95 protein-coding genes, 1 tRNA gene and 1 riboswitch (1 of these 97 running past the window's edge) are annotated in these 115,343 nt (G+C 43.8%); of the genes, 28 read left to right on the forward strand and 68 right to left on the reverse strand.

Annotated elements, in window-relative coordinates:
* Window positions 1-407: 407 nt before the first annotated feature.
* The 4 genes from AAIG11_RS11100 to AAIG11_RS11115 all read right to left on the reverse strand — a co-directional run bounded on the left by AAIG11_RS11100 (window position 408) and on the right by AAIG11_RS11115 (window position 4,934).
* Complete coding sequence (locus tag AAIG11_RS11100; protein WP_343186321.1) at window positions 408-1,319, reverse strand: bifunctional enoyl-CoA hydratase/phosphate acetyltransferase; 912 nt, start codon at window positions 1,317-1,319, stop codon at window positions 408-410.
* Between the two features lie 106 nt (window positions 1,320-1,425).
* Window positions 1,426-2,544: a tetratricopeptide repeat protein gene (locus AAIG11_RS11105; protein WP_343186322.1), complete on the reverse strand. Its 1,119-nt coding sequence runs from the start codon at window positions 2,542-2,544 to the stop codon at window positions 1,426-1,428.
* Between the two features lie 96 nt (window positions 2,545-2,640).
* Complete coding sequence (locus AAIG11_RS11110; RefSeq protein WP_343186323.1) at window positions 2,641-3,126, reverse strand: GNAT family N-acetyltransferase; 486 nt, start codon at window positions 3,124-3,126, stop codon at window positions 2,641-2,643.
* Window positions 3,123-4,934 (reverse strand): B12-binding domain-containing radical SAM protein, encoded by a 1,812-nt coding sequence (locus AAIG11_RS11115; RefSeq protein WP_343186324.1) that lies wholly within the window; start codon window positions 4,932-4,934, stop codon window positions 3,123-3,125. Before AAIG11_RS11115 ends, AAIG11_RS11110 begins: the two co-directional genes overlap by 4 nt.
* A gap of 244 nt (window positions 4,935-5,178) precedes the next feature.
* On the opposite strand from AAIG11_RS11115, the gene AAIG11_RS11120 reads away from it, so the two are divergent.
* A complete protein-coding gene (locus tag AAIG11_RS11120) occupies window positions 5,179-5,772 on the forward strand; it encodes a zinc dependent phospholipase C family protein (RefSeq protein ID WP_343186325.1) in 594 nt (197 codons plus the stop codon).
* Window positions 5,773-5,931: 159 nt separating this feature from the next.
* Entirely contained in the window at window positions 5,932-6,126 is a 195-nt protein-coding gene (locus AAIG11_RS11125) for a hypothetical protein (RefSeq protein WP_343186326.1), read from the forward strand.
* A gap of 80 nt (window positions 6,127-6,206) precedes the next feature.
* Here the strand turns inward: AAIG11_RS11125 and argS are convergent, their stop codons facing one another.
* The 7 genes from argS to AAIG11_RS11160 all read right to left on the reverse strand — a co-directional run bounded on the left by argS (window position 6,207) and on the right by AAIG11_RS11160 (window position 16,496).
* Entirely contained in the window at window positions 6,207-7,916 is a 1,710-nt protein-coding gene (argS, locus tag AAIG11_RS11130) for an arginine--tRNA ligase (protein WP_343186327.1), read from the reverse strand.
* A gap of 71 nt (window positions 7,917-7,987) precedes the next feature.
* The gene (locus AAIG11_RS11135) at window positions 7,988-8,584 is read right to left on the reverse strand and encodes a GerMN domain-containing protein (RefSeq protein WP_343186328.1); all 597 of its coding nucleotides are present in this window, start codon (window positions 8,582-8,584) and stop codon (window positions 7,988-7,990) included.
* A 76-nt stretch (window positions 8,585-8,660) separates the two neighbouring features.
* The gene (locus AAIG11_RS11140) at window positions 8,661-9,128 is read right to left on the reverse strand and encodes a 2-thiouracil desulfurase family protein (RefSeq protein WP_343186329.1); all 468 of its coding nucleotides are present in this window, start codon (window positions 9,126-9,128) and stop codon (window positions 8,661-8,663) included.
* Between the two features lie 31 nt (window positions 9,129-9,159).
* On the reverse strand, window positions 9,160-11,550 hold the full coding sequence (locus AAIG11_RS11145; protein WP_343186330.1) for an endonuclease MutS2: 2,391 nt from the start codon (window positions 11,548-11,550) through the stop codon (window positions 9,160-9,162).
* A 181-nt stretch (window positions 11,551-11,731) separates the two neighbouring features.
* Window positions 11,732-13,057 (reverse strand): aminotransferase class III-fold pyridoxal phosphate-dependent enzyme, encoded by a 1,326-nt coding sequence (locus tag AAIG11_RS11150; protein WP_343186331.1) that lies wholly within the window; start codon window positions 13,055-13,057, stop codon window positions 11,732-11,734.
* Window positions 13,058-13,071: 14 nt separating this feature from the next.
* Entirely contained in the window at window positions 13,072-14,466 is a 1,395-nt protein-coding gene (locus AAIG11_RS11155; RefSeq protein WP_343186332.1) for an aldehyde dehydrogenase family protein, read from the reverse strand.
* Window positions 14,467-14,825: 359 nt separating this feature from the next.
* Window positions 14,826-16,496 carry a sigma-54 interaction domain-containing protein gene (locus tag AAIG11_RS11160; RefSeq protein WP_343186333.1) on the reverse strand — a complete coding sequence of 557 codons (1,671 nt, stop codon included), beginning with the start codon at window positions 16,494-16,496 and terminating at the stop codon, window positions 14,826-14,828.
* A 349-nt stretch (window positions 16,497-16,845) separates the two neighbouring features.
* On the opposite strand from AAIG11_RS11160, the gene AAIG11_RS11165 reads away from it, so the two are divergent.
* The 3 genes from AAIG11_RS11165 (at window position 16,846) to AAIG11_RS11175 (ending at window position 24,165) form a co-directional block, all read left to right on the forward strand.
* Window positions 16,846-21,750, forward strand: coding sequence for a nucleotidyl transferase family protein (locus AAIG11_RS11165; RefSeq protein ID WP_343186334.1), 4,905 nt, complete (start codon window positions 16,846-16,848; stop codon window positions 21,748-21,750).
* 259 nt (window positions 21,751-22,009) lie between these two features.
* On the forward strand, window positions 22,010-23,062 hold the full coding sequence (locus tag AAIG11_RS11170; RefSeq protein WP_343186335.1) for a Rossmann-fold NAD(P)-binding domain-containing protein: 1,053 nt from the start codon (window positions 22,010-22,012) through the stop codon (window positions 23,060-23,062).
* Window positions 23,056-24,165 carry a flavodoxin family protein gene (locus tag AAIG11_RS11175; RefSeq protein WP_343186336.1) on the forward strand — a complete coding sequence of 370 codons (1,110 nt, stop codon included), beginning with the start codon at window positions 23,056-23,058 and terminating at the stop codon, window positions 24,163-24,165. The genes AAIG11_RS11170 and AAIG11_RS11175 overlap by 7 nt, the downstream gene beginning before the upstream one ends.
* Here the strand turns inward: AAIG11_RS11175 and AAIG11_RS11180 are convergent.
* The 4 genes from AAIG11_RS11180 to AAIG11_RS11195 form a co-directional block, all read right to left on the reverse strand.
* A complete protein-coding gene (locus tag AAIG11_RS11180; RefSeq protein ID WP_343186337.1) occupies window positions 24,116-27,046 on the reverse strand; it encodes an insulinase family protein in 2,931 nt (976 codons plus the stop codon). The genes AAIG11_RS11175 and AAIG11_RS11180 overlap by 50 nt on opposite strands.
* A 114-nt stretch (window positions 27,047-27,160) precedes the next feature.
* The gene (locus AAIG11_RS11185) at window positions 27,161-28,477 is read right to left on the reverse strand and encodes an amidohydrolase (RefSeq protein WP_343186338.1); all 1,317 of its coding nucleotides are present in this window, start codon (window positions 28,475-28,477) and stop codon (window positions 27,161-27,163) included.
* 38 nt (window positions 28,478-28,515) lie between these two features.
* Entirely contained in the window at window positions 28,516-30,273 is a 1,758-nt protein-coding gene (gene recJ, locus AAIG11_RS11190; RefSeq protein ID WP_343186339.1) for a single-stranded-DNA-specific exonuclease RecJ, read from the reverse strand.
* Complete coding sequence (locus AAIG11_RS11195) at window positions 30,270-31,004, reverse strand: SIR2 family NAD-dependent protein deacylase (protein WP_343186340.1); 735 nt, start codon at window positions 31,002-31,004, stop codon at window positions 30,270-30,272. Before AAIG11_RS11195 ends, recJ begins: the two co-directional genes overlap by 4 nt.
* A 259-nt stretch (window positions 31,005-31,263) precedes the next feature.
* Between AAIG11_RS11195 and AAIG11_RS11200 the strand changes: the two genes are divergently transcribed.
* Together AAIG11_RS11200 and AAIG11_RS11205 are read left to right on the forward strand one after the other, a co-directional pair.
* Window positions 31,264-32,214: a hypothetical protein gene (locus AAIG11_RS11200; RefSeq protein WP_343186341.1), complete on the forward strand. Its 951-nt coding sequence runs from the start codon at window positions 31,264-31,266 to the stop codon at window positions 32,212-32,214.
* A gap of 41 nt (window positions 32,215-32,255) precedes the next feature.
* The gene (locus AAIG11_RS11205) at window positions 32,256-33,209 is read left to right on the forward strand and encodes an OmpA family protein (protein WP_343186342.1); all 954 of its coding nucleotides are present in this window, start codon (window positions 32,256-32,258) and stop codon (window positions 33,207-33,209) included.
* Here AAIG11_RS11205 and AAIG11_RS11210 read toward each other — a convergent pair whose 3' ends face one another.
* The 8 genes from AAIG11_RS11210 to AAIG11_RS11245 form a co-directional block, all read right to left on the reverse strand.
* A complete protein-coding gene (locus AAIG11_RS11210) occupies window positions 33,210-34,475 on the reverse strand; it encodes a GGDEF domain-containing response regulator (protein ID WP_343186343.1) in 1,266 nt (421 codons plus the stop codon).
* Entirely contained in the window at window positions 34,472-36,415 is a 1,944-nt protein-coding gene (locus tag AAIG11_RS11215) for a PAS domain S-box protein (RefSeq protein WP_343186344.1), read from the reverse strand. The genes AAIG11_RS11210 and AAIG11_RS11215 overlap by 4 nt, the downstream gene beginning before the upstream one ends.
* Before the next feature lie 17 nt (window positions 36,416-36,432).
* Complete coding sequence (gene phrB / locus AAIG11_RS11220; protein ID WP_343186345.1) at window positions 36,433-37,788, reverse strand: deoxyribodipyrimidine photo-lyase; 1,356 nt, start codon at window positions 37,786-37,788, stop codon at window positions 36,433-36,435.
* Between the two features lie 16 nt (window positions 37,789-37,804).
* Window positions 37,805-38,551, reverse strand: coding sequence for an undecaprenyl phosphate translocase family protein (locus AAIG11_RS11225; RefSeq protein ID WP_343186346.1), 747 nt, complete (start codon window positions 38,549-38,551; stop codon window positions 37,805-37,807).
* Window positions 38,548-39,924 (reverse strand): AmmeMemoRadiSam system protein A, encoded by a 1,377-nt coding sequence (gene amrA, locus AAIG11_RS11230; protein WP_343186347.1) that lies wholly within the window; start codon window positions 39,922-39,924, stop codon window positions 38,548-38,550. Before amrA ends, AAIG11_RS11225 begins: the two co-directional genes overlap by 4 nt.
* Before the next feature lie 44 nt (window positions 39,925-39,968).
* Window positions 39,969-40,808, reverse strand: coding sequence for an AmmeMemoRadiSam system radical SAM enzyme (gene amrS, locus AAIG11_RS11235; protein ID WP_343186421.1), 840 nt, complete (start codon window positions 40,806-40,808; stop codon window positions 39,969-39,971).
* A gap of 138 nt (window positions 40,809-40,946) precedes the next feature.
* Window positions 40,947-43,553: an ATP-dependent chaperone ClpB gene (clpB, locus tag AAIG11_RS11240; RefSeq protein ID WP_343186348.1), complete on the reverse strand. Its 2,607-nt coding sequence runs from the start codon at window positions 43,551-43,553 to the stop codon at window positions 40,947-40,949.
* A gap of 68 nt (window positions 43,554-43,621) precedes the next feature.
* Window positions 43,622-44,593 carry a DnaJ C-terminal domain-containing protein gene (locus AAIG11_RS11245; protein WP_343186349.1) on the reverse strand — a complete coding sequence of 324 codons (972 nt, stop codon included), beginning with the start codon at window positions 44,591-44,593 and terminating at the stop codon, window positions 43,622-43,624.
* A 187-nt stretch (window positions 44,594-44,780) separates the two neighbouring features.
* Between AAIG11_RS11245 and AAIG11_RS11250 the strand changes: the two genes are divergently transcribed.
* Genes AAIG11_RS11250 through AAIG11_RS11265 form a run of 4 tightly spaced genes read left to right on the forward strand, consistent with a single transcriptional unit; the run spans window position 44,781 to window position 47,159 of the window.
* The gene (locus AAIG11_RS11250) at window positions 44,781-45,776 is read left to right on the forward strand and encodes a dihydroorotate dehydrogenase-like protein (RefSeq protein WP_343186350.1); all 996 of its coding nucleotides are present in this window, start codon (window positions 44,781-44,783) and stop codon (window positions 45,774-45,776) included.
* 25 nt (window positions 45,777-45,801) lie between these two features.
* Window positions 45,802-46,230 (forward strand): hypothetical protein, encoded by a 429-nt coding sequence (locus AAIG11_RS11255; RefSeq protein WP_343186351.1) that lies wholly within the window; start codon window positions 45,802-45,804, stop codon window positions 46,228-46,230.
* A 41-nt stretch (window positions 46,231-46,271) separates the two neighbouring features.
* Window positions 46,272-46,778 carry a ferritin-like domain-containing protein gene (locus AAIG11_RS11260; RefSeq protein WP_343186352.1) on the forward strand — a complete coding sequence of 169 codons (507 nt, stop codon included), beginning with the start codon at window positions 46,272-46,274 and terminating at the stop codon, window positions 46,776-46,778.
* Window positions 46,779-46,826: 48 nt separating this feature from the next.
* Window positions 46,827-47,159, forward strand: a complete 333-nt coding sequence (locus AAIG11_RS11265; protein ID WP_343186353.1) for a 4a-hydroxytetrahydrobiopterin dehydratase — start codon at window positions 46,827-46,829, stop codon at window positions 47,157-47,159.
* Window positions 47,160-47,231: 72 nt separating this feature from the next.
* Here AAIG11_RS11265 and AAIG11_RS11270 read toward each other — a convergent pair whose 3' ends face one another.
* The 6 genes from AAIG11_RS11270 to AAIG11_RS11295 form a co-directional block, all read right to left on the reverse strand.
* The gene (locus AAIG11_RS11270) at window positions 47,232-48,272 is read right to left on the reverse strand and encodes a serine hydrolase domain-containing protein (protein ID WP_343186354.1); all 1,041 of its coding nucleotides are present in this window, start codon (window positions 48,270-48,272) and stop codon (window positions 47,232-47,234) included.
* Complete coding sequence (locus AAIG11_RS11275) at window positions 48,253-49,836, reverse strand: NAD(P)H-hydrate dehydratase (RefSeq protein ID WP_343186355.1); 1,584 nt, start codon at window positions 49,834-49,836, stop codon at window positions 48,253-48,255. Before AAIG11_RS11275 ends, AAIG11_RS11270 begins: the two co-directional genes overlap by 20 nt.
* Window positions 49,837-49,879: 43 nt before the next feature.
* The gene (locus tag AAIG11_RS11280; protein WP_343186356.1) at window positions 49,880-50,941 is read right to left on the reverse strand and encodes a sodium:calcium antiporter; all 1,062 of its coding nucleotides are present in this window, start codon (window positions 50,939-50,941) and stop codon (window positions 49,880-49,882) included.
* Between the two features lie 10 nt (window positions 50,942-50,951).
* The gene (locus tag AAIG11_RS11285; RefSeq protein WP_343186357.1) at window positions 50,952-51,338 is read right to left on the reverse strand and encodes an FMN-binding protein; all 387 of its coding nucleotides are present in this window, start codon (window positions 51,336-51,338) and stop codon (window positions 50,952-50,954) included.
* 205 nt (window positions 51,339-51,543) lie between these two features.
* A complete protein-coding gene (locus AAIG11_RS11290; protein WP_343186358.1) occupies window positions 51,544-52,410 on the reverse strand; it encodes a 2-oxoacid:ferredoxin oxidoreductase subunit beta in 867 nt (288 codons plus the stop codon).
* A complete protein-coding gene (locus AAIG11_RS11295) occupies window positions 52,401-54,137 on the reverse strand; it encodes a 2-oxoacid:acceptor oxidoreductase subunit alpha (RefSeq protein WP_343186359.1) in 1,737 nt (578 codons plus the stop codon). Before AAIG11_RS11295 ends, AAIG11_RS11290 begins: the two co-directional genes overlap by 10 nt.
* Window positions 54,138-54,329: 192 nt before the next feature.
* Here AAIG11_RS11295 and AAIG11_RS11300 point away from each other — a divergent pair, with 192 nt between their 5' ends.
* Window positions 54,330-54,743, forward strand: coding sequence for a bacteriohemerythrin (locus AAIG11_RS11300; protein WP_343186360.1), 414 nt, complete (start codon window positions 54,330-54,332; stop codon window positions 54,741-54,743).
* A 502-nt stretch (window positions 54,744-55,245) separates the two neighbouring features.
* Window positions 55,246-56,931 carry a sensor histidine kinase gene (locus AAIG11_RS11305; protein WP_343186361.1) on the forward strand — a complete coding sequence of 562 codons (1,686 nt, stop codon included), beginning with the start codon at window positions 55,246-55,248 and terminating at the stop codon, window positions 56,929-56,931.
* A gap of 17 nt (window positions 56,932-56,948) precedes the next feature.
* Here the strand turns inward: AAIG11_RS11305 and AAIG11_RS11310 are convergent, their stop codons facing one another.
* Both AAIG11_RS11310 and AAIG11_RS11315 read right to left on the reverse strand, forming a co-directional pair.
* A complete protein-coding gene (locus tag AAIG11_RS11310) occupies window positions 56,949-58,118 on the reverse strand; it encodes an MFS transporter (protein WP_343186362.1) in 1,170 nt (389 codons plus the stop codon).
* A gap of 79 nt (window positions 58,119-58,197) precedes the next feature.
* Window positions 58,198-58,614 (reverse strand): secondary thiamine-phosphate synthase enzyme YjbQ, encoded by a 417-nt coding sequence (locus tag AAIG11_RS11315; RefSeq protein WP_343186363.1) that lies wholly within the window; start codon window positions 58,612-58,614, stop codon window positions 58,198-58,200.
* Between the two features lie 196 nt (window positions 58,615-58,810).
* Between AAIG11_RS11315 and AAIG11_RS11320 the strand changes: the two genes are divergently transcribed.
* Genes AAIG11_RS11320 through AAIG11_RS11330 form a run of 3 tightly spaced genes read left to right on the forward strand, consistent with a single transcriptional unit; the run spans window position 58,811 to window position 60,790 of the window.
* Entirely contained in the window at window positions 58,811-59,182 is a 372-nt protein-coding gene (locus tag AAIG11_RS11320; protein WP_343186364.1) for a basic helix-loop-helix domain-containing protein, read from the forward strand.
* 14 nt (window positions 59,183-59,196) lie between these two features.
* Window positions 59,197-59,886, forward strand: a complete 690-nt coding sequence (locus tag AAIG11_RS11325) for a polysaccharide deacetylase family protein (RefSeq protein ID WP_343186365.1) — start codon at window positions 59,197-59,199, stop codon at window positions 59,884-59,886.
* A gap of 43 nt (window positions 59,887-59,929) precedes the next feature.
* Complete coding sequence (locus tag AAIG11_RS11330; protein WP_343186366.1) at window positions 59,930-60,790, forward strand: DegV family protein; 861 nt, start codon at window positions 59,930-59,932, stop codon at window positions 60,788-60,790.
* A 49-nt stretch (window positions 60,791-60,839) separates the two neighbouring features.
* Here the strand turns inward: AAIG11_RS11330 and AAIG11_RS11335 are convergent, their stop codons facing one another.
* On the reverse strand, window positions 60,840-61,370 hold the full coding sequence (locus AAIG11_RS11335) for a nitroreductase family protein (RefSeq protein WP_343186367.1): 531 nt from the start codon (window positions 61,368-61,370) through the stop codon (window positions 60,840-60,842).
* A 272-nt stretch (window positions 61,371-61,642) separates the two neighbouring features.
* On the opposite strand from AAIG11_RS11335, the gene AAIG11_RS11340 reads away from it, so the two are divergent.
* The gene (locus tag AAIG11_RS11340) at window positions 61,643-62,881 is read left to right on the forward strand and encodes an FprA family A-type flavoprotein (protein WP_343186368.1); all 1,239 of its coding nucleotides are present in this window, start codon (window positions 61,643-61,645) and stop codon (window positions 62,879-62,881) included.
* Between the two features lie 207 nt (window positions 62,882-63,088).
* Window positions 63,089-64,411 (forward strand): bifunctional folylpolyglutamate synthase/dihydrofolate synthase, encoded by a 1,323-nt coding sequence (locus AAIG11_RS11345; RefSeq protein ID WP_343186369.1) that lies wholly within the window; start codon window positions 63,089-63,091, stop codon window positions 64,409-64,411.
* A 77-nt stretch (window positions 64,412-64,488) separates the two neighbouring features.
* On the opposite strand, the gene AAIG11_RS11350 is transcribed toward AAIG11_RS11345, so the two are convergent.
* From AAIG11_RS11350 to AAIG11_RS11370, 5 genes are all read right to left on the reverse strand, one after another.
* Window positions 64,489-65,064 (reverse strand): SOS response-associated peptidase, encoded by a 576-nt coding sequence (locus tag AAIG11_RS11350; protein ID WP_343186370.1) that lies wholly within the window; start codon window positions 65,062-65,064, stop codon window positions 64,489-64,491.
* Window positions 65,065-65,145: 81 nt separating this feature from the next.
* Window positions 65,146-67,218: a M56 family metallopeptidase gene (locus tag AAIG11_RS11355; RefSeq protein ID WP_343186371.1), complete on the reverse strand. Its 2,073-nt coding sequence runs from the start codon at window positions 67,216-67,218 to the stop codon at window positions 65,146-65,148.
* Window positions 67,215-67,598, reverse strand: a complete 384-nt coding sequence (locus AAIG11_RS11360; RefSeq protein WP_343186372.1) for a BlaI/MecI/CopY family transcriptional regulator — start codon at window positions 67,596-67,598, stop codon at window positions 67,215-67,217. The genes AAIG11_RS11355 and AAIG11_RS11360 overlap by 4 nt, the downstream gene beginning before the upstream one ends.
* Window positions 67,599-67,751: 153 nt before the next feature.
* Window positions 67,752-69,074, reverse strand: a complete 1,323-nt coding sequence (locus tag AAIG11_RS11365) for a DUF2812 domain-containing protein (protein WP_343186373.1) — start codon at window positions 69,072-69,074, stop codon at window positions 67,752-67,754.
* A 46-nt stretch (window positions 69,075-69,120) separates the two neighbouring features.
* A complete protein-coding gene (locus AAIG11_RS11370; protein WP_283407426.1) occupies window positions 69,121-69,438 on the reverse strand; it encodes a PadR family transcriptional regulator in 318 nt (105 codons plus the stop codon).
* 332 nt (window positions 69,439-69,770) lie between these two features.
* Here AAIG11_RS11370 and AAIG11_RS11375 point away from each other — a divergent pair, with 332 nt between their 5' ends.
* Window positions 69,771-69,923, forward strand: coding sequence for a YvrJ family protein (locus tag AAIG11_RS11375; RefSeq protein ID WP_343186374.1), 153 nt, complete (start codon window positions 69,771-69,773; stop codon window positions 69,921-69,923).
* A 641-nt stretch (window positions 69,924-70,564) separates the two neighbouring features.
* Here the strand turns inward: AAIG11_RS11375 and AAIG11_RS11380 are convergent.
* The 6 genes from AAIG11_RS11380 to AAIG11_RS11405 form a co-directional block, all read right to left on the reverse strand.
* Window positions 70,565-71,119 (reverse strand): hypothetical protein, encoded by a 555-nt coding sequence (locus tag AAIG11_RS11380; protein WP_343186375.1) that lies wholly within the window; start codon window positions 71,117-71,119, stop codon window positions 70,565-70,567.
* Window positions 71,109-72,497 (reverse strand): AAA family ATPase, encoded by a 1,389-nt coding sequence (locus tag AAIG11_RS11385; protein ID WP_343186376.1) that lies wholly within the window; start codon window positions 72,495-72,497, stop codon window positions 71,109-71,111. The genes AAIG11_RS11380 and AAIG11_RS11385 overlap by 11 nt, the downstream gene beginning before the upstream one ends.
* A 346-nt stretch (window positions 72,498-72,843) precedes the next feature.
* Entirely contained in the window at window positions 72,844-73,341 is a 498-nt protein-coding gene (locus AAIG11_RS11390; protein WP_343186422.1) for a nucleotidyl transferase AbiEii/AbiGii toxin family protein, read from the reverse strand.
* Between the two features lie 94 nt (window positions 73,342-73,435).
* Window positions 73,436-74,053: a DUF6088 family protein gene (locus AAIG11_RS11395; RefSeq protein WP_343186377.1), complete on the reverse strand. Its 618-nt coding sequence runs from the start codon at window positions 74,051-74,053 to the stop codon at window positions 73,436-73,438.
* A 541-nt stretch (window positions 74,054-74,594) separates the two neighbouring features.
* Window positions 74,595-74,670 (reverse strand) — tRNA-Thr (locus tag AAIG11_RS11400).
* An 85-nt stretch (window positions 74,671-74,755) separates the two neighbouring features.
* Window positions 74,756-75,322, reverse strand: coding sequence for a xanthine phosphoribosyltransferase (locus AAIG11_RS11405; protein WP_343186423.1), 567 nt, complete (start codon window positions 75,320-75,322; stop codon window positions 74,756-74,758).
* 274 nt (window positions 75,323-75,596) lie between these two features.
* Here AAIG11_RS11405 and AAIG11_RS11410 point away from each other — a divergent pair, with 274 nt between their 5' ends.
* Window positions 75,597-76,580: a stalk domain-containing protein gene (locus AAIG11_RS11410; RefSeq protein WP_343186378.1), complete on the forward strand. Its 984-nt coding sequence runs from the start codon at window positions 75,597-75,599 to the stop codon at window positions 76,578-76,580.
* Window positions 76,581-76,653: 73 nt separating this feature from the next.
* On the opposite strand, the gene AAIG11_RS11415 is transcribed toward AAIG11_RS11410, so the two are convergent.
* The 8 genes from AAIG11_RS11415 to AAIG11_RS11450 form a co-directional block, all read right to left on the reverse strand.
* Window positions 76,654-77,763, reverse strand: coding sequence for an ABC transporter ATP-binding protein (locus AAIG11_RS11415; protein WP_343186379.1), 1,110 nt, complete (start codon window positions 77,761-77,763; stop codon window positions 76,654-76,656).
* Between the two features lie 56 nt (window positions 77,764-77,819).
* Window positions 77,820-80,174, reverse strand: coding sequence for a glycoside hydrolase family 65 protein (locus AAIG11_RS11420; RefSeq protein WP_343186380.1), 2,355 nt, complete (start codon window positions 80,172-80,174; stop codon window positions 77,820-77,822).
* An 86-nt stretch (window positions 80,175-80,260) separates the two neighbouring features.
* A complete protein-coding gene (locus tag AAIG11_RS11425) occupies window positions 80,261-81,625 on the reverse strand; it encodes an ABC transporter substrate-binding protein (RefSeq protein WP_343186381.1) in 1,365 nt (454 codons plus the stop codon).
* Window positions 81,626-81,771: 146 nt separating this feature from the next.
* A complete protein-coding gene (locus AAIG11_RS11430) occupies window positions 81,772-82,644 on the reverse strand; it encodes a carbohydrate ABC transporter permease (RefSeq protein ID WP_343186382.1) in 873 nt (290 codons plus the stop codon).
* A complete protein-coding gene (locus AAIG11_RS11435; RefSeq protein ID WP_343186383.1) occupies window positions 82,631-83,719 on the reverse strand; it encodes a carbohydrate ABC transporter permease in 1,089 nt (362 codons plus the stop codon). Before AAIG11_RS11435 ends, AAIG11_RS11430 begins: the two co-directional genes overlap by 14 nt.
* Before the next feature lie 16 nt (window positions 83,720-83,735).
* Entirely contained in the window at window positions 83,736-85,235 is a 1,500-nt protein-coding gene (locus tag AAIG11_RS11440; RefSeq protein ID WP_343186384.1) for a glycosyltransferase, read from the reverse strand.
* The gene (locus tag AAIG11_RS11445; RefSeq protein WP_343186385.1) at window positions 85,198-86,211 is read right to left on the reverse strand and encodes a carbohydrate kinase family protein; all 1,014 of its coding nucleotides are present in this window, start codon (window positions 86,209-86,211) and stop codon (window positions 85,198-85,200) included. The genes AAIG11_RS11440 and AAIG11_RS11445 overlap by 38 nt, the downstream gene beginning before the upstream one ends.
* A 2-nt stretch (window positions 86,212-86,213) precedes the next feature.
* Window positions 86,214-87,233, reverse strand: coding sequence for a LacI family DNA-binding transcriptional regulator (locus AAIG11_RS11450; RefSeq protein ID WP_343186386.1), 1,020 nt, complete (start codon window positions 87,231-87,233; stop codon window positions 86,214-86,216).
* A gap of 204 nt (window positions 87,234-87,437) precedes the next feature.
* Here AAIG11_RS11450 and AAIG11_RS11455 point away from each other — a divergent pair, with 204 nt between their 5' ends.
* The 4 genes from AAIG11_RS11455 (at window position 87,438) to AAIG11_RS11470 (ending at window position 91,255) form a co-directional block, all read left to right on the forward strand.
* Window positions 87,438-87,851 carry an OsmC family protein gene (locus AAIG11_RS11455; RefSeq protein ID WP_343186387.1) on the forward strand — a complete coding sequence of 138 codons (414 nt, stop codon included), beginning with the start codon at window positions 87,438-87,440 and terminating at the stop codon, window positions 87,849-87,851.
* Window positions 87,852-87,892: 41 nt separating this feature from the next.
* Complete coding sequence (locus AAIG11_RS11460) at window positions 87,893-88,960, forward strand: pyridoxal-phosphate-dependent aminotransferase family protein (RefSeq protein WP_343186388.1); 1,068 nt, start codon at window positions 87,893-87,895, stop codon at window positions 88,958-88,960.
* A gap of 101 nt (window positions 88,961-89,061) precedes the next feature.
* Complete coding sequence (locus AAIG11_RS11465; protein ID WP_343186389.1) at window positions 89,062-89,994, forward strand: D-2-hydroxyacid dehydrogenase; 933 nt, start codon at window positions 89,062-89,064, stop codon at window positions 89,992-89,994.
* A gap of 4 nt (window positions 89,995-89,998) precedes the next feature.
* Entirely contained in the window at window positions 89,999-91,255 is a 1,257-nt protein-coding gene (locus tag AAIG11_RS11470) for a DUF1015 domain-containing protein (protein WP_343186390.1), read from the forward strand.
* A gap of 51 nt (window positions 91,256-91,306) precedes the next feature.
* Here the strand turns inward: AAIG11_RS11470 and AAIG11_RS11475 are convergent, their stop codons facing one another.
* The 12 genes from AAIG11_RS11475 to iolC all read right to left on the reverse strand — a co-directional run bounded on the left by AAIG11_RS11475 (window position 91,307) and on the right by iolC (window position 104,703).
* Entirely contained in the window at window positions 91,307-92,893 is a 1,587-nt protein-coding gene (locus tag AAIG11_RS11475; RefSeq protein WP_343186391.1) for a hypothetical protein, read from the reverse strand.
* A gap of 173 nt (window positions 92,894-93,066) precedes the next feature.
* The gene (gene metA, locus AAIG11_RS11480; protein ID WP_343186392.1) at window positions 93,067-93,984 is read right to left on the reverse strand and encodes a homoserine O-acetyltransferase MetA; all 918 of its coding nucleotides are present in this window, start codon (window positions 93,982-93,984) and stop codon (window positions 93,067-93,069) included.
* A gap of 6 nt (window positions 93,985-93,990) precedes the next feature.
* On the reverse strand, window positions 93,991-95,280 hold the full coding sequence (locus AAIG11_RS11485) for an O-acetylhomoserine aminocarboxypropyltransferase/cysteine synthase family protein (RefSeq protein WP_343186393.1): 1,290 nt from the start codon (window positions 95,278-95,280) through the stop codon (window positions 93,991-93,993).
* An 82-nt stretch (window positions 95,281-95,362) separates the two neighbouring features.
* Window positions 95,363-95,466, reverse strand: a riboswitch (SAM riboswitch).
* A 98-nt stretch (window positions 95,467-95,564) separates the two neighbouring features.
* Window positions 95,565-95,816 carry a glutaredoxin 3 gene (gene grxC, locus AAIG11_RS11490; protein WP_343186394.1) on the reverse strand — a complete coding sequence of 84 codons (252 nt, stop codon included), beginning with the start codon at window positions 95,814-95,816 and terminating at the stop codon, window positions 95,565-95,567.
* 127 nt (window positions 95,817-95,943) lie between these two features.
* On the reverse strand, window positions 95,944-97,209 hold the full coding sequence (locus AAIG11_RS11495; protein ID WP_343186395.1) for a BPG-independent phosphoglycerate mutase family protein: 1,266 nt from the start codon (window positions 97,207-97,209) through the stop codon (window positions 95,944-95,946).
* Entirely contained in the window at window positions 97,206-98,021 is an 816-nt protein-coding gene (locus AAIG11_RS11500) for a hypothetical protein (protein WP_343186396.1), read from the reverse strand. Before AAIG11_RS11500 ends, AAIG11_RS11495 begins: the two co-directional genes overlap by 4 nt.
* A gap of 189 nt (window positions 98,022-98,210) precedes the next feature.
* The gene (gene iolE, locus AAIG11_RS11505) at window positions 98,211-99,098 is read right to left on the reverse strand and encodes a myo-inosose-2 dehydratase (protein ID WP_343186397.1); all 888 of its coding nucleotides are present in this window, start codon (window positions 99,096-99,098) and stop codon (window positions 98,211-98,213) included.
* Window positions 99,099-99,206: 108 nt separating this feature from the next.
* Window positions 99,207-100,040, reverse strand: coding sequence for a sugar phosphate isomerase/epimerase family protein (locus tag AAIG11_RS11510; RefSeq protein WP_343186398.1), 834 nt, complete (start codon window positions 100,038-100,040; stop codon window positions 99,207-99,209).
* Window positions 100,041-100,076: 36 nt separating this feature from the next.
* Window positions 100,077-101,942, reverse strand: a complete 1,866-nt coding sequence (gene iolD / locus AAIG11_RS11515; RefSeq protein ID WP_343186399.1) for a 3D-(3,5/4)-trihydroxycyclohexane-1,2-dione acylhydrolase (decyclizing) — start codon at window positions 101,940-101,942, stop codon at window positions 100,077-100,079.
* A 44-nt stretch (window positions 101,943-101,986) separates the two neighbouring features.
* Window positions 101,987-102,778: a 5-deoxy-glucuronate isomerase gene (locus tag AAIG11_RS11520; protein ID WP_343186400.1), complete on the reverse strand. Its 792-nt coding sequence runs from the start codon at window positions 102,776-102,778 to the stop codon at window positions 101,987-101,989.
* Window positions 102,779-102,868: 90 nt separating this feature from the next.
* Window positions 102,869-103,690, reverse strand: a complete 822-nt coding sequence (locus tag AAIG11_RS11525; protein WP_343186401.1) for a class II fructose-bisphosphate aldolase — start codon at window positions 103,688-103,690, stop codon at window positions 102,869-102,871.
* On the reverse strand, window positions 103,687-104,703 hold the full coding sequence (gene iolC / locus AAIG11_RS11530; RefSeq protein ID WP_343186424.1) for a 5-dehydro-2-deoxygluconokinase: 1,017 nt from the start codon (window positions 104,701-104,703) through the stop codon (window positions 103,687-103,689). The genes AAIG11_RS11525 and iolC overlap by 4 nt, the downstream gene beginning before the upstream one ends.
* A gap of 136 nt (window positions 104,704-104,839) precedes the next feature.
* On the opposite strand from iolC, the gene AAIG11_RS11535 reads away from it, so the two are divergent.
* Entirely contained in the window at window positions 104,840-105,670 is an 831-nt protein-coding gene (locus tag AAIG11_RS11535; RefSeq protein WP_343186402.1) for a DeoR/GlpR family DNA-binding transcription regulator, read from the forward strand.
* Window positions 105,671-105,758: 88 nt separating this feature from the next.
* Here the strand turns inward: AAIG11_RS11535 and AAIG11_RS11540 are convergent, their stop codons facing one another.
* A complete protein-coding gene (locus AAIG11_RS11540; RefSeq protein WP_343186403.1) occupies window positions 105,759-106,202 on the reverse strand; it encodes a peptidylprolyl isomerase in 444 nt (147 codons plus the stop codon).
* A 53-nt stretch (window positions 106,203-106,255) separates the two neighbouring features.
* On the reverse strand, window positions 106,256-108,073 hold the full coding sequence (locus AAIG11_RS11545) for a DUF4153 domain-containing protein (protein ID WP_343186404.1): 1,818 nt from the start codon (window positions 108,071-108,073) through the stop codon (window positions 106,256-106,258).
* 106 nt (window positions 108,074-108,179) lie between these two features.
* Between AAIG11_RS11545 and AAIG11_RS11550 the strand changes: the two genes are divergently transcribed.
* Window positions 108,180-109,802: a putative manganese-dependent inorganic diphosphatase gene (locus AAIG11_RS11550; RefSeq protein ID WP_343186405.1), complete on the forward strand. Its 1,623-nt coding sequence runs from the start codon at window positions 108,180-108,182 to the stop codon at window positions 109,800-109,802.
* 11 nt (window positions 109,803-109,813) lie between these two features.
* Here AAIG11_RS11550 and buk read toward each other — a convergent pair whose 3' ends face one another.
* Together buk and AAIG11_RS11560 are read right to left on the reverse strand one after the other, a co-directional pair.
* Complete coding sequence (gene buk / locus AAIG11_RS11555) at window positions 109,814-110,872, reverse strand: butyrate kinase (protein ID WP_343186406.1); 1,059 nt, start codon at window positions 110,870-110,872, stop codon at window positions 109,814-109,816.
* 110 nt (window positions 110,873-110,982) lie between these two features.
* Window positions 110,983-112,794, reverse strand: coding sequence for a glycerophosphodiester phosphodiesterase family protein (locus AAIG11_RS11560; protein ID WP_343186407.1), 1,812 nt, complete (start codon window positions 112,792-112,794; stop codon window positions 110,983-110,985).
* 171 nt (window positions 112,795-112,965) lie between these two features.
* Between AAIG11_RS11560 and AAIG11_RS11565 the strand changes: the two genes are divergently transcribed.
* Window positions 112,966-114,477, forward strand: a complete 1,512-nt coding sequence (locus tag AAIG11_RS11565) for a protein adenylyltransferase SelO (RefSeq protein ID WP_343186408.1) — start codon at window positions 112,966-112,968, stop codon at window positions 114,475-114,477.
* Between the two features lie 91 nt (window positions 114,478-114,568).
* Here AAIG11_RS11565 and AAIG11_RS11570 read toward each other — a convergent pair whose 3' ends face one another.
* Window positions 114,569-114,877, reverse strand: a complete 309-nt coding sequence (locus tag AAIG11_RS11570) for a hypothetical protein (RefSeq protein ID WP_343186409.1) — start codon at window positions 114,875-114,877, stop codon at window positions 114,569-114,571.
* A gap of 132 nt (window positions 114,878-115,009) precedes the next feature.
* On the opposite strand from AAIG11_RS11570, the gene AAIG11_RS11575 reads away from it, so the two are divergent.
* Window positions 115,010-115,343 carry the 5' portion of a metallopeptidase family protein gene (locus tag AAIG11_RS11575; protein WP_283407487.1) on the forward strand. The gene runs 53 nt beyond the window's last position, so only the first 334 of its 387 coding nucleotides appear in the window; its start codon is at window positions 115,010-115,012; its stop codon lies beyond the right edge, outside the window.

A 115,343-nucleotide genomic window follows, 5' to 3' on the forward strand; every position in this document is an offset into this window, starting at 1 on the left:
CGCCGCCAGCGTTCATCCTGAGCCAGGATCAAACTCTTATTAGAATTCTTTCCCAAACCCAGTCTCTTTTCAGATTCTGGCTTCTTTTGGTTCTCTTCGCTTCTTCCTGCTGTTCAGTTTTCAAAGAACGTGTTCGTCGCATCCCTTGCCTTGCCTTATGTTGTCTTGCTCCGTGCGACTTTTATATTTTACCATCTTTCATCTTGCCTGTCAATCATTTTGTGAAGATTTTGTAAAGTTTTTTCTGGTGATAATCTCTTGCATCACTCTGCAAACAAAAGGGCAACACCTAATATAGCATAATTGAGAGATGGCGTCAATCCACTTTGCCAAAAAGAAAAGGCGCCGATAGAATAACCTGCACCTTTTACCCATATGGCCCCTATGCACAAACGTTTGGGCGAAGTTTATCTCATTTTAGATGCAATAACACTACCCAGTGCAATGGAATATAGTTTTGTTTCTGCAGAGTCTGCCCTTGACACCAGCACCACTGGAACTTTTGCACCCATAATAATACCTGCGGATGGTGCTTGCGCCATATAAGTCAATGTCTTTCCAATTCCATTTCCCACTTCTATCGTGGGTACCAACAGAATATCAGCATCGCCGCCAACCGGACTCTCAAAATCTTTGATTCTGCAAGCTTCCTTGGAAACAGCCAAGTCCAATGCAATCGGTCCTTCAACCACTACAGCGTCTCCGAACACTCCCTGTTTCTGCATTTCTTTAAGTGCAGCTGCATCAACAGTAGCAGCCATTTTTTCAGACACTTTTTCTTTTGCTGTCACGCAAGCTACTTTGACAGGGCTTATTTCAAGCGCTTTAGCAACTTCAACAGCATTAGTAATAATCATTTGTTTCTGATCAAGAGAAGGGGTAATGTTCATTCCACCATCTGTCAATAAAAGGAACTTATGATATGCAGCAGGTTCATAGATCATCACATGGCTTAACAGCCTGTCTGTGCGCAATCCAAAATCTTTATGCAGCACTTCTTTTAAAAGAATTGATGTGTCAAGCAGTCCTTTCATTAAAAAATCTGCCTTTTTATCACTGACTGCTTGTACTGCTTTTCTGGCTGATATGGAAAAATCATCACAGGGAATAATTGATAATTGCTGAAGGTCCAACTCGATTTCAACAGCAATACGCCTGATAGCAGTCTCATTCCCAAAAAGTTGCGCTGAAATAAGATCACTTTTTATGGCAGCTTTCACAGCCAGCAGGACATCCTTATCTTCCGCAGCAGCAACAGCGAGTGTCATTTTCTTCCCTTTGGCGGCATTCTCGATTAAGTCTTTCATATGACGAATCATTCTTTCACCTCAATTGTTTAGTTGTTTCCACTATAATTATACCATAGCCCACACCTTGTGTCTTCGTTATTAATGTCTTTAACCAGCAAAGTAAAAATCTAAATGATCAAGGAAGAAGCAGCTCTGCTTTGGCCAAAAGATGAGGGTCGGCGCCATTACTCCGTGCTTTTTCAATCCAATCGCGTGCTTCTGAGTAGCGCCCAGACTCCGTGGTCAAAACAGCCATGCGGCACATAAGATCTGGTTGATTGGGATGCTGCAACAGTGTTTCTTCCATCCAAAGTATTGCTTTTTCTAACTCGCCTTTGGCATAAAAAATCTCCGAAAGTTCAATAGCAGTTTGTTGATGGAAGCCTCGGATATTGATCACTTTGCCATAATACTTGATTGCATCGTCCAGCGCTCCTAGCTGATGATACCCAAGCGCTATGAAGAAAAACAGGTTCCACCAGTCATCTTTTGTTTTCTCTAATGTTCTCAATAATTTAATCCCTTCATGTGAATGTCCCTGCAATACTAATTTGTACCCCTTCTCGTATGTAACTAAAGAAGTTATCTGACTCAACTTCTGGTTGATGTGCTTCTTCTGCTTTGGGATCGTCGTCAACGACAGCGCCGTTTCCCAAGATTCTTGTGCTTTCACATAGGATTTTTGCCAACAATAAAAAGTTCCGAGGTAATAATGCAATACCATTTCATGTTGACACACTTCAGAACATTCTTCCAATAGTTGATAAGCTTCATACATAAGAGCCTTTTCGAGAGGGGGTTCAAGTTCTTGGTCAGAGCTGGCAATGCGTACATAACACCCACCTAGCATCATCGCTGCTTTAATATCAATGTTTTCACACTTCAAATAACCCCTCAGTATAACGGCTGCCTCATTAAGCTTTTTCTGTTTTTCAAATTGTTTTACAGACTCAAAGACTACTGTTTTTAAATCTTCCTGGAATCCTTTTAGAAACCTCCGATAAGTCTCCATATATCGAAAGGATGGATCGGCTCCCAACAGCAGAAGCATGCCTCTAAGGATCGTCGGAATGCTGATGATTTGATTTTCATCATTCATTTGAATGCGTATCGCCAGCTCATCTGTCAATAGCGGGACGTAGAGTCCTTCTGGTGGAACTTCAAATTGTTCGTTTCCCATCACCAACCCAGGTCTTAATTGTATAAAAGTTAACTGTTCAGTTGTTTTGAGAGCCCAATCATCAATAATTCCCATTTCATCCTCCCTGCTTTTCTTGCTTTTGATTCTTTAATCTATTGCTGTTTCCAGGTGTTCAGTTTCACATCAACTGCTTGCCAAATTGCAGCCACGCTATAGTTCTTTAAAAAGAATAATATCATCAATGTAGGTGTTGCGCTGATGATGATAATGATGCTTAACAACAGATCCGGATATACTGAATCCAGCTGCCATTAATGTGTTGAGAGATGCTTTGTTATCACTGAAAATCAATGCTCTTGCTATCTTCACTCCCGCGGTTTTCAGATCAGAGAGACCAAATAAAACAAGTGATTTTGCAATACCCTGCTGACGATAGTCCGACGAAACAGCTATCGTCACATGACATGCATGCTGTTGTTCACACATCCCTCTTGTCGCGCGCAATGCACCAATGACTTGCTGATTCGTGCGAGCGACATAGAAGTAATTCCCTTCTGTGTTCATCCACGTAATGACATCTTCAGTATTTCTTGCATCAGTGAAGGAAACTTCTTGTTGTTCTTGTTTTAATTGCTGAAAAAGGTTAAACATATCAGGCGCATCCTGAAGCGAGGACATATGATACTGGATTTTCAAATCATTCCCTCCTCCCAGACTCCACAAAGTTCCAGTTCTTCTTCCACGTTAACAACTGGTATGTGTTGGTTTCTGGATGTTCTATTGCGTGGATATATTATTAACCAGTCTTTTCTTGTTTCCACCATCGCAGAATAATCATAGGCAGCAACTTTAAGATGGCCATTTTCTATTTTAAGTTGTGCAGGCAAACTGAACATTTTAACAAAAGGTAAGTATTTTTTTGATGGCATCTGTTTCATATCTGGAAAATACTTCTCACGAAAACGAACATGATGAAGAAGTTCATGTATTAGTTCCTTGTTAATTGGCGCCATCGTTTCATGTATTTCATCAGGTAGTTTCCCGCGATACCCCGCAAGCGCACAGTCGTAAAGAAGTGCGTGATCAACAAACATGTGATCATCAACAATGGTTTGGTGCAAATACCGACGTAGTATATCAAACTGTTCAGCCTGACCAATTTGGCGCTGCCATCCACCCGCTTTTTTCCATAATAATGCCAGCTCGCTGAAATAAGCAAATGGTGATTTCTTCGAAAGATCCAGCGTTAGCCGTATTGTTTCGCGGTAATGTCCATGATTCCAATAGCGTTCCAATACTTCTTCCACCTGTTTGAGTTGAATGATTTCACTGTAATTGATGGCGTGAGATTCAAGAACCTCATAGGGCGGATGATCTTGATACACATAGCCATAATCCAACATCTTATTCCGCAGGCCAGATCCTTTAAGAAGTTTGAGGAAGCCCAGTTGCAACATATCAGCCTGCAGGTGAAACACCTGGTCAAAAGACGTGCGAAACTGAAATATATCTTCGTAAGGTAGTCCTGCTATTAAATCAACGTGTATATGAATGTTATTTGATCGGATGAGCCGCTGAATCACACTGAACTCTCGTTCTTGTTCCTGTGATCTTCCGATTGCTTTGAGGCTTTGCTTGCAGGTGGTTTGAATACCAATTTCAAATTGAAACAAGCCCGGTGGAACAGTTTCAAGAAACACCAACATCTCTTCGGTCAATAATCTCGAACTGATTTCAAAATGAAAATTCGTAACGCCATTATCATGTTCTTTTAAAAACTGCCATAATTTCATTGTTCTGTTATGATCCGCATTAAAAGTGCGATCAACCAGCTTCACCTGCTTCACTTGTGCATCGAGGAAAATTTCAAGTTCCTTAAAGACTTTCTCCAAAGGAAAAAAAATAACCCCTGAATCATTTCCCGACAGGCAAAATTGACATGAAAACGGGCAACCGCGTGATGTTTCGTAATAATAGATTTTATCATGCTCCATGTTTGGTTCATACTCGTAGGCTGATAGTTCCAGTAATGCAGAGGTCAAGCACTGTTCATCAGGATTTGAATATATTTGGCCACGTATTCGATAGTTAATTCCCGGAATGTTTGTATAGTCTTTATCATTCGCCAACGCATCTACCAGTTCAAAAATCTCTTCAACACCTTCTCCTGTAATAATAAAGTCAATTGCATCGCAGGATTTCATGATTTGCTGCGCATCATATGTAACCTCAGGTCCTCCCAGAATGATCTGCATTTCTGGTTTAATCTTCTTTAAAGAGTTCACTATCTTAATGATAATTTCGATGTTCCAGATATAACAAGAAAAAGCAACAACATCCGCTTCTGACAGATATAGCTCCCGAAGAATTTCCTGATAATCATGATTGATTGTATACTCAACAACAGACACTTCAAAAGCATTTTTTAATCGAGTATTGAGGTATCGAACTGCCAGATTTGTATGAACATATCGAGCATTTATGGCTGTCAAAATAATATTCAACGATCAACTGCCTCCCGTAGGTACGTCCCTTATTGTTAAAGTTTTTAGTACCTGATGTCTTTTATTATAGCATGGCTAGCCTTCAAAACAAATATCATCAATTATAAGAGCTTAAGCAGACTCATCATCAGCCAAGTGCACGTCTGAATTAAATCAGGAATTATTTTATGTAAACCTATTGCGATTTCATCCCACATTGTTTATAATGGAAAGCAATTGATTACTCAGGAAAGGTGGCCGTTATTTGTTTCCCCAAACTCATGCAATCATAGCCAGTCTCATCTATGACGATGTTTTTAGGCACCATCGCATAAAGCTGAACAAAACCCAATTAATTTATGGAAGTATCAAACCTGATTTATATTCAGGTTTGCCTAAACTTAAACACTTTAAACCACAGTCTTTTTCAACTATCTGCCAAGAAATTACTGTGCTGTCGCAGAAGCATACTCCCGACAACAAGGCAGCCATTGCAGCCTTGTCACAAAAGATCGGTATCGTGACACATTACATTGCTGATTACTTCTGCGTTCCTCACAATGACCGAAAAACTTATCAACACCATTTCATTAATCACTGTCAATACGAAGCCAAACTTCACCAAATGTTTAAGCACACAATTCACACTCCCAATAATATTCGAAATAACCAGTGGATTGATTTTTCACAATTTGATCAAGTCACGGGCTATCTAGATGATCTTCATAGTGTTTATCAATCAAGAAGCGAGAGTTACTTGAATGATTTGAACAGTTCTGTTCATGCTTCTCGCTCTGTTGGACTTATGGTTGTGCAACAGTCCATGTGCCACACCGAAGCTCTTCATGCAACCGCATAATGTTATCAACATATGTAAGCGGGTATCATGTGCCCGCTTTTATTGTGCACACACACTATCATTATTCCGCCTTGCTGATTGATTTGATTTAGGGTTGCATCTGCAAACTGGTTGGGATAAAATAGTTTCAGTAAAACCTTGAAGAAAGCGAGGCTTCCCATGGAAAATTTTAACCATATTTCTATCGAAAACATTTCCAAGAAAGACTTTTTAATGATTCTGCAGGCCCTGGAATATACCGGTGAACACATGCATATTCAGGCCTTTATTGATTTAAAGGACGATTTAATCCAACAGTTAACAGCATTGTCGGATGTCACGGAGGCAGAGTTAATGTCATTAATGCAAAGCTAGTCCCGGAACAATGCACAAAACCGGAACCATCGGATTATTTCCGATAATGGTTCCGGTTTTTTAGGTTATTATTGTCGCTTCTACATTTTTTCTGGAGCCTGGATACCAAGAAGGGATAGCCCCGTGCTCAGCGTTTCTTTGACCGCTGCTACCAGTGCCAACCTGGCATTTCGCTGTTTCGGCTCTGCATTCAATACCGGATGATCATGATAGAATCGATTGAATGCTTGTGCCAAATCAATGATATGGCGCGTCAAAATGGAAGGTTCATTTTTGTTTTTAGCATCAACAATGCTGTCGCCGAATTGTTCGATCTGCCGAATCACCTCATAGCTGATGTCGTCGGTTAAAAATTGCCCATCCAGATGATTGGATTGGCCGATGGCGGCTTCAGAAGCTTTTCTCAGAACACTGCAAGCACGTGCATGTGTGTATTGTACATAAGGACCAGTTTCACCTTCAAAACTAAATGCGGTTTCCCATGAGAAAGAAATATCTTTGATGCGATTATTACTTAGGTCATTGAAAACGACGGCTCCAACACCCACAGCTACAGCCGTTTCCAATTTATTCTCCAGGTTTGGGTTTTTCTCTTCGATAATTTCCTTAACGCGATCAATCGCACCATTAAGCACTTCATCCAACAAAACAACGGTTCCTTTCCGCGTTTGGATTCTTCTTCCTTCATGGGTTACACGGCCAAAAGGCAAGTGTAACAGATCCAAATGCCATTCGAATCCCATCAGCTCTATTACTTTGAACCACTGGGCAAAATGTAGTTTTTGTGAGTAGTCAGTGAGATACAGACATTTAAAGAAATCATATGTGTTTTTTCGATAAATGGCAGCTGTAATATCGCGGGTTGCGTAAAGAGTGCTGCCATCACTTTTTTGAACCAGACACGGCGGCATTCCATAGGCTTCAAGATCAATCATTGTGGCACCCTGACTTTCTGTCAGGAGATTTTTATCGGCCAAATCACGAAGAACCGGTTCCATTTTGTCATTGTAAAAGCTTTCACCGGTATAGTAATCAAACTTCACGCCTAATAAGGCATAGATTTTTTCCAATTCTTTAATCGTCTCAGTACTGAACCACTTCCAAAGAGAAAGAGCCTCTTCGTCTCCTTTTTCCATTTTAGTGAACCATTCTCTGGCTTCATCTTCCAAGACAGGATTATCTTCTGCTTCCTCATGAAACTTCACATAAAGATCCAGTAGCGACTGTATTGGTTCTTTTTCAATGGCTTTGGCATCTCCCCAGTTTCGATAAGCAACAATCACTTTTCCAAACTGTGTTCCCCAATCACCTAAGTGGTTAATTCCAATACATGTGTATCCCAAATGAGAGTATATCTTATAGAGTGCATTCCCAATGACTGTCGAACGCAAATGTCCGACATGAAAAGGTTTGGCAATATTGGGAGCAGAATAGTCTATGCAAATGATCTTCCCATTTCCTTCCTTCGAGCTGCCAAAAAACTCTTTCTCAGCCAATACTTGGTCTATCATTTCTTCTGCCAGTTTTTTTCTGTTAAAGAAAAAATTAACATAAGCTCCTTCGTTCATGCATTTTTCAAAGATATCGGGATAAGTAATTTTATTGGAAAGATCTTCTGCAATGAGCTGCGGAGATTTGCGCATGGTTTTCGCAAGCCGAAAACAAGGGAATGCATAATCACCCATATGTGCTTCGGGGGGAGTTTCAATCATAGTTGAAATGTCACGCATATCAATCTCCGGCACATGAGCAGCGATAGCCACTGCCACCATTTCTTTGTATTGATTCATTATTTTGCTCCTTCCATTCAAGTAGTCCTGCTTCAATCCAAACTGATTAATGCATGTGCTCTTATAAAGGATTATTTATCTGGATAATAGTCCGTCACAAACTCGTATACACCACGAACAGCTAAACCGTTAATTTCAGCAGGGATTTCACCTTCAATTTGCAATATCACCCTGTCAATACCCGGCAGCGTGATAAGAGAGTTCACCAACATCGCAATGGTTGCCTCCGTATCTTCAATTGATCCCGTCATATTATCAGAAAAATCACTTGAAAGATTAACTGTTGTTGATCGACCATCCTGTAGAATGGAGAGGAGTTGTGTTTCTGGAGGAATTGGATTGACCAGCTCCCCCATACCTTGTTGGTTAATCAATTGTTCAACAACAAAGGCAGCCAGAGAACGATCCTCTAATTCCGGGGCGTCTTCACGAATACTGTATGTATCAGAAAATATATATGGTTGATCACGATGTTTTAAGTATAAAACATAGTACACCCGTTCAACCGACTCTGCTTCCAGCGAATCCGTCTCTGCTTCTTCTGATACGTCATTCTCAACTGTCTGGGGAGGCCCCACAGGAGATTCCTCAGGTATTGACCGGCGACATGCTGTCGAAAAAACCAATGCCAATCCCAGTAAAATTAGAAATCCACTCTTTTTCAACATGTTATTTTGGGAGAAAAACAAACAATCACCTCACAAAGTCGTTATTTGACAAATCAACAGCAAATACTTTTGAAGATTACCCATTCAAGTGAGATATTTCATCGATCTGATTTTCATTGAATACTTGTATATCATGATTTTTCAAAAGCTGTGTTAACACCCCACTACCCTCAATTAACCGACCACTAAACTCTCCATCATGAATATGATACAAGCCGCAACTCGGGCTGTTTTCTTTCAGGATCACCGCCTGAACATCGCGACTTTTTAACACAGCAAGCACCTTTTGTGATCCAGATAAATATAACTGCGTGACATCAGCGCCTTTTGAGTTTATGATAAATGCCTGACCCGACAATACATCAGCACCTGTTCCGTTCTGAATTTCAGCAGGTTCGCGGGGAGTAGGCAACCCTCCCATCACCTCCGGACAAAATACCATAAGAGGATGATCTGCACTCAATAAATGTAGTCCTAAACAGTTTGCTGCAGTTCCATTATAGCGACAGGGGACTCCCATCAGACATGCACTGATTGCAATCATAATTTCCCTCCATTTCCAATGCTTCCATCAATCAATTCTTTTTGAAGGTTGCAATCGTTACACCGGCGCCGCCTTCACCATACTGACCATCACGATATTGTGATACCAACCGATGACCAGACAACATCGTCTGAATGCCGCGTTTCAATACCCCCGTTCCAACGCCATGAATAATGGTTACTTGTTCTCTTCCACTTAGATAAGCATCATCCAGAAATTTATCCGCCAAATACAATGCTTCTTCTAAATCAGTCCCGCGTATATCAATATCCGCCTTGCTGGTTTCTGCTTTATTTTTTATAATTCTCTGGACGCCCTTTTGAATGTGTTGCTGTTTGCGGTTTTCTTTTATAAGACCACTTATCGGGAGCGTCATTTTCATCATCCCCATTAAAACTGATGCATTTTCATTATTGCTATCTATAGAAATAATGCTTCCTGTTTGGTTAAGGGATGGAATGCGTACTTCATCGCCTTTTTTAAACGACTTCTCGCGACTTTGACTTTTATCATCAGATTCATTTGACAGCAGGAGTTCCGATTCTCCTCCCTGCACCTCATCCAATTGTTCCCGAATTCGATTTCTGATCTTTTCTGTTTCGCGGCCAAGGCTCTGTTGGTGCGCCGCATCTTGTGCTTTTCTCAGTTCAAGTATTGTCTGATCAATCTCTGTCTTCGTTTTTTTGAGGAGTTGTTGTGCCTCTCTTCGAGCTCCAGCTAAAATCGTCTCTCGCTGATCTTCCAGTTTCATTTTTTGTGCCTTCACTTGCCCCAAGATTGTTTCTGCTTCAAAACGAGCCTCAGAAGTCATCTTTAACTCTTTTTCTATTTGTATACGATTCGTTTCAATTGTTTGAAGCACATCTTCAAAGGCAACATTCTCTGTCGTCAATAATTTCCTTGCATTTTCAACGATATGTTCATTTATTCCAAGTTTTTTAGAAATTTCAAATGCATTGGATTTTCCTGGTACACCGATCAATAGTCGGTAAGTCGGACTCAAAGTAGCTATATCGAATTCTACACAAGCATTTTCAACACGTTCATTTGTTAATGCATATTGCTTAAGTTCGCTATAGTGAGTCGTCGCAACCACTGTTGCAGAAGCTCGTATTAGATGATCAAGAATGGCCATGGCAAGAGCTGCTCCTTCGTCGGGATCAGTGCCCGCTCCCAGTTCATCCAATAACACAAGTGATCTTCCTGTAAAATGTTGCAGAATCTCAACAATATTCGTCATATGAGAAGAAAAAGTGCTCAGACTCTGTTCGATGCTTTGTTCGTCTCCTATGTCGGCAAAAACTTCTTGGAATACTCCCACAGTCGTTCCATAGTCAGCTGGTAAATGCAGTCCACTCTGAGCCATAAGAATAAACAGACCTGCCGTTTTTAAAGCTACGGTTTTCCCGCCCGTATTCGGACCTGTAATGACCAGCGCATTATACTTTTCACCAATCGAGATGTTGTTCGGGACCACCTGCTTCAGATCTATCAATGGGTGACGTGCGTTTCGAAGGTGAATGACTTGATTTTCCACCACAGAAGGTTCGACAGCTTTCATTTTGACTGAAAGGAGTCCCTTCGCCATCCAGTAGTCCAGATACTGCAGTTTTTGCTGATTATCGCTCAGTGCCAATGCATACATGGCTACTTCATCAGTTAACTCCATTAAAATACGTTCAACTTCCAGCTCTTCTTTTAGTTTAAGTTCTTTAAGCTGATTATTTAATTCGACAATCGCCATCGGTTCAATAAACAGTGTCGCTCCGCTGGAAGACTGGTCATGCACCAATCCTGGCACCATATTTCGATACTCGTGCCGAACAGGAATAACATATCTTCCCTGACGGATCGTGACGATAGGATCCTGTAAATATTTTTGTGTTTTGACTGACTGTATCATTTGATTAAGCTTTGATTTAACCGCTTCATTTTTTTGCTGAATTTGCTTCCTGATTTGACGCAAAAGCAAACTGGCTTGATCCGAAACTTCAGAATCACTTATAATGCATGTTGTTATTCGCGCTTCTAGTGCTTTAACTGATTGAACTTGAGATACCAGACTGTCAATCCTGGGCAATTTTTCGCGCTGGTCGATGGACTGCATATGTGAACGACATTTTCGTGCCAAAGACAGCTGCCGCGCCACCACAAGGAGTTGTCCCGGGTCAAGTGCAGCGCCTATATCAGCCCTGCGCAAAAGTATACTGATATCTTGGAGTCCCGATAAAGGTATGGGGCCTTTTTGCATGATCAGTGATTCGGCTTCACTTGTTTCTTGCTGCAATTCTTGAATCTGCAATAGTTCAGTTTCTGGGGTAGTTGATTCTGCGAGCAGCTGTCCCAGTGGAGACTGACACTCCAATCCAAGCATATCAATAATTTTATCATATTCGAGCACTCTCAATGTTCGTTGATTCATAATGAATGTCCTTTCCTGCATGTCTATATTGCTATTCACTATTTACCGACATTATTGTAGCACAGTTCATCATCTTAAGCCAGCTTTGATGACCTGTGCACGAGAAGAAACAGAAGCCTAACCCATCGAAAAAAGGGCCTCTCCCCATTATGAGGAAAGAAGCCCAGTTATAATTGAAAGCTTAAATCATGTTGTCAGCAGAGTCCAGCACGCGATCGAGAATGGCCAGTGCTTCCCGCAACTCAGCTTCAGTGATGCACAATGGTGGTGCGATAATTAGAATGTTCTCGTGGCTGTAAGTTGCAAAGCCTTCATTTTGAAGCATCCCTAAGATTTTTTTCATGATTTTTTCAGGATCTTTACCATAAGGTACAATAGGTTCTTTTGTTTCTTTATCTTTCACAAGTTCCACGGCTGAGAAGAGTCCGATATAGCGCACATCTCCCACACATGGATGTTTCACTTTTAGCTCTTCCAGCAGGCTCCCCAATACCTTGCCCAGGTTTTTGGAGTTTTCAATAAGCTTTTCATCCCGATAAACGTCAATGGTGGCGCAGGCTGTAGCACAGCCCATGGGGTGACCATTGTAGGTGAGACCGCAGTACATCACATTGTCATCAAAATAAGCTGCAATTTCTTTGCTGACAATGGTACCACCCAGCGGCAGGTATCCACAAGTGGCTCCTTTTGCAAAAGTGATAATATCTGGTTTCACATCCCAGTGATTCACTGCAAACCATTCACCGGTACGGCCCCAGCCAGCCATGACTTCGTCGCAAACCATTACAATTCCAAATTCGTCACAAAGATCTCTCACGCCTTTAAGATAACCTTCTGGTGGTATGATAATCCCATTGCTGCCAGTGACTGTTTCCAGGAAGATAGCAGCCACATGTTGAGGACCTTCGTAAAGAATTTGTTCACGAAGCTGACCAATATAGTATTTGGTAGCCTCAGCGTCATCCTTAAAGGGGAAGGGGGCCCGATAGACATAAGGATCAAAGAACTTCACAAAACCGGCAATACCTGGTTCGCTGGCAAACCGACGAGGTTCTCCAGTGAGATTGGCAGCTCCATAAGTAGCTCCATGATAGGAGCGATAGCGGGAAAACACTTTGTGACGGCCTGTGAACATGCGGGCGATTTTGATGGCATTTTCGTTTGCTTCTGCACCTGCATTAGTAAAGAAGACCTTACCCATATTGTCAGGAGCTACTTCGATAACTTTTCGGGCAGCTTCAGACTTGGCTTCAAAGGCATACGCAGGTCCCATGAATGCCATTTTGTCAGCCTGATCCTTGATGGCTTGAATCACTTTTTTGTGACCATGTCCAATGTTCATATTGACCAATTGTGATGACATATCAAAATACTTTTTGCCGTCAGCATCCCAAAAATAAATGCCTTCTGCCTTGGTAATAACCAGCGGGTTTAATGCTCCCTGAGCACTCCAGGAATGAAGGTTGTACGTCAAGTCATCTTTTTTGACCTTTGCCGCATCTTGCATGTTGTCGCCTCCCTTTATTTGTTCATCACATTTCCAAAAAGTTCTTCATCAGTGGGAACTACCGGAGCAAACGGTCTGGATACCCAAGTTGTGTTGATCATATGTTTCCAGGTGATATTTTCTGAAACGCTGTTACCTCCCCAGCTTCCACAACCAAGACTAGTGGTGAATGGCATTCCATTGAACCAGTTTCCCGTATTGGCAGGCGCCATTCCTTGCCGGATGTTCATGCGGCTTACTTTCGTCTTCAAAGCAAGTTCCATAATGTGTTCTTCATTAAATGAGTGGATACCGCAGGAGTGACCCATGCCTTGGAATTTGGTAATGGTGTTTACAAGGTCAACTGCATCGCTAAATTGATCATACTTGAAAGCCGTTGTTACAACTGACAGTTTTTCACCTGAGAAAGGATACTCGGCTCCAATTCCAGTTTCAGGAACGACGTAGAACTTGACATCTTCTGGAATTTTTAGGTCAGCAACCTCTGCAATGGTCTGTGGTGATTGAGCAATGATCTTAGGATTCAAGTGACCATCAACCCACATCGCAGCCTGAAGTTTTGCCTTTTCTTCAGGATTCACCACATATCCACCTTCGTTTCTCAATGCATCCAAAAACTCATCATAAATATCTTTTTGAATAATAAGTGAGTTTTCAGCAGAACAACTGGTTGCGAAATCAAAAGTTTTACTGATTCTGATTTTTTCTGCCGCATCTTTAATATCAGCAGTTTCATCAATGACTACAACAGCATTTCCTGCTCCCACACCATATGCAGGTGTTCCCGAAGAATAAGCAGCATGCACCAGACCCGCACCACCGGTGGCTACTACCAGGTCGCATTGTTTCATTAGTTCGTTGCTGATTTCAAGTGTAGGATCTTCAATCCCAATAACCAGATCTTCAGGAGCGCCAAAACGCTTCAATGTTTCTCTCATTAAACCCACAATATATGTGTTGGTTCTTTTAGTTCTGGGATGGGGAGACATAACAATCGCATTTCGACCTTTGATGGCATGTGCAGCTTTGACTGTCGGTGTAGCTTCAGGATTTGTGCATGGAATCAGTGCTCCAATCACTCCAATTGGTTTTGCAATTTTTGTGATTTGCTTTTCTTCGTCAATCTCAATGACACCAACCGATTTTTTGCCTTTCATATCACGGACAGCGCCTTTTGCTTTTGCCATTAACTTGTTGTATTTTCCTTCGTAGTTCCCCATTCGCGATTCTTCAACAGCCATTTTGGAGATTTCTTGCGCCGGTCCATCTTTCACGATATTCCATACCAGCGCTTCAACCAACTCATCCACTTGCTCCTGCGAATAATACTCAATGGCTTCCTGAGCTTTTCGAGCTCGTTCAATTAACCCGGCAACATACTCAACAGCTTCTTGATTCATTTGATCCATCTGAACGCCTCCTAGAATTAAATTATGATCCGGCAAATGCCGGGGCAATAAATAGTGAATCGATCTGTTTGTTTCAACACAGCGATTATTATGCAAGTACTGTGCCACAATTCGCGATGACGAGCAAAAACTGAGATGAAAGAAGGTTAATTCGTTAAAGCATGGTGTTTCCTATGATAAATTCCGCCATTCTTCTGTTGTTTGCAATGATGGCATCATCAAGCACCTCCTTTCGATTCATTAATGACTCATCTAATGGCAAAGGGCTTGAAAATGTCTAAATGATATCAACAATGTCAGTGTCCACTTCTTTGAGCAGTCTTTGAATCGCTTGATTTAAAAATGTATCATTATTGATCTTAACTGCCTTGGTATTTGATGTGATATTTGTTCATTTTTCGAACAATGGTGGGCTGACTCACATCCAGCACTTTTGCAATCTCGCGGGTTGTTCGGTGCTTTTGGGCAGCAGCCGCGATCACCTGTTTTTCGACTTCCTCCACCGTCTGCTTTAATGTGCTTTTCACAGAAAGTCTCATATCTTTTTGGCGATGGTCTTCTCCTAAAATAAATCCCGGCAAATTCTCTGGCAGAATCTCCTTTCCTTTTGTTGTAATAACGATTCTTTCAATTATATTTTCCAGCTCTCGAACATTTCCTGGCCAGCTATAACGCAAAAGCACATCAATTGTATTTGAATCAAGGCGTTTCTCCACAGCAAATTTCTCATTATACTTTTTTAAAAAATAGGTTACCAACGGAAAAATATCTTCTTTTCTTTCTCTTAACGGAGAAAGATGTATGGGAACAACATTAAGTCGATAATACAAATCTTCACGAAATTGATGTGTTCTCACCATCTCATTTAAATCTTGATTTGTGGCTGTGATAATACGTACGTTCACGGGTATTGGTTTGATTCCCCCGACACGCTGTACTTCTTTATCTTGAATTGCATGTAATAACTTAACCTGTAAGTTAATCGGCAACTCAGAGATTTCATCAAGAAAAATAGTGCCGTTTTGTGCAACTTCAAAGAGACCAGGCTTGCCTTGCTTTTTAGAACCTGTGAAAGCACCTGCTTCATATCCAAAAAGCTCTGACTCCAAGAGAGATTCCGGAATTGCCCCACAGTTCACTTTAACAAAGGGCCTGTCCTGGTTTTCGCCAAAAAGATGAATAAACTTGGCAATTTCTCCTTTTCCGACACCCGACTCTCCCGTTATAAGAACTGTCGAATCAATTTGTGCCAAACGTTTCGAGAGTTGTATAACATCTTTCATTTTCTTGCTTTTGATAATCAACGTGCCGATGCGTTCTTGTTGCTCTTCCTTCAGTTCTTCCAGTGTGTTATGCACATCTTCAAGCTGGTTTTTAAGGGATATGAGTTCTGTCATATCCCTGGAAGTGGTAATAATTTTTTGTATATTGCCCCTTTTGTCAAAAATGGGAGTCCCTGTTGTCATTAGTTTTTTTCCGTGTCGATTATTATGAAGAATGGTTACCTCTTCTTTTTTTGTAAAAGCCATTTTGGCAACAGATGGATAAAACAGCCCTGATTTTTCCTGCTCATCAATATTCTTCCCAATAACATTCTCTTTCGAGACCTGATACAGTTGGCTGGCTGCTTTATTCATCCATTGAGTGATCCCGTCTTTATTGTCAATGAAAATAGCGTCCTGGGCAGAATCAAAGATCATTTTGAACTCTTCTGTGCTTGCATTTGAAATAACGCTGGCCATATTTTCAATATCAAAAAACATAGCTCCGAAGATGTATCCTTCCTGGTCTTCTGCCATCAGATATGTCTGTACGAGAACATCATTGTCTTCCAGCACCTTCCAGTTTTCCTGTCGGTTCTGTTGTAAGTCTGCAATAAATGCAGCAATTTGTTGCTCATTTCCAATTTTTTTGCGATATAAATCGAGAAAAAAGGAAGCCCTTTTGTTTTGATAGATGATCTGACCATTCTCTCGAATAATCACCATACCCGCCGGAATCATATCCAACAACTGATTCACAAATTCCATTCGCATTCCTCCAGTCTATTGCAACATCTCATTAACCCATCGACTTCATACCAATTACCAGTAAAACAGATGTTAATGTGACTGATTCAAAAATAGATCGTAAGCATCTATTCAAAATTGTATCACAAAATATAGGTATATTCAAATAGCAACATCCCCCTTTCTCTAATCATCAACTGAATCTTTATGTTTCACCGAATCCACCCAGAGATATAAATGTATATAAGTGATTGACCTGATACAGTGGAAATTCATTCGCCAGAACCACTGTCTTAAAGTATAATAATCAGTGACAGTTCTAACAGATTGTAAACTGCATCATAGAAACGATCAATAGGGGGTTTCAACGATGAAAACCAGCCACGATTTCTACCAGCTCATTAAACAGCATTGGACGCAACGCGACTTGCTTCTGCAAACAGACTCATCAATTGATCTGATCTTTTCATTCTTGGAAAGCGAGGCATTTTCAACGGAATTGGAAGCAATGATTTCGAAGAATCATTTTACATGCCGGGAAGTGCAGAAATTATGTGAACCTATGCTTCAGACAATGTGGGCTGAATCTTTCCCTGAAGACCCCTTATATTACATTTATCAATTTGCCTTGTCCAAATCTTTCCCTGATGCAGTTGAAACCAAACTGGATCCCCGACTGGACTCAGGTTGCCTGTTTTACTTGGAAGCACTGCGGGCTACCTTATCCATCCAGCAAGAACATGACAGCGAATCTTTTCAGGCCCGTTATCCCCTCCAGCTTGAGTTTCAGAGCGATGACGATCAAGGCGAATACTCGCGTGAGTATAGCAGATTCATTCACGCTTTTAAAAATGAATATGTTATTGAAATGATGAAACTCAACTTTGAAGTCACCCAACATAACACGATGGACCACGTTAGCGGCGTCCATTTTTTAGCAATGCGTATTGCTAAGCAACTGCATGAGTTTGGCACCCCGGTGGATTTAGGGAAAATTTCAGGCGCTGCCGCAGGTCATGATTTGGGAAAATATGGCTGCCGCAGCTTTGAAAATAAGCGTGTTGCATACCTCCATTATTATTACACCGAACAATGGTTCAAATCACGAGACATCTTCAATATCGGTCATATTGCTCTGAACCACTCAGTTTGGGATCTGGAGCTGGAAAACTTACCTCTCGAGTCATTAATTCTAATCTATAGTGATTTCAGGGTTAAAAACTCAAAAAACAAAAATAATCAATACGAAATGTCATTCTTTAGCTTGTCCGACTCTTTTTCTGTCATTCTGAGCAAACTTGACAATGTTGATGCTGAAAAGGAAAAGCGTTATATACGTGTCTATGCCAAGTTAAAAGATTTCGAAGACTATATGATTGACCTCGGTGTCCAAGTGGATCCAGACAAACCAATCGGAATTTCTGCCAGAAGTCGAAAAAAGTATTTCTCTTTGATGCAGGGTCATGAAATCACCCAGAACTTGAAATACTTGGCCATACAGCATAATATTCATTTGCTATATAAATTTCGTGATGAGGATTCCCTGAGCGAGATTATTGAAATTGTTCGAAACGAGAAGAATGACAAGATTTTCAGGGAGTATCTCGGGCTGTTTGAAGAGTACACTGCCTATTTAACTCAAAAGCAAAAAATTGTTACATTGAGATTTTTATATGAAAAACTGACACATCCTGAAGAAGACATTCGCAGACAATGTGCTGAATTGATTGGACAAATCATCAGTTGCTTTGATGAAAATTATCGCAAAGAAGTGCCCGAAGATGCAAAACTTCCAATGCCAGATATCACCAGTTTTGACCTTTTACGGGAATATATGAAACTCTTTTTATATCCAGACCACAAGATCACCGAACTACATGCTTATTGGATTCGATACAGCCTTAAACATATGCTTATGAAACTTTTGAGCCGTTGCGAGCAGAAATTTATCAGTCTCTATAAGGAAATCCTTCTGGAGTTCTTTGAAGAATCAAAAAATATACATGACCAGCCAGATATTCATTTGCTGAATATTATTAAAGGGATTCCTGTGTATCCTGGTGACCCTTCACTGACCATTTTCTTTGACTACGTTATCTTCTCTCTTTCCAACCATCGATTGGAAGATCTTGATAATGTTGACCTTCGCATGTCCATCCTCGAATCAATCTATTATCTGGTCGATTTTTTTGCCGAAGACAGTGAAGCTGTCCAAAGAATTCGACACCTTTTTACAGATAAACCCAACAAATCTCAGGTGCCTGCAGAAAACTACCTGATGTATAAACTCGCAAAAAAATTGTTTGCTGAAGAAAAGATGATTACACCGTATCATGAGTTTTATGAGTTGGATATTCACAAGGTTCCGGATATCCATCTGACAAATCTTAAGTCTGCAACAAATTGGGTTACCAAGAGAATCCATGTTGAATTACTGCAGGAATATTTGGAACAAAACCCGACATTAAATAAACTGTACACAGCTATGCATTATTGCAATCTCTTAAAAGTCAGCTCAGTTGAGAGTGTTCGAATTCAAGCTGGAGAATCATTGGTAAAGCTCTTTCCACACCTGCCTCTCGAACAACGGAATGACGTAGCCATTGAGCTTCTTCGCGCTCTTGAAATTGACGGAGCTCAGCATACAAAATACATTCCTGATTACCTTGGTCAGATTATCATATATCTGCAGCCCGTTGAACTTGATGAAATGATCACTGATCTAAATGAAAAACTGAAACAAAGCAATACAGAAATAAACTCACTACTGATGAAGACAATTGGCGTTTTCATCGAAAACTACCCCCGTTACAGGGAATTTTTTCAAGAAACTGATGAAGGTTATGAGTATCGGCTTCAAAAGATGCTCGGTATCCTTCTCAATGGGCTGGTTCACCACCAACTTCAAATTCAACAAATCTCTTTCAGTGTCCTTGGCAAAGATGTGTTTGGTTCCAACAAACTCTCGTTACCAGAAAAATATCAGTTATTTCTGATGACTGCCAAAAAAATACTTACTCTTTCTAAAGAGACAGAAGATCATGAGCTTCTATTCCTCACTAATTCTTCTGGTTTAAATCATCTGTACCGATTCATTTCTGACTATGCTTTTTTTCATAAAACCATCGAAATTCCAACGCCAGAAAGAGTCGCTTTTTTTCCTGGTTCCTTTGACCCCTTTACACTTGGACACAAAGCAATCACAAAAGCCATTCGCAACCTTGGTTATGAAGTCTACTTAGCTGTCGACGAATTTTCATGGTCTAAGAGAACACAACCAAACTTAATCCGAAAAAATATTATCAACATGTCTATAGCCGACGAGTTGAATATTTATCTCTATCCTGAAGAGTTGCCTGTGAATCTGGCCAACCCCGTAGACTTACGCCATTTGAACAATAATTTTCCCGATTCCAGTGTCTACCTTGTAGCAGGCAGCGATGTGCTCATCAATGCCTCTGCCTATAGTGACCCTGCCAATGAATATATTTTAAGCTTTCCCCACATCGTTTTTGAAAGACGCAATGCTTCTTATTCGCCAGATAGTCACGCTCGCCTAAACAAGGTGTTGGAAGCGCTGCTTCACCCTTCGGTCCGATTGAATCTGCCGACACAATATGAAGAGATCAGCTCTACTCAGATTCGGAACTATATTGATGAAAACCGGGATATTTCTCGAATGATTGATCCCTTAGCGCAGCACTTGATCTACAAGAGAAACCTGTATCGAAATGAACCCCAGTATAAGTCAATGATTCAAACGATTTCTCTTGATGTGGATATTCGCGATCATGTCACTTATGAACTGATCAACAACATCGTTTCCACATTCCATCAAAATTACACATACTCATTTAAAAATATTGAGCAAGTGTTTGCAAAACCCAACGGTCGATTGATATTAATTCGGGATGTCAATCAAAATGGACGCATTCTGGCTTACGCAGCCCTTCACTGGATCCCCTCTGAACAGATTTTCCAGGAGTTTAGAGACCGCAACATCTCTCAACATATTCGCGAGCATTACAGTGGGCGCATTATCCTTATTGACGGAATTTTTTCAGTAAAGGATCATCCTTTTGAAAATCTAAATCAAGTTATACTGACAGAAACGCTCACTTACTGCCTGAAAAACGACTACGGTTATGCGATTTATCAAAACAAAATCGACGAGAGTACTCCGACAGAAGTCGATGAAATTCTCAAACTTCACGGTTTTTCTGATCTTTCTTTCACACCAACATCTCAGCCTGTCTATACGGTTGACATGTCAAATCCATGCACCCTGAATCTGGATATTATGACAATCATCAAAGAGCCATTTAAAAGTAATCAGCATGTTCAAAATGTGATTAATCGAACGCGACACCGTATGCAACAAGTACTCACAGAACTTTATCCTGGTCACTTATTGTTGTCCTTTGATCGCAGCATTATTGACGAAACGCTCATCAAAAAAATCTGCCATGAAAATGAGATTCCCCCGGTGCCATTAACGCCCAAGCGCATGGGTGAATCGATGTGTGTTCCTTTTGGCAATGTGTTGAATCGCAGTATCGTTCCGAACACAATCACCAAATCACTGCATACAGAAAAAATGTTTGATCCCGACATGAAGCACTTTACTATTCGCTCTTTTCCATACTACCTAGATCTCAAACATCAAATTCGAATGATCAAGTCATTTAATCGTCCGGTCATTCTTGTGGATGATTTGCTTAATAAAGGTTATCGAATTCGAGCCCTGGATCCATTACTCAATGAGGAAAAACTAGAGGTCAAAAAAATCATCGTGGGTATTTTGTCAGGCAGAGGAAAAGAATTGATGGAAATTCAAAACCGGGCTGTTGACAGCGCCTATTTCATACCCAAGCTGCGTCTCTGGTTTAATGAAGCGCTTCTTTACCCTTATATTGGAGGTGATTATTTATGGAGAGGTGAATACCCTAAAAGCAATCTATTGCCTTCCATAAACCTGATTTTACCCTATACATCACCAGCCTTTATCAAAGGGGTTACCAATCGCCAGTTGTATAATATGTCCGAAGTATCCATTCTCAACGCGATTGAAATTCTAACTGTTCTGGAGAAAGAGTATCAAAAACTCTATGAACGAAAACTGACATTGGCACTTCTTGGAGAAGTCTTTATTTATCCGCGTTATCCCGACAATGGGCCTTACATGGAATATGATTTCAGCATCTCAGCTTCAGAGCATCTGAAAAAAGATCTTGAGCTACTGAAAAGACTTGAATTAATGGTGATAACATCTTAATTGTATAATTGTATAACGATTTTTCATAGGCGGTGATTCAATGATATATTTTTACCAATTGTCTCAAGGTGTGGCCGCATCTTTCCTATTCTTCCCTGATTTGCCAAAGGCAGATTTTGATGCAGTAATCCACCGGTCACCTCTCTTTTTCTTAATAACCAGATCGGCCGCAAACAGTCAGGTGTGTGCTTTATTGCATGAGCCTCATCATCTATTTTTAGATCAAGAATCTTTGGCATTTCTTTGCCGAAAGTCAAATGTGCATAATGAACATATAGTCAATGAATCTGTTAGTCAACTTCCAGAGTGGCTGGTTCAAAAGATCAAACATCAGCAGGTATTCCTGGTGAACACCGCTCATCCCCGTTGGCAAGATCGACTCGCTTTCTCTTTTCCCCGCAAAAAACGAGTTCATTTAGCCGGATTGGGAGATGTGGGCAGTACATTGCTCACCGGGCTTCGACTTCTGGGGAAAGATGATATTGATTGCATTGGCATCTTTGATTTATCAGAAAGCAAATTGCAACGATGGATCAATGAAACCAACCAAATAGGAGACTTAAACTTTCCTGACTACCCTCCTGTTTTGCCATTGACTGAACCACAACTGTTTAATTGTGATTTGTTTATTTTCTGCATAGCCCGTCAGGTACCCGGCCTTGAAGTAAAGAAAACCGATGTTCGCATGGCTCAGTTTGATGCTAATCGAATTATTATTGAAGAGTATGCCCTCAAAGCAAGAGCCGCGAAATACCAGGGAATTTTTGCAGTTGTATCAGATCCAGTTGATCAGCTTTGTGTCGCCGCTTACCGTAAGAGTAACGAAGATGCCAACGGTAATTACGATGGTGAAGGATTAATACCAGAACAGGTGAAAGGGTTTGGACTGGGAGTCATGAACGCCCGGGCACACTTTTACGCGAAGCAACATCCAGACACAATCCACTTCAACCAGGAAGGCCGCGTTTTTGGACCACATGGCCAAGGCTTGATTGTCGCCGATAGTATTGACCACTTCGATCCAGCCCTCTCTGATCTGCTTACCAGCCAAACGCTGAGTGCCAATCTGGTGATACGGGAAATCGGCTTCAAGCCTTTTGTCGCTCCGGCACTTTCATCCGGTTGCCTGCCGTTGCTGGCAACTCTGCGGGGAGAGTGGCACTACAGTACTGTTTTCATCGGTGGTGTCTATTTTGGGTGCCGCAATCGCTGGCTGACTTATGGCCAGGAATGGGAAACGCTCATATTTCCAGATGCGCTTTATCAACGATTGCAAGATACTTATGCCCGATTGGAGCAATTTCCATGTTAGTGCTTATTCGACCGAAGGCTACGCAGAACTTCATCCAATTAATTAATCAGTTAATCCCTTATTCACCCAACCTGATCATCGATGAAGCTACACAAGTGGTCCCCCTGCCCACCTCAATTAAGGAAAACTCGCCCGCTTTGTTCATCATTCTTGCCGTTGAACTTGATGACATCGGCAGTAACGGCGACTTATTACCAGTTCTTTATGCTATGAAGCGTCACTGGTCAGCAATACTGAAACATTCGGTGGCCATGTTAATGGTAAAAAGTCCTAATGAATGGCATACAAAAACCTTCTCGTCCTGGCTCATATTCAATCTCAATCAGTGGGGGTGTCGTTTTATTGGTCACCCTTTGGTAGAAATGATTCCCAACCTTGAAAATCTTGGCCGCTGGGAAAAAACAACAAACATTGCAAAAATACAGTTGCTTCATGACTTCAGTCAAAAAGCAGTCGAAAGACTAATGTCATTTGACCATTGTTTATCACCCAAGCCAAAGCTCGCCGTGCTTCATGCCAGTTCAAGAAAAACTTCCAACACGTTCATGCTATGGCACTTGGTTAAGGAGCACTTAAAGCAAATTGACATAGAGGAATTTCATGTGGCCAACGGCACCATCATTGACTGCATCGGATGCCCATACCAAACATGCGTTTACTATGGCCGCCAGAAAAGTTGCTTTTATGGCGGTGATATGATCCGGGAGCTCATACCTGCTATTGAACAGGCTGATGCACTCCTTTGGCTATGCCCCAACTATAACGATGCCGTTTCAGCCAATTTGATGGCTGTCATCAATCGTTTAACTGCTTACTATCGCACACATTCCTTTAACGGAAAACAGCTGTTTTCAATTGTTGTATCAGGGAACTCTGGCGGAGATGCCGTTGCCAGACAGCTTATTGATGCCCTTTGCATAAATAAGGGTTTTCAGCTTCCTCCAAAATTCTGCTTATCTGCAATCGCCTATGATCCGGGGAGCATTCTGGAAGCCGATGATATTAAAAAAAGAGCGGCAAGTTACGCCGCTCAAATAACAGATTCATTGTTTATCAGTCAATCAATTGAGCCATCCTGTCGAAAAGGGGAGCCGCACCTTTAATGCGATTCTCATTCCCGATGATGCAATACTGGTTTTCGGCCATCATTTGCCGTATCAAATGACTGTAACCGCGAATGGTGTCTGCACCAGTTTCGATGATTTCCAGTCGTTCACGATGCTCATCCGTCACAGTTAAACCTGCTAAGTAACGGGCATCTGCCTTTTCACCTTTCATTGAGGGGGTTAAGGGGGCATCTAACCGACTCATCGTTCCAATGATGTATTTTGTCATTTCCCGGTGACTGGCATCAAATTTTTCAAGGTAATCTGCTAACTCTTGATACACTTTTAGTGTTTCCTCCAGATTCGGGTCCCTATATGAGACAAAGTAAGCATCACCATTCCGAAACAAGCCAGTCATTGCACCATATGCGCCGCCAGCAACCCGGATTCGCTTCCACAGGTAATCCAGGCTGCAAATAGTTTTAAGCACTTGCATGCTTCCGGAGTAAATATGGCCTAATTTTTTAAAATTTGATGCCTGGGCAACATACTGTACTTTGCTTGACAGATAGAGGCCTTCTCGTTGATAGTTGACACATTTTAAAGCCAATGGATCAACCGTTTCCAATGAATCCGGCAGTTGCGAAAAGAACTTTACCATTTCATGTGAAAAAGCTTCGAAATCCTTTTTTTCTCCTGTAAAGCTGGTTAAGCTGCCCTTCTGTACCAAGATCCGCTTAAGAACTGACTGTATCGTTGCAATAACAGCATCTATTTGCTCATTAAAATCCCTTTCAAGGGAGACAATAAAGTGGTAGAACAGAAGACCGCTGGTAGCTTCCTGAAAAGCAGCTTCTGGAGAAAAGTATGCCAGTGCTCTTTTGGATGCCACTAAATGCCCCTCGTGAAGAAGGTTCATTTCTAATCGGGATTTAATTTCACGTATAACTTCCCGAATTCGTTGTCGATCATCCCAACGAGTATGCAACAACACTTCCTGAAGTAAATGCCAAAATGACCCATTCTTTTCAGTCAATGATTTCCCTCTAATGGTGAAACGATGAATGCCGTCGTCTTTACCTGAATAATTTGGATAAACTTCCGGCTTAAAATAGAAGCCTCCCGTATGAAGGTTGAGTGCATTGGACAGTGCTTCATATGAATAATTATCTGTGCTGATTCGACCAAGCAAGGCTGCCAAAAGCCCCACATAAGGCAGCTCTTCCTGTGTTAGCGGCGCCATATCGAAATAGATTCCTGCATATTGGATGCGATTCGTAAAAAGATCGTGGAAAAGTACTTCTGTTGGATATCCGGACATAACACTGGTTGGAATTATTTCCGGCTCCGCCTGAAGATCTTCCCTGGTCAGCAAAGGCATCACCGCTAATTCCTCTTCAGTATGTGCCGTTTCCTGCCATTTTTCCAGTTGTTGATTCTTCAGAATCAGCTCATCCAACATCTCCACTGACATTTGCTTTTTCATTTTTTCCAGCCGATTTGACAGTAGAGTCTCCCTTACTTCATTCATTCCCGGGCTTGGTGTCAAGACCAATGTGTTGTAATGCTTGTTTTCCAACAACATGGTTTTTATCAAATTCTCAAAATAGGGTGTGGTAAGCGCTTCTTTGATACGTTGCAGCGGACCTTCGTACGCTAAATGAATGGATGGCATTTCATCATAAAGCCAACTCTCCATTATTTTCATGCCATAGATAAGCCCTTTGGGATAGCGACCATAATCAGCTTCTCTCAACTTGAACTCGTGAATGTTAATGACAGCTTCAATCAACTTTTTGTCAATGCCATCGTCAATGAGCTCCTGCAACGTTTTTCGAACCAGTTTGGTAAAGCTTACCAGCTTGTCAGCTTCGCTGTTCTTGATAATCACGCTAAAGACCGGCTGTTGAATACTACTGTCATATGAGCCAAATACATCTTTACCTAATCCCTCTTTTATAAGAGATTTCTTCAACGGAGCAGCCGGCGTGCCCAATAATAGATAATTCAACATCTCCATTGCCAATTGATGTTCAGGGTCAGTGGCCAAACCGGTGACAAAGTTCATACTCAGATATGTTTTTTCTATCACTGATTCTTCTGAAGCTACCGGATATTCTATTAACAGATTTTTTTCTGGAACAAATGGTTGCTGAAGAGGGATCGCAGAATCAACGAGAACTCTATCAAAATGACTTAGGTACTCTTCGTTGATCAATGCCAAATGATTATCAATTGGTCCGTTCCCATACAGATATAAATATGCGTTTGATGGGTGATAATAGGTTTGGTGAAACCGGGTAAACATCTCTTGTGTCAGTTGGGGAATGATCTCAGGGTCTCCACCCGATTCAAAACCATATGGCGTTTCTGGAAAAAGAGTTTCTTGAATTTTACGAAATAGTATTTGCTCAGGAGACGAAAATGCCCCTTTCATTTCATTATAGACAACCCCCTTAATTGTCAGAGGCTCTTCCTTTGATTTTATTTCATAGTGCCAGCCTTCCTGTTGCAATATTTCGGGCTGATTGTGGAGATTTGGAAAGAAAACAGCATCTAAATAGACATCCATTAAATTCCTGAAGTCTTGTTCATTTCGACTTGCAATTGGGTACATGGTCTTATCGGAAAATGTCATTGCATTCAAAAATGTATTCATCGAACCTTTCGCCAACTCGACAAAAGGATCTTTCAAAGGGTATTTTCGCGAGCCACAGAGTACTGAATGTTCTAGAATATGCGGCAAACCCGTGCTGTCACCGGGCGGCGTTCGAAAACTAACAGAGAAGACCTTATTATCATCTTCCGATTGAAGGTAGTAAAGACGGGCACCGCTTTTTTGATGCACCATCTCATACGCAGTTCCTTCCACCTCATTCACTTTAGTGATTTCTACAATACGAAATCCATGTAATTCTTGTCCTGCAGAATAACTCATTGATGTGACAACTCCTCATTCTTATTTATTACCTGTAACAACCGTTTCAAATAACAGCCATTATACTTATACTGGCATTACTCTTCCAAGTCATGATCTTGAAGCAAGGCATTGCTATAGCGGTGCATTGTTATGGCTTGGGTCAATGGGTTTCCCCAATAAAGATTTGGTAATTTGATTGATTTCAAAGTAGATGCGCTCAAGATCCAACGTTTTCATTTCCTTCTTTTCCATTATGATTTTACCATTGATAATAACTGTATCAACATCTGAAGCTTGGGCCGAATAAACCATAGAGGCTTCCAGATTTAAACGAGGATACAAGTGAGGCTTGTTAAGATCTATTAAAATCATGTCTGCCTTCATCCCCGGCTTTAAGTCACCGATTTTCTGCTGCAGATTTAATGCCTGCGCTCCTTGGGTAGTAGCCATTTTTAATACGGTCCAGGCAGGTGCCGCTGTCGGTTCGCAGGTTGAACCTTTCGCAAGCAATGCTGCCAGATTCATTTCTTCAAACAGGTTCAGGTTGTTGTTGCTTGAAGAACCGTCAGTTCCAAGAGATACCGGTATGCCTGCCTCCAAGAGCTGTGAAAGAGGAGCAATCCCATTGCCCAGTTTAAGGTTGCTGGCCGGATTATGCACCACATTAACCTGCTTGTCATTGAGGATCTCAAAGTCGGCAGGATGAAGGTGCACGCAATGAGCTGCCAAAGTGTGGTGCCTGAAAATGCCCAAATCATCCATATGCTGAATTGGAGTGCGTCCGTGTTTTGAAAGGCTGTCTTCCACTTCTTTCACACTCTCTGATAAATGGATGTGAATTGGTATTTGTAAATCATCACACAGATTTGCTACCTTTCGAAGAAATGCATCGTCGCAGGTATATGGCGCATGGGGCCCTGCCATGACTGTAATTAATCCGTTTTCTGCCTGATGCCAATTCTTGACCAGCATTCTTGTATCAGACAAGCGCTCGGTATCATTTTCAGAAGAACCTACCAAGCCCTTGGCAATGGAAGCGCGAATACCACTTTGGGCTGCTGCTTTGGCAGTTTCTTCCGACAAAAAGTACATATCTGCAAAAGCAGTCACCCCTGATCTTATCATTTCAGCAATGCTCAGCATTGATCCCCAGTACACCTCCGAGGCACCCATCTGATTTTCAACCGGCCATACTTTTTCTGTCAGCCATTCCCAGAATGGGATATCATCTGCATAGTTACGCAGCAGTGACATGGCACTATGTGTGTGTGCATTGACCAGTCCCGGCATCACCAGATAACCAGACCCTTCAATGATTTTATCTGCCTTAAAATCTTCAGGGACTTCGCCGACAAAAGCAATCATATCATCAACAATTCCAATTGACTTTTGTGCCAGTGTTTGATCCCAAATTGTCATTACTTGCGCCTTGCTAATTAGTGTTTTCAAGCCGTATCCACTCCTTCATGTTTTTTATGTCAATCATCTTAAGCTTTATCAGGGTATTTCACCGCTTGCTTCACGTCCAGCATCAACATTTGAATGCGTCGATTTCCCCTGAACTCATTTACCTGCGGGAAAAAAACAAGGTCATAAGGCGCATCTGGCTTCGAACACAGCTTCCGATGTTCATCCGAGATCCCAAAGCTAATGATTTCGATGTTGGAAATATTTTTCTTTCCTGCTTGCATGAACTGTGATATTTTCAGATGTTGCCCTTCTTCTCCCATGAAATTAATGTGACTATCAGCGCCTATCTGGATATTTTTCATTAAAAAATATGGCTTTTCATTGCCCATGCCGTAAGGTTCCAGCCGTTTCATAGTTTCAATGAACTCTTCTGTAAGATCCTCTGGCCAGATATGATCTGTCACTTTGATTTTCTTCAGCAATAAGTCCGGCATCTGCTCTTGAACTTTTAATACCCTTTGCTGTAGGTAATCTCTCAGTTGATGGATATTTTCCTGCCTGATTTTAAGGCCACAGGCGTTGGCATGCCCCCCAAAGCGCTCCATTAAATGGGATGCCGGCTTTAGTTCATTAAACAAGTGAAAGCCTTCAACACTTCTCCCGCTTCCAGTGTATACTCCCTTTTCTTTAGCCGGTGTTAACACCAGCGTTGGTCGATAAAAAGCATCCCGCAGACGGCCGGCAATAATTCCGATGACCCCTTCATGGAGTTCCTCGCTATCAACCACAAGAAACGAATGCTGGTGAAACTTGTCAACAACCAACTGATGACAAATATCAATTCCCATCTCCTGAATCTTTCTGCGTTTATCGTTTAAATACCGCAACCGCTCTGCCAACATCAAAGCAGTTTGACGTTTTCTCGTCACCAGCAACTGTACTCCCATTCTGGCATCATCAATACGGCCAGAAGCATTAAAATGTGGCCCGATGCGAAATCCCAGTTCACGTACGCCTATTTGATCTTTTGGAATGGATAGCACTTCCAACAAAGCTTGAAAGCCGGGTCTCTGTGTGGTACGCATCCTTTGAATTCCATATTTTACCATAGTTCGGTTTTCATCCCGAAGCGGCACAACATCACATACTGTGGCCAATGCGACTAAATCAAGGAGGTTTGTCAGTCGTGTTTTGGGTATATGTAGTCTCTTCTGCAGCGCCTGCGCCAGTTTAAAGGCGACTCCACAGCCCGAGAGTTCTTTGAAGGGATAATCACAGTCAGGCTGCTTCGGATTAACCACCACAGTATCTGGCAGCTGATCACCCGGCATGTGATGATCGGTAATAATGAGTTTCAAACCTATTTTCTTGGCATATTCTGTTTCATCCACCGCACTTATACCACAATCCACCGTCACTACTAAATCAGCCTGATAATCTTCTTTTATCTCCAGCAACGCTTCCTGATTCAGTCCATACCCTTCTTCTTCTCGCAAAGGAATGTAAAACTCAATATTGGATGTCATCGGATAAAAAAAATCCAGCAATAGTGCAACCGATGTCATGCCATCAACGTCGTAATCTCCATAAAAAACGATTTTTTGTTTTTTATTCAGAGCATCAATAATTAACGTAACCGCTTTGTCCATTCCTTTCATTTGAAAGGGATCATGAGTGAGTTGTGGGGACTCTGACAAAAATTCTTCCATTTGGGCGGCTTCTTTCACACCTCTGCTCATGAGTATTTTTTCTATCACCGGATGAAACCGACCAGGCAGTTCACCAAGTTCGTGATGATTAGCTGATATCCATTTTGTTTCATAACACGCCTTCATGAACTCCCTCCACAAAGCAAATCGTTTAAGTGACAGATTATATCGCCAGCTTTTCCCTTAATCACAAGGTCATACCCCGAAGCGGCTGGCACCATTTCCTGATTGATGAAAATCGTCTTTCCGGCTGTCATTAAAGGCAACTGATTCACAGGCGATACCTGCAAACTTGTACCGATGACCAATAGAACGCTTGCTTGCTGAATCACTTCAATAGCCTTCTTCCATGCATCTTGTGGTAACATTTCTCCAAAAAGAACCACCCCTGGACGCAACCTGCTGCCACAGACGCATCTTTTTCCCATGATGAAATCATCCGAAGTGGCTTGATGTCCATGGTCAATGCAACACACTTTTTTTAATGCACCGTGAAGCTCATACACCTTTTGACTGCCTGCCTGCTGATGAAAACCATCTACATTCTGAGTGACAATAGCATCAACCAGTCCTCTGCGTTCCCATGCCGCCAGTATTTCATGCCCCTTATGTGGATGACAGCGTTCAAGGGTTTTAAACCGCAGTGTATAAAATTCATGAAAAAGGTCGTATTGTTGATTCATAGCTTCTGCTGAAGCTACCTCCATTGGATCAGTTTTAGTCCACAAACCGTTTTTTGAGCGAAAGTCCGGAATACCGCTTTCTGTAGACATGCCGGCTCCTGTGAAAACAACCGTCGAAGACGATTCCTTGATCCAGGCTGCTGCCTGTTCTTCAGGTGTATGCTCCTGGTTCATTGGTGTCGCTCCTTTCCATATCAGATGCAAAATATAATGCGCTGATTATTCTATTATGCTTTCTGTAAAACATGAAACATGGTACAGTTTATCATATTTTCAGCTGCAATTGAAATTCCCGGTTCAAATTCACTCCTATGCATCAAGTGCGTGAAAGGTTTTTCAAAACTGTTCCATTGTGTTATCCTTATGTTATAATGAAAATCTGTTTGATACTCGCCTACCACCCATTTATCACTATATCAGGAGGGATCCCTCAATGAATATCTTGTCACAATTAAATCCATTTGCCGTCATCATCATCCTTTTTATTTTGACTGTTTTTTTCAGTTCACTTGTTATATCCGTCACGATTCGGAGCAAATACCGACAACTGGGTGAAAGCCTTCAGCAGTTAAAAGATGGCAGAACTGGTCACCCCGTACTGCAGGGTATTCTTGATAGCTATTGTACTGCTGCCAAAGGGAATCACCATGAAGTGAACACACAAGCCATCATAGAACGTCACTTTAACCATGATTTTCGTTCTCTGAACCTGGGAGAACGTTTCGTCAAAACATCTGTCTCTCTTATGATTATTTTAGGATTACTGGGAACTTTTTACGGACTGACTCTCTCTATTGGCAATCTTGTTGAATTATTAAGTGCAGGCCAGCACACTGAAATGCTCACCAGCATGGATTCCATCATCGGTGGTTTGATCGACTCAGTGAGAGGCATGTCTGTGGCCTTTGTAACTTCTCTCTTTGCCATTGCCTGCGCCATTTTGTTAACGCTCTTTTCTGTTTTTAGTCATATTGAGACAGCACGGGAAAAACTCTTCGTTGATGTAGAAGAGTACCTTGACAATGTGGTTGCTCTTCAAATATCTAAAGAAGTAGACAGCGAATATGAAATATTAAACCAGGCTTTGAAAAGTACACTTGATGATTTTTCCCACAACATGGAAAAAAGTTTTGCATATGTGGTGGAGAGCTTCCAAGGGCCATTGACAGCTGCTACTGCAGAAATTGGGAACGCTTCTGACCAGCTGTTGAAAAGCATTGCATTATTTGATCGTTCTCTTTCAAACTTCCGCGAGAACACCCGGGATTTTTCGGAGTTTAATCATCATCTTCGAACAAATATCGATCGTATGAATGTTGGCTTTGCGGATCTGACAGAAACACTAAAAGAAACGACCCGCCGAAACAGTGACACTTCGGTTTAGCCACTGATGTAAATGCAAAAATGTTGGAAAGGCGGTTTACCATGAAGATCAGACGCAGAAATTTTAAAAACGGGTTTGAGACCGAAAATTTCTGGCCCTCTTTTACTGATTTAATCTCCACGATTGCATTGGTGCTCTTTTTTCTCATGCTTTTAGCCTATCTTCAAAATATTATTTCTGGTAAAAACCTGGAATTTGCTCAACGTCAGGTGATTGATACCCAACGACGGCTTGAAGAAGCAAATGCTGAAATCAGCCAGGCTGAAAAGAACTTGCGTCTCCTCATGGATCGAATTGAAGAAGTGAAGGCCGAAGTTGAAGAAGGAGAAATTGCATTGACTCTTTCTGAACGACAAATCGATGAACAGCGCCAGATTATTGCAGAAAGTAACCGGGAACTGGGTGAACTTCGTACCCGACTTACCGGAATTGCATTACTGAGACTGGAAGTGCTTGAACGGGTAAAAGATAGCATCGAAAGCGAGTTGGGCCGCACCAATGAAGCTGGCCAGGAACTGGTGACAATTGCAGATAACGGTAATATCGTCATTAATGAGGGGCTGGTTTTTGCTTACAACTCTTATGCAATAAAGCCTGAAGGTCGAGCACTTCTCGACCAGCTTGCCGTCGCCTTTGAGCGCGTGTTGGATGACACCTCCACTCGTGCAAACATTGATGCCATCAGCATTCAAGGGCACACTGATTCCACAGGAAGTGCCGCCTATAACCGGGATCTGTCAACTAAAAGAGCTACTGCTGTTGTGACATACATGATGGACAATAATCCCAATCTTGAACGAAAATACGGAGATTTCTTTGCTGCCAGTGGGTACTCTGAATTTCGTCCCATTGCATCTAACCAAACTGAAGCAGGCCGAGCCAGAAACCGACGAATTGAAATTGCCATCATTCTTAAAGATGATCAGCTTAGAAACATTATCGACGACTATTTGGAAGATTCTCTCGATGTGTTTTCCCGCCGCATTATGCCCTGATCAACAGCTTACTGACGAACACACCCGGTTCCTGCCTCTATGTTTAGCATGATACAGCCTGTCGTCTACCCGTTTAATCAGGTCGTCAGGCTGATCATTTTTTTTGTTAGATGAAACTCCAAAGCTGCAGGTAAGTCTTTCACCATGACTAAAATTGGCCTCTTCCACTGCCTGACGCAACTTTTCAGCGAGTATCGCTGCTCCCTCCAGATCTGTTTCCGGTGCAAGAATAATAAATTCTTCCCCTCCAAATCGCGCAAATATATCAACTTCACGGATGTTATCGCGAATTGTATTTGTTAATTCCACCAGTATTTTGTCTCCCAATTGATGTCCATAAGTGTCATTGATTTTCTTAAAGTGATCAATGTCAAACATCACCAGGGCAAAATGAGAGTGAAAACGACGCGCCTTCTGAATCTCTTCTGTCAATGACCGATTGAATTGAACGCGGTTATATATCTGAGTCAGCGGATCAATGATTGCTAATCGCTTATAATACTGTCTTTCATGTTCCAACTCGGTTACATCTGTTAAAGAGATTATTTTTTTATTTTCAGCTCCTGGAAATATCGCTACTTTCAAGTTGAAATATTTATTTTCTTCTTCCTCATGATCAAAAATAACCACTTTTTTTACCAGTTCTGTTGCCTGCTCCCAGTCCTCTTCATTGTATCGAGAGAAATCCGGCGCGTCTGGTATTTCCAGCAAAACCCGTTCCAAAAATGATCCCTGATCGGGAAGTTCATTCAGTTTAAAAAAACTCCTGAATCGTTGATTCGCATCAAAAATGACTTTGCCATCCGTTACCATCACGAGGCTATCCTGAAAATCCAATACCGTTCGCGTATAATGGCGCTGTCTCTCGATTTCTTGCTCCATCATGTATTCACTATGAATTTTCTCCAGTGCACGATCCAATTTCTCGATGCTAAGGGGCTTAATCAGGAAGTGAGAGACTCCCAGTTCAATAGCCTCCAGCAAATACTCCGTTTCATTGTAAGCGGTAATAATCAAAACCGCCGTTTTTGAGTTGATTTCCCTTATTCGGTTAATCAACTCAAGGCCGGAAATATCGGGTAAGTTCAAATCTGTTAACACGACCTGTGGCTGATGTTCACGAAAAATATCGAAACCCTGCAGTGCGCTTTCAGCGGCAAATACATGACTGACCCTTCTGAGAAGCAGTCCTGTGACACGTTCCCTTGTTCCTTTTTCATCCTCCACAAACAGAATTTTTAAAGGATCGTATTTTTTTCCATTCATAGCGGCACCTCCACTCTAAAGGAAGCTCCTTCAGATATGTTTTTGGCTGATATTTTGCCGCCCATCCCATTTTCAATGATCATGCGGCTTATATACAAACCCAGTCCAGCACCCTGGAAATCTTTTTTTGTTGTGTAATACTGCTCAAAAACATGGTCCATCAGGTTTTCCGGAATTCCTCCGCCATTGTCTTCAATTGTCATTATCGCCAACGATCCTTCTTTCTTTAAAAGAATGCTAATCTGTGGATGCGATGGCTGCTGTCTTAACAATGCATCCCGCGAGTTATTCAAAAGATTGATTACCACTTGTGCATACTCTCTTGAGTAACCAAATAGATGAATCTCATCAAGTTCCTGAAGTTCCACCTTTATTGACAACTTGTTCAGATGGGGCTGTACCAAGGCAAGGCTTTGAAGAATGACTTCTGACAGCAAAAAAGATTCTTTGCGCTGACTGCCCGTAAAAAAGCGCCGAAGATCGTCGATTGTGGCAGACATTTGATGCAGCAGTTCCATGCCCGATTCAGTACTCTGACTCACATATGCCTCATTTAACTCTTCGTAAAAATAGGCTTCTCTTAAATCCTGAAGGATCAGACCCAGTTCATTAATTGGCTGACGCCACTGATGAGCCATATTACCAATTAATTCACCCAGTGCCGCCTGACGTGCATGATAAAACATCAGCTGGTCCATCTTTTGATACTCTATGGCATTACTGACCGTCATCATTAAGTCTTCAATCATCGCCACTTCTTCTTCCATAAAACCATGCTCATAATGAGAATATATCACCAGCTGACCCATTAGTTTTTCTTTTTTCACCGTTTGCTTCATGGGTATTACCAGACAGTATCCAAGGTTGCGGTGCCGACTGTAAAGTTGCGTCGTCAAATGAGGCTGTGTCATCATTCTATCCTGAATATTTTCGTGATACTGCTGTTTTCTATCAACAGAAATCGTGGGTTGCCCCAAAGAATAGGATTTGGATATTTCTCCATTACTCATCAGCCCAACCCATATATACTGATAATGATTATTGACCATTAGTTTTTGACATAGATTGTGGAATAAAAATGACTCATTTTTTGCTGTCCCGATCATTTTATTTAAGTCAGCGATGATCCCAAGAATCGTCCGAAGATACTTTTCTCTTTCGTAATATGTTTTCAATTTTTGCTGCAAACGATGTTTTTCTGTCACATCATACTGCACGCCAATGTAGTGAGTCACTTCGCCCATCGTATTTTTAACAGGAGAAATGTAAATATGATTATAGAATAGATCGCCGTTTTTTTTATAATTCCGGAGCACCACATTTGCTTTATTTTGATCACGAACTGCACGCCTGATTTTTTCTATTCCGTCCTGCTGACGGTCGCTTCCCTGCAACAACCTGCAGTTTTTACCGCAAACTTCGTCGCGCTTATAGCCTGTCAATTCTTCAAATGCCCGATTGGTATATATAATCGGCATTTCTTTTTTTCGAGCATCGACAATGATCATTCCATTGTTTGCACTCTCAACAGCTGAGCGGACCAAATGAAGATCAGTCTCTGTTTCTTTATGCCGTGTGACGTCCCTTATGCTGCCATCAACCCGCACCAGTCTTCTATTTTCATCAAGAACAGCTTTTGCTGAATCAGAAAACCATTTCACAGTACCGTCTGCACACTGAAAACGATATTCAACTGTGGCCGTCTCCCCCTTATGAAGTTCCTGCCATTGCTGAGTGAGCTGAACTCGATCTTCCGAGAGAATGCATTCCAACCAAAAATGATCTCTTCGAAAGAAAATATCAGGTGAATAACCTGTGTATTGCTCACATTGATCGCTGAAATAGAACCAGTCATTATTCCCATCCCGAGAATATATCAATACATTAAGATTTGATAGAATATGGCGCAACAACCCATTTTCAACAAACTGGTTCATCATGATTCCCCCGTTGCTTTTCATTCGTTTCCTCTGTATCTTAAAACGCCGTCGATGTAAGCATCTACATCAAATTTCCTGCGACAACCCTGTTTGTTCATATATCGTACTTTTCCAAAAATTGATCTTTCTGCCCATGCCCTATCATGCACTCCGCCAATACTCCAGGCAATACCTGCGTAGCCATTAGGGTCTCTTCCGTCCAACAAGTAAGTATCATTCAAGTATATTGCCACTTGCTGTGCCGTTGTTGCAGCAGGAGACCATTCCAATATTTTTTTTGCCCAGTACATTCGCAAATATCCATGGAGATAACCTGTCCATTTCATTTCAAGTTGTGCTGCATTCCAGAGCATATCGTGTGTGGCAGCCGACTCCAGTTCTTCTCTTGTGTAAAGATATTCACGTTGATCATTTTCATGTTGGCTAAGCGTTTCTCTGGCCCATCGCGGGAACGCTGCAGGCTGATCATAGAAAGGCTGATAATAACAGAAATTATCTGATAGTTCACGACGAACTATCAGTTGTTCAAGGAAAGCCTCCTGATGAATGCTATGATTTTCATTTTTGATAATTTCAAGCGCAATTCTTTGAGTGGAAATTTGCCCAAAATGAATATATGGAGACAATCGCGATACTGCATCACTCAAAGGCTGATTGCTTTCTGTGCCGTACTGATGAATACCACGCTCGAGAAATCGATTCAATTGAGTTGTAGCCGCTTTTTTACCTGATTGGAAATGAAAAGTATATTTTTCTGGGCTTTTCGCTTCCTTCATCCACTCCCAGTTCTGATTAACAAACCACTCGGGAGATACTTTTTGAGAAGCAACCGGCGGATAGTCCGTCATGTACTCTTTTAGTTTACTCATGATGCGTGGTCGGAATGTATAAGCTGCATATTCCAATTTTTCTGACGCTTTCCAGCAAGGGACAATGTTATGGCTGTCAACCTGATGTACTGCGCAATCAACCGCTTCTATGATCTCATTTTCCCAGTCTCGCTTTATTCTCAGAGGATTAAAATCCATCACCAGCATGGAAGCATCCCACTCGGAAATCAATTTCGGTATGCAAACCTGTGGCTTACCCTGAATGACATGGAAAGGAATCCCTTTATTCTCAAGATCGACCGCAACTTCTTTTAATCCCTGAATCATAAAATGATAATGGGACTGATTCGCCAGAAGATAGTTTGGTGCTACGCAGAAAACAACCACTAAGAAGGTGCGTAAAATATCTGCCTGTCCACGGGCATAAAGGAGCCCCCAATGATCTTCAGCTCTCTGATCTCTGCTCATCCAGAAAACCACTGGTCCACGGCGGCTCCTCTTAATATTATGATCCTCTTGCAGTACTCTAATGCGTTCTTTCATCTGCCTCACCAACTTGTCAAGATTTGCCACTCCAAACCCATACGCTCACAAACCCCGATAAAAACAGAGGAATAATAAACCAGTTAAAGGTATTTGGAATCAACGCTCTGGAAGACCCCAGTATTAGTCCGGCAAAAAAATATGAAATGATCGCACGGTGACGGGCATAGAAAGTTTCCAGCATATTAACCAATAAAAACATGCCCGCAAGGCTACCAGCGCCAAATACCAACAATCGTCCCCATACCAGCTCGCTCAAATAAATCAGTACAGTATCATAAATACCCATTAAAATAAGCACTGAACTCCCGGGAAGTCCAGGCAAAACCATTGTTGCACTTGCCAAGGCACCCGCAATAAACAGGTAGATAATTCCAACTTCTTCCACAGATGTGGCATAGCCGATGGGATCTGCTCCAAGGGCAAAACCAGCAATGACTCCAAGGCCCATGGAGATGATGCGCCTCTCGGTCACAATAGGACAACAGCGTAGTACTGCCCGAATGGAGGCCAGCAAACATCCCAGCAAAAAAGCCGCTGTTTCGTTTCTGAAAATCTCAAAAAAGTAAGAAAACAGTGAACCACTAATGAAAATTCCTGCGATAACACCACCTAATAGTGGCAGATAGGGCTTCAACTTTAGATGCACTAAATCATGAACCAGTTGCTCGTATATCCCAAAAATAACAAAGACGGTACCGCCACTCATTCCAGGCAGTACCATGACAAACCCAAGCAAAACACCTTTCAACCAAGAAATCATTTCGTCACCCCGTGGTGTTTTTGATATCGTGACACGATAAAACGTTTTAAAACATAAGACTCTCCCTTAAGAATCCCCGCTTTTTCAAGCACTATGGATAGTTGTTGCTCAACTGAGTTGATTCCTTCAAGAGCTGGAAGCAGTACGCCACGTTTATAACCTGCTTCTACCATGATACCATATTTTTGAACATTCAGCTCCATATCATCTGTTACCAGTTCCAAATCTCCCAAAACATCCACTTTTACTTCCAACCCCTCTAACTCTTCCAGTGATAATGGAGAAAACCGGGGATCAGATGTGGCTGATTGAATAGCATTCATAATAATTTCTTCCCCAATGCAGTTCGTAGTCGCCTGAATGGTTCCAATACATCCTCTCAGAATTCCATTCTGGTGAAGCGAAACAAAAACGCCAGCCTGACGTTGCCTGGCTTCTATCCAGAACGTACTCTGCTGCAACGTTTTTTCTGCTTTCCACGCCCGGTTCATATCAAGCTTGGCTTTCTTTGTCAACCAATGTTTGATGGCTTCAGTGGCAAGCCAAACAGCAGGGTGTACCAGTTGCGGTTTAACAACTGCCATTCCACACAAATAACCAACTCCAAAAGGCGCTTCATAGGAATAAAGGGTCGTCTCAAGTTCAAGGTGATTCATCATACCTGTTGCCATAATAAAAGGTCCTAGTCCGCATTGTCCTGCCCGTTTTATTAAATCACCAGGTATGCTCAACAAGTCATTCAGCCGATTGCTCTTAACTGATTCTGCCACTTTCTGATCAAAAACAGGGCCCGCCGGATGATATCCGTAAGGACCTGCTTCCTTGAGTCTGTGTGACAAATCGCCACTTGCTAAAATCAACACTTTTAAAGCGTGAGGTTGAAGCACTGCTCCCATTATTTTTCCCATGCAATACAATTCATTATAGTCGATGCTATTTACTGCCATATGAATCAACCTTATGTGATGGGTATTAACTACCGGTGGCTGTCCAATAAAAAAGAGCGGTACCACTGCGCCGTGATCGAGTGGCATGATCGTTTTTTCGAAATACAACCCTTCATTTCGAAGGGCGGATTCTAACAATTTCACTATTTCAAGATTGTTCTGATAATGCAGTTCCACCTCAGCATGACCAAAAGTGTCAAGATTTCCAGAGAGCAGTTGCCCTACATTGACAGTAACCGTTTGTTGATTAGTTGTTCCATGAGGTGTCAACACAACTATGGTGTCAAACTCTGAATCAGATATAATGCTTGCAATCTGCTTGATCCCTGTCAATGTCTTATGTGCCAGCATTTCTTCACCTTTTCCAATGGCAGGTATCATAATGGGAGGGTGAGGTAAAAAAGCTGTCCCAATAATAGGGGGCATCTCCATGCTCCTTTCAAGTCATCGAATCATTATCAGTATTTCTATCAACAATTACCCGCATATACATGAGTCAGCTTTCTTTTTGCCATCTCAACAATCTCATACACCCAGTTCAGGTTTGTCGGGGGCTCATGCCATCGATAGCGGGGAAAGTAACGGCTTACATGCAGTGGAATATCAGCAGATATATGAGCAATCCAATCCACCAGTTCTTCCATTTCCTCCATTGTATGCATATTTGTTACAAGCAATGTGGTAACTTCAACATGGCAGCTTTTGTTTGCCGTTTTAACTGTCTCCAATACTGGTTTCAGACTGCCGCCACACATTTTTCGGTAGGTTCGATCTCGAAAAGACTTGATGTCTATGTTCATGGCATCAATTGTTGGTAAAAGTGTCTTCAAAGGTTCTGGATCGATATATCCATTTGTGACGAGTATGTTGTATAAGCCTGCATCTTTGGCAAGTGTGGCAGTTTCTATGACAAATTCGTAGTTGATGAGCGGTTCGTTATATGTGTATGAGATGCTGGGAGTTCCAGCCTGCAAAGCCTGTTCAATGATGGTTTGCGGGGTGATTTTCCAAAGCTTTGGTATTTCCATGGCTAAATGATAGTTCTGACAATAAGGGCATCGAAGCTGACATCCATAGCTGCCAATCGAATAAGTTTCAGTTCCACTCATAAAACGTGCAAGAGGCTTTTTTTCAATTGGATCAATTTGGACACTGCTTATTTTGCCATAACTGAGACTCACCAACCCTTCGGGTTCGTGACGCCTCACACGACAAATTCCTGTTTCGCCCAGAGCTAAACGGCAGTGATGGGGACAAAGCATGCACATAACATCCCCGGAAATAAACCTGGAAAAATCGGCGGGTTTCATTTTCACCCTCTCCTTTTACCATATTCATTCCCTTTCACTGCCTTTTCATTCAGATGAATTGTGGTTGAGTTGCAAAAACCCGCAAATGATCACCATTTATTCGTGTTGAGCAGATCATCTGCAGATTGCAGCATGTATCTATTCTTCCAATCCTCTTGTGCTTTCGATCACCAGCCGATTTTCCTTTTCACGAATCAATATCTGATCTTTGGGAATAATTGTTCCGTCAAGCAGAGCACGGCCAATACCAGTCTCCAACTGTTTTTGAATATATCGTTTGATGGGGCGCGCACCATATGTGGGAGAGTATGCATTCTCCATAATGTGTTTCCTGGCAGATTCTTCAAGATGAATCGTTAAATGGTATTCCTTCAGCCTGTGTTCAATTTCATTTATTGACATGTCGATAATTGCATCAATCTCATTTTTGCTAAGGGCCTTGAAGATAACTGTTTCGTCGATACGATTCAACAGCTCAGGACGAAAATATTGTTGCAGCTCTCGATGGATCGCTTCTCGAGTGTCATCTGTGAGATTGCCATTCATTTCCAAATCCCGAAGAATTAGCTGACTTCCAATGTTGGATGTCATAATCAGAATCGTATTTTTAAAATCTACCGTGTGCCCCTGACTATCAGTCAATCGACCGTCATCCAACAGCTGTAACAGCATATGAAACACTTCAGGATGTGCTTTTTCTATTTCATCAAAAAGAATGACACTATACGGTTTGCGCCTCACTGCTTCTGTTAGTTGTCCACCTTCTTCATAGCCTACGTACCCAGGAGGAGCTCCAATCAGTCTTGAGACTGCAAATTTTTCCATGTACTCACTCATGTCGATTCGAATTAAATTGTTTTCAGTATCAAAAAGTGCAGCTGCAAGGGCTTTGGCTAACTCAGTTTTCCCCACACCTGTAGGACCAAGAAATAAAAAAGAGCCAATGGGCCGTTTGGGATCTTTTAAACCGGCTCGTGCCCGAATCACTGCATCTCTGACTGCTTCCACAGCCTCATTCTGGCCTATCACTCTTTGGTGCAGTACCTGATCCAGAGATAATATTTTCTCCCGTTCACTTTCCATCAAACGCGTCACAGGAATTCCTGTCCAGCGGGAAACGATCTGACTGATTTCTTCAGCTGTTACTTCTTCTTTTATCATCCTCTGATTTTCGTAGTGTTCCAATTTGCGCTGCTGTATTTCTAATTTTTTTTCAAGCTCGGGCAGTTCGCCGTATTTCAGTCGAGCAAGTGTTTCCAGATCATATTTCCGTTCAGCTGCTTCCACCGCCATTCGGGTTGCTTCTATTTTTTCCTTTAATTGTTTTTCCTGCTGCAGCACTTCTTTTTCCTGTTTCCATCTAAGATCCAACTGTTCACATTGCTCTTTCACTTGTACGATCTCTGTTTCCAGTTCTCTTAACCGTTCACGGGAGTTTGTGTCTTTTTCTTTTAGTAACGCCTCCCGTTCAATTTCCAGCTGCATGGTACGCCGCTGTAGTTCGTCCAGTTCAGAAGGCATGCTGTCAATTTCTGTTCTAATCATGGCAGCCGCTTCATCCATCAAATCAATGGCTTTATCCGGAAGAAACCTGTCTGAAATATATCGGTCTGAAAGCAAGGCGCAGGCAACAATGGCCTGGTCGGTGATACGCACACCGTGGTGTATTTCAAATCGTTCTTTTAATCCTCTCAGAATTGAAATTGTATCTTCTGCAGTCGGTGGATCAACCACCACTTTTTGAAATCGTCTTTCCAGGGCAGCATCTTTTTCGATGTGCTGTCGATATTCATCCAATGTTGTTGCTCCAATACAATGGAGCTCTCCCCGGGCCAACATTGGCTTAAGAATATTACCAGCGTCCATGGCTCCTTCTGCTTTTCCGGCACCAACAATGTTATGGATTTCATCAACAAAAAGTATGATGCGTCCATCTGATTCAGAGATCTCTTTTAGTACAGCTTTCAGCCGCTCCTCAAACTCACCTCTATATTTGGCTCCTGCAATAAGAGCACCTAAATCAAGGGAAAAAATCGTCTTATTTTTCAGGCCTTCCGGTACATCTCCTTTGACAATTCGTTGAGCCAGACCTTCTGCAATGGCTGTTTTCCCAACCCCTGGTTCGCCAATCAACACAGGATTATTCTTTGTTCGTCGAGATAAGATGCGTATCACTCTACGAATTTCGCCATCACGTCCAATAACCGGGTCGAGTTTTCCTCGTCGAGCCAGGTCATTTAAGTCACGGCCATATTTCTCAAGTGCTTGGTAATTTTCTTCAGGATTTTCACTCGTGACACGTTGACCTCCCCGCATATTTTGCAATCCTTTAAGAAAACCATCCCGGGTAATGCCTGCCCGAGAAATCACTTGAGCCGATGGGGTATCCGCTTCATCAAGAAGAGCCAGATACAAATGTTCCACCGCAACATATTCATCCTGATATCTACGCGCATGGTCCTGGGCATTAACCAGTAGTGTATTTAATCTGCGAGATGCATAGAGCTGAACATCGCCCCCATGAACTGAAGGCAGTTTATCAAGTTGTTGCTGTAGTTCACCAATTAGTTTGGGGCAGTTGATATTCATTTCTTTAAGAATAGTTACAATCAAACCATGTTCCTGGGTTAAAAGTGCCATATGCAAATGTTCACCATCGATTTGCTGATGGGCATGCCGCAATGCAATCTCCTGAGCAAGACCAAGAGCTTCTCTGGATTTTTGTGTCAATTTTTCGACTTGCATCATCAAAACCTCCTCCGGGTTAATAGTGTTGAATGATCTTTCGTTGAGTTTAAATTGTTCTCCTTTTACTAACGGGGGTTAAATGTCGAAATATCTTTCAGTGCAGCAAAGTGTTCTTTTTCTTTTGAAGAAAATGTCGTTGGTAATTTGATTTCCACCGCCAGCAGCAAATCACCGGTTTCCCCTTTGCGATTTTTGAATCCTTTTCCCTTTACCCGAAATGTTTTCCCACTTGAAGTAGATGGGGGGAGCGTAAAACGCAGAAGGCCAGAAAGTGTCGGGATCTTTATACTGCCACCCAGTGCAGCCTCCCAAACGGTTACCGGAAGTTTTTGAATTATGTTTAATCCATCAAGCTTTTCGGCATCATTTTCCTTTAATTCAATCCGAAGGTACAGATCGCCCTGTTGAAGAGAATCTTCAGAAAGACCTCCCTCTCCCTCAAGCTTCAGTTTTTCTCCAGGTAGAACCCCTGCAGGAATACTGACCTTCAACGTTTTTTCATCCGAACCATTGCGAAGAATAATATTCTTCTTGACGCCATGAAAGGCTTCGGCCAACGTCAGCTGAAGAACTGCCATCGTATCAGTTGCAGCGCCAGCAAATTGTTTTCTATTACTCTCATCTGCCGTGCCATAGGATTGGAACGGTGCTGACGAAAAGAAGCTATCGAAAGGATATCCACCACTCATCTCATTGCCAAAAAACGCCTCGAAAAAATCACTAAATCCTGAATCATTTCCATTGTTTTGCTTATTTCGTTTTGTTGAAAACTGATAACCGAACTGAGATGGATCAAATGCTGTCCCATGTACTCCAGAGGATTGATTTCTAATATAATCATATTTTTGCCTCTTCTCAGGATTACCCAACACTTCATAGGCTTCATTAATTTCCTTAAACTTATTTGCCATGTGTTCGTCTCCATGATGCCCATCCGGATGGTATTTTTTAGCCAAACTACGATATGATTTTTTGATCATACTCTGATTTGCCGTTTCTTGAACCTGAAGAATTTTGTAATAGTCTTTATATTGCAATTGATCCACCTCCTTATTAAACCGACAATTTTTATTGACTATCTTTGACCTTTTCTTATATTATATCATTATTTTCGGTGAAATCAACAGAAAATCCATCGCCTGTTTAACACTTTGATTTTGAGGTAGTATTCTGATATGACATGTTTTTCTGTGAAACAAGGATCATCCATTAGGAGGGATATTAATGAGTCAGCTTCAAAGTAATTTGTACGGCATTCCCCTCAAAAACCCCCTTGTAGCTGGTGCCTGCTCGTTGACCGCTCGGTCAGAGAAGGTTAAAGAGCTGGAAAATGCAGGTGTTGCTGCCATCGTAGTCAAATCTTTATTTGAGGAAGCCATCCAACTTGAAAAGTTCCAGCTGGATGAATCGCTTGAGCGTTATAATAATTTACATGCTGAAATGCTTACTCATTTTCCACACTTGGAACACGCCGGAGATAAAGAGCACTTGATAATGTTGGAAAAGATAAAGAAAAACGTCACTATTCCTGTGATTGCCAGTCTAAATGCGGTTACAACAGAAGGTTGGGTACAGTATGCAAAAGATATTGCAGCCACTGGCGTAGACGGTTTAGAACTAAACTTCTATTCTCTCCCAATACACATTGAAGTCTCTGCTGAAGAGTTGGAGAATGCTCAACTCAATGCTCTTAAAGCTGTCAAGGAAGCCATTTCGATCCCCGTGGGTGTCAAACTCAGCCCATACTACACACATCTGACAAATTTTGTCACCGCTCTTGAAGCAGCTGGAGCAGATGGAGTCACGTTGTTTAATCGCTTCTTTCAGCCTGAAATTGATATAATATCAGAACAAGAATCTGCGACTTTTTCCTTCAGTCAACCCGGAGACCACTTGCTTTCTCTTCGATGGACGGCACTGCTAAGCGATCGAATTAAGTGTCCTGTCACACTGAGTAAAGGTGTGCTAGACGATGAAGACATTATTGAAGCACTTCTTGCTGGCGCGTCTTCTGTGCAGATTGTTAGCGCATTATATAAAAATGGTATCCCTTATGTGCAGGAGATGGTGACTGGTATTGAAAAGTGGATGGAGCTGAAAGGTTATCAAACGATTGACGATTTTCGAGGTAAGATGAGCAAGAAAAAACAACAGGATCCATGGGCTTACGAACGTGTTCAATATATTGAAATGCTGTTAAAAAAAGGAACCCTCTTTTAAAGTACTCTAAAGGGAAGATAAACCTATGAGATCTGATCAACTTAAAAAAAAGCAAGAATCGATAATGGTGTTGGTGATTGCGCTCCTGATAACATTCATGGCTGGCATTATTGTTTTTTTGACAGGCGTATCCGCAAATGACAGATCCATCACTTATTACAGCCAACCCATCACCATCTTGACTCAAACTGCTCCCGACAACGGCGGAAGGACTGCTTATGTAAAAATGACTTTCGTTTTGTCTTTTAATCAACGACGGCACCTTCACGATTCTGAATACAATGACGCTCAGATCCGTTCTCTGATTTCCGGTGAGTTGAATCGTTATTCTCCCAGTTCCTTACTGGAACCATTGGTGTTAGATCAAATGCAAGCTTCTATTCGATCAGTTTTGGCAGAAGACATGGGCTTAGACGCCAAAGGCGTTTTTCTTGACAGGATCACAGTGCAATGATTCAATCAATATTTTATTCGATACTGACAGGAGGTTATTTAATGAAGAGCTCAAAAGAAATCATTGCCTTTGCAATGAACATGGAAAAACAGGGGCAGAAATTCTACGAAAGTTTTGCGGATCAGGTGGATCATCCTGAAGCCAAAAAATGGTTTGAAGTATTAGCCGAGACAGAAAGAGAACATTACGAAATTCTCGAGAAACAGTATGAGCAACTTGACAATGATGGCACTTGGCTGCCTATTGAAAGCCTTACCGCTGATATGGATCCTGGTCTTTTCGAGAGTAGAAGCCAACGCGAACAGATTGAACCAGGTGATGCCAAACACAGTTTATCAGACTTATCTGTCTTGAGAATGGCTTATCTTATTGAGAATGATTTTGCTGAGTTTTATAAAAAGGCCATGGATCAGGTATCTGACGAAGTTGGCAAACAGACACTCCGAACGCTTTTTGAATGGGAAAATGAACACAGACGAACATTTTACAACGAGTATCGAAAAGCTATGGAATCGAATTGGTTTGAGCAAGGATTTTTTCCATTCTAACCATAAAAGTCACCTATCCGTTGGTATGATTTAAGGAGGTGTTACTTGGTGCCCGAACTTGCTGACCTCAAATGTTTACCTTGCAGTTTAGGGACTCCTCCCCTTGCCGGTGATGAACTGAAAACTTTTCTCGAACAGCTTGACTCTCAATGGATACTGGTAAATGATCACCATTTGGAACGAACCTTTACATTTAAAAACTTTCAGCAGGCTTTGGATTTCACCAATGAAATCGGCCATTTGGCCGAAGATGAAGGTCATCATCCCAATATCTCATTGTCATGGGGCAAGGTGGTTCTCACTCTCTATACACATAAGATTGATGGTTTAAGTGATGCAGATTTCGTTTTTGCAGCTAAAATTGACCGCATGCGATCTTAAAAACCTGCCACTAATAGTCAATGCCTCTGAAAATGAGCGGTTGTAATTTTGCTCATGATCAGAGGCATTGTTTTATGAAATAATATCATAGATTCCTCTCATGATTTTACGGGTTGACGCTGTTTGCAAATTTGCCAACACTATTATCGCCAAACCTTTGGAGGGAATCATTGCAAAAGTGGTGCGAAAGCCAATATCATTGCCTTCATGTCCGTAGAATGTTTGCTGGTCATACTGACTAATAAACCATCCCAGACCAATCTGTTCCGCTTCTTTTATTTTCGCCTGTGGTGTCATCATTGTCATGAATGTACTGCATTTCAACACGGGTGATGGTTTATTCTGCCACAAAGTCATCATGGAACAGGCAAACCGGCTTAGCTCTTCAACCGTGGAGTAGAGAGTGGAGCTTGGCCCATGAGCCCTGTTGTAAGGAAAAACAGGGCTCACCCTTATCTTATTATCACCATCCTTTATATGCGGACTTACCAGGCGTTGCTGGTCAACCAATTTCATGATAAAATGACTGGATTTCATCTCCAGTGGATTCAATATATATTGCTTACAATAATCATCAAATGAGATGCCCGACTGGTAACTGACAATATCACCCAGTATTTCATAGGCGATATTGCTGTAATTAAACCGCTCGCCTGGTCGTGACAGCAGGGAAATGTCAGTCTGGCTCATCACATATTCGTGGAGAGCAGCCTCGTCATCTCGAGCGAGTTCCCATTCGTAATCATCACAATCGGGCATGCCTGAAGTATGGCTTAACAATTGCTTCAATGTAATTTCTTTTACCATGGGTTGTTCTGGTTTGAAATCTGGAAGATACCTGATGAAGGGCTCGTCGAGATCCAAAACTCTTTGCTCCACAAACTGCATGACCGCAGTTGCAGTAAAAAGCTTGGATATCGATGCCATATGAAATATGGCATCTGCTGACATTTCTTTATTACATGCATGATCAGCCCAACCATAACCTTTTTGCAGTTTTAGTTCGTGATTCAATACAATTCCAATAGACAGGCCAGGAATATCGCGATAATACATCTGATCTTTGATCAAATGATCTATCTCTTTGATGATATTATCCTGCATGGCTTTCATTAAATCCCTCCTTCGTTTCCAGTCGGCGATAGACCTCGGGTAAAGCGTTTATGATGTCGACTGCAGTTATTGATCGTTTACCAATGGCATCTGCCGCCACATCACCCGCTTTTCCATGGATCCAGCAGGCAGCTGACGCTGCCTGAAAGGGTTGCATTCCCTGTGCCAATAAAGAACCCACTATCCCGGCAAGTACATCACCACTTCCTGCTTTTGCCATTCCTTCATTGCCCGTTGAGTTGATCACAGCTTCGCCGTCGGGCGAGGCAATGATAGTGCCTGCTCCTTTTAAAACCACATGAACACCCCATTCTTTAGCAGCTTCCAGAGCAGTCTGTAACCGGTTATTATTGACAGCATCAACACTCATACCAGTCAACCGTGCCATTTCTCCAGGATGCGGCGTGATGATCACCGGCAACTTAAGCTCTTTTAACAAATGAAGACGGTTCACCAGTAAATTCAGTGCATCTGCATCCAGCACCATAGGACAATCCACCTGTGCCAACAGACCTTCAAGCACTTCAGCCCATCCTTTCCCGTTTCCCCAGCCAGACCCTGCAACTATTGCTTGAGACCTGGACTTTTGATCATGCATCCATTTGATCCCTTCAGCGGAAAACCCGCCATCCTCCCCTTCTTTCAGTGGAGTTGTGATGGCCTCCCATAATGTCTGCTCAAAAATGTGATTCAGAGATTCCTGAACCGCTATATTAATTAGTCCAGTTCCACTGAGCAGCGCTCCCCGGGCAGCCATGATAGCAGCGCCGGTATAGCCGATGCTACCGGCGATGACAAGCAGGCTTCCAAAAGTTCCTTTATGTGCGTTTTTGGGTCTATCCGGTAATAAATCTGCAATGTCTGACTCTGAAAGACGACGGGCAATATATGGTGTTTTCATCAGCAGGTCAGGCGGCAAGCCTATGTCTGCCACCGAAAGACTGCCATTGTATTCAGCTCCCGGGAAGCTCACATTCCCCACTTTTGGCAGTCCAAAAGAAACGGTTTTAGCGGCATCTACTGCTATTGCCATCACCTTCCCCGTATCTCCATGTATCCCCGAGGGAATATCCACCGCAAGAACAGGCGATGGGTGCCGATTGATCCATTGAATGACGTTATAGGTTCTTCCGGAAATTTGACGGGATATGCCAGTGCCCAGGATGGCATCAACAATTAAAAACCGGCCCGACTTCCAATTTTCCAACGCTTCCAACTGCTCCTTCTGATCCTCATAGAACTCAGTCTCCAATCCCCACTTCAAAGCCATGTGATAGTTTGCCAGGGTATCGTCAGTAAACATTTCAGGCGCTGACAATAATAGGATCCGAACGGGAATACCCATCTCGTGAAAGTGTCGGGCTGCAGCCAATCCATCACCACCATTGTTGCCTGACCCACAACATACGAGTACGCCTGCAAGACCTTCAAGTGCCAATAATTCTTTTCCTGCGATTGCTACTGCCATTGCTGCCCTTTCCATGAGCAGAATGCTGGGCATCATATATTCACTAATGGCGCTATTATCGACTTGTTGCATCTGCTGGTTAGTCAGAATATTCACAGTTATTACCTCCGCAATCACTGGCATCGTCTCGCCTGTCCAACTACTTTACTGATATTTTAAACAACGCAAACATCATGGTAACATATCCTATCAGTATTGCGACGGTATCCCATCCCAGGGTAAGGATTGTTCGCTTGGAACGATAAAAGAGTCCGATCACCGCAATGCTGCTCAAGATCATCGCAGTACCGGCAGTTAAAATGTGTTGCATACTGACAACTTGATACACAGATCCAGACACATATGCCAGATCTGTCACTACTAGAATAAGAATATTAAAGATATTACTCCCTAAAACATTTCCCACTGCCATGTCATAGGCACCGATGCGAATGGCTGCAATGGCTGCCACCAATTCTGGCAGAGAGGTTGCTCCTGCCACCAGTAATGTGCCCACAAAAGTTTGTCCTAATCCTGTATTTTTTGCAATAACATCTGCATTGACAGATAATAGTATACCTGCTCCCACAATAACTATTCCCGAAAGGATAAAGCCTTTCACTGCTTTTTTTAAAGCATTTTTCCCATGGATTGCCTGCTGTTTATCTAAATTGCAACCAGACAACTCCAGATTCCGATCTTTTTCTGAGTTGGCCTTTGATTCTTCAGGTAATCTTTGTCTTGTCTTTTCTTCATAGCGAACCATTAGAAAAGCAGAAAACAGATAAAGAAACAATATCAAAATGCTATAACCACTTACCCATCCAATGGTTATATCAAAAACCTCATAGGGTGTGATCCATATGGCAAGCATGCTGATTCCTGTAAGCAATATCCCAAACATTGCTGTTAGAATATGACTATCTCTGACAATTTGAAGTAAACTGCCTTTTCCCTGAAACAAATCAACGATGGCAAGTATCATCAAGTTAAAGGCATTGCTGCCATAAACATTACCAAAAGCAATATCTGGAGCGCCAATCATAGTGGCTGAAATGCTGCTGGCTAATTCTGGCAGACTGGTGACACTCGCTATTAAAATGCCACCCACCAGACCATGCCCGAGCTTTGTGTGGGCCGCCAGGGAGTCACCGTGGGCAGAAAGGCGGTTTCCTGCCAGAATAACCAGTAGTGCACTTACCATAAACCAAATATATTCCATTAAGTCTCCCCTATTCCGATAAAGCCACTTCTATGGCTTTCAAAATAACCCGACTGCTGTCAGTAGCTCCTGTTACCATATCAACGTCAAGGCTTTGAGCATGTAAAACATCACTAATAATTCCTTCAGCACGTTGACCACGATCATGTTCATGGATAAGTTGTATATCATGGATAGCTTCATCGATGATCACCACAGTCACTTCTGCATGAATCAACCCTACATCATATGTACCTGTATAGACCCCATCTTCCAGTTTTGTAAGATCAATGTCTTGTATTGATATTGCTTCGATTTGCTGTTGATACTGGTAATATAGAATACCTCGGTTGACAAAGGGAAAAGTAACTGCTGCCAGTACTGCTACAATGAGTATTATCTTAATCCAGCCTTTCACATATTCACCTCCTAAAAATCATTCAATCAGTGTTTCATTAAAAGTATGACTCATAAATGTAACGCATTGGCTCATGCCTTATTATCGTCTATTCCCCTTTAGCTTGGATCACGTTTCCAGACTTCCTCTCAATCCCTCTCACCACGAAGCAGTCCCTGTCACTTGTCGAGGGCTAAGGGGTACAACTGTGATTCAAGCAGTTCAATCAAATGAGAAATCGATTCGTCCAGCGCGAAAACTGTTCTTCTGTTGATTCTGTCATATTCTTTGTCAACGGACTGTGTTGATTTAATCCGTGTCTGTCTTCAAATGTGGGTTGATCTGATTGGCGATAGATTAACCCTGTTATCAGTCCATTTGTCTCTCGCAGTATTCGAAGCGCCGAATCCACATTATCCGTTTGATGAGTCGACACTTCTGATACTTTCGTTAAGTTTTCACGAAACCAGCTATATGTGTTAGTTTTATTGTAAGTGATACAGGGACTGAATACCTGCACCAGCGAGAATCCTTTATGTTGAATGCCTTCAGCAATCAACGATACCAGTTCTTCCTGTTGTGCTGAAAAACCCTGTGCATAATAAGTGACACCCGCTCCCACAGCCAATAATCCTGGTTGTATTGGTTGATCCACCGACCCAGCAGGGGTTGTTTTCGTTTTGAGACCTGGCAGGCTCACCGGAGATACATGCCCTTTTGTAAGTCCGTATACCTGATTATTCATCACCACATAAGTTAAATCAACATTGCGGCGAATGGCATGTAACGTGTGCCCTGCTCCAATGGCAAAACCATCACCGTCGCCACCCGCTGCCAACACTGTCAAGTCTCGATTTGCTAGTTTAATGCCTTGGGCAAGTGGCAGACTACGTCCATGAACACAATGAAACCCGTAAGTATTCATATAGCCAGATAAGCGTCCTGAGCATCCGATGCCACTGACCACGACCATTCGCTCCTGAGGGATTTCCAAACTGGCTGCAGCCAGTTGAATTGCACGAAGAACTGAAAAGTCGCCACACCCAGGACACCAGTTAGGCTTAATTCCATTACTGAAGTCTTTCATTTCCATTCTGCACACCATCCTTCCAGTAAATGGCGAACTTCTTGAAGTTGAAATGACTCACCATCATAGCGCGTCATGCTGACAATATTATCTTGATGATTTAACTCTTGACGCAAAATCAAAGCCAATTGTCCTTGCTGGTTCTGTTCCATCACAATTATTTTTTTGTAATTTGCCAATAATTGTTGTAGTTGCCGTCTCGGCAACGGACGTATGCGAGAGATTCGTCCAATATCAACAGATAAATAGGTGTCTTTTACCGCTTCCTGCAACACACCCCATGAAGATCCGCAGGTCAGGCATAACAACTTTCCATCACGTTGTTCCAAATGAATCGCAGACTGATCTTTAAGGGGTTCCAGTTTCCGCAGGCGTTTATCCATCATTCTCTGGCGGTTAGCAGGCTGGTCGGAAGGCCTTCCCCACTCGTTATGTTCAAGACCGGTAACCTGATGAATGCCACCAGGCATTCCAGGAAAACTTCGGGGAGAAAGACCATCTTCAGTCAATTCATACCTGGCAAATGGTTCAGTCCTCGTTGCATCCGATCGATCATCTTCTGACAACATCAGTACACCGCGGTTAATGGCCGCCGGAACGTAATCGAAAGCCGGAATTGTTTGGGGCGATAAGCTTAAATTCAAATCAGTCATGACGACTACTGGGCATTGAAAATGGTCTGCAAGATTAAATGCTTCTTTGGTAAGTTCGTAACACTCTTCGATTGTGGAAGGTGTTAATAGAATCAGAGGAAACTCTCCATGGCCAGCATGATAGAGAGCGCTGAAATCACTTTGTTCTGTTCGTGTGGGAAGGCCAGTACTTGGTCCTCCTCTTTGGGCATCAATCACAACAAGTGGCGTTTCTGTCATACCGGCCAGTCCAAGTCCTTCCATCATCAATGTCAGGCCGGGCCCTGAAGTGGCCGTCATGCTTCGCACACCAGCATAGCCTGCACCAATACACATAGTGACTGCAGACACTTCATCCTCTGTCTGAATCATTAATCCCCCTTCATCTGGGAACACTCTGCTCATCGTCTCCATTACATCAGAGGCCGGTGTGATGGGATAGGCTGCCATAAAGCGACAACCTGCCATCAGTGCACCCAAGGCGATCGCATCATTCCCCATGAGCATCATCACATCATCCTGCCTTTGTGGAGCATCTGGCAACGGGTCTATTTTTTCCAATTCCGGGCGTATATCATCATAGGCAGCCAACAGTACTTTGAGGTTTTTGTTTATAATTTCTTCACCTTTGGAAAGGTATGTTTTTGCAAGAGATGATTCCAGCACCTGACGCTGTACACCCAACATTTTCCCCAGATAACCGATGGCACTTGTGTTCTTCATCAGTAGAGATCCGTGTGTTTTGGCCATCAGTGTCAGAGGAAGTGCAACGCCGTTACATGTCTGTATCAAAGAAGTTCCTTCTGTCAATATTTCATCTACCAGAATAATGCCATTATCCTTCATTTTGCTTTGATTTAAACTGATCGACTCTTCGTCAAAAGCAAGAATTATATCGATGACAGACTCCACACATGTCACCGGATCATCGCCAATGGTGATGATCATATGGGTATTGCCACCTTTAATGCGGGAAGAGAACTTACGCTCTCCATAAACGTGATAACCGATGCCTGCAAGTGCTCTCATAAGGTTTATGCCTGTACTGGCAACCCCCTCACCCTGAACACCACCAATTAGGATGGTTTTTCTCCAGCTCAATCCATTTCCTCCTTCCGTACTCATTACGTACTATTCATAGCCAACAGACAGCAAATCAAACGGATTATCTCTATCTTGACAATTGCAGACTTGTTTTTTTTCACAGAAAGCGTAGAATAAATAGATAAGTATATCTATCAAAAAGCTGTGTTTGCAGTTACTGCAGACCCGACAATCTAAGGAGGTATTACTATGTTTCGATGGGATGAAGTATTCAGTTGTAAAATTGCAAGGTTTGATGAACAGCACCGCCAGCTTTTCTCGTTGGCCAACGCGCTTCTTGATACTATAAAAAGCGATCGGGATGCCGATCACTACGATGAAATTATCGCAGCCTTGTATGCATTGAAAGAATATACAATCCACCACTTTCAGGCTGAAGAATCACTTATGGAACACTACGGCTATCCCAAGTTGATGTCACATCGAATGCAACACAAACGATTTCTTGCCAAAGTACAGGAAATGCTTGATCGAGACATGGACCAAAACCAAGCCGAGGTATCCATGGAGTTGCTTGCTTTTTTAGCTGACTGGATACAAAAACACATAATGGAGGTTGACAGTCAGTATGGCACATTTTTGAATGACAAAGGCATTTATTAAATTCTCCTGACTGCGATAACGGTTTCTCTTAAGCATTTCTATGATACCACTTAATCAAACGTGAGCTTCTGATCTCCTTTTCCTTTTCCTGCAGCTATTATCTAGGTGCAGGCAACTCGTATATAGAGTAGAATATCATAAACCGACTGACTGTAAGAATCATTTCCGGTTTCTTCCCCACCAATCCTTGGTGAAGGTACACTTGAATGCCGCTTTCGGTATCAATCGTGACATAGTTTGACCTTTCTTTTGGTATCGACATCATCACCGATGATGTATTGGGAACACCTCAACAACCATTCGCTTTTGGTAGCTGAATGGTCAGTACACTGACCCGCCGTTTCTTAAGGAACTTCACCAGTTTGTCTGTTAGTATTATTTTCATGATTATCCAATCCTTTCTAAAGCCATTTAATCGCTATAATATACCAATCAGAATGGCATCACTCACTATTTTAAGCTATAATAGGTGCATCGGAAGCAACTGTCAGGGAGTGATGTCATGTCAAATTATCTCCGATTAAACAGCTTTTCAAAACAATTGCTGGTTATGATTCTATCAATTTCATTTTTTGCTTTGTTACTCATCAGTGGCGCTTCCATTCATCGCAGTGTTGATCTGAATGAAAGAGCCATAAATGAACTGGAAAAGTCTCTATATCAGGAAGTTGACAAACAAACGAAAGCACAAGTCACATCTGTAATTGCCATGCTTGATGAGATTAACCGCAAAATACTGAAAGGCGAACTGACTGACAGCGAGGGGCAACAACTGGCTGCAGATTTAATCCGCGAAATGCGCTATACAGACGCTTCCAGTCAATACGATGGTTATTTTTGGGTTGATACCACAGAAGGTATTAATGTTGTACTTTACGGAAGTCCTTCTGAAGGCAATAACCGAATGGATTTCCAGGACCAAAGTGGTCGGTTTATCGTGCAGGAAATGATTCAAACCGCAGTTCATGGCAATGGCTATGAAGAATATTTCTTTCCCCGTCTTGGAGGAGATGAACCTCTCCCCAAGCGAAGTTATGCCGGTTACTTCGAGCCTTTCAACTGGGTTATCGGTACTGGTGCCTATGTTGACGACATTGAATATCTCATTGCTGAAAAAAGAGAGCTCTTTCATGAGGAACTCATGATGGATGTCATGCAATCAGTCTTGTTTCTTGCGGTTATATTGATTTTGGTAACCTTCGTTTCATTAAAGGCCACTCGGCGCATCACGCACCCCGTGATGCATATTTCTCAGGAGCTAGGGAAAGTAGCTTCTGGCGATTATGCTAATATCAACATACCAAACCAGTTTCTGCAACGCCAGGATGAAATTGGAAAGCTTAGTGATTCTGTCATGCTGATGACTCGCCAGCGAGAACATGAAGAACTAGAACTTAAGCGCCTCAACCTCGAATTGTCAGGCAAAAATGATGAGTTGGAGCAGATTATCTATGTCGCATCTCATGACCTGAGATCACCTTTGGTGAATGTGCAAGGTTTCAGTCAAGAATTGGGGTTTGCTTTTGATGAACTCCGAGAGCATCTCTCTTCTACGGCAAATTCCGATCAAAGCCATCATGGTTCAACGCAGCTTGAAACTCTGCTTCACGAGGAGATTCCCGAGTGTTTGACCTTTATCAACAGTAGTACCCAAAAAATGGATCTATTGCTCAAAGGATTGCTTAAATATTCCCGTACAGGCAGACAAGGTATTCAAATGGCTGAGGTTGATATGACTGAACTGATTCATGAACAACTCAATTCACAGGAGTATATTATTTCCCAACATCATATTAAAGTCACGATCGGCGAGCTGCCCAACGTTTTCGGAGACAAAATGCTTGTTGGCCAATTGTTCTTTAACCTCATTGATAACGCCATCAAATACCGCCACTCAGATAGACCTTCACATGTTCATATTGCTGGCCATCGATCAGAAAACTCTGTTGAATACCTTGTTGAAGATAATGGCATCGGATTCTCTTCACACTATTACCAAAAGGTTTTTGACATTTTCCACCGATTGCATCCAAACCATGCAGCAGGAGAAGGTTTGGGTCTTTCAATTGTCAAAAAAATTCTTTCCATTCATCAGGGACAAATCCATGTTTCTTCCACTCCAGGGGAAGGAAGCCAGTTTCGCATCATTCTCCCCTTTCCTGAAAATCCAAACAATGACTCTGTTTAATCGAAAGCCGCCATCAGCTATAAAAATGGCGGCTTTTTAACGTCTAAACTCACTCTTCCGGCATAATAACGCAGATAACACAAAATCAGGAATCCAATGACTGTTGATACACCAAAAAAGAAATAGACAGCTAAAATATTATGGAAATCCAGCAAAATTCCTCCAGCAAACTGGCAGAAAATACCACCCATTCCAATTCCTGCCGACGCATAGAGGGTCATTGCTGTCGTTTTTAGATGCGGCAAGGCATTTTCTGAAACAAACTGTGCTCCGCTGACAATATACAGCCCCACCGACAAACCCTGAATAACAAAAAATATGAGCATCCATTTTGGCTCTGGCCCGGTGCTATACCAAAACCAGCGTACTGCAGAAATGCTGGTGGCCATCATCATCGTGTTAATTAAACCCAAACGAGCAATCATTTTGCCTGATAATTTCATGAACGGTGCTTCGCTTCCAGAGAACAATAAAAAGGCCAATCCTATACCGGCAATTGTGCCTCCCGTAAACTCAAACAGAAGTCCGTAATAATTATTATTCGCCACAACGGGTCCAAAAATAAAAAAGGTAGCTGCCAGTATCAAACGATACCGTGGTAATACAATGAGTTGTTTCAGTCCTGGAATCAACGGCACATGCATATCTGTTATTTCAGGTTCTTCTTGACGGAATAAAATGGCCGCAACAAGATATGCGAGAAAATAAAAGGGGAAAATGATCCATAATCCCACTACTTCACTAATATTGCTAACCGTGAAGACGGCAATGGCAAATCCAATGGCCCCATATTGCCGGAAGTCACCAAAAGTTAGTCCCAGACGATTTGCCGCAGTTATTCCAAGTGTATCAGAAATGGGAGCATTCGCCCCCTGAAAAAAATGAACCGCAGCATACAAAATCAGAAAAAGTAGATACCCTCTGACAAAGGGCAGTGATAATGCCAGAACACCGGCTGCTATCAGTGAAACCTTCAAAACCAGTACAGTTTTCCTGGTTTTGTCACAAACAATTCCCCAAAACGGCTGTGAGAAAATTAACATTAGAGACCCAGATGACATGATTAAGCCAATTTGTGTTCCGCTAAAGCCAATTCTCTCCAAATAGAGAGCCAATAATGAATACAATGCTCCAATGGCAAAATAAATTGATCCAAATAAGAAACGGTATTGAAGTAGAATTTCCATCACTTCCAGTCGTTATAATCAGTACCTTGCTTGCAAATCACACGAATCTCAAAAAGGGTGAAATTCTTAAGGCATGAAGTTATTCACCAATGATTTTAACCAATACGCGTTTTTCCCGTTTTCCATCAAACTCACCATAAAATATTTGTTCCCATGGACCAAAGTCGAGTCTTCCCTTGGTAATCGCAACTACTACTTCCCTTCCCATTATCGTTCGTTTTAAATGTGCGTCTGCATTATCCTCATATCCATTATGCTGATATTGGGAATAAGGTTTTTCGGGAGCCAATTTTTCAAGCCATAGGTCAAAGTCTTGATGCAGTCCACTCTCGTTATCATTAATAAAAACACTGGAAGTAATATGCATCGCATTGCACAGTAACATCCCTTCCTGAATGCCACTCTCCCGAAGACAAGATTCGACTTCTGATGTTATGTTGATAAATTCACGTCTGTTTGAAGTACTGAACCAAAGCTCTTTTCGATATGATACCATCATTGATCCTCCCCTTCACAAGCTGTAATGATCGCACTTTCGTTGTGATGTACCTATGCTCTCATTTTATCCAAACAGGCTCAATTGTCAATCGAAGCTGTTGATCAGACCACTCTGCCAAGAGGCTGTTTCCCTTGACAACGCAACGATCGTCAGTTTATGATGATTAGTAGACGTTTGAAAAGGAGACGATTTCATGAACCATCATAACACTGTTGATAAACCTATAAAATCAGATGCACTCCCCTCGCAGTTGGAACCCATCGCCACGAAATCCAAATTCTACCCTCTTCTTGCAGGTGTGTTGATTGCATTAATGATTATCAACAGCATCGCTGTCATCCTGCTACACCGCCAACAACAGCAGCAGGCTCTCTGGTTCCAGCAGTTTATGCTGGATGCTGAAACAACAAGCATACGTCAATATGAAGAACTTGAGATACTGCAGGAGACCGTTGCCGACTTATATGCTCAAATGACGGGCCAGCAACAACTTTTACAGGAGGCCGACGGCTGGCTTAGCGAGCTGGCGGCTGAAAATGAACTTCTAAAAAAAAAGTTGCACTGAGACACGGGCGAAGCATGGTTTCAGGTAACCGAGATGATTCACGCACCGTCTATCTCACATTTGATGATGGACCAAGTGCCAATACAGCACGTATTCTGGATCTGCTGAAGCAGCATCAGATACCGGCTACTTTTTTTGTGGTTGGCAGCGACAGTGATTTTGCTCAGCGTATGTATCGTCGAATCGTCGACGAAGGCCACGCTCTCGGAAATCACACCTATACCCACGATTACCAGCAAATCTACAGTTCTGTCGATGGTTTTATGAAAGATGTATTGCGTTTACAGGATCATCTGGAAGCCATTACCGGCGTAAGGCCTGACGTATTTCGATTTCCTGCAGGCTCTAATAATCGATTTTATCAGCAGTTTCAATCATCTGATAACCCCTATTTCATGATAGAAATCATGCAGGCACTTGAAAATAAAGGATTGGCTTATTTTGACTGGAATGTCAGTTCAACTGATGCGGCAGCAACCACTCTTGACACAGATATTATTATATCGAATACACTGAATAACCTGGCGGGACACCAAAATGCAATAGTTCTTTTTCATGATTCCTCCCCTAAAAGAACAACAGTTGAAGCACTCCCTCACATTATTGCCCATCTCAAATCGCGGGGATATACCTTCAAAAAGCTAACTCCCGATTCATTTTATGCTAAATTTCACCATTTAGGAATGAATGACTCCATTGAATAAAAAATTAAACCATTTGAAGCAGTAGTCACCCAGGAGGGATAACATGTCCATACAGGTCATCACCGACAGCACCGCCTATCTTCCAGCAACCTTGGTCAAAAAGTATGCAATTCAGGTGATTCCACTAAGTGTTCATTTTGGAGAAACGGTTTTTCTGGAAGATTCGATCAGTCATCATGATTTCTATCAACGCATGAAAACTGACCCAGTCTGGCCCACTTCTTCACAACCGCCCGTCGAAGGCTTTGTGAAATCTTTTGAAGCTTGTATCCAAAAAGGACGAGCCGTTTTAGGTATTTTTATTTCATCAGACATGAGCGGCACCTATCAATCAGCTATGCTGGCAAGTCGAATTGTGCGCGAAAAATACCCTCAGGCTCAGATCAAGTTAATTGATTCCAGAACCAATTGTATGCAGATGGGTTTTGCAGCCTTGGAGGCAGCAAAGGGAATTGCCGATGGTCTTGGCCTTGACACAGTGCACCCTCAGGTTGAAGGCTTTATTCGAAAAAGTCGGTTCATTTTTGCGCCCAAAACCCTTGACCACTTAAAAAAAGGAGGACGTATTGGTGCTGCTTCGGCTTTCTTAGGCTCCATGCTTCGTATTGTGCCTTTGTTAACTGTTGAGAATGGAAAAACTGCTGTGCTTCATAAAGTCCGTACGCAGAAAAAAGCCTTGCAGGCAATGACCCATTTATTGCTGGATGATTTTTCCAGGTTTGGAAAGGGAAATGTGGCGGTCCACCATATAGATGATGAGACTGCCGGTCATGAACTGGCTTCAGTTCTTGAAAAAGAAATCAATCAAGAAGTTCCCGTTGTTCCCATTGGCCCAGTGATTGGTCTCCATGTTGGGCCAGGCACAGTGGGCATCGCCTATCATACATTAAAAGACCGGCTGTAGAGGCCGGCCTTTTCTTTTTCAAGAAGGTCTGTGCAGATATCTTTCACTTTTATTCTCCAACTCCATAGCGATTAACAAAAACACGATTTTCAGGCAAATCATCCTCTGAATAAGGCTGCTTATTTTCTGCAGGGTATCCCATGGCGATAAAGCTGGCCACGTGAAGATGTTGGGGTATTTTGAACATTTCACGAATAACAGCTTCTGTTGATCGCACTTCATCGCAAGATCGGTTACGCACCTGAATCCAGCAGGAGCCCAACCCAAGCATCTCTGCTTCCAATTGAATCAATGTGGCGGCAATGGCGGCATCTTCCACCCACACATTGCTTTTAGCCGGGTCTGCCAGAATGACAATGGCCAGGGGCGATTCCTTGACAAAGGCGGCTCCCATTTCCCTGGATTGGGATAGCTTTTTCAGTAACTCGGGTTCTGTCACAACCACAAACTCCCAGGGCTGTGATTTCTTAGACGAGGGTGCCAACAGTGCCGCTTTCATGATTTGTTCTATCTTTTCAGGCTCCACTGCTTTTTGTTCATATTTTCTTATACTGCGCCTTTTCATCAGTAAGTCAAGCATGTTTATTCTCCCCCTTATTCATCTTCTGTGGTATTGAATCCCGCTCTAATCTTATAGCATCTGTGACAAGACCACAAGAGCGTTCTATGATATTGAAATCATCCCAATAGTCTGTTAACATTCTTCTTTGCTGCAGGTCATGATTTGTTTCTCTCATCGAATCAGTTTCTTGATTAATTGAGCTGATTGATGGTATGATTCTATCAGATACTGCTGTGCCGCCATCATGATGTATTTCATAGTTTAATCAAATTTTATGAAGGAGTGTTACTATGCTCACCACCGTCGGTATAACCGAACATGTCCATTATGTGGGTGTCAACGATCGGGAAACGTATCTTTTTGAAAATCTATGGCCTCTGGACCAAGGAGTTTCGTACAATTCTTATCTTATCAACGATGAACAGACAGCTGTGTTTGACACTGTCAAAAATACTAAAATGAACGACTTTATCGAAAAAATAAGCTCGATTCTGAAAGATCGTCCACTTGATTATTTGGTGATTAATCACATGGAACCCGATCACTCTGGATCAATCAAAGCTTTACAAGACAGATACCCACAGCTGAAACTCGTTGGCAATGCCAAAACTTTTGAAATCCTTGAGAACTTTTATGGTCCAATGGCAAACTACCATATTGTAAAAGACGGTGATACCCTTTCTCTCGGCAGCCATGAACTGATATTTTATATGACACCCATGGTCCATTGGCCTGAAACCATGATGACTTATGAGAAGAAAACTGGAATTCTTTTTTCCATGGATGCTTTTGGAGGTTTCGGTTCATTGGACGGCGGTATTTTTGACGATGAAGTGAATCTAGAGTTTTATATGGATGAAATCCGCCGCTATTATTCCAACATCGTAGGCAAGTATGGTGCCATGGTTCAAAAGGCACTGACCAAACTTAAAAATGCCGGTATTCCCATTAACATCATCGCCCCCACCCATGGTCCTGTCTGGCGTACTGCCCCCGGTTGCATCATTGATTACTATGATCGCTGGTCAAAGGCTGAAACCGAAGAAGGCGTTGTTATTGTTTATGGTTCCATGTATGGCAATACACAAAAAATGGCCGATCTAATTGCCCGTCGCCTTGCAGACAAGGGAATTAAAAACATTCGAATATACGACGCCTCCAAAACGCATGTCTCTTACCTTATCAGTGATATCTGGCGATTTAAAGGTGTTATTTTTGGAAGCTGCGCCTATAACACCGGCCTCTTCCCCTCAATGGAAAGCTTGGTGAGCAAACTTGAAAATTATCAGTTGAAAGATCGCTACTTGGGTATTTTTGGTACTGCCTCCTGGAGTGGTGGCGGAGTCTCTAACCTGAATAAGTTTGCTGAGAAGATCAAATGGCAGCAAGTTGGAGAATCTGTGGAAGCAAAATCCTCACCCAAAGAACAGGATTTTGAAAAGTGCATCGCCATGGCTGATGAAATGGCAGACTTGTTGATTCAGGAACGTCAGCCCGGTGTCAACCCATTTTGCAGCATCATCTATTAAGAATCTCTATTACCAGAATACCTTGTAATCACGAATTTCGCAAACCTCTTGTAGCCCGAGAGGTTTTTTTTTATTTTCTATTCGCTGAAAGCCCTTAAAATAAAAGCTTTCACAAAAACGCTCTCTTTCGCAAAAATAATGATTGCACTTCTCTTTTTAACCGATTATAATTGATCTGCTATGATCATATTTTAAGGGGGCGCACCCATGAGTTTTGCTTCTGCCATCCATTATGTGGAGACCTCACATGCCTTTGGAACACGGCTACATTTACACACCATTCATCATCTGCTTCATCTTTTGGGAAACCCCCACAGGCAACTACAAATTTTGCATGTGGCAGGCACCAACGGAAAAGGATCAACCTCCTCTTTTTTGGCCAGTATGCTGACTGCTGAAGGATATCGTACCGGACTCTTCACATCCCCCCACATGCACTGCTATACTGAGCGTATCCGCATTAATGGAGTCAACATTCCAGAAGAGGAACTGGCACGTATTTTATTACAAATTGAGTCCCTCTTAACCCCCATGGTTCATAACGGTGAATGTCCGCATCCCGCCATGTTTGATCTGATGACACTTGCGGCCTATATTTATTTCGGAAATGCAGACCTCGATTATGTTGTTTTAGAGGTGGGGCTGGGTGGGCTGGAGGACGCCACAAATGTGATAGAAGCTCCCCTTGCTGCCGTCATTACCCCCATCGACATCGATCATGTTGATCTTTTAGGCAACAGCCTTTCAGGTATTGCTGCACATAAAGCAGGCATTATCAAACATGACCGACCAGTTATCTATCATCACCAGTTGCCCGAAGCTGAAACAACCATACGTTCAGTTGCCGCTTCTTTGAGCGCCCCCCTGTTCTGCCTGGAATCGAGTCATATTCTTCCAATGAACTCTGATTTACTTGAACAGCACTTTCATTTAAATCATCCCCGGTATGGTTTACAAGACTTGCATATTCGAATGCTGGGCGACCATCAAATGAGTAATGCCGCACTGGCAGCCCTGACCCTTCTGGTGCTTCGTGACCACGGAAATCTTACCATCAGCAATGAAGCCATCTTACGGGGTCTTTTAAACACGCACTGGTCTGGCCGCCTTGAAGTATTGCATCAATCACCACTGGTGATCATTGATGGTGCCCACAACCTTCAAGGAGCTGAAATCCTGCAGCACTTCCTCAACACACATCTGTCTGACCGAAAAATTAACTTCCTGGTTGGTATGCTCAACAACAAGGACATTCAAGGCGTTCTAAACACTTTACTTCCCTTGGGCCACAAACTTTTCTTCACCCGAGCTGCGAACTCAAAAGCAGTCGATCCATTGCTCCTGGCTGAAAATGTTCAGTTTTTCGGCAAAGAAGTCTATGTAGTGGACTCACTTCCCGAAGCTGTGGAAGCTGCCTATCTTGAGACCTCTATGGATGAAGTGCTTGTGATTACCGGTTCGCTATACCTTGTAGGTGATGCCAAAGCCGCTTTGCTCCAATTCCTGGATCGGCAAAAGGAAGCCAGTTAATCATCCTAAGAAATGCAGAAAATCCGGACAATCGTCTTCCAACAGAAGCGTTGTTCGGATTTTTTGTATGATTTTCATTACGCTAATTCTTTGATGAGTTCCGGTCGATCTCGATGATTCGCCAGTAGCTGTCGCGCCATTCTATCATTCGCCATCCAATTCTTAATCTCACTCTTTCTCAGAATCAGTGGCATGCGGTCATGAACGCCTTTCATAGTTACGTTGGCTTTAGTAGTAAGGATCACAAATCGGCTCTCATCTCCGTATTCCCTGTAAAGACCTGCCATGTAAAGTACTGGTTCTTCAGGTAAACGGAAAAGGTATTTTTGTTTTTCTGGTTTTTTCCATTCAAAAAAACCGGTGCCGGGAACCACACACCGGTACTGCTTCACACTCCCTGAAAACATGGTTTTCTCCGCTGCTGTCTCTGACCTGGCATTGATAATAACGCCACTTCCTTTAAAATGAGGAAATCCCCAAGTCATTGGCCAGGGTCGAATACTGCGATCTCGAACCATTATCACCGGCACCATATCAGTGGGAAAAATTTCGCCTGTTTTGGTCTTTTTCAGCTGCCCATCTTCCAAGTGGCTGATGATCCAGTCGATCTCTTTCAACTCCTGGTCTGTCATCAACTGAAAGCGTCCGCACATGGTAACACCCCCTAACATTTCTGTACTGTTTTGAATACTCTTTTAGTATATGTGTTTTTCAGCCTTGTATCCACTGGTGATTTAGAAAGATTCAACCAGTTCAGAATATAACTCCTGCGAAAGCACACTATATCTTCCTTCTTGACCCATTTGTAATACCGCTGTACCATCCTCCAGTAAATAAGCGTAAAAATCATGACTTTCGTTTTCGTTCGAGAATTTTTGGCGAATCAGATAGCATTCTCCCAGAGTAGCAACATCAACACCTTCCCATGCAGCAGACTTCACTATAAAATCCATGAAAATTGCTTGCGCAAGCTGTTCATTTTCATGGGAATAAGTAATCGGTTCCTCTCCATTTTTTACAAGCTTCGTGATGCTGTATTGAACATAAACATCGTCTGTCCCAAAAAGATCGATTAGTTCCTGCAATTTTTCAGGACTCTCTGCATAGACCCGCACGTCGTAATCAACCATTCCATCTGCCCATTTCCGGTCATAATGGTGCTTCATACCTTCGCCTGAAACAGATTCCACCTTGACGTAAAAGTCTTCTAAATTGTCAATCAGTGCAAAGAGAAGCACCGCGTTTAAATCAAACTCACCAGCCCCGTAGGTAATAGTTTCATCTCCATCGAGAATCCACTCCACACCGCGTTCATTTCCAGTAGTGTGCAGCATAAAGTGATTATGTCGCAATCCTTCCGGGAGACGCAGCAGGCCAAGCAATTTGCTCACAGCTGAGTTGTCTCCCACATATAGAGTGCGTGCTTTCCATAACGCTTCGGCAGAGCCGATCTCCGAAGCTTGCGTGACACTTTCCAAGTGTTGTTCAAAAAAGAGCTTCACTTCATTGGGTTTTATAACTGGATAGGAAAAGCTGGGTTTTATGCCGTTATCTACCCACACCGCAGTATAATTGGCATTGAAGTTAAAGCTAATATCCATTACTGTGCCCTCTTGCAAGAAACCTTCACATGTAAAATGGACTTGATTGCTTTTGTCACGATTAACCTCTCTGCTCACGCTTATTTCCTTCCTGCCGACACGAAGCTCCCCTAAAAAAGGTATGATTTCTTCTGCCTTTGCCGCAGAAAAACTCATGTCTTCATTGCCATCAGTTAAGGTACCGAAAGCAACTTGATTGAGGGGTTCTAACGAGATTCCATCATTACCTCCAACAGCGTCGGCGAGCGCGATACTGCGAACACCACCAAAGGTACCGGCAACTGCAGCCGTGCCAACGATAAGAACGACAACAAGCGATACCATAAGCGTTTTAGGCTGTTTTGCAATGCGCTTGATGCGTTCTGTCATTTCTCTTTTGCCACCAGTCATCATCGTAGCACAGCAAAAGAGATCGGAAGGCTTTGATGGTGCAGTCATCATATCGATCAGCGTTCTCCCATATTCAATACGTCTACTATCACCAAGTCTGCGGAGTGTTCCCTGGTCACAGGCAAGTTCGCTGTCTCTGCGGGACAATACAGCGGCCACCCACACCAATGGATTAAACCAGTAAATGCACAGGCACAAAACACGCACGAATGACCAAATATGGTCTTTCTGGCGATAATGCGTCAGTTCGTGAGCAATCACATAAGTTGCTTTATGTTCATCCAACAGGCTTTCAGGCGTGAGATATACAGCAGGCTTCAAAAATCCAAACAGGCAGGGAGAAGGCAATCCTTCGGCCTTATACACAGCCAATGGAATATCTTTCATCTGAATCTGTTTTCTGCTTTGTCTGAGTTTCCGACTTAGTCGCTTATTTGAAACCGCAAAAAACAAACTGCAGAGAAAAACGCCACTAAGCCATACAACTTGCACAATCACTTTTAACCCGACCGCTTCTGTTTTGATATCAGCAGCCAGATCACTGTTTTGGATTATTTGTAAATCGTTCAGCATTGTTGTTCCGGGGTTTGCTGGTGTGCTGGGCCGTGTACTTGTCAATTGATATCCCTGATTATTTGGTACCACATTCATTATACTGACAGGACTTTCAAACAAAGAGAACGGCAGTAACAACCTGATGGCAACAAGCACCCATAATACATACTGCAGCTGTGAAGAAATTTTGTTCCGCAACAGATATCGCAATGCCATCAAAATGAGGATTAAAGCCGAAGATGTGATGATAGTTTCAATCATTTCGGCACCTCCGCTTCCTCCAAAATAGCGTGTAACTCATCAATTTCTTTTTTGGTAAGTTGTTTTTTGCGCACCAATGTGCTCATCATCAAGCTGGCCGAACCTTCAAATGCACGTTCGAGTAAAGAGCGTGTTTCCGCCATGGCAACATCATCCCGTGCTATATTAGGATAATAGTGTTTTGCGCGACCCACCACTTCATAGCGAAGAACACCTTTTTCCGTCATGCGTTCCAGCATCGTTTGTACTGTGCTGCGGCTCCAGCCCGGATTTTCCTTTAATTCATGGCAAAGCTGCACATAAGTGCGGGGGGCAATTTCCCAAAGCTTCTCCATGATGTACCACTCACTTCTTCCAAGCGTACTATTGTTATTTGCCATCACAATCCTCCTTTGAACGACAAGTGTCGACCACGAACTCATCATAGCATTATGCACGACAAGTGTCAAGTAACGCTGACAAAGTGAGAACTCTGATTACTTCGTTCTATCCATACCTGCAAAGCTTTATAATTCAAGGGTTTTCCTTATTTATCACTGGTTATCCATAAACAAACGATTAACGATTATATCTCTTATCTGTCCATCATCAAAATTTACCTTCCCGGACACATGCACCACCTTATTTCCCTTTTGGAGGATGAGTTCATCCCGATCTTCTGTTAATGCCAGATGATCCATCCGCCAGGATGACTTCATTGCCTCATCTGAGACAATGGTTTTTGTCAAATAATAGTTGCCTCTAAATTTGACACCCCTCATCAATTCTTCTGTTATGCCATCAAAAATCATCTGCGCAAACAATGGATGTATGGTGTTGTAATAGCGGACGCGTACTCCCTGACTCTCTTCTTCAAAGTCCCAGACCTCCAGGTAATCATAATGCAATGGTGTGAGAGGACTCATACCGCGGTTAAACTCTCTGATTGCCAGACTCCCCTGCTGTGATGTTTCGATCAGTTCCATCATGGTAACTAACGGATAGCCCTCTGGAACAGGGTCAATTCGATTGCTATCATCAAAGGGTCGATTGCTCAGCAGCGAGCTGACAATGGCCATTGAAAAGAAAGCAGCCAAGACCACCAAGGTGATATAGGCAATACCACTATTCTTATCGGTTGATTTGTTCTTAATGACGTATCGAAGGCCCAGTCCAATGATCGTTCCCAAAACTGGCCCTATGATGGGGATCACGCTGCTGGGCTTAAAATATGCATCTACCAAAAATGCCACCATGATTAGAGATACTATCGTCATTGCAATGCCATTAAAAGCCATAATACGCTTTTGGGCATTTTTCAGGGTGGGCTTATCCAAAGGCAAACCTCTTTTGATATTTTTTCTAGCCTTGAATACTCTTGTCACGCTATAGACAGTGGAAGCCAGTAAAGCCCCAAAAAGGATGGGGAATAATACTGTTACCGCAACACCTGCAAAGCTCAATAAATGATGATGTCTGACGGGAAAATGCATCGCCAATGCCACTATGCCAACAATCAAAATCAGTGAGGTATTTAGTATCTCACCTTTAAAAAGTGTGGTCTCTACAATTTTCTGCTCCAGCACTTCATCAGTTTGAATCGGAACAGAATCATCATCTTCAGAATAGAAATATTGTAGGTAGTCCTGTGAAGTGATGAAAGTCCATCCCGATGCTTGGCACAGGCTTCTGTACTCCTCTGATTCTTTTGTGTTTGCCGGCGTCAGCGGGCCTTCATCTTTAAACACATCAACATAAAATTTTAATCTCCGAGGCTCTATCGCCCTAAACTTTGCCACCACTCGCCCAACCCGTTCCAACATCCACCCTTTCGCAGCCATTTCTTCCAGATAGATGCCTATGGCTTTATAGTCCAAGGAAAAGAATCCCCAAAAAACTCTCTTCGTTTTATGTTTCACCAGATCACCGCCCCCTCTCTAGATGATGCCTGCCGTCTGAAACCAATTGCACCAATCTATGGTATTCATCCTTCAAAATATCTAATCCCTTATCTGTTATTGTATATACCTTTCTTCTATTCTCCTCTGAAACCTGTGCAATTATCTTCTCTTCTTCAAATCTGGATAGAAGATTATATAGCGTCCCAGCTCCAATCTTGACCCTTCCATCAGTTCGCCTATCTACTTCCTGCATAATACTATAGCCGTGCTGAGGCTCTATCAAAGTCAGAAGTATATAGTACATCGGCTCCGTCAAGGTTTTAAACTGTTCCCTAGCCATCGAATCACCTCCATCGCATCTATATCGATAATAGATATATCTACTATCAATATACTACAGTATTTCTTCTTTTGTCAATTATCTATTAATCACGATGACCCGAGATGCGTTAAACTGTGGTGGCACAGACATTGATTGAATCTAATAATCATTTGCCCACCATTTGCCCACCATCTGCTCATCACCTGGCCATCATGGGTACATCATACGCCTCAACATCAAGGCACAAACAGATGGGCTCCCCCATGTCAGGAAGGAAAAATGACAGCATGAAAGGATAGAGGATAACCGGACAAAAGGACAAAGAAATGAAAAAATGAAAGGAGGTTCCCATGAACGAATTCTTAACACCAGTGGCCAATGTGGGTTTTCCCATTGTGCTATCCATCTACCTGTTGGTCAGGCTGGAGGGTAAAATTGAAAGCTTATCAGACAGCGTTCACGAACTGGCCAAAAGCATCACAGTGCTTGGCAACCGGGAGTAGGTTTTTGGCACCATCAAAAAATGGCGGCAAAGCTGCAGAAACAGGCAACCCTATTCCATAGCAGCTTCGCCGCCACGTTGGAAGCAATAGATGCATTTATCGGGGGTAGCCATGCTCCGCATGGCTTCCATTTTAAACGCTCGCTCCGGCATCTCCCAGATTCGGGTCAGGTGCCAAATGACTCCTTCCTCTCGAATCTGGCAGATCCCTCCCCCTCGCTTTGGTGGCCACTCCCGTTTTCAGGCAAACGGCTGCCGTGCAGCCTGAAAAGCCGCACCACAGCCTCGACCTTCATCGCTTCATCCACTTTCACTGCCAGGCAGCGGTGGGACACCACCCCCGCAGCCTGAAAACCATCTTCCGCCCCAACTAATGCTCCTGCCTGTCGGCAGACAAGTCGCTTTCGCTAAATGCCGTCTTTAATAAATAGTTCTTCTGCAACTATCACCGGCGCATACTGCCCAAACCCCGTGGGCAGACCGCCGGTTTTCCTTAAAGGAGCATTTAGCAAATAGTGGGGGCTGGGTAAGGCTCTGGGGGAAAAGCCTCACGGGTCAAGCGCTGGGGTCCAGGTGGCCAGGCTGGGGCCTGGCAGGGGAGTGTATTCAGGATAACCCAAGCCCCTTCCAATCAATTTCAGGCTATCTTTTGAACAGCTGATGATAGGAATCTGAAAACGCTGCAGCATATTCCATTTTCAATTCATCAGCCAGATTTATCTCATTGTGCAACACGTGCTCAAGGTTACACGAAAAATAGTACATATTGTACGGAATGCCCGCTATTTGGGGACACAGCGATAATCGATTAACGACTTGCTGCTTTCTACTATTTCTATCAGTAACACGACTGGCTGCCTTTGCTGCGATGAATGATTCCGAATATACAAAGCCCTCGACCTCTTCCACTTTTATTTGAGCACTTTCAATATAGGCGCCGTCCATGTCAATGAGGTGTACGATCCGAATAATATCACCCTTATTAATGCCAATTTCTCTTTTCAGAAATCTGTTAACATGCTCATTGACCTTCTTAACGGCATTAGCGCCATGAGTATATTGGTCACTCGTTACGTCGCCCCCGGTTATATAAAACTTGATCAAGTTGGAAGAAACCAATTTACCAATGATGCCACCCAAAGATGTTTTGTCTGCGATGCCTTCCACAATAAACAGAATGACCTTTTTAATTTTCATCAATCACCCTCCCGGCCATCCTGAAGGCACGACTGATATCAAAGCTGTTGGTCTCTTTATAAATCTCCTCCTTTTGGCCGCCCAGATTGATACTCCGATAATACAGGTTTCTCAGGTTATTGTTGCTCTTCACATTGGCAAATCGCAGATAGCGATTTTTTGTGTTGGTTGTTGTGAAAATGATTGAACGAGTATCCAGCATTTCCAGCGGCCTCAAATTATGAGAAGTAAAGATCAATTGACCCTTTCCATTTTCACTGATAATCTGAAGAATTTCACCCAGCAAATACTCAAAAATGCCGGCGTCCAACTCATCAACCACCATGCAGACTGAAGGGTGATTAAACATGGTGATCAATGTACTCAATATGGAGATGATTTTCTTAATCCCATCGGATTCATACTTTAATGGCACACGAATAGCATCCCTTATGGAGATCAGTTCAATCCGAATGCCTTCATTGCCATCTTCTTTCAGTTGTTTGCCGTGATTTTTCAGTCCGATAGTAAGACCTGGCACAATGGTTTCTAGGACAACGTTCATCTGTTCAAGCACCTTCACCACAACATTATATACTTCTTCCGGCACCACTGATGGCTTCAAAAGACCAATTGCCAAATCCCCCTGTGTGATTTTTTTCTCCTCCAGCAACCTGAAACTAAAGGGAATCAACACATTCATGTTTATCATTCCCGCATGATGATTTTTAATAATGAACAGATTCACATTGGCATAGTGCTTTAAGGCAACAATTATGTCTGTGTAGCGTTTAAACCCATGGCTTTTCTTAATGATCTCTTCCAACTCACTGCCAAAAATAAAAGAAGTGCTGTTTTTGGCCGACATTTTTTTCGCAACACCCAAATCAATTTGAACATCTTCATTCTTTGATGCCAGTAAACGATAGTTTTTTGTCGGCTTAAATGCATATTCTTTGTCGTTCACATGATAGTCAATAATGCCTGCCTTGCTTTTCCAGGCATTATCAACAAACTCTTTGTAAGCCAAATACTCCCGAACAACTTTGGCTTTGCCTTCATCTCTTCTTTCAATCTCAACTTCGTAGAAAATCTGATAATGGTCATCATCCATACTCAAATCAAAACCCAGTTTAATCGTGGCCGTTTCTTCATTTTCAAAGATATAGTCGCCGGCGTTCTTAGGCAGCTCTTTCCCACTGATCAGGTGTTTGACGAGCCACATCGCATCCACAAATGCTGTTTTACCCGAACCATTTTGACCATAGATGCCAATCATATCGGCACTCATCCGTTTATGTGGCGATGCTTTGTCATTTGAAATCTCAATTTTTCCATATTCAACATTTTTTATATTAAGAAGTTCTGCTTCCCTTACGCGAATCATCACATCTTGCATCATATACACCTCCACTTACAACAAAGCATATCACAAAACACGCAAAATGTAATTTTATTTTTCATATTCGATACATTTTGTATCTATTCGTGTTAATGTTATTCTGTTTTGCTTTGTTTAGGTGCTTTTGGCTAATCAATCATGTTGATGCAACGTCACGAATTGGCCAAGAGCATTACAGTGCTGGTGGGAAATCGGGATTAGGTTTTGGGACTCAAAAACCCAGCGACGAAGTCAAGGGTCAAGAGAGAACTCCTCCTCCTGACGAACATCGCCGCTGGGTTATATGCCTTGCATTTTAATAAACAAATCCAACCATCATCATTTGTTGAAGCAGTGTCACGTTCTACTCAAGGGCATGAATTTCATCTTCTAAGTCTTTAAGCCCCTGAAGCAGCGTTTCAAATGCAGGTATTTCTCCGAACAACATACCTTCCATTTTTGCATAGTCATCCTTCAATTGCTTCATATGCTCCTCGCGTGGCAGCAGCTTGATTTCTTTTGGCGTGGCATGTTCATACTGAGCCCATGCGCAAGCGTAGAATTTTTGCTTAAACTGGACAACTCTCAATAACAACGCTAAATCATTAATGGCCTCACTCTTCACAGGTGTCTGGGCCATCATGTAAAGATCATAATAGTGTCGTGAATACCGGGCTGGCATCTTCTTTTTGCTGCGGTTGGCTTCCTGATGCAAAATGGTCGCTTTTTCCCAAAATGTCCTTGCAGCACTCACCATGCGAATTTCAGTGTGTTTTTTTTCGAAAAGATCCGGTTTATAAGATGCTGCATAGGGTTCAACCGTCTTGGTGACAACCGGTGTCCATGCCGCTAAAGGGTCAATTTCAAGCTATATTTCTTGTCTCAACGCTTCATCCTTGAACAATTGGGGATAAATAAACCGAATGGTCTGCTTGTCGGCCTCATCGATGGCTAACTCAAAAGGTTCTTTCCGATGTCATTGTTTTGATTTCTTCATAAACCCAGGAGCGTGTTCTTTGGGCTTCTTTCAATAACTTTTTCTTTTCTGCCTGGTTAAACTTGCGCATCATTTTCGCTCTTATTTCATTGTTCATTTCTTCTTTGCCAATGGCTTTAATGGCTTCGATGAGCAAGGCACTTTTAGGAGAAATCTCGCTGATCTCCCGGTTGGTTCGCCTTTTAAACTTGATCACAAACTGGTCGTGACGAATAGTTTTATGAGGACCATCAGTGACATACTCATACACTGCCGGCACCTGGGTGGACAACCCCATCTGATTTAGTGCAGCCTCCCCGGAAGGCACAATATGCCATCCATAGGCCCGGGCAATGGCTTCTGCCACTTCCCGTGGCGATAGCGCCACTTCTTGCTGCAAAAACTCATTATAGTTGGGTTTTTGATAAATGCCCCTGTGCACCCGGATCAGTTTCCCTTCTGCCGCTAACCGGGAAAAGGCTTTTTTAACCGCATCATAACTTCCCAGATCTGCAAAGTCTGACAAAACAAAGGCTTTGCCCTTCGGGGAAGCGTTTATTCTCTGGATCATACTTTCCATTACCTTGTTACTGATCATGCTCATCACCACCTTTCGTCACTAATATTATACAATATTGGTGACGAGAATGGTAGGGGGGGACCAAAAAACAAACTGACCCGCCTTGGTACGCATTGTGAAGAGGCGTGGCGGGTACTGTTGACCATACTATACTGTTCTGGCATTGCGATTTCAAGTAGTGCATAAGATGTGATTGATCGGATGATTAAGTGGTATGTTATTAATAGGATGCGTTTCGCTTTTCAAGTAACAAGTAGCATGATCCTTTACCTACGGTTTAGGACGAGCAAAGGCCTCGGCCACTGGGCCAGTAACCAGTGGTCATTTTTATGAATTCCTTCGAGAAAGTTACAGTACCTCCGTCCCGGTATGAAGTTATGATAATCAGTGAATACATGACCGAATGATCAAATGAACGAATGAATGAATGGACATTAAGCAAAGCCCCAAACGCGGGGCTTTTTTCGTGGAATGAATTCAATTTGTAACCATTTTAAATTAAGGGGTTAGAAGAATCAAAAAACGCCAGTCTTCAGACTGGCGTAAGCATTGGAATTACTGGAGCTGTTGCCGGGACTCGAACCCGGGACCTCTTCCTTACCAAGGAAGTGCTCTACCGCCTGAGCTACAACAGCGTGTTACCGTTTTTGACCACGAAATTGATTATACCTGATAGGGCGATGAATGTAAAGACCTTATCTCAACTTTTTGGCGGTTTTTTTATAGGTTGATCTGACCGTGTTCCAACGAGACAACTCGAATCAACGCATGGACATCAACATCCAACTCACGCAGCTTTTCTGCACCTGGCTGAAAGCTCTTTTCAATCACAACGCCCGCACCAACCATTTTTGCACCTGCCAGATCAATAATCTCTTTCATGCCTTTAATGGCTTCTCCATTGGCCAAAAAGTCATCAAGCACCAACACTTTTTCGTCAGCCTTCAAATATCTTCGGGCAACACGAATCTGATAAGTTTGGCCTTTTGTGTAAGAATAGACTGAACCTTCCCATGTATCAGGATCCAAATTTTTTGAAAGAGTTTTTTTTGCAAAAACTACCGGTACGTTAAAATATTGGGCGGCTATGGCGGCTATGGCAATGCCAGATACTTCTGCAGTCAGAATTTTATCTATTTTGAGCTGTCCGAAGTGAGCATAAAAAGCCCTGCCAATGGTGTTCAAAAGAGAAACATCCAGTTGATGGTTTAAAAAGCTGTCTACTTTAAGAATATCATTTCCAATCACCCGGCCCTGGTCCAGGATTGCATGACGCAGTATTTCTATGTCGTTTAAAGAAGTTGAACTCAAGAACACACCTCTTCTCCAGTGGATCTATATTGACAGAAAACCTCGTATGGATTCTCTATATGTTAATCTATAATGGAATCCTGGTCAAGAGTGACTTCATGGGGCAGGGCAAATATTCAAAGAGTTTAGTGATTTAATTAGGTCTATAGTCTCTATTTTGGCTCTGTTAGAAAATATATGTTCCTGTTTGGTAGACATAACTTCACTGAAGACGGATAATGTATATGATGTAAAAAAAGGAGTTGGTGCGATGAAAGCAACTAAAAAAATGCTTAGTATGATTCCATTACTTTTCCTGACATTTTTCTCAATAATCCCTGTATATGGGAATTCTCCCGCAGCTGATGCATCTATTGCTGTTAGGATGACTATCAATGAACAACAGGCATACATAAACAATCAAGTTTTTTCTTTAGAAGCGCCTCCCATGATTCGCAATGGCCGTGCCCTGGTACCACTTCGCTTTTTCTCTGAAGCTTTGGGGGCCCACGTTGAATGGATTGCTTCACAAAAACAGGTCATTGTCACCAATGACTCTCAGCAGATTATTTTGAAGAATGACAGTCAAACAGCTCTTGTGAATGGCCGTAGTGTTCAGTTGAGTACACCGACAGTCATTGTGAATGGCCGCATCTTTGTTCCTTTGCGTTTTGTCAGTGAAGTGCTTGGTTTTTCTGTTTCCTGGGATGCCGTGGCACGAACAGTGACCATTGCCGGTCGCTTTTCTGATACACAGGAACTGGCTTCTGTCATGTCTCAGCTTGAAAGTCGAGATCATGAACATCTTAATCAGGAGACCCACGAACAGAAAAATACGACAACTGGCAGATCTCCTTTTTCTCACGATGAACGCAGCATTGAACTTGAAGTGTTGCGATTAATTAATGAGAAACGCCACCAGGAAAATCTTCAACCGCTCAGCAAGAATGATCATTTGATGTATGTTGCAACACAGAAATCCAAAGACTTGGTGGATAACAACTATTTCTCTCACACTTCGCCTGTTTATGGTGAAATGCGAGACATGCTGGATTCTTTCAATGTCAACTATCGTCGGGCCGGCGAAAACATCGCTGCGGGTCAACGCACTGCAGAACAAGTCGTCAGTGACTGGATGAACTCTCCCGGGCATCGACAAAACATTTTAAATCCAGAGTTCACTCAAATTGGTATCGGAGCTGTCAATGGCGGGCCTTATGGCGGTATCACCTGGACGCAGCTTTTCACTGATTAGCCTTTTGAGTTCAATTAATAAACGAGGGCCAGTGCTATTTAGCACTGGCCCTCGTTTATTATTCCCATGGTAATTATGACAACAACAGAGATAATTCGGTCGCAGGATCAAAAAAATGCACCCGATCAACTCTTGGTTTTATGGTAACCCAGTCACCCACAACTGCTTTCACCGAAGGATCTACTCTGGCAACCAGCGTACTCTCTTTCAGCTTAAGAAAAAGATAAGTTTCAGAGCCCAGTAATTCTGTCACTTCAACCAGCGCTCGGTTGGACGAATTATCCCCCACTTCCCCTGTTTCCACTTCAATATGCTCAGGACGAATCCCCATAACAACCTTTTTTCCCTCTAATCCATTTTGCTTCAACTTTTCTTCCCGGTCTCCACTGACAGCTACACTGCCTCCTTCATAACTGACTTTAAGTAAATTTTCACTGCGTTCCAAAACACCGTCGATGAAATTCATTTGCGGCGACCCAATAAAGCTGCCTACAAACTTATTGGCCGGCTTTTCATAGAGATTGGTAGGTGTATCCACCTGCATCACATGACCGTCTTTTAAAACAACGATACGGGTTCCCATGGTCATTGCTTCAGTCTGGTCATGGGTGACATAAATAAACGTTGTTTTAAGACGATGATGCAACTTGCTGATCTCTGCTCTTGTCTGCACCCTCAGTTTGGCGTCCAGATTTGAAAGTGGTTCATCCATCAGAAAGACCTTGGGGTCACGAACAATGGCTCTTCCCAGGGCGATTCGCTGACGTTGTCCACCTGACAATTCTTTTGGTTTGTTCTTTAAAAGTTCTTGCAACCCCAAAATATCAGCAGCATTTTGTACGCGCTGGTCAATTTCCTTTTTAGGCATGTTGCGTAGCTTTAAACCAAAAGCCATGTTTTCATAATTGGTCATATGTGGATAAAGGGCATAGTTTTGAAAAACCATGGCAATGTCTCTGTCTTTCGGAGAAACATCATTGACCAGGCGGTCCTCGATGTATATTTCACCGCTGGTTATCTCTTCAAGACCAGCAATCATGCGTAGCGCTGTTGACTTGCCGCATCCGGAGGGCCCTACAAATACAATGAACTCATTGTCCTGAATATCCAGATTCATGTCGTGCACGGCATGAAAGCCATTGGGATACACCTTGTTCACATTGACCAGCTTTAATCCTGCCATTGATCCATCACCTCTTTCCAAATTTGTCCTTCCAAAATGGATTCTCTCATGTTATGTTATTTTGTTATTCGTTGAAATTGAATGGGTTTTTCAGGAAGCAGCCATATTTTCTCGTCTCCGTAGTAAAATTCAAATCCATCACCTTCCAGCAACTTCATTGTCGTCTCTTGTTCTGAAACATGTACTTTAAAACAGTTACCCCGGTATTTAATGCGGAAACTGTATCCTATCAAACCAACAGGAATCTGAGGTGAAAAACGAACTCCTTCGTCTGAGATGCGCATCCCCGCAAACCCACTTACCAGACTGAGCCAGGTACCTGCCATGCTGGCCGTGTGAATTCCATGGTGGGCATTGCCCTGCAAGTTATCCAAGTCGAGCCGGGCGGTTTCCAGAAAATGGCTTGAAGCCTTTTGTATATCGCCTGTTTCAGCTCCAATGATGCTGAAGATGCATCTTGAAAGAGAAGAGTCATGGGTCGTCACTTGCTCATAATATGCCAGATCTTTTTTCTTTTCTTCATGAGAAAACTGATCATGAAGTAAATAGAGAGCCAGCACAACGTCCGCCTGTTTACACACCTGATGCCGATATATATCCAGGGGATGGTAGTGCAGTAATAGTGGATAATGATTCTCCGGAGTTCTATCAAAGGGCCAAACCGGTTTATCCAAAAAACTGTCGTCCTGAGGATGAATACCACGCTCATCATCTTTTGGCAAATACATGGCGTCGGCTGCCATCTGCCATTCTTCGATTTCTTCAGCTCCCAAATCAATCTTGCGACTTATGCGGTTAAAATCTTCATAATTTTCCTGTGCCATTTTCTTTGCCAACGCAGTTGCATAGTTCAGATGACTCTTCGCCATGGCATTGGTATAAAAGTTATTGTTTACAAGTGCCGTATATTCATCAGGACCTGTCACAGTGAAAATACAAAAGCGTTGGGGATTTCCACCGCTGAATGCGCCAATGTAAAGCCAGATGCGCGCTGTTTCAAACGTAATTTCAGCGCCGAATTTGAGAATGAACTCCCAGTCTCCAGTTGCCATTTCATATTGACGTATGGCATGAACAATATCAGCATTGATATGATACTGAGCAGTCCCAGCTGGATAGTAGGATGAGCATTCTATTCCTGTAATGGTGCGCCAGGGGAATAAGGCACCTTTTTTCCGAAAAAGTGTGTGTGCCCGCCGGCGCGCCTGATCAAGGGTATTGAACCGGTACTCCAGTAGTTTTCGGGCAATCCAGGGCTGGGTGTAAATAAAAAAAGGAACGATATAAATTTCAGAATCCCAAAAATAATGCCCTTGATAACCTTCCCCCGTTAATCCTTTTGCTGCGATATTGGTACTGCCATCTCTTCCTGCTGACTGAAATAAATGGAACAAGTTAAACCGAAGGCCCTGCTGCAGCTCATCGCTTCCCGCGATAGCTATGTCGCAATGCATCCAGAAATCATCCATCACCTGACGCTGTACCATGTGGTAGTGGGCCCACCCTTGTTGTTTGACAGTTTCGAGGATGGTATCAGCTGTCTCCCAGAGCTGATCAGGCGGAATGCGGTCACTTCTGAGGTAAAGCAACGACTTTGTGAGACTAATACGTTCCCCCATTTTTGCTGCAAATGTATAACGATGCTCCAGCATCTGACCATGCACATGATTCATCCTGTTGATACAGTGGCCGGATTCAATCAGATTATGAATACAACTGAGCACTTGAAGCTTTGAGTGGGTGGTGATTTGTAAAAGTTTGGAAGTATTTTCTTTTTGCTCCAGTTTTTCCAGTTTTAAAGTTTGACCTGTTAGAGATGTTCCAATCCGTGGATCATTTTCGGATGTCTGATTGTGAACATGCCCATCAATCATGGAAATTAACCGAACAATTCCAGTGAAGTTAACGGGGATCACGGTATAGCGTATAAGAACTAAGCTGTCTTCGGCAAAAGAAACCATTCGTTCAACTTCTATATCAACAATTTTACCCCGAGGTGATACCCAACGAGTATATCGCGTCAATATTCCCTGCTGAAGATCAAGCTCCCGTCGATATTTTTCAATGGTACCTGTGAACAAGCTGAATATTTCATCTTCTATTTGGAGTTGAATCAGCTTTCCATTTGGCACGTTAAGCATCGTTTCTGTATGTGTCGCATATCCATAGGCCGTTTCATCATAATGAATGGGTACTTTTTCGAAAAATCCATTAAGATAAGTGCCTTCCATTGATGTCCCCGCTGGACCGTCGTATCCTTCTTCAAAGCTGCCTCGAATACCGAGGTTACCATTCCCTAAAGAAAAGACCGTTTCACTCAGAAAATTGGTTTGGGGGTCAAAATCAGTTTCGATTATTTTCCAGGGATCTACCTCATAACAGGTCTTTTTCTGTTGTCTATTTCTGCTCATGACGTGTCCCCCTCCACCGTATCCCATTCACTCAACGAAAGTATGTAACGGACTGCCCGATTGTACCAGGCAGTCCGGATAGTTGCTTATTGAATATCAAATCCTGTAATGTCCTGTAAATCCAGTTCCAGTTCTTCAAATGCAGTAGCTGCATCCATGGACCCTGTCAAGACGGAATGCACCGATCTGAAAAAAGCAGTTGAAACAGCATTGTAGTTGGGTGCTGTCGCTGTTGAAGGTCTTGCAACTGCATTGATGAAAACATCATACAGACTGCCGAAGAAAGGGCTGGCTTCCAACACTTCTGCATCTTCATAGAGGGACATGATCGTTGGATTCAAAGAACCTTCCACTGCACGCATTTTTTGTGCATCATAACCAGCCATGAACAGTGCCACTTCGGCAGCGATTTCGGGATTGTTGCTGTAACGACTCACTGCCAATTGCCATCCTCCAAGAGTGGCTGCACCTTCACCGCTTTTGCCGGCCGGCAATGGTGACACGTCAAAGAGACCTTTAATGGCACTGTCATCCGCATGCCCCAAGCTGTAAGCATAGGGCCAGTTACGCATGAAGGCTGCGTTTCCGCCTTGCCATACGGCTCTGGAGTCTTCTTCGCCCATGCCGGTAACACCATTGGGTGATATGGTCCCCACCCATGCGGCTGCCTGGTCAATGATTTCAATAGCATTGGCGTTATTGATGGTAATCATGCCTTCGGGTGAAATAATAGTCCCCCCATCATTGGAAGCAATCCATTCCAGTGCATCGCAGGTAAGCCCCTCATAAGCATTTCCCTGCCATACGAAGCCCACAAAATCAGGATTACCCTCAGCACGTTCACCCTCCTGAATTACCGATGCCTGTTCTTCCAGTTCATCCCAGGTAGCTGGCGGCTCAAAGTTATATTTTTCCAGAAGATCGGTACGGTAATACAGTAATCCAGCGTCTGTAAACCATGGAATTGCCACCAACCTGCCATCTACTGTATTGTTTTCCACAATTGCCGGGAAATGCTCGTCAACAACATCTGCTGCACCAAAATCATAGAGGTCAACAAAATGCTCCGCCAAATCCCCGGGCCAAATCACGTCGATCTGGTATACATCCACCTCAGCGCTTTGTGCTTCAAAAAACTGCAGGTAGAGACCTAGGCGATCCTGAGCCAGGTCAGGTGTGTCAAGGACATTCACCAGAACATTGGGATTTTGGTCCATATACATTTCAGCAGCCTTTTGCGTTAGTTCCAGTTCCTGGCCAACAGCGCCGGCTGCCACTGTAATCACCACTTGGTCACCAGGTTCACCCGGTTCTGCGGGTTCCGTAGGTTCAGCAGGCTCTGCAGGTTCTGCAGGAGCAGGCTCTGCAGGGCTTCCGCAACCCGCTAACAAACTACCCACCAATACCATTACCAACAACAATGTCCACCAGTGCTTTTTCTTGATTTTCATGAATGTTCCCCCTTCATCTTTGGTTGATCATCATGGAACCATTAACTTGATGCTGTTGATACTTTTGATGCTTTTGATGCTTTGGTATGGTAATCGTTTTGGGCACCAACTCCCTTCCAGCAAACTATTTACCGAGTTTGTTTGTTTTATCCTTTCACGGCTCCGGCAGTCAGCCCTGCCACGATCCGTTTCTGGAATATCAACACCAAGACAACAATGGGCACCGTCACCACCACAGCTGCTGCCATAATTTCACCAAAGGGTTCTTGTCGGGCGACAGCTCCCGTGAAGTAAGCAATGGCAACCGGTACTGTGCGGGCGCCTGGATTAATGGAGGTAAATGTCAGCGCAAAAAGGTACTCATTCCATGCGGCAATAAAGGCCAGTAATCCCGTTGTCACCAATGCCGGAGCGGTCAATGGCAGCATTATTTTGTAAAATGTTTGAAACGGCGTTGCACCATCTACCTGTGCCGATTCAAGCAAGGCCAAGGGCAATCCTTTGAAGAAAGCCGTCAGCACCCAGGTGGTAAATGGCAGTGTGAATATCATATATGACAGGATCATGCTGGTGATTGTTGGCAGTTTCAAGGTTGTTATCACTGCGTATAAACCTGCGAGTACTGTTACCTGGGGAAACATGGTCATAGCTAAAATCATATACAGGGTTGGTTTTTTGCCACGAAATCGGAGTTTTCCCAGGGCGAAGGCGGCGAATGAGCCAGCCACCAAAGCCAATAAGGTGGTGCTGGTGGCCACAATGCTGCTGTTGATCAACCCACGTACAAACTGCTGATTATCAAAGATCACCCGGTAATTTCTCAGTGTTGGTGCGAAATCGCCAGTAGAGGGGTCACGGGGAACCAGTGTGGCAGGTGCCATTTGCAGTTGCGCTTCCGACTTTAGTGAGGAATTGATGGCCCAGTAAAAAGGAAATAGCAGATAGATAAATATAATCATTAGAATGAGATAAAACCCTGCTTTTAATAGTAGATGACTCACATGTTTAGGCGGTTTCATCCATGTCCACCCCCAGCATTTTAATATAGGCAATGGCAAAACCAAAGATGATGATAAAAATAACCACACCAATGGCTGAAGCCAGCCCCATGTTTCGATTCCCTATTAACTGAAAATAGTTGTAAGTAGCCATGGAATACTGACTTTGCCCCAACAATACCTGAAAAACATCAAACACTCGTAATGCATCCAACGTTCTGAAAATCAAAGCCACTGCCATGGCAGGTTTCAGTAGCGGGAAGGTAATGCTGAAAAACTGTTTGACTGGCCCGGCACCATCGATGGCAGCTGCCTCATAAAGTTCATCCGGTATCGTTTGCAGTCCTGCCAGCAATAGCAAAGCCATGAAAGGAGTTGTTTTCCATACATCCACTGCAACCATGGCCCATAACTGAAGCTGGCCACTGGCCAGAAAAGCCACTCTCCCATCTGCCAACCCAAAGGTATAGAGCAATGTGTTGAATAGTCCAGTTCGATTGGGAGCCAGCATCCATTCCCACATACGGGCAGAGACAACAGTGATCACCGCCCAAGGTATGAGCATGGCAGTTCGTGTCACTCCCTTTCCTTTGAAATTGCTATTCACCACCAAAGCAACTCCAAGGCCCAGCGCCAGTTCCAGAAATACGGAGGTAACAGTGAAAATCAATGTGTTGGTGATGGCATCAATAAAATCGACATCAGTCGCTCCAAGCACATATTGACTTCCCATAAAAGAGAACTGTTTGTACTCCCGGTAGCGCACCGGTTCCCGTGGCAATACCGAGATGGGCCGTTCATAAACGGTTTTTCCCGTTTCCTCATCAATAACAGGTTGGTTGGTGTCTTCATCAATCACCGGCGGTAGTTGACGAATCGTGACGCTCAATAAGCGCTGATAATTGTCGAGTCCTATGAATTCCGTTTCCTGTCCGCTGGCAAACTGTCGATTGGTAAAACTGGTGTAAAACACCTGACCCAGAGGATAAACCGCAATCACCAGCAAAATGATCAGCGCCGGCAACAGCAACCGATAAGCAGTACGCTCTTCCCTTTTTGCCAACTCAGATCGGCCGCTTCGTTTATCGTTACTCATATTCCCCCCCCTTTCGCTACTCATGTTCTGACTTTATTCCCGCAGCACGAGCCCGTATAGATTCAAATTCATCCTCGTGCTGAGACTCGTGTTTCATAAAATAATCAGGCACATTGATTTGACAGGCTTTATCTTGCACTTTTTTCTTCCATTTCAGCATTTCCTTAACGTAGGCATCAGCAGCAGCATTCCAGGTAAATGTGCTGCGAACTCTTTCCAATCCTTTTTGGTGGTAAGTATTCCACAAAACATGATCTTTCATTAACGAGAAAATACCTTCAGCGATGGCAGCTGACTGTTGAGGATCCACCAGCAATCCAAAAGACTCATTTCCCTTCTTCAAGATATCCTGACCACCACCGTTGGCTGTCACCACCACGGGCACACCACATGCCATGGCTTCGATAGTGGCCAAACCAAAAGGTTCATAAAGAGAGGTAAGCGCAAACACCCCACGCCGCCGGGCTGTTTCACGATATGCAGCAGCCAGTTGCTGCTGTCCGGATAAATTCACAAAACCAATCTTGCCAGCCAGCTGGTAGGTCTGTATTAATTCTAATATGGAAGCCAGTTGCTGTTGTTCCTCGTTTTTGAGTCGATGCATATCCGCTTGAGGATCATCAATGCCCCGAACAGCCAGAATCAGATTACAGCATTCCTGCAGCTGAGAATGTTCACCATAAGCCTTCACTAATCCTGTCACATTTTTTTTAGGGTCCAGTCGACTGGATGCGATTACCCATGGCAAATGCTGTCTTTCTTTTGCCACATCACGGCGAAGTACTTGCTGTATGCTTTCAGTCACTGCTTGATCATGTGTCTGGGGTTTATCATTGAAAATATCCTGATTCACACCCGGAGGAACAACAATAAATGGCAGCTTTTTATGCTGGTTAAACAAATCTCGATATAATGTGTGAAAATACTGTTGCTCTTTCTCTTGCTGTGTACTCACAAATCTGATCATGGCTTGGCTTATGGCAGTTCGTTCTGCTGCCAACCGGGTGGTAAATTGATACTGTTGGTCGAGCGACTCATAAGACACTCCAGTTCCCATCAGCTTTTCCAGTTTTTGTGCTCCAAGGGAGTGGGCTGTAAACGTATACGGAACACCTGTAAGTTGTTGGAAAATGGCTCCTGAAATGCCCCCGTCGCCATAATGGGTGGTAACTGCATCTGGCAAGTAACCCGCCTGATGATACCATTGACGAATACCTTCCACATACTCATAGAGAAAAGGCCACAATTGTTCCTTTGGCAAAAATGCTTTCCCGCCAAAACTGATGCGCACGATGCGCACATTGGTTCCTGCGTAAACTTCTTCAGGCTGTTGAAATTCCGGCCAGTCTTCATCTTCTATCCTTCGGGTGAAAATAATGGTTTCATGACCCAGTCGATCAAAGGCGAAAGCGAGTTCTTTCACATATACCAATTGACCACCAAAGTCTGGGTGCTGTGTCCAATAGCTGTCGTGTTGATCAAAGTTTCCCTGTGGGTTGAAACAAGCGATGTGCATGGAGGTTCTCCTTTCCAGTATCTGTTGCCCATTTTTCAAGACTTTCTGGATCTGGCATCTGGCAAATTGCCCCAATAGAACCCAGTTTCCAGGCAGCGCAATAGCTGCCCTGGTATAATGCATCTTTTACCGTTAATCCCCGAAGAAGTCCTGACATAAACCCCGACCAGAATGCGTCTCCTGCCCCGGTGGTATCCACCACTTCCCTGGCATAAGCAGGTAGCTGCAACACCTCATCGCTGTTAAAGGCTGCCAAACCACGGGCTCCCAAGGTCATGATGACGAAGAGGTCAGGGTATTGACGCAAGCGTCTTTGTACGTCTTGCCAGTTACCCGTTCCCCATAAATACTCAGCATCACTTTCCGAAGGCTTAATGACGTCCACCAGAGGTAGTATTTGTCGATTGATAAACTCTACGCCGTCGTGACCAGGTTCCCAGAGCACCGGTCGATAGTTGGGATCAAAAGTGATAAGCTTGTGTTGTGATTTAGCCCGTTTGATTAACGTCATTGTTGTTTCGCGTATTTCTTGATGAGAAAGAGCCCAGGCAGTGAAATGAAAAATGCGGCACTGGTCTACCATTAACTCATGCTTTGGCTTTAATATCACATCAAGATCTGCGCGGCGCATTGGCATAAACGCAGGATTCTCTCGACTTTTAGTGACAAATACCATTGAAGTGGGCCAGGAACTCACATGAACACCCTGAAGTGCCACTCGTTGTTCTTGTAAAAACCCGGTTAGATACCTGCCGAAATCATCGTCACCAACACTGGCAATTAATGCGGCAGCATGGCTCATCCCGGCAAGATTTACTGCCAGGTTTCCAGGTGAACCCCCAAAAGATTTCTGAAAATGGACTGCTTCTTTCAGAGAAGCAACATAATCGGTGGAAATCATATCAATGAGCAGTTCCCCCATTGCCACCACGTCATATTCAGTTTTTTGCAGTTGAAGGGTATCATCAAAACGCATCTTCATTCTCCTGACACTTTGGAAGTAAGCGTACTCTCACGGCAAATCAGCTGGTAAGGAAGAATCAGATTGCGATTTTTCACTTTTTCGCCGTTGATTTCCCGAATCAATATTTTAGTGGCTGTTCGCCCCATTTCAGCAATGGGTTGTCGAACTGTTGTAATGGACGGATGATAGTAAGAAGCCATGGGGATATCGTCAAACCCTGCCACTTCCACCTGGTGGGGCACTTGAATACCCTCATCCTGAAGTGCTTTGATGGCACCAATGGCCATGAGATCACTGGTTGCAAAAATCGCTGTTACCGCGGGTTCTTCTCTTAAAAACCGGCGGACGGTTTTGTAAGTGTTTTCAATTTTAAAGTTCGAACGCATGACCAGGCTTGCATTCAGCTCGATCCCGTAAGCCTGCATGGCATCCCGGTATCCGTGAAAGCGCTCATAGCCAGAAGTTTTGTCTGTTAAAGGTGCTCGAATAATCGCAACTCGACGATGCCCTCGTTTCAGGAAAAAGGTAGTTATGTCATGAGCTGCCTGATAGTTATCAATGTCGATACTTGACACATTCAAGTCTTCACATTTTCTGTTTATAAACGTCACTGGCAATTGACTGGACCTAAAAAAATCCCGATGTTCATGAGTTACTTTCGCAGTCATGAAAATAATACCATCCACATATTTTTCGCGAAGCATTTTTAAGTAACTCATCTCTTTTTCAAAATTATGAAAGGTGTTGCAAAGCACCATATTATAATTCTTATCTCTCACAACTTCTTCAATCCCTTTAACCAGTTCTGCAAAGAAGGGATTGGTAATGTCAGGAATCACGACACCTACCAAGCCGGTTTTCTGATGAGCCAAGCCTCTCGCAACAGGATTGGGAATAAATCCCAGTTCTTCAATAACCTGCATCACCCGATCGTACTTCTCCTGTTTCACTGGTTTGGAGTTATTCATTACCCTTGAAACAGTTGCTTTCGAAACACCTGCACGTCTGGCTACTTCATCAATGGTTATTTTCATTGGCTCCATTCCCTTTGTCGTTATTTGGGAAAGCGGTTTCCTATTCTTATTATAGGAAACCGCTTTCCTGTTGTCAATGCTTTATGCTTAAATAAACAAAATAGTAAGATAGTTTCTTCTTGTTTCAAATCAGTACATTTGAGGTATATAATGATGGAAGTATCTGACGTTTGACACCATATAACAAGAAGGAGTGTTCGTATAATGAATCATCAAATTGACTGTCAGTGGATGGAGAACATGGCTTTTGATGTCACTATTGACGGGCATCACGTGACCCTTGATGCAAACCCCGAACTGGGCGGTGAAAACCGGGGTCCCCGGCCTAAGCCTTTGCTTTTAGCAAGTCTTGCAGGCTGCACAGGCATTGATGTGGTTTCCATTTTGAATAAAATGCGTGTTCCGTTGGAGGGCTTTCGCATCACAGTTTCGGGTTCTCAGACGGAAGAACACCCTAAGATTTATGATAAAATTAAAGTGAAGTATTATTTCAAGGGAAACGACCTTCCCATGGACAAGTTGGAAAAAGCTGTACACCTTTCTGAAGAAAAGTACTGTGGTGTCAGCGCCATGTTGAAAAAAGCCGGCCTCATCGAGTATGAAATCATCATTGAATGATTCGCACCGCCATTTTCAACCAACGACAAAGGAGGATTTTCATGCACAAAAAACTCTTCATTCCCGGACCGGTGGATGTACTTCCTGAGGTGCTTGAAAAAATGGCCACCCCCATGATCGGCCACCGTTCAAAAGAAGCCAGTGCATTGCAACGCAGCATTTCCGAAAAAATGATGAAGCTGATGTATACCAAAAATCAGATTATGCTCTCCACCACCAGTGGCACCGGTTTGATGGAAGGGGCAATACGATCCTGCACCCGTAAACGGGCGGCAGTTTTTTCTGTTGGCGCTTTTGGAAAACGCTGGTTTGAACTGGCTGTGGGAAATCAAGTGCCTGCTGATTTATTTGAATCAGAACCAGGATATCCAACAACACCTGAAATGGTGGATGCAGCTCTTGCAACAGGAAAGTATGACTTGGTGACGATTACTCATAACGAAACTTCCACAGGCCTCATGAACGCTGCTGTTGATCTGGCAGAGGTAATTCGCCGTTATCCTGAAGTTGTTTTCGCCATGGATACCGTCAGTTCGCTGGGAGGCACCAAGATTGAAGTAGATGCCTTGGGTGTCGATATTTGTATCACCTCCACTCAAAAAGCACTGGGCCTTCCTCCAGGGCTGGCCATATGTTCTTTCTCAGATAAAGCTGTGGCGGCTGCCCGTCAGGTTAAGCATCGAGGCTATTATCTTGATCTCCTATCACTTTATGATTATATTCAAAAGAAAGATCATCAATATCCATCAACTCCTTCTCTATCCCACATGTATGCCCTTGATTATCAGCTTGACCGCATTTTTGAAGAGGGACCAGAAAACCGTTTTGCCAGACATAAAGAAATGGCTGGTATTGTCCAAGTGTGGGCTGAAGAAAACTTCGCACTCTTCACCCAAAAGCCATATGCTTCCCACACGTTGACTACCATTCGCAACACCCGTGAAATTAGCATTGGAGATCTGAACAAACAACTGGGGGAAAAAGGCTTTGCCATTTCCAACGGTTATGGCAATTTGAAAGAAAAAACCTTCCGCATCGCCCATATGGCTGACAGAACAGTCGATGAAGTGAAGGAACTGCTACAAGTCATCGAAGGCTTATTGCCTTAGAAGTGATTTGAAAACAAAGAGACTTCCAGTTGTTCAGGTTTTATAAGGTGTTTCAAACAGCTCTCGTCACATCCCTATCAAACTAATCAGGAGGCGATTTGATGAATAACATGAAAGGCACTAAGATACTTGCTTCTGACGGTATCGTCAAGAGCGCACTGGAAAAGGTGCGTGCCATGGGCTGCGCAGTGGAAGAAGCTTCCTATAGTCAGGAAGAGTTGCCCGAGAAGCTGCGGGAATACAATGGGCTCATTGTTCGATCAGCCACCAAAATCACCCGGCAGGTACTGGAAAAAATGGGTTCTGGCGGAAAGCTGCAGCTAATCGTACGCGCAGGTGTCGGTTTAGACAACATTGATCTGGAAGCTGCCCGTGAAATGGGCATCACAGTCAAAAATACACCTTTTTCCAGTATTCAGTCTGTTGCAGAGCTAACACTGGCTCATATGCTCACACTTTCCCGCCATCTTCAGAAATCAAATGTGACCATGCGGCGGGGGGAGTGGCACAAAAAGACATACAAAGGTGTTGAGCTTTCTGGCAGCACTTTGGGAATTATTGGATTTGGACGCATTGGTCGTGATCTGGCTCGAAAAGCACATGCGCTGGGCATGAAGGTGCAATACAACGATGTGATGGGAGAGGCAAAAGATGTAACTCAGTTCATCTTTGTTGATTTTGATACGCTGCTGGCCACCTCTGACTTCATCACCCTTCATGTTCCCAAAATTCCTGGCGAACCTCCAGTTCTTGGAAAACCTGCTTTTGATAAGATCAAACGCGGGGCATATGTCATTAACTGCGCAAGGGGCGGTCTGATTGATGAAAATGCTTTGCTGGAAGCCTTAAACAGTGGAACGATTTCAGGTGCCGGTCTTGATGTTTTTGAAAAGGAACCCCCTACAAATGAAGCACTCTTAACCCATGAAAACGTCTCTCTTTCTCCTCATATTGGTGCTTCTACCATAGAAGCCCAAGAACGAATTGGTGACGAGCTGGTATCCATTTTTACCGAATTTTGCGAGGGGAGATAAATCTATGCTTATTCAGCCATTTCGTGCAATTCGCCCGGCAGCTGCTATTGCCCGGGAAGCATCTTGTTTGCCATATGATGTCATGAATAGAGCCGAAGCTCTCAAAATGGCCGATGGCAATCCACATTCTTTTCTTCATGTTATTCGTTCAGAAATCGATCTTGACCCCATGGTGGATGCTTATGACAGGGCAGTTTACCAGAAAGCCGCTGAAAATTTACAGTACTTGATCCAAAAGGGCACATTAATTCAAGATGATCAGCCGGCCTTTTACCTTTATCAGCAAACCATGGCCGGCCGAAGTCAATTGGGAATTGCAGCCTGCTTCTCCATTGATGACTATGTCAATGACCGCATTAAGAAGCACGAACTCACTCGGCCTGAAAAAGAAAATGACCGCATCCGTCATTTTGATGCTTGTGATGCCCATACAGAACCAGTATTTCTGACACATCGTAGTAATGCTTCTCTAACCGGCTTTTTACAAGAACTCACTATGAAAGAGCCGCCAGAATACGATTTTACAACTGAAGACGGCATCGGTCATTCTTTGTGGATTGTTAATGATTCCTCAGATGTAGAACGAATTCAGACAATTTTCAACGAAGAAATTCCGTCTCTCTACATCGCTGATGGCCACCACCGCAGTGCTTCTTCTGCCAAAATAGGCATGCAGCGCAGAGCGCAACAAAAAGACCTGGATGCCAATGATCCAAGTCAATTTTTCATGGCTGTCAGTTTTCCTCAGGAAGATCTTCTGATTATGGAATATAATCGGGTAGTTAAGGATCTTAATGCTTTATCGCCGGAAGAACTGATCATCCGACTTGAAGCTCATTTTGAATGTCAGCCGGTAAATGAGGCTTATCAGCCTCAGGAAAAGCACACTTTTGGAATGCTCATTGACAATCAGTGGTATGCATTGAAGGCTAAACCCCATACGTATGATGCTGAAGACGTCATATCGCAACTAGATGTCAGTATACTTCAAAATTGGCTTTTACAACCTATTTTGGGCATCTCAGACCCTCGCACCGACCAACGCATTGACTTTGTCGGCGGCATTCGCGGAATCGGAGAGCTTGAAAAGCGGGTTCAGACAGATATGTCATTGGCATTTTCCCTTTTCCCAACCACTATTGAGGATTTGCTTCAGGTGGCTGATGAACAGAAAATTATGCCCCCAAAATCAACTTGGTTTGAGCCCAAATTACGTAGTGGCCTGTTTGTGCACTCCCTGAAACAATCTGCCAGAAAATAGTCTGCCAGATTTCTTCGAACATCTCTTTTAAAAGACGGTATCTTCTCCCTGTCACCAGCCAGCCCACTGCACGACCCAAAAACGTGCAATGGTTGGCTGGTGATATTTTCTTAAGGAAGTGTAATGATACAGCTTTATCTGAACTTCATAGACCACATATCCCTCCGTTTCAAGTCGATGCTGTTCTTCAGGTAACTGACCAAGACTTAGCGTTGCAACTCCATTATGGGAAAAAGGCTGACGGGGAAGATTTCCCGTCACATTGTTGCGCACGTGAACAAACAAATCGTATGGTCCTTTTTGAAATCCGTCGATGACAAGCTGAATTTGGGGATCAACAATAATCTGCACATGATCCTCATGGAAACCACTAAAAAGTGTGAAAACATGATTATCGGCATAAACGTGTATATTATCACGGATCAATACAGCATCATTTAAATCCGCCCGACCCAGCTCCGTTTCGATGAAGTTCTGAACCAGTGGTTTTTCAACACCCTCCCACCAGCTCCATTTGGGAAAATCACCATATACCCATGCAAAGTCCTCTGCAAAGTTTTCGCTCAACCGTGCTCCCCAAGGTACCCGTTCATCCACTGGAACCGGGTATCCATAAAGATTGGCATAGGTCTCTTTAATACTGTTCTTCTGGTTCTCATAACCATCTCTTCCAAAAATCAGATACCCGACTTCATGGCCCACTTCGTGGGCCAGCAATTTGAGAATGTCTGATACATCTTCAAAAAGATTAAATACCAAAATCTGTCCGTTGGCGTGTACTGCTCCATATTCATCATTGGCGCCATTAATGAAGAAGATTTCTTTTCCATCATAAACCATCTCAGGTGCAGGAAGTCCATCAAGAAAACCATGAATCACGGCTTCATCATAAGCCGTAAAAAGATCCATTATTTCCACGGCTGCTTTTTCAATACCGCCCTGAAGGTTTAAGTGTTCCAACTGAAAAAATGCATAAGTGTATTCGAGTGGATAGTAGTTTTCCCACCCTGACTCTAAGTCACCTGACAAGCTGTCTTTTAATAAGCAACGCCGGGCATTGGTTGCAATGAACAAACTGTTTATCGCATCAGTCTCTTCTGGGGAATAAAGGCGGTAATGTGGATGTCGTTTTTGCATCTCATTGATCACATTCTGTTGATACCGCTGCAACTGGTGGGTTTCGAGATATAGCTTTACTCTTCTCCCTTGGGTATCTGGCAAGCTGTGTAACTGTTGAAAGTAAGTCTGATCCGACTGGAACCAGGCACGATCAAACGCTTCCGGTTCTCTCGTATTCATACAAGCATACCCCATGTTAAAGAGGTTTGAATGTTGGTGACGTTGTTTCTCAAGTTTTCTTTCCAGTGAATCCTCTGCCTGAAAACCAAATGACGACATCCATCGCGCCTGTACCGGTGACATTTGCTGCGTCCACCAGTCCCAAGCCGTAGGAATACCGGCCAGTGCCTGATCATCAACCTTCTCGATTTCTCCTGAGAGAAAAACACAGCCAGTACCAATAAATAAAATCATCAATAATGTGATTCCAAATTGAAACCGTTTCGTGATTATCGGTTGCCGGTTCCGGGTTGCGGCCATGCATAATCGCTGCTGTTGATCGAGCGGTTTTTTTTTCACGCCTATGACTCCTTTATACAGTTTGACTATACCATTGTATTGTCTGGACCTTTCGGGTACTTCTCTATCCTATAGCATAGCACAGGAATCACAAGAACCAAAAGAATATCTTATGAGACGATGCGAGATGTCAGGTAATCGCATCTAATGACAGCATCACCACATTGACGGTTTTATCCGATCTGATTTAAATCAAATGGCGTCTCCTGATAAACATAATAGTTCAGCCAGTTTGCAAAGAGAAGATTGGCATGTCCACGCCAGGTGACAAGCGGTGTTTTTAAAGGATCATCTTCCGGAAAATAATTCACCGGTACGTCAATGGAAAAACCCGCTTTCATGTCACGATCATATTCCGCCTTCAAGGTTAATGGATCATACTCTGAATGACCTGTGACAAAAATGTTTTTCCCATCCCGCGTTGCCGCCATATACACGCCTGCTTCAGGTGAAGTGGCCAGAATGTCAAGCCCCGGCACTGCTTCCAGATCTTCTGCCCGCACTTCTGTGTGACGGGAATGTGGCGCCTGAAACAAGTCGTCAAATCCTCTCAGCAATTTCACGTGGGGTTGATGTACCTGATGACTGAATACCCCGAACAGTTTTGCTGAAAGTGGATATTTGGGCACTCCATAATAGTGATACAGCGCTGCCTGTGCAGCCCAGCAAATAAACAGGGTGGAGAAGACATGCGTCTTTTTCCACTCCAGAATCTGCTGAAGTTCTTTCCAGTAATTTACTTGTTCAAAGGGTATCTGTTCCACGGGGGCTCCGGTAATAATCAATCCGTCAAACTTCTCGTGACGCACTTCCTCAAATGTTTTATAAAAGGTGGTTAAATGATGCTGCGGTGTATTTTTAGAATCATGGGTTGCCGGGTGAAGCAATACCACATCTACCTGAAGAGCTGTGTTTCCCAATAATCGAAGCAGCTGGGTTTCGGTGGCTGTTTTAGTGGGCATCAGGTTGAGAATGGCTATTTTAAGCGGGCGAATATCTTGATGATATGCCCTGCTCTCCTTCATGACAAAGATGTTTTCTCCAGCCAAGATTTCTGCGGCAGGCAATGTATCTGGAATTTTAACCGGCATCACTCACTACCTCCCTGCCTGTTGTAACGCCTGTTGCAAGTCGGCAATCAGGTCGTCCGCATCTTCCAATCCCACCGATACCCTTACCATGTCAGGGCGAATCCCTGCTTCAAGTTGCTGTTGTTCTGATAATTGTGCATGGGTGGTACTGGCTGGGTGAATCACCAGCGACTTGGCATCGGCCACATTTGCCAGTAATGAGAAAATATTCAAAGAATCGATGAAGGTTTTGCCCGCCTGTAAACCACCTTTGATACCAAAGGTGAAAATGGAGCCTACACCTTTGGGAAAGTCTCTTTTTGCCAGCACTTGATAAGGACTGTCTGCCAGTTCAGGATAGTTTACCCAACTCACCTGAGGATGATTTTCAAGAAATTCAATGATTCTTCGTGTATTGCTCACATGACGTTCCACGCGAAGCGAAAGAGTTTCAATCCCCTGAAGAAAAAGAAATGCATTAAAAGGACTGAGAGCTGCACCAGTGTCTCTGAGTAACTGCACCCGCACTTTAACGATGAAGGCCGCAGGACCAAATGTCTCTGTATAACGAATCCCATGATATGTGGGATCTGGTTGCGTCAGTCCTGGAAACTTACCGCTGGCTTCCCAGTCAAAAGTGCCACCGTCAACAATGAGTCCGCCTATGCTGGTACCATGGCCGCCTATAAACTTGGTGGCTGAATGCACCACAATATCAGCACCGTGCTTAAAGGGCTGGTAGAGGTAGGGGGTGGCAAAGGTATTGTCGATGATCACCGGAATGCCATTTTCGTGGGCAATGGCAGCGACCGCTTCCACATCGATGAGATTGATATTGGGGTTGCCAATGGTTTCGATGAAAACGGCCTTGGTTTTCTTGTTAATGGCCTTTCGAAAATTTTCCGGATCATCAGAGTTAACAAATGTAGTGGTAATGCCGTATTTAGGAAGTTGGGCGTCCAATAGTGTGTAAGTGCCCCCATAGAGGGTATTGGATGCAACAATTTCATCTCCCGTGCCGGCAATGTTCAGAATGGCATAAGTCACAGCTGCAGAGCCGGAAGCAACAGCCAGTGCCGCCACTCCACCTTCCAGGGCTGCAATTCGTTTTTCAAGCACGTCGCAGGTGGGGTTCATGATGCGTGTATAGATATTGCCGGCTTCCTCCAGAGAAAATAACCGGGCGGCATGATCAGTATCCTGAAAAACATAAGAGGTGGTTTGATAAATGGGTACTGCCCTGCTTCCAGTAGCTGGGTCAGGCTCTTGTCCTGCGTGGATTTGCAATGTGTCGAACTTCAGGTTGGCTGTTGTCATGTTCATCTCTCCTTTTGTGTTCTTGAGAGGGCAATAAAAAAACCTCTTGAAAGGTGCATCAAGAGGTTCGATGGTTGCTCATCTCTCATCTCTTAGGTTCACACCTACAGGAATTAGCACCGTGCAGCTTTGCTGCCGGTTGCCGGGCTTCATCGGGCCAGTCCCTCCGCCTGCTCTTTATAAGAGTTAACTTATTAAATTGGAACAATACTAACATAGATTTATTTCGATGTCAAGAAGAACATCGCATTTTTTAGCAAGGCGGAATGATTCTGCCTTGGACTCTATGAAAAAAGTGACTCCCATTTCCCCTGACGCTTGATTGCCATTAAATCATCGCATCCACCAATGAAATTTCCATCAACAAATATTTGTGGTACTGTGCCGCTTCCTGTCTTTTTCTTCAACTCCTGCAATGCTTCATCATCTCCATCAATAACGATTTTCTCATAGGCAATTCCCTCTCGATCAAGCAACTGCATGGCACGAATGCAATAAGGACAATATGTCCAGCAATAAACTTCTACTTTTTTCATTTCATCTTCTCCTTCTGTCTTCATTTTAATTTAGCTAAAGAAATCATTTGTTTGGTAGCGGGAAAACCGAATGACTGAAACTTTGAAAAACACATTTTGCGGAAGGATGCTGTCTGTTGAATGCTGCTCATGGCTTCAGCAGTGGTATGTTTGTTTGAATATAGGGTCGCCGTATACCGCCCGGTCTGAAATTATAAAAGATAGCGCGCTCGGTATAGTTGAGGATCATGGGCATTAAATCACTTCCCGTCAATCTCAGGCTTCCGGTGGCGCAGCTTCGCTCACCAAAAAGATTCACATGATCAGGACGCAGTGATGGACCACAGAACATGATGGGAACTGCATCACCCGCATGAATCATTTCACCTGAGCTTGGTGTTGTATGATCCCCGGTAACGATGAGCAGGTGCCGTTTTTCCCGGGCTGCTTTGACCAGGTTCTCTAACTGAACATCAATTTCTTCCAATACCCTCACTTTTTCATGGGGATTTTTGGTGTGGGCTGCTTCATCTGGTTTTTTGGTGTGTACATGCACATAGTCTGCCGAGGCTGACAAGGCTCTTTCAATGGCTTCCCCCATGGAGTGGTATGATTCGCAGGGCATATTAAACAAGGCTGCGATGCCTTCCATGAGGGTGCTTTGTGCCAGCATCAATCCCTTTAAGCCATTCTGAATTTCAAAAGATGGGATGGAGGGCTTCATGCCACACCACTTGGTTAACAGCATGGTGGCCGGCTGCTGATGATGGGTGCGTCGCTTCTGATTCACCGGATGCTCATTTAAAGCTTGGTACATGAATGCCAGATACTGATTCAGTGCTTGCGAGGTGGCTTCTGCACCCGGGTCAGTGGTTTCAAAGGGGACCACTGCCATCACAGGCCGATGAGGATAAAAGGGATCGCTGTCGGAAATATTGCCGTTGATTCCCGTTTTTTTGATTTTCAGGACTCCATGAGGCAGCTGTCCCCGCTGCCAGGTAAAGGTATACCCATTCACCTTTTCTGGCAGTTTGGAAGCCAATATGTCGGACTCTTCCGCTGACAAAGCTGCCACATTTCTCTCCAGAATTTCATAGCAGTCTTCTCTGGCTTCCACCCAAGCCCAGGTGGTAACCAGGTATATGGTATCCTCTTCAAGGGAATCTCCCATGGTGAGGGCATGCAGCACTCCTCTGTCAGGAAAGTCTTTCATATCGTAGCCCAGCATCACAAAATGTGCTGCTTCAGTTCCCAGAGGCACCCCTTGGCGCCATGGAATCATCATGCCGGTTTCAGCCAGTTGGCAGAGAGCATCCAAATGGGGCGTATGCGCTGCCTCCAAAGGGGTTTTTCCATCTAACGCAGGATGCGGTCTGTCACCTAATCCGTCAAGTAACAGCATGATCGTTTTCACAGAATCCCCTCCAATGTGAGCCTTTCAATGACAACTTCTTTCATTTCTGCCAGATTTGCCTGGGGACTTTCCAGCAACAGGTGTCCCAGATTTTGGCAAACCGGTTCCAGAAATGTTTCAAGGTACGAAGGAATGAGCTGCTCATTGATGAGCGACTCGCCGCGTTTGTTTCTGTCATTGCCACTGAACAGGCATTGTGGCTGCGCTTTGCCTTCCTCCCATTGCCATTGGATCAGCGCCTCAATCTCTTTGCCGTTGGTCACCTGTCGCAGCGGAATCAGCAGATCCACTCCAAAATGGGCCATGATTCGTTGGTAGCTGTCCAAACAAATGCTCAGCTGATTGGCTTTCAATCTGCCATCGTGACTTTCCCGCTCACCTGAAATCACCCTCCCGCCCAGCCTTTTGGCCAGAGGCATACGCATCAAATGAAAATAGGCATGACACCCGATACACGGTGTGTAAAACCCAAAATGTTGCTGCAGGATAGCAACAAAGCTGCTGTTTAATACTTGCCACAGGGCCTGATTGCTGAGGTACATCAGAGGTCCGATGGACACCTTTCCCTGATAGCGTGTCATAACCTGCTGGCGAAGCAAGTTCACATTGGCTTCCAGCACCTCCACCGAGCCGTACTCCACTGGTGCAAAAGTGACCACGGGAAGAATGGAAGTGATTACGCCGTCCTCCAACACTTTCAGGATAGCCGCCACTGAATCCCTGCCGGCAAATTCACCAATCACCGTATCTGGCGGGCATTGTTGAATCACCTGCCGCCACTCGTCAGCAGAGCTGTTCTGTCGTATGATCATGTCCCACACCTCACTGTTCCAGGTCAACTGAAATGATTAAACCCCTTTTTGAATGCTTCATCACCTTTGTTTTATTACCCAAATGAAACCAAAATGCACCAAGCTGCCTTCCTTTTTCTGGAAGGCAGCTTGGTTTAAGGTTTCTGATTTTCAAATGAGTCGATGTCACTTCATTGGATGCCAATGATTTTACCGACCCAGCTTTTCCCTCAAGAAGCGGCGGGCCATCATAGCATATTCAAGGGGGTCCGCTTTCGCCGGGTCCTGTTCCGCCTCAACTACTATCCAGCCGTCATAGCTGCTGTTTTTAATCAGATCGAAAATACCGTCCCAGTTCACCATATCGCCATCTCCGGGGACGGTGAACATGCCATTTTTAACCCCCTGAAGAAAGCTCATGTCCTGTTCCTTGACCGTCTCATACACATGTCGCCGAACATCTTTCACATGAATGTGAGCCACTCGGTCAAGATGCTTTTCCAGCACTGCAACCGGGTCTTCCCCCGCCAACGTCAGGTGTCCTGTATCAAAGAGAAGGAACACCGTCTCAGGATCAGTCATTTCCATCAATTGGTCAATTTCTTCCTTTGTTTCGACACCAGTACCGGCATGAGGATGAAAACAAAGTTTCATGCCCTTTGCATGGGCCATTCTGCCCAGTTCATTCAGGCCCTCAGCCAGATTTTTAAATTGGCGTTCGTCAAGAATGACCTGGTTTTTGAACAGCGGGATGGACTCATCGCCATGAATGGTCACACCACATTCCCCTGCACCCACCACCCGGGCGCCCAACCCGTAAGTGTAGTCCAAGTGATTTTGAAATCGCCGAAAAGTGTCTTCATTGTTGAAAACGGTAAACTCCGTACTGAACCACATGTTGCAAATGGTGATCCCTCGGAGATCGATGGCTTTTTTAATGACTTCGAACTCCTTGGGGTATTTAATACCACCTTCGCTGCCAGTGTAACCCGACAACGCCATTTCGCTGAGACACTGCTGGTAGGTCAGTTCTCCCCCCAAACTGGGCAAATCATCATTAGACCAGTTAATCGGTGCACAACCGTATTGTATTTTCACAAAATACCCCTCCACCTATTGAAAGACTCGCCTCACTATGATCAGCTTCCTATTCAAGTCAAACGTGTTGCAGTAAAATGTGCCGTTCTTTTATGGGTTTACCAGGCTTTACCCCTTGAACACATACTCATCCAACAATCGACTGGTGGTTTCTGCCACTTCCTGGGTATCCATCTGCCAATGATGGGCACTGACCAGTTCATAGGTCCACCATTCATCATAGCCAGAGGCCTTCACCGCTTGCACCCATTGGGGCACATCGATGTCGCCGTTGCCTGCATAGTGTCCCCTCAGGTCTGTTTCATCACAAGTAGTTCCTGGCGGGTTTTTCTTGCCATCCCCAAAATGGATGTGGTAAATCAGCCCAGGGTTCATCTTGGCGACTTCATCAGGGGTGGTTTTGCCGCCATACCACAAGTGCCAGAAGTCGATGACCATGCCAAAATTGTCTCTTTCAACTGCTTCGATCAGCTCCAGACTTTGTGAAAGGGAATGAATGGGGGACCATGCCACCGGCTCCAGCTGGAATCGAACGCCATAGCGGGCGCCAACATCAGCGATGCGTCGAATGTTTTGGGCTGTCAGGGTTCTGATTTCTTCCCAGGGGCGACCTTCAAGGGCGCAAAGGGGCACCAGTTGGATACAATCGCATCCCACTTCGTGGGCAAACCGGGAGAGAGATTCGGTCTCAGCCAGCATCCGATGAACCGCATCGTCATCTGTTCGCTCCACATGGGCGACATCATTGATGCTGATCATTTGAATATCCCATTTTTCAAGGGCTTCTTTCACTTTTTGCGTGGACATGCCGGCAGCCAGATAATCGTGCACCTTATCTCCGGCCATTTCAACAGCGCCAAAGCCTGCTTCTTTCGCAATGCGTAAATCTGACAGCAAATTGCTTTTCCAGATGGATTTCGTGTGAAGTGCTTTTTGGTTCATGCTCCCACTCCTCTCATTTCCATGCTTACTACCGAGTTAATACTTTCGCAGTTTTTCTACAGCTGTCACCATTCGTTGATGCGCTTCATTAACTGCAGCGTTTTCTGAAACCCCTGGAGTCCCCACACGCCAGAAACTGGCATAGCCTTCTGTCATGGTGCCTGGAAGAACGTCGATGGCAATCAGGGTGGATACAGGCGATTTCCGACTCATTTCCAGGGCATCTTTCAGCTCTTCTAAAGTCCGCACATGGTAACTTTGCGCACCATACCCTTCAGCCACCTTGGCAAAATCGATGGGCACGGGACTGCCGGAGAGTGTTCCCGTGTGGGCTTCACGAAACCGAAACTCGGTGCCGTAGGTATCAATTCCCTGACTGTTTTGCAGTTGTCGAATGCACTGATGCCCATGATTGTCGAAAAGAATCACATTGATTTTTTGACCCTCCTGAAGGCTGGTGACCAGATTGGAATGAGCCAGCAAAAAGGCCCCGTCGCCCACTAAGCTGTATACTTCAGCCTCCGGTTCTGCCAGCTTGACACCAAATGCACCAGCAGTCTCATACCCCATGCAGGAGAAGCCATATTCCAAATGATAGGTACCCGACTGTCGCACCGACCAAATTCGCTCCAAATCAGAAGGCAGGCTGCCGGAGGCTGACACCACAATGTCAGAAGGCTGCAGCAGCTGATTCAGCTCCATCAGAACCCGTGTTTGCGACAGACCTTCCGCCGGGTCCAACAGTGCCAATCGATTCAGTTCTTCCTGCCACTGCTGTTTGGCTTCATTCACTTCGTTATGATAACCGGCCATGTAATTTCTTTCTTTCAGAGCCTGTGTTAAAGCTTCAACGCCTTCTCTGGCGTCTGCCACAAGGGATAGTGCACCCATTTTCATGGCATCCATGCGGCTGAGATTGATGGAAACCATTGGAATGTCATGGTGCTGAAAACCACCTTTGGAATGTGTCACGAAATCATTCAGTTTGGTTCCCACGGCGATAATCACATCTGCCTCTTTCATCAGCTGGTTCGCCGACAATGTACCACATATGCCGGCACAACCGACGTAGTAGGGATGATCGTCTCGTATTTCCCCTTTGCCGGCCTGGGTTTCAGATACTGGTATACCAAACTCAAGAGACAAGGCTTTTACTGCTTCGCCGGCATCACTGTAACGCACGCCACCTCCTGATATGATAAATGGCTTCTTTTTCCCGGAAATCAACTCTGCCGCCCGCTGAACAGCATCGTTGGCAGCAGGTGATCGATCCACATACCAAACCCTTCTGGAAAAAAATTCCACCGGATAATCATACACTTCTCCCTGAACGTCTTGGGGAAGGCACAGGGTGACAGCACCTGTTTTTTCCGGGTCAGTCAGCATTCGCATCGCATTGAGGCAGGCACTCATCAATTGTTCCGGGCGGCTGATTCGATCCCAGTATCTGCTGACAGGCTTAAAGGCATCATTGACACTAATGGTATAGTCGGACTCTACTTCTGCCTGTTGCAGCACAGGATCTGGCTGGCGGTCGGCAAATGTGTCTCCCGGTAATAACAGTAGGGGGATCCGGTTGACCGTTGCTGTACCTGCTGCTGTGACCAGATTGAGTGAGCCTGGCCCAATGGACGCGGTGCAGGCATAAATCGCCCGCCTTTTTTTCTGCTTGGCATAGGCCATGCATGCATGGGCAATATCCTGTTCATTTTTACCCTGAATAAAGGGCATTTTGTCTTTCATTTGTTCCAATGCTTCTCCCAGACCCACCACATTTCCGTGGCCAAAAATACCCATGAACCCATGAACAAATGGTGTGACTTCACCGTCCACCTGAATCATCTGGTGATGTAAGAAAGTCACCAACGCCTGGGCTGTCGTTAATCGAATGGTTTTTTTCATAGGATGCCTCTTTTCTTTCTCCGGAAAATCTTCGTCAATCCTTATCATTTATCCGGCCATATTTTTGCATTCGGTTGTTCCACCCATAAATGTTCCTCTTCAAAGGTGGGGGTGATATACGGGTTATCTTTCAAATGCCTGATTACCCATAAAAAATACATGGCATAACCTGGCGCCGACACCTGTGGATGCACTAAATCTGGGGCAATTAAAACAGTATCGTTATTTTCCAGGAGAACTGCCTCATCGCCCAGCTTCATAAGACCAAACCCGTTTTCGGGTTGAAGCTTATAAAAATATATCTCTGGCTGTTGGTGGTGATGAGATGGAAACCCTGCCCATTTTCCCGGATAATGAACATCTTCCCCAAACATGATATTGGAGTCTGGCGACAGCTCAATATTATGAGCTGTTCGTACAATTCTTGTTCCTGTTTCGTTCATGGTACCTTTACCACGTACTTCTTTAATGATTTTGCTGTCTGATCGCACCACTGCCTGAAACTTTTTTTCATTTTCTGTACGAATCACTGCCAGTTCGCTGTCTGGTGCCACACCGACAATTTTAACAGCTGTACCCGCTGGCACATTCAGGCACCACAGCTCATCGTCCAAAAAAGTGTTGCGAACCACGTGCTCCTGCCGGTTTTCCCATGCAATGTTAATTTCCCCATACAGTAAAACAAAAATGCGTTCATAGGGGAGATGATCTGAATAGTATTCTTCTGCAGGAAGTTTTAGAATCCCAAAGTCCATCATCATCTCTGAGTGAGCACCGGTCATTTCTGTAATGGCATTATATCCGGGCTCAAAGGGTTGTTGTTGCTTAATTTTCATCTTCAGCACCTCTTTTCTTTGATACGATGGTGGCAGATAACTGACAAAGAATCTTTAGATCATTAAACAGCCGTTTGCTGATCCATCATCCTACTTAAGCTGGCAAATGATTTCATAAGCAACTTTTTCGAGCTGTTGAGCCGGTTTTTCAAAAAGGGTCAGACGATCATATACCGCTGGATTCTCTTGAACCGACTGACGAAGCGTTTCTCCAAAAGCACGTCTCAGGGCTGTGCCTATGTTCACTTTTGCCACTTGATGTTCTTTTATTTTTTTGATGTCAACAGAGCTGATCCCGGAAGCTCCATGTATCACCAGTGGTATCTGACAAAGGGACTCAATACTTTCGAGCCTTGTGAAATCAAGTTTGGCCTTTCCTGCGTGTAATCTGTGGATGTTGCCCACCGATACGGCCAGCCAGTCAGCATGACTCTCCTGACAAAATTGCCATGCTTCTTCTGGCGATGTCATTTCACTGCTGGTTTCACCCAGATCGTCGTATGGCACTGCGCCAACTTCACCTTCAACAGCAACGCCTTTTTCTCTCGCAAGGCAAACCACCTGATGAGTGTTCGCGATGTTCTCATTCAATGGTAGCTTTGACCCATCGTACATGACTGATGAGAATCCATTTTCAATGGCTAATTGAATGCTTTTTAACTCAGTACAATGATCCAGATGAACACCGACAGGTACCCGGGCCTGATTTGCGATGGAACTCAGCAATGCTCCCCAGTGTCTGATATTCATGACACGCCGGGCATCCCGGTTCACCATCAGCAATATGGGCGCATTGGCTTGTTCTGCTGCTCTGACTATTGCCAGCGAATCTTCATACCCAAAAACATTGAAACCGGGAACAATTCTTTTTTGGAACGCTGCATGCCGGATATATTCATTGATGTGCTTCATGTTATATCCTCCACCAGTTGTTCAACAGATGTAAGCTGATGGTCTGCCAAATGGGCTTTTGCCGCTTCCAGTGTAGGCATGGCATCAGCACAGCTGTCCCCGGCCAGTACAATGGAAGCACAGGCTGATCCCAACGCCATGGCTTCCGCTAAAGGCCACTGATAAAAAAGCCCGTACAGCATCCCTGCTGCATAAGCATCCCCTGAGCCGAAGGTTTTCTTGATGCGAGTTGGAAAGACGCCCTGTTTCACGATTTTTCCGTCAGCCGTATATGCACAAGACCCTCTGGCGCCATCCTTAATCACCACCAACTGGACACCTTTCGACAGCAGATCCTGCGCTGAACGCTGGTTGTCACGATTTTCGGGCATCATCAGAAATTCAAGCACATCGAACTCCTCTCTGTTTCCAATCACCACATCACACATTTCAGATGCCATGGCGTAATAAAGAGCTGCTTCTTCCGTACTTTTCCAGCCAAAAGGGCGGTAGTCCAAATCCATTATCAAATGGGTTTTCTGACGCCGGGCATAGGTGATCAGTGTCAGTATCGCTTCCCGTGATGGACTTTCAGATAACGCTGTTCCAGAAATCAAAATGGCTGAAGCTTGCTTTACATAATCTTCGCTGATTTCATCTGGCTGAATCATAAGATCCGCTGTCTTTTCCCGATACAAATAGGAGCCGCTTTGATGCGGATTCAAGATTTCTGTCACGGCCAAGCAGTTTCTTGCTCCTGTTTGGTCATTCATCAGTCCGGTGACGTCAATGCCCGCTTTCACAAAAACTTCTCGAACATAAGTGCCCATCCCATCACCGGCGACCTTTCCAATAAACCCGGTTTTCAAGCCCAATCGGGCTGTTCCCTGAGCAATATTAGCAGGTGAGCCACCCACCGTTTTAAAAAATGTGGCAGTTTCTGCAAATGAACAGTTCATTTGACCAGCATTGAAATCAATGCCTGCGCGGCCTGCCAAAATCAAATCAAGTGGTCGTTGCTGGTTTAATATCATCAAACTTCACCTCCTTTTATTTCGTTTTGTTTCGTTTTTATTTCGTTTGTGTTTTGATTTAAGATTAATGCTTTCGTTCTGAATTGTCAATCATTATTTTTGAATTATGCTCATTGTTTGACAGGATTTCAGGCTTATGATTATAATGATTTATCAGGCTGCCGGAAAGGGGACAATGATGCCAAAGAAAAGAGTTGAGCTGATAAGAGAAAAACTATTGCAACATCAGCAAGTATTGGTCAGTGATTTAAGTGAGTCTTTCGGTGTCAGTACCGTCTCTATCAGAAAAGATTTGTCGGTTTTGGAGAACGAAGGATTTGCCCAGCGGTTTTATGGCGGGGCCGCTCTCAGCCAAAATCAAACACGATTGACATCGAAAGGCCAACCAGTTTTGGATTTTTACCAGGATTCTTTGCGACAACAATTGGCAGAAACAGCCTGTCGTGAAATCGAAGATGGTGATTGCCTTTTCTTGGGATCTGGAAGAACCTGCTGTGTGCTGGCCCGGAAGTTGGAACGTTTTCAGAAGCTGACTGTGGTGACCAACAACATTACGGCTCTCCAGGATTTGCTTGCAAGGGTTTCCAAAGTTTATCTCATTGGCGGCGAAGTCACTTCTACTGATGCCAATACCCTTTTTTCCAGTTGGGAACAACCTCAACCTTTCACAGAGTCCATTTATGTGAATAAAGCTTTCACCAGCATTTCAGGAATTGATTTAAAAGCAGGGCTGACTGTTAACTCCATTATCAGCACCTATGTATTTAAACACATCCCCAGTATGGCTCACCGATGGATTCTCATGGCTGACCATTCAAAGTATGACCGTATTGCCATGTACCCTGTCGCTGGCCTTTCAAAGATACACACCATTATTTCAGATGATTTCCCAGATCCATACCGAAAGTATTTCCATCAACATAAGATTGGCATCATATCTGCCGCGCAAGATTCAGATCGCACATGACCGTCAGTCCACCTCTAAAGTGATCACTTGAATATCAGCATTAAAAAACCGGCTTCCGCCGGTTTTTTATGTACTATGAGGGTAAACTTCAATCTTCTGTTGATTCTTCCATTATGGTGACTTTATCCATCACATCGCCTTGTCGAATATCATCAATTACCTCCAGACCCTCAATCACTTTTCCAAAAACAGTGTGGTTGCCATCCAAATGAGGCTGTGGGCTGTGGCAGACGAAAAACTGGCTTCCGCCTGTATCACGACCTGCATGGGCCATTGACAGACTGCCGCGTTCATGGCGTTTCGGGTTGTTGTCCAGTTCACATTTGATGGTATAGCCTGGTCCTCCGGTTCCGGTTCCATGAGGACAACCGCCCTGAATGACAAAATCAGGTATCACCCGGTGGAATGTCAGCCCATCGTAGAATCCATCCTTAATCAGTTTTTCGAAGTTTGCCACCGTTCCCGGGGCATCCTGTTCAAACAACTCGATAACCATTGTTCCCTTACGTGTTTCAATGACTGCTTTTTTCATGAAATTCCTCCTGTCTGATGACGTGTTATTTAAGGCCATCTAGTGATTCTGCCTCATGGCTTGAGCGCAAAGAAAACTTCCATCTCTGCACCTTCCACTTCCACTTTTTGAGAGTGGCGATTCACAACGCCGTTGATGTGTCGAAAGGCTATCATTACTTTAACAGTTTCCGTCTCATCCGTAAAGATCATTTCTCCAAAAGGCAATGGGCCCATTTTTCCTGTTCCTGCTGCTTCGATAATCGACTCTGCCATCTCATCCAAACGCTGCTGATAAACAATCAAACTCTGATTGAGAATGCGTATTGTACGACTTTCCGGATGGTACTTTACCTGGAGCTCAGCTTCATTGATTTCAGTTTTTTGGCTGCCATAGGTATTCAGCGTGGTCATGTGTGTGTACCCTTCAATGGAAATCAGTTCCGATCCCTCTTCGCGTCCCAGGTAAACATACTCCTGTCCTTCCCATGGAATGCCTGTATCATAATGTGCCGCAAATCCATAGATTGATTCCATATCACGCATTTCAAAGCCTTGCGGAACACCCGCAAGCTGGTTAACGTCATGGTATCGCAGGTAGTATTGCAGAATAGAGCTGATGGATCTCTGGTCTTCTTCCGGAATGTTCTGCCGGGGTATGATGGTTCCATCGGTTTCCAGCAGCTGGTGGTTCGCCAGCAATTGCCGGTAACGGTTTGACTGACTCCAGCGAGAAATGGAATAAGCATTCCATGGGCCAGTGACCGATAGAACTGCCATCACTAATAACGCCGCGACAATAGGCAGATACTTGGGTTCCCGAAACCGCCATATGAAAAAGAGCATCGCTCCTGTAAGCCAGATTCCCGTTAACAGCAGGAAAAAACGGGGCTCTGTAAAACCATACGCGTGAATACGAATGCCAATTCCTGTGAACATGATTCCAAAAGGCAGTAAGATTACTACTGGCATCCAGCGGGCAAACAAGGCGGCCCAGGGATGTTTCTGCCGCAGAGGTGTACTGAGAAATAACGTGATGGCGGTTGCTATTCCATACCACACTACCAGATGTGCCACCAGATTATGGGGCCATTGGCGCGTAATCAAAAGCCGGATAAAGAACGCATATAAAATCAGTGTGTATACCACCAGCAGTGGCATTACAATGAACAGGAACACGCCCCGCAGCACTTTAGAGTAATCATACGACTTCTTTTCTTCAGAATTGCGGGGAACCTCTGAAAGAAAGACTGCCGGTGCCACCACTCCTGCCACCACCAGGAAAATATCAAAATACAAACGGGAAGGTATGGTGATTTCAAAAAGGATGTGAATCGCTCCCAGCATCAAAGCCAGGCCGGTATACAGAATTCCCGAATAAAGATAAGTGACAAAGAAAGCGGCAAACAGCCTGACAACATGTATCTCGAATCCTTCAAAATCATGAACATAAGGTACCATAAGAAATCCCAGATAAAGAGCCAGGCTATACCCTGTATATCGGGTAACCTGTATCATTCCCAGTTCAGGCACCAACAGAAAGAATCCGACAACCTGCAATACTATCACCAGACCATAGGCCACCCATTCAGGTACTCGTGTTGGGCCAGATCTGTCTTCCCTGTAAAGCCGGATGATTAACGTCATGGGAAATCCGATAGCGGTCATCATGGACACCCGTTCCAATATTTCACGGTACTGCGTCTGTTGATAATCCACATGATTTAATACTATCAAAAGTGTCACGGTGGCTGCTGCCATGAACATTGAAACCGGAAAACGCCTGAAACTGATGGCAAAACGTTGTAACAACTGACGCCCCAAATCCTTCACTTTCATTTTCACGCCTTCTTTCACAGACTGGTCATTCTGATGATGAGTTCTCAACCACATGACTATTGGATTAATACCCATTTTCAACTCTAACACCTATATACCTACCTCAAAATGATGAATTGTATGGTATGATGAAAAGGAAAAACTATAAGGAGTGATGTCCATGGCAGTTCTCATCTTTGGTCATAAAAATCCAGATACTGATTCTGTCTGTTCTGCCATTGCCTATGCTGCACTCAAAAGCCGTTTGGGAGTTGACGCCGTTCCTGCTGCCGCCGGTAAAATCAACCGGGAAACCGCTTTTGTCTTAAACCGGTTCGAAGTCGCCCCTCCCTTGATCATACAGGATGTCAAAACTCAGGTGAAGGATCTAAAGCTGGAAAACATCCCCGGACTCCCCCCAACAACGTCAATTCTTGAAGCCTATCACCTAATGGAAGAAAAGCATCTGCCTACGCTGCCCGTGCTTAATGATGCCGGCGAACTTCAGGGAATCGTCAGCATGAAAGATATAGCCATGGGGTTGATTCGCGGAGATTTTCACCGGTTGTGTACATCTGTCAGTAATCTGATTGACGGCCTCAATGGCACCCTGCTTTCAGGTACCGCCGGCGAAATTGAGGGACGCATTTCCGTCATCGCCTTTTATGTGGAAACCATCAAAGGAACCTTCAATGATGAAAGCATTATCATCGTGGGAGACCGTTATGACATTATTGAACATGCCATCGAATCACGGGTTCAACTGATTATCATCACCGGTGGCAAACCCATTCCCGATAAATATATCCAACTGGCTCAGTCTGCCGGTGTCTGCATGCTCTCCGTTCCCAGTGACACCTATTATACTTCCAAAATGATTCATCAGTGCGGTTACTTGGCCAGCATCATGCGTATTGGTGATGTCATTCGATTTTATCCCAATGACTATCTGGAAGATGTGCGGGATGAAATGAGCCGCTCTCACTTTCGCAGTTATCCGGTGGTGGATGAAGGTAATCGTTTGGCAGGTTTCATTAATCGCAAGCATGTGCTTAGTCCCAGCCGAAAACGGGTGGTTTTAGTGGATCACAATGAATATGCTCAAAGCGTGGACGGTCTTGAAGAAGCTGAAATCATGGAAATTATTGATCATCATAAGCTGGGCGATATTTCCACTAATCTCCCCATCTCTTTTCGAAACGTACCGGTGGGCAGCACTTGTACCATTATTTATCAAATGTATCTGGAACACGGGCTGGAACCCAACCGCCGTATTGCTGGGTTGCTTCTTTCAGGCATTCTCTCTGATACGCTTTATTTCAAATCACCCACCACGACACTGGCCGACCGAAAAGCCGCCGAAGAGCTTAACCGTTCGGTCAAATCAGACTTGGAAGCGTATGCCATGGAGATGTTCCAGGCAGGCACTTCATTAAAGGGACAGTCGATGATGGAAATTTTCAACAAAGATTACAAAACATTTCAGGTGGGTCATTTTGAAGCCGGAATCAGCCAGGTGTTCACCCTGGATGTGGACGAGGTATTTCTTCGCCGGAATGAAGTGCTTGAGACTCTGCACACCTTGCATGAAAACAGGAATCTGGAGCTCACAATGCTCCTGGTGACAGATATTCTGAAAGAAGGTTCTTACCTTTTTTACCAATGCAAAAACCGGCAACTGATTCCACTGGCTTTTCAAACATCCGCTGACCAGGGGGTTTTTGTTACCGGTCTTGTCTCCCGTAAAAAACAGGTGGTGCCACGCATTCTGGAAGCCATCCAACAGCTGGATGCTTCCAGATAGTAATTCATTTGTTAATCCAAATCATACTCCAATGCAGTTTCTTCTCCTTTTAGAACGCGCAATGCTCCCAGCGCCAGTGATCGCAGCTCATTTTCACCAGGTATGAGCTCCACCGGCGCAATAAACTCAACCCGCTTTTGGATCCATCCCGTCATCATCTCCGAATATGCAATTCCGCCGGTGATGACCACCCGGTCAACCTTCCCTTCAACAACTGTTGCCAACTCACCGATGGCCTTGGCAATTTGATAAGCCATGGCTTCATACACCAGTTTCGCCTCATCATTACCCTGGGCGATCATTTTCTCCACTTCCAGTGCACTGTTGGTATTCAAATAAGAGATGAGCCCGCCCTTGCCCCTGATTTTTTTCATTGCTGTCCCCTGCTCTTCTTTATAGCAAAGCTTCACCAGTTCCATGCAGGGAACACGCCCGGCCCGTTCCGGCGAAAAAGGCCCTTCGTCATCAGACACAATGTCGATCATGCGTCCCTGATGATGAACGCTGACCGTGATGCCGCCTCCCAAATGTGCCACAATTAAGTTCAGATCGCGATAGGGTTTTCCGACTCTTTTGGCCGTTTCAATGGCAGCTGCCCGCATATTCAGCGCATGGGACAGGCTTTTTCGCTTGATATCCGCCAAGCCGGAGATGCGTGCAATGGGTTCGAACTCATCCACTGCCACCGAATCGTAGATGAATGATGGGATTCCCAATGACTCTGCCATTTCATAGGCAATCAGCCCTCCCAGATTTGATGCGTGCTCCGCCAGTGGGCGATTTCGCAATCGGTCAACCATGGCCTCATTAACCCGGTAAGCACCAGATTTCACCGGCGGCAAGATACCACCCCGCCCCACCACAGCTTTCAGTTCTTCCAATCGTATGCCCCGCTCTTCCAACACGCTGGCAATGGCTGTCTTGCGCATCTGGTATTGATCTGCAATTTCCTTAAAAGGTGCCAGATCATCATTGGTATGCTCCAAATTCTGCTGAAAGACTTCTCTCTCGCTGTCGTAAAGCGCTATTTTAGTGGAAGTTGAACCTGGATTAATGGCCAGAATTTTCATCAATCGCATCCTCCTGTTCTTAAGGGCTGCCACAATCATTCCATCGATTGAGCTGCCATTTTATTTTATCATATCAAAAAAATGTGTAAATGCACACTCTTTTTTCACAGTCACCTTTCTGTTTCATCTGCGGCTGTCATTTCTTCCGATGCCCCTCTTGGCTTAACCCCTATGATCTCCCTCACCATGGTTACCTCATTGGTGATCATTCCATCAATATCATATTGCAGCACTTCACGAATATCTGCTTCTTCGTTCACTGTCCATACCCAGACACCACGGCCTGCCCGTCTGGCTTCCCGTACCAGTCTTCGACTCAGCATGCCTTTTTGAATCGTGTAAAAATCAACATCAAGCTGATCCAAGTCTCCCAGTGCATAGTACATGATTTGTCCCAGCCGCAATTCGGGTTTCAGGCGGCGCACTTCCTGCAAAAAATCACTATCAAAAGACTGCACATAGCTGTGTTCCACCATACCAGTTCTTTCGATCACGTTCACCAGTTCTCTGGCCAGTACTTCACCACTTCCATAGGTTTTTACATCAATCAGCGCCTCCGCCTGATGATCGATAAGTGCCAGGGCTTCTTCCAGTGTGGGAATTCTCTCGCCTTCAAAAGATGGGGAAAACGCACTCCCAATCTCCAGTTTCTGTATTTCTTCATGGGTAAGCTCTGCGACTCTGTCGTTCACTCCAGCCATTCGTGATAGTGTTGCATCATGATGCAGTACGATCACACCATCCCGCGTCATTTGAATGTCAAATTCGATCACATCAGCGCCCATCTCAATGGCCGACACAATGGCGCTGAGGGAATTTTCGGGCGTATTTTGCGAATCTGCCCGATGAGCGGCCACTGCCACATTCCTCCCCACATATAAAAGATCTTTGTTGAGGGTATACCCGGCATAAAATGAAACGAGCAGGTTAACAGCCAGAATAGCCGCCAGCAAATGGCGGCGCCGGCGAAACAGACGTTGCAGCAGCCTTTCAATTTTCTCAAGTGATGAAAACTGCCTAATCTTCAACAAATCTTTTGCTGGTACTCCCGCTCGCTCACTGGTTTTGTAATAAAGCCTTGTGAGAAAAATCATATTCACCGGCATCATCATCAGCGATAGCATCAGTGCCAAAAATCCCGATAATGTTGCCCAATACTGGCTGAACAAATAACTGGTGGCTATCCGCAGTTTTTCAGGCACCAGAGAGGCCGCTGTCAACGCACCCAATACCAGACCAAACAATATCACATTTAACGCCATCATCATCAGTAATGTTGACAACTTTGTTCGGTGAGTCAGCTGGATACTGGTGCGAATGGCCTGGCGGGTAGTTTTTCCCTCCAGAATAATTAAATGCAGCGCAAAAATCCAACGAATTAAAGTATAGACCAAGCCCACCACCATCACCCAGTACAACAGCCGGGTAACAAAGGTTGCGAGGATTTTTTCCATTAGCAGCGGCGGTACATTGACACGACTTGATATGAGCGGTTCAACAGGAAGTTCGATCAGAGGAATGATGACCAGCAATAGTAATATCAGGTAAACCATTCCAAACCCGATGATGCGTGGCACAGAATAAATGGCTGTGGCCATGGCCTCTGAAATCATCACCCGCTGCTGAAAAAATCGCTTCTGTGCGATGACAATGAGCGTTCCCAGTTCAAGAAATATCAGCATGACAGCCAGGGCTGCCAGCCCTAAAAACCCCAAAAGTCCTCTTGTATTCAGCAAAATGCGAAACACTTCACCGTTGAGAACGACGCCTGAACCGGTTAAAATCAAAATCCTGTTCAGCAGAAAAGCCAGTACCGGCACCAGCACATAACTGGTCAGCAACATGTACAAAAGTGCAAAGGCCATGTACTGGCGCCATGAACGCCGAAAATCCAAAAGGCTGTTCAGAATAAGTCTGATCACAGACAACTCCTTTCCTTCCTATGGAACGGAATTGATGAATGTCAATTGATACCTAGCAGTCTTTAGTTCAATGAATGCATCTTGTATAATACCGTATCTTCCACAATAAACCGAGTTTCGCACTGTTTATCTGTGGTACATATAAGATAAAGCAACGAAAGGATTTTGACAATGATCTCCGACAACCATCATCTTAACCATACAACCACAGCAGGAAATATCGACGGTCAGCAAATGGGCTGGCACTTTGACAACAGTTACCTGAATCTGCCGAATGGTCTTTATACCCTCGTGAAACCCACGCCTGTCACTGCTCCTGATTTGGTTCTGTTTAATGAAACACTGGCCGCCTCACTTGGCTTAAATGTTGCCGTTCTCAACACACCCGTAGGTGCTGCTATCTTGTCAGGCAATCAGCTTCCCTCTGGCACCGCATCACTGGCCCAGGCGTATGCCGGTCACCAGTTCGGTCAGTTTGTATTGTTGGGTGATGGCCGGGCCATCTTATTGGGCGAACACATGACTCCCATGGGAAAGCGGTTTGACATTCAACTGAAAGGCTCCGGTGCCACTCCCTATTCCCGGCGGGGTGACGGCCGGGCAGCTCTCGGCCCAATGCTTCGTGAGTACCTGATCAGTGAAGCAATGAATGCCCTTGGCATCCCCACCAGCAGAAGTCTGGCAGTGGTCACCACGGGTGAACCTGTGTTGCGCGAAACACAGCTTGAGGGGGCTGTCCTAACCCGTGTGGCTGCCAGCCATATACGCGTAGGCACTTTTCAATATGCAGCTGCTCGCCTTTCGTCGGAAGATTTGCGCAGTTTGGCCGATTACACCATCCAACGACATTATCCCGAAATTTCTTCATCTGATGAACCCTACCTGAGTTTACTACAATCTGTCATTTATCGACAGGCCTCATTGGTGGCCCAGTGGATGCTGGCGGGTTTCATTCATGGTGTGATGAATACTGACAATATGGCCATCAGCGGCGAAACCATCGACTATGGCCCCTGCGCTTTTATGGATACCTATCATCCCGGCACCGTGTTCAGTTCCATTGACCATGGCGGCCGCTATGCTTATGGCAACCAGCCTTCCATTGCCGGATGGAATCTTGCCCGGTTTGCCGAAACGCTGCTGCCACTGCTCCATTCAAAAAAAGAGATAGCCATGACAACTGCCCAGGGAGCACTTGAAAAATATGCTTCACTTTATCAACAGCACTGGCTGCAGGGAATGCGGTCAAAGCTGGGGCTGTTCAATGAGGAGGATCAGGACGAATCACTCATTACCCGGCTCCTTTCCCTCATAGAGACCCATAAGGAAGATTATACCAATACCTTTCTCGCCTTAACCCACGACAAAACAACTGAAACCAGCCTGAGCACCCAACCTGATTTTTCTGACTGGCTGGCAGCGTGGCAGGCTCGTCGCAAACGTCAACCTTATTCAATCAATGAATCGCAAGCCTTGATGCATCAGTCTAACCCTGCCGTGATTCCCCGTAATCATCATGTTGAACAAGTACTGGAGGCCGCTGTTTATCACCACGATTTTCAGGGGTTTCATCGCTTTCTTGAAGCGTTGTCACAACCGTATGCCCACACTTCCAGTCAGCAAACCTATGCAGATCCGCCACCGCCATCTTTCAAGCGGTACCGCACTTTCTGCGGCACTTAATACGTTCATCAGATAGAACTCAGTCTTAGCACTTGATGTTCATTGAGCCTGCTTCATATGCTTACATTTGTTCTTTCACACAACCGCACTGTTATAGCTTTATGTTTCGAATCACATGATATAACCCGTATGGAATCAGCAAAGCCCCAGCCAACCCAATAAAAAAGCTCACTTTGAAAAAACCGGCCAGCAGACCTGTCACCGCAGGATGCGTTGCTATCAGTTCGATGCCTGTCACTGCCAGAACGCAGCCAAAACCGATCCCCATTAATTTGAGGCTGGTTTTCATTGATGGCCCTTTCAGCAGCATGACGCGTTTTTGCATTGCTGTGTATTGGACATCTTCTGAATTTTTTCCTTCAAACTCCCTCAAATCATTTGCCTTTTTCCACATGTTCATTGTTGGACCTCCCGGTTTTTGAAGGCTTCCTGTTGATATCAGTTTATCATACTGTTATTGGGGTTGCCAGCCGTCTTTCTGCAGGGTTTTATTGATGATTTATGGTAAAATGGAATCAAAGGAGTGAATGCCATGCGCACTTTTCCATCCATTGATGAAGTACAAGAAATGCTTGAAAGGATATCCGACGAAATCCCCCAAGATTTCTACAGGGAATTAAACGGTGGGGTGGTACTGGTTGAGTACGCGAAAAAACACACCGATACCCAACCTGATTTTCCACTTTATATCATGGGAGAATATCAACGCAGCGCCATGGGGCGGCAAATAATTCTGTATTATGGTTCTTTCCAAAACGCCTACACTCATCTGTCGGAAAAAAGGCTGTATGAAAAACTTAAAGAAACACTTCTCCATGAATTTACCCACCATCTTGAGAACCTGGCTGGTGAACGGGGACTTGAGA

The organism is Anoxynatronum sibiricum (assembly GCF_039414295.1).
Lineage (GTDB): Bacteria > Bacillota > Clostridia > Peptostreptococcales > Tindalliaceae > Anoxynatronum > Anoxynatronum sibiricum.

Excerpts from the sequence above, each read along its gene's own strand:
- buk (WP_343186406.1), bottom strand. The coding sequence starts at position 110,872 with ATGAAAATTCTGGCCATTAATCCAGGTTCAACTTCCACTAAAATAGCG.
- AAIG11_RS11305 (WP_343186361.1), top strand. The coding sequence starts at position 55,246 with ATGTCAAATTATCTCCGATTAAACAGCTTTTCAAAACAATTGCTGGTT.
- AAIG11_RS11215 (WP_343186344.1), bottom strand. The coding sequence starts at position 36,415 with ATGATGAACCAGTTTGTTGAAAATGGGTTGTTGCGCCATATTCTATCA.
- AAIG11_RS11545 (WP_343186404.1), bottom strand. The coding sequence starts at position 108,073 with ATGTGGTTGAGAACTCATCATCAGAATGACCAGTCTGTGAAAGAAGGC.
- AAIG11_RS11570 (WP_343186409.1), bottom strand. The coding sequence starts at position 114,877 with ATGAACATGTGGAAAAAGGCAAATGATTTGAGGGAGTTTGAAGGAAAA.
- AAIG11_RS11125 (WP_343186326.1), top strand. The coding sequence starts at position 5,932 with ATGGAAAATTTTAACCATATTTCTATCGAAAACATTTCCAAGAAAGAC.
- AAIG11_RS11155 (WP_343186332.1), bottom strand. The coding sequence starts at position 14,466 with ATGGATCAAATGAATCAAGAAGCTGTTGAGTATGTTGCCGGGTTAATT.
- AAIG11_RS11395 (WP_343186377.1), bottom strand. The coding sequence starts at position 74,053 with ATGATCAGTAACAAGGTAATGGAAAGTATGATCCAGAGAATAAACGCT.
- AAIG11_RS11175 (WP_343186336.1), top strand. The coding sequence starts at position 23,056 with ATGTTAGTGCTTATTCGACCGAAGGCTACGCAGAACTTCATCCAATTA.
- AAIG11_RS11435 (WP_343186383.1), bottom strand. The coding sequence starts at position 83,719 with ATGAGTAACGATAAACGAAGCGGCCGATCTGAGTTGGCAAAAAGGGAA.
- AAIG11_RS11440 (WP_343186384.1), bottom strand. The coding sequence starts at position 85,235 with ATGCACATCGCTTGTTTCAACCCACAGGGAAACTTTGATCAACACGAC.
- AAIG11_RS11100 (WP_343186321.1), bottom strand. The coding sequence starts at position 1,319 with ATGATTCGTCATATGAAAGACTTAATCGAGAATGCCGCCAAAGGGAAG.
- AAIG11_RS11455 (WP_343186387.1), top strand. The coding sequence starts at position 87,438 with ATGAATCATCAAATTGACTGTCAGTGGATGGAGAACATGGCTTTTGAT.
- AAIG11_RS11410 (WP_343186378.1), top strand. The coding sequence starts at position 75,597 with ATGAAAGCAACTAAAAAAATGCTTAGTATGATTCCATTACTTTTCCTG.
- AAIG11_RS11360 (WP_343186372.1), bottom strand. The coding sequence starts at position 67,598 with ATGGCAAATAACAATAGTACGCTTGGAAGAAGTGAGTGGTACATCATG.
- phrB (WP_343186345.1), bottom strand. The coding sequence starts at position 37,788 with ATGAAAGAACGCATTAGAGTACTGCAAGAGGATCATAATATTAAGAGG.
- AAIG11_RS11540 (WP_343186403.1), bottom strand. The coding sequence starts at position 106,202 with ATGAAAAAAGCAGTCATTGAAACACGTAAGGGAACAATGGTTATCGAG.
- AAIG11_RS11255 (WP_343186351.1), top strand. The coding sequence starts at position 45,802 with ATGAGATCTGATCAACTTAAAAAAAAGCAAGAATCGATAATGGTGTTG.
- AAIG11_RS11535 (WP_343186402.1), top strand. The coding sequence starts at position 104,840 with ATGATTATAATGATTTATCAGGCTGCCGGAAAGGGGACAATGATGCCA.
- AAIG11_RS11325 (WP_343186365.1), top strand. The coding sequence starts at position 59,197 with ATGGTTTCAGGTAACCGAGATGATTCACGCACCGTCTATCTCACATTT.
- AAIG11_RS11225 (WP_343186346.1), bottom strand. The coding sequence starts at position 38,551 with ATGATTTCTTGGTTGAAAGGTGTTTTGCTTGGGTTTGTCATGGTACTG.
- AAIG11_RS11445 (WP_343186385.1), bottom strand. The coding sequence starts at position 86,211 with ATGCGTTTTGATGATACCCTTCAACTGCAAAAAACTGAATATGACGTG.
- AAIG11_RS11135 (WP_343186328.1), bottom strand. The coding sequence starts at position 8,584 with ATGTTGAAAAAGAGTGGATTTCTAATTTTACTGGGATTGGCATTGGTT.
- AAIG11_RS11470 (WP_343186390.1), top strand. The coding sequence starts at position 89,999 with ATGCTTATTCAGCCATTTCGTGCAATTCGCCCGGCAGCTGCTATTGCC.
- amrS (WP_343186421.1), bottom strand. The coding sequence starts at position 40,808 with ATGAAACCCGCCGATTTTTCCAGGTTTATTTCCGGGGATGTTATGTGC.
- iolC (WP_343186424.1), bottom strand. The coding sequence starts at position 104,703 with ATGATATTAAACCAGCAACGACCACTTGATTTGATTTTGGCAGGCCGC.
- AAIG11_RS11430 (WP_343186382.1), bottom strand. The coding sequence starts at position 82,644 with ATGAAACCGCCTAAACATGTGAGTCATCTACTATTAAAAGCAGGGTTT.
- AAIG11_RS11145 (WP_343186330.1), bottom strand. The coding sequence starts at position 11,550 with ATGAATCAACGAACATTGAGAGTGCTCGAATATGATAAAATTATTGAT.
- AAIG11_RS11300 (WP_343186360.1), top strand. The coding sequence starts at position 54,330 with ATGTTTCGATGGGATGAAGTATTCAGTTGTAAAATTGCAAGGTTTGAT.
- AAIG11_RS11250 (WP_343186350.1), top strand. The coding sequence starts at position 44,781 with ATGAGTCAGCTTCAAAGTAATTTGTACGGCATTCCCCTCAAAAACCCC.
- AAIG11_RS11205 (WP_343186342.1), top strand. The coding sequence starts at position 32,256 with ATGAAGATCAGACGCAGAAATTTTAAAAACGGGTTTGAGACCGAAAAT.
- iolD (WP_343186399.1), bottom strand. The coding sequence starts at position 101,942 with ATGAAAAAAACCATTCGATTAACGACAGCCCAGGCGTTGGTGACTTTC.
- AAIG11_RS11415 (WP_343186379.1), bottom strand. The coding sequence starts at position 77,763 with ATGGCAGGATTAAAGCTGGTCAATGTGAACAAGGTGTATCCCAATGGC.
- AAIG11_RS11195 (WP_343186340.1), bottom strand. The coding sequence starts at position 31,004 with ATGAACCAGGAGCATACACCTGAAGAACAGGCAGCAGCCTGGATCAAG.
- AAIG11_RS11330 (WP_343186366.1), top strand. The coding sequence starts at position 59,930 with ATGTCCATACAGGTCATCACCGACAGCACCGCCTATCTTCCAGCAACC.
- AAIG11_RS11210 (WP_343186343.1), bottom strand. The coding sequence starts at position 34,475 with ATGAATGGAAAAAAATACGATCCTTTAAAAATTCTGTTTGTGGAGGAT.
- AAIG11_RS11350 (WP_343186370.1), bottom strand. The coding sequence starts at position 65,064 with ATGTGCGGACGCTTTCAGTTGATGACAGACCAGGAGTTGAAAGAGATC.
- AAIG11_RS11550 (WP_343186405.1), top strand. The coding sequence starts at position 108,180 with ATGGCAGTTCTCATCTTTGGTCATAAAAATCCAGATACTGATTCTGTC.
- AAIG11_RS11260 (WP_343186352.1), top strand. The coding sequence starts at position 46,272 with ATGAAGAGCTCAAAAGAAATCATTGCCTTTGCAATGAACATGGAAAAA.
- AAIG11_RS11450 (WP_343186386.1), bottom strand. The coding sequence starts at position 87,233 with ATGAAAATAACCATTGATGAAGTAGCCAGACGTGCAGGTGTTTCGAAA.
- AAIG11_RS11460 (WP_343186388.1), top strand. The coding sequence starts at position 87,893 with ATGCACAAAAAACTCTTCATTCCCGGACCGGTGGATGTACTTCCTGAG.
- AAIG11_RS11385 (WP_343186376.1), bottom strand. The coding sequence starts at position 72,497 with ATGCAAGATGTGATGATTCGCGTAAGGGAAGCAGAACTTCTTAATATA.
- AAIG11_RS11465 (WP_343186389.1), top strand. The coding sequence starts at position 89,062 with ATGAATAACATGAAAGGCACTAAGATACTTGCTTCTGACGGTATCGTC.
- AAIG11_RS11380 (WP_343186375.1), bottom strand. The coding sequence starts at position 71,119 with ATGAAAATTAAAAAGGTCATTCTGTTTATTGTGGAAGGCATCGCAGAC.
- AAIG11_RS11510 (WP_343186398.1), bottom strand. The coding sequence starts at position 100,040 with ATGAACCAAAAAGCACTTCACACGAAATCCATCTGGAAAAGCAATTTG.
- clpB (WP_343186348.1), bottom strand. The coding sequence starts at position 43,553 with ATGCAAGTCGAAAAATTGACACAAAAATCCAGAGAAGCTCTTGGTCTT.
- recJ (WP_343186339.1), bottom strand. The coding sequence starts at position 30,273 with ATGAAGGCGTGTTATGAAACAAAATGGATATCAGCTAATCATCACGAA.
- AAIG11_RS11105 (WP_343186322.1), bottom strand. The coding sequence starts at position 2,544 with ATGGGAATTATTGATGATTGGGCTCTCAAAACAACTGAACAGTTAACT.
- metA (WP_343186392.1), bottom strand. The coding sequence starts at position 93,984 with ATGCCGGTTAAAATTCCAGATACATTGCCTGCCGCAGAAATCTTGGCT.
- AAIG11_RS11290 (WP_343186358.1), bottom strand. The coding sequence starts at position 52,410 with ATGGAAATGAAAGACTTCAGTAATGGAATTAAGCCTAACTGGTGTCCT.
- AAIG11_RS11180 (WP_343186337.1), bottom strand. The coding sequence starts at position 27,046 with ATGAGTTATTCTGCAGGACAAGAATTACATGGATTTCGTATTGTAGAA.
- AAIG11_RS11375 (WP_343186374.1), top strand. The coding sequence starts at position 69,771 with ATGAACGAATTCTTAACACCAGTGGCCAATGTGGGTTTTCCCATTGTG.
- AAIG11_RS11565 (WP_343186408.1), top strand. The coding sequence starts at position 112,966 with ATGATCTCCGACAACCATCATCTTAACCATACAACCACAGCAGGAAAT.
- AAIG11_RS11425 (WP_343186381.1), bottom strand. The coding sequence starts at position 81,625 with ATGAAAATCAAGAAAAAGCACTGGTGGACATTGTTGTTGGTAATGGTA.
- grxC (WP_343186394.1), bottom strand. The coding sequence starts at position 95,816 with ATGAAAAAAGTAGAAGTTTATTGCTGGACATATTGTCCTTATTGCATT.
- AAIG11_RS11340 (WP_343186368.1), top strand. The coding sequence starts at position 61,643 with ATGCTCACCACCGTCGGTATAACCGAACATGTCCATTATGTGGGTGTC.
- AAIG11_RS11280 (WP_343186356.1), bottom strand. The coding sequence starts at position 50,941 with ATGGAATATATTTGGTTTATGGTAAGTGCACTACTGGTTATTCTGGCA.
- AAIG11_RS11270 (WP_343186354.1), bottom strand. The coding sequence starts at position 48,272 with ATGAAAGCCATGCAGGATAATATCATCAAAGAGATAGATCATTTGATC.
- amrA (WP_343186347.1), bottom strand. The coding sequence starts at position 39,924 with ATGCCCCCTATTATTGGGACAGCTTTTTTACCTCACCCTCCCATTATG.
- AAIG11_RS11485 (WP_343186393.1), bottom strand. The coding sequence starts at position 95,280 with ATGACAACAGCCAACCTGAAGTTCGACACATTGCAAATCCACGCAGGA.
- AAIG11_RS11525 (WP_343186401.1), bottom strand. The coding sequence starts at position 103,690 with ATGAAGCACATCAATGAATATATCCGGCATGCAGCGTTCCAAAAAAGA.
- AAIG11_RS11345 (WP_343186369.1), top strand. The coding sequence starts at position 63,089 with ATGAGTTTTGCTTCTGCCATCCATTATGTGGAGACCTCACATGCCTTT.
- AAIG11_RS11420 (WP_343186380.1), bottom strand. The coding sequence starts at position 80,174 with ATGAGCAGAAATAGACAACAGAAAAAGACCTGTTATGAGGTAGATCCC.
- AAIG11_RS11320 (WP_343186364.1), top strand. The coding sequence starts at position 58,811 with ATGAACCATCATAACACTGTTGATAAACCTATAAAATCAGATGCACTC.
- AAIG11_RS11335 (WP_343186367.1), bottom strand. The coding sequence starts at position 61,370 with ATGCTTGACTTACTGATGAAAAGGCGCAGTATAAGAAAATATGAACAA.
- AAIG11_RS11355 (WP_343186371.1), bottom strand. The coding sequence starts at position 67,218 with ATGATTGAAACTATCATCACATCTTCGGCTTTAATCCTCATTTTGATG.
- AAIG11_RS11310 (WP_343186362.1), bottom strand. The coding sequence starts at position 58,118 with ATGGAAATTCTACTTCAATACCGTTTCTTATTTGGATCAATTTATTTT.
- AAIG11_RS11200 (WP_343186341.1), top strand. The coding sequence starts at position 31,264 with ATGAATATCTTGTCACAATTAAATCCATTTGCCGTCATCATCATCCTT.
- AAIG11_RS11370 (WP_283407426.1), bottom strand. The coding sequence starts at position 69,438 with ATGGCTAGGGAACAGTTTAAAACCTTGACGGAGCCGATGTACTATATA.
- AAIG11_RS11315 (WP_343186363.1), bottom strand. The coding sequence starts at position 58,614 with ATGGTATCATATCGAAAAGAGCTTTGGTTCAGTACTTCAAACAGACGT.
- argS (WP_343186327.1), bottom strand. The coding sequence starts at position 7,916 with ATGAATCAATACAAAGAAATGGTGGCAGTGGCTATCGCTGCTCATGTG.
- AAIG11_RS11500 (WP_343186396.1), bottom strand. The coding sequence starts at position 98,021 with ATGATCATACGACAGAACAGCTCTGCTGACGAGTGGCGGCAGGTGATT.
- AAIG11_RS11150 (WP_343186331.1), bottom strand. The coding sequence starts at position 13,057 with ATGCAAGATGCGGCAAAGGTCAAAAAAGATGACTTGACGTACAACCTT.
- AAIG11_RS11140 (WP_343186329.1), bottom strand. The coding sequence starts at position 9,128 with ATGATTGCAATCAGTGCATGTCTGATGGGAGTCCCCTGTCGCTATAAT.
- AAIG11_RS11165 (WP_343186334.1), top strand. The coding sequence starts at position 16,846 with ATGAAAACCAGCCACGATTTCTACCAGCTCATTAAACAGCATTGGACG.
- AAIG11_RS11160 (WP_343186333.1), bottom strand. The coding sequence starts at position 16,496 with ATGGAATTTGTGAATCAGTTGTTGGATATGATTCCGGCGGGTATGGTG.
- AAIG11_RS11520 (WP_343186400.1), bottom strand. The coding sequence starts at position 102,778 with ATGAAAATTAAGCAACAACAACCCTTTGAGCCCGGATATAATGCCATT.